Source organism: Filibacter tadaridae (genome assembly GCF_900609045.1).
Lineage (GTDB): Bacteria > Bacillota > Bacilli > Bacillales_A > Planococcaceae > Sporosarcina > Sporosarcina tadaridae.
This window is the reverse complement of record NZ_UXAV01000042.1, coordinates 173015-288357: the sequence shown is the minus strand read 5'-3', so window position 1 is coordinate 288357 and position 115343 is coordinate 173015. Positions and strand designations below refer to the sequence as shown.

Annotated in this window: 114 protein-coding genes, 1 tRNA gene, 3 pseudogenes and 3 riboswitches (2 of these 121 running past the window's edge); of the genes and pseudogenes, 89 read left to right on the top strand and 29 right to left on the bottom strand. The window is 39.8% G+C overall.

The features are described 5' to 3' along the window. From FILTAD_RS10795 to FILTAD_RS10770, 6 genes and pseudogenes are all read left to right on the top strand, one after another. Positions 1-694: pseudogene (locus tag FILTAD_RS10795) on the top strand (DUF2332 domain-containing protein) (it extends 345 nt beyond the left edge of the window). A 158-nt stretch (positions 695-852) separates the two neighbouring features. Next, the gene (locus FILTAD_RS10790; RefSeq protein ID WP_124070779.1) at positions 853-1509 is read left to right on the top strand and encodes a Type 1 glutamine amidotransferase-like domain-containing protein; all 657 of its coding nucleotides are present in this window, start codon (positions 853-855) and stop codon (positions 1507-1509) included. A 299-nt stretch (positions 1510-1808) separates the two neighbouring features. Beyond that, positions 1809-2648, top strand: a complete 840-nt coding sequence (locus tag FILTAD_RS10785) for a hypothetical protein (protein ID WP_124070778.1) — start codon at positions 1809-1811, stop codon at positions 2646-2648. Between the two features lie 187 nt (positions 2649-2835). Then, positions 2836-3069, top strand: coding sequence for a hypothetical protein (locus tag FILTAD_RS10780; RefSeq protein WP_124070777.1), 234 nt, complete (start codon positions 2836-2838; stop codon positions 3067-3069). Between the two features lie 328 nt (positions 3070-3397). Next, positions 3398-3919: a hypothetical protein gene (locus tag FILTAD_RS10775; RefSeq protein WP_124070776.1), complete on the top strand. Its 522-nt coding sequence runs from the start codon at positions 3398-3400 to the stop codon at positions 3917-3919. Between the two features lie 191 nt (positions 3920-4110). After that, on the top strand, positions 4111-4671 hold the full coding sequence (locus FILTAD_RS10770) for a hypothetical protein (protein ID WP_124070775.1): 561 nt from the start codon (positions 4111-4113) through the stop codon (positions 4669-4671). Here FILTAD_RS10770 and FILTAD_RS16245 read toward each other — a convergent pair. Continuing rightward, positions 4589-5726: pseudogene (locus FILTAD_RS16245) on the bottom strand (IS4 family transposase). The gene FILTAD_RS10770 and the pseudogene FILTAD_RS16245 sit on opposite strands and share 83 nt — an antisense overlap. Before the next feature lie 892 nt (positions 5727-6618). After that, positions 6619-7221: a DUF1287 domain-containing protein gene (locus FILTAD_RS10760; RefSeq protein ID WP_238988242.1), complete on the bottom strand. Its 603-nt coding sequence runs from the start codon at positions 7219-7221 to the stop codon at positions 6619-6621. Between the two features lie 355 nt (positions 7222-7576). Here FILTAD_RS10760 and FILTAD_RS10755 point away from each other — a divergent pair, with 355 nt between their 5' ends. Beyond that, the gene (locus FILTAD_RS10755; protein ID WP_203229695.1) at positions 7577-8737 is read left to right on the top strand and encodes an amidase domain-containing protein; all 1161 of its coding nucleotides are present in this window, start codon (positions 7577-7579) and stop codon (positions 8735-8737) included. Positions 8738-9383: 646 nt separating this feature from the next. On the opposite strand, the pseudogene FILTAD_RS10745 reads toward FILTAD_RS10755, so the two are convergent. Continuing rightward, positions 9384-10610, bottom strand: a pseudogene (locus FILTAD_RS10745) (ISAzo13 family transposase). Positions 10611-10781: 171 nt separating this feature from the next. Here FILTAD_RS10745 and FILTAD_RS10740 point away from each other — a divergent pair. The 8 genes from FILTAD_RS10740 (at position 10782) to FILTAD_RS10700 (ending at position 16522) form a co-directional block, all read left to right on the top strand. Then, on the top strand, positions 10782-11651 hold the full coding sequence (locus FILTAD_RS10740) for an SDR family NAD(P)-dependent oxidoreductase (RefSeq protein ID WP_238988226.1): 870 nt from the start codon (positions 10782-10784) through the stop codon (positions 11649-11651). Then, positions 11652-12566 carry an AMP-binding protein gene (locus tag FILTAD_RS10735; RefSeq protein WP_124070770.1) on the top strand — a complete coding sequence of 305 codons (915 nt, stop codon included), beginning with the start codon at positions 11652-11654 and terminating at the stop codon, positions 12564-12566. 42 nt (positions 12567-12608) lie between these two features. Beyond that, positions 12609-13661: a protein kinase family protein gene (locus FILTAD_RS10730; RefSeq protein WP_124070769.1), complete on the top strand. Its 1053-nt coding sequence runs from the start codon at positions 12609-12611 to the stop codon at positions 13659-13661. A 456-nt stretch (positions 13662-14117) separates the two neighbouring features. After that, positions 14118-14660 (top strand): aspartyl-tRNA synthetase, encoded by a 543-nt coding sequence (locus tag FILTAD_RS10720; protein ID WP_124070767.1) that lies wholly within the window; start codon positions 14118-14120, stop codon positions 14658-14660. Between the two features lie 139 nt (positions 14661-14799). Then, complete coding sequence (locus FILTAD_RS10715; RefSeq protein ID WP_124070766.1) at positions 14800-15030, top strand: hypothetical protein; 231 nt, start codon at positions 14800-14802, stop codon at positions 15028-15030. A gap of 131 nt (positions 15031-15161) precedes the next feature. Beyond that, positions 15162-15719 (top strand): membrane lipoprotein lipid attachment site-containing protein, encoded by a 558-nt coding sequence (locus tag FILTAD_RS10710; protein WP_124070765.1) that lies wholly within the window; start codon positions 15162-15164, stop codon positions 15717-15719. 118 nt (positions 15720-15837) lie between these two features. Further along, positions 15838-16125 carry a hypothetical protein gene (locus FILTAD_RS10705; RefSeq protein ID WP_124070764.1) on the top strand — a complete coding sequence of 96 codons (288 nt, stop codon included), beginning with the start codon at positions 15838-15840 and terminating at the stop codon, positions 16123-16125. Between the two features lie 232 nt (positions 16126-16357). After that, complete coding sequence (locus FILTAD_RS10700; protein ID WP_124070763.1) at positions 16358-16522, top strand: IS3 family transposase; 165 nt, start codon at positions 16358-16360, stop codon at positions 16520-16522. Positions 16523-16754: 232 nt separating this feature from the next. Here the strand turns inward: FILTAD_RS10700 and glnA are convergent, their stop codons facing one another. The 3 genes from glnA to FILTAD_RS10685 all read right to left on the bottom strand — a co-directional run bounded on the left by glnA (position 16755) and on the right by FILTAD_RS10685 (position 21182). Then, a complete protein-coding gene (gene glnA, locus FILTAD_RS10695; protein WP_124070762.1) occupies positions 16755-18089 on the bottom strand; it encodes a type I glutamate--ammonia ligase in 1335 nt (444 codons plus the stop codon). Positions 18090-18366: 277 nt separating this feature from the next. Then, on the bottom strand, positions 18367-20100 hold the full coding sequence (locus FILTAD_RS10690) for an AAA family ATPase (RefSeq protein WP_124070761.1): 1734 nt from the start codon (positions 20098-20100) through the stop codon (positions 18367-18369). Positions 20101-20351: 251 nt separating this feature from the next. Continuing rightward, positions 20352-21182: a LysM peptidoglycan-binding and 3D domain-containing protein gene (locus FILTAD_RS10685; RefSeq protein ID WP_124070760.1), complete on the bottom strand. Its 831-nt coding sequence runs from the start codon at positions 21180-21182 to the stop codon at positions 20352-20354. A gap of 260 nt (positions 21183-21442) precedes the next feature. Here FILTAD_RS10685 and cax point away from each other — a divergent pair, with 260 nt between their 5' ends. Further along, on the top strand, positions 21443-22501 hold the full coding sequence (gene cax, locus FILTAD_RS10680; RefSeq protein WP_203229694.1) for a calcium/proton exchanger: 1059 nt from the start codon (positions 21443-21445) through the stop codon (positions 22499-22501). A 133-nt stretch (positions 22502-22634) separates the two neighbouring features. On the opposite strand, the gene FILTAD_RS10675 is transcribed toward cax, so the two are convergent. Next, a tRNA-Arg gene (locus tag FILTAD_RS10675) sits at positions 22635-22707 on the bottom strand. A 175-nt stretch (positions 22708-22882) separates the two neighbouring features. Here FILTAD_RS10675 and FILTAD_RS10670 point away from each other — a divergent pair. Then, entirely contained in the window at positions 22883-23185 is a 303-nt protein-coding gene (locus FILTAD_RS10670; protein ID WP_124070759.1) for a YunC family protein, read from the top strand. Between the two features lie 156 nt (positions 23186-23341). On the opposite strand, the gene FILTAD_RS10665 is transcribed toward FILTAD_RS10670, so the two are convergent. Then, on the bottom strand, positions 23342-24316 hold the full coding sequence (locus tag FILTAD_RS10665; RefSeq protein WP_124070758.1) for an ornithine cyclodeaminase family protein: 975 nt from the start codon (positions 24314-24316) through the stop codon (positions 23342-23344). 186 nt (positions 24317-24502) lie between these two features. Further along, on the bottom strand, positions 24503-25696 hold the full coding sequence (locus FILTAD_RS10660; protein ID WP_124070757.1) for a sugar diacid recognition domain-containing protein: 1194 nt from the start codon (positions 25694-25696) through the stop codon (positions 24503-24505). Positions 25697-25922: 226 nt separating this feature from the next. Here FILTAD_RS10660 and FILTAD_RS10655 point away from each other — a divergent pair, with 226 nt between their 5' ends. The 12 genes from FILTAD_RS10655 (at position 25923) to FILTAD_RS10600 (ending at position 39339) form a co-directional block, all read left to right on the top strand. Further along, on the top strand, positions 25923-27083 hold the full coding sequence (locus FILTAD_RS10655) for an NAD(P)/FAD-dependent oxidoreductase (protein ID WP_124070756.1): 1161 nt from the start codon (positions 25923-25925) through the stop codon (positions 27081-27083). Positions 27084-27158: 75 nt separating this feature from the next. Further along, positions 27159-28718: a sodium/proline symporter gene (locus FILTAD_RS10650; RefSeq protein WP_124070755.1), complete on the top strand. Its 1560-nt coding sequence runs from the start codon at positions 27159-27161 to the stop codon at positions 28716-28718. A gap of 34 nt (positions 28719-28752) precedes the next feature. Beyond that, a complete protein-coding gene (locus tag FILTAD_RS10645) occupies positions 28753-29928 on the top strand; it encodes an LL-diaminopimelate aminotransferase (RefSeq protein WP_124070754.1) in 1176 nt (391 codons plus the stop codon). A gap of 15 nt (positions 29929-29943) precedes the next feature. After that, the gene (locus FILTAD_RS10640) at positions 29944-31422 is read left to right on the top strand and encodes an aldehyde dehydrogenase family protein (protein WP_124070753.1); all 1479 of its coding nucleotides are present in this window, start codon (positions 29944-29946) and stop codon (positions 31420-31422) included. Positions 31423-31682: 260 nt separating this feature from the next. Further along, positions 31683-32369 (top strand): CoA transferase subunit A, encoded by a 687-nt coding sequence (locus FILTAD_RS10635; protein WP_124070752.1) that lies wholly within the window; start codon positions 31683-31685, stop codon positions 32367-32369. Next, positions 32356-33009 (top strand): 3-oxoacid CoA-transferase subunit B, encoded by a 654-nt coding sequence (locus tag FILTAD_RS10630; protein WP_124070751.1) that lies wholly within the window; start codon positions 32356-32358, stop codon positions 33007-33009. The genes FILTAD_RS10635 and FILTAD_RS10630 overlap by 14 nt, the downstream gene beginning before the upstream one ends. 14 nt (positions 33010-33023) lie before the next feature. After that, on the top strand, positions 33024-33866 hold the full coding sequence (locus FILTAD_RS10625; protein ID WP_124070750.1) for a 3-hydroxyacyl-CoA dehydrogenase: 843 nt from the start codon (positions 33024-33026) through the stop codon (positions 33864-33866). Positions 33867-33879: 13 nt separating this feature from the next. Next, positions 33880-34659, top strand: a complete 780-nt coding sequence (locus FILTAD_RS10620) for an enoyl-CoA hydratase/isomerase family protein (protein WP_124071191.1) — start codon at positions 33880-33882, stop codon at positions 34657-34659. Between the two features lie 13 nt (positions 34660-34672). Next, positions 34673-35824, top strand: coding sequence for an acyl-CoA dehydrogenase family protein (locus FILTAD_RS10615; protein WP_124070749.1), 1152 nt, complete (start codon positions 34673-34675; stop codon positions 35822-35824). A 13-nt stretch (positions 35825-35837) separates the two neighbouring features. After that, the gene (locus tag FILTAD_RS10610; protein ID WP_124070748.1) at positions 35838-37025 is read left to right on the top strand and encodes a thiolase family protein; all 1188 of its coding nucleotides are present in this window, start codon (positions 35838-35840) and stop codon (positions 37023-37025) included. A gap of 90 nt (positions 37026-37115) precedes the next feature. Next, a complete protein-coding gene (locus FILTAD_RS10605) occupies positions 37116-38111 on the top strand; it encodes an NAD(P)-dependent oxidoreductase (protein ID WP_124070747.1) in 996 nt (331 codons plus the stop codon). A 133-nt stretch (positions 38112-38244) separates the two neighbouring features. After that, the gene (locus FILTAD_RS10600) at positions 38245-39339 is read left to right on the top strand and encodes a tartrate dehydrogenase (protein WP_124070746.1); all 1095 of its coding nucleotides are present in this window, start codon (positions 38245-38247) and stop codon (positions 39337-39339) included. Between the two features lie 136 nt (positions 39340-39475). Here the strand turns inward: FILTAD_RS10600 and queC are convergent, their stop codons facing one another. The 4 genes from queC to FILTAD_RS10580 form a co-directional block, all read right to left on the bottom strand. Beyond that, positions 39476-40141 carry a 7-cyano-7-deazaguanine synthase QueC gene (gene queC / locus FILTAD_RS10595; protein WP_124070745.1) on the bottom strand — a complete coding sequence of 222 codons (666 nt, stop codon included), beginning with the start codon at positions 40139-40141 and terminating at the stop codon, positions 39476-39478. A gap of 7 nt (positions 40142-40148) precedes the next feature. Then, positions 40149-40192: riboswitch (PreQ1 riboswitch) on the bottom strand. A gap of 302 nt (positions 40193-40494) precedes the next feature. Next, the gene (locus tag FILTAD_RS10590; protein ID WP_124070744.1) at positions 40495-41268 is read right to left on the bottom strand and encodes an alpha/beta fold hydrolase; all 774 of its coding nucleotides are present in this window, start codon (positions 41266-41268) and stop codon (positions 40495-40497) included. 328 nt (positions 41269-41596) lie between these two features. Continuing rightward, positions 41597-42280 carry a YflT domain-containing protein gene (locus FILTAD_RS10585; protein WP_124070743.1) on the bottom strand — a complete coding sequence of 228 codons (684 nt, stop codon included), beginning with the start codon at positions 42278-42280 and terminating at the stop codon, positions 41597-41599. Between the two features lie 116 nt (positions 42281-42396). Beyond that, complete coding sequence (locus FILTAD_RS10580) at positions 42397-43083, bottom strand: YjjG family noncanonical pyrimidine nucleotidase (protein WP_124070742.1); 687 nt, start codon at positions 43081-43083, stop codon at positions 42397-42399. 288 nt (positions 43084-43371) lie between these two features. On the opposite strand from FILTAD_RS10580, the gene FILTAD_RS10575 reads away from it, so the two are divergent. After that, positions 43372-44082, top strand: coding sequence for an MOSC domain-containing protein (locus FILTAD_RS10575; RefSeq protein ID WP_124070741.1), 711 nt, complete (start codon positions 43372-43374; stop codon positions 44080-44082). Between the two features lie 164 nt (positions 44083-44246). Here FILTAD_RS10575 and FILTAD_RS10570 read toward each other — a convergent pair whose 3' ends face one another. Beyond that, complete coding sequence (locus FILTAD_RS10570) at positions 44247-45158, bottom strand: glycine betaine ABC transporter substrate-binding protein (RefSeq protein WP_160117610.1); 912 nt, start codon at positions 45156-45158, stop codon at positions 44247-44249. Between the two features lie 458 nt (positions 45159-45616). Between FILTAD_RS10570 and FILTAD_RS10565 the strand changes: the two genes are divergently transcribed. Together FILTAD_RS10565 and FILTAD_RS10560 are read left to right on the top strand one after the other, a co-directional pair. Beyond that, positions 45617-46360: a DUF2161 domain-containing phosphodiesterase gene (locus tag FILTAD_RS10565; RefSeq protein WP_124070739.1), complete on the top strand. Its 744-nt coding sequence runs from the start codon at positions 45617-45619 to the stop codon at positions 46358-46360. Positions 46361-46460: 100 nt separating this feature from the next. Continuing rightward, on the top strand, positions 46461-47018 hold the full coding sequence (locus FILTAD_RS10560) for a DUF420 domain-containing protein (RefSeq protein WP_124070738.1): 558 nt from the start codon (positions 46461-46463) through the stop codon (positions 47016-47018). A gap of 320 nt (positions 47019-47338) precedes the next feature. On the opposite strand, the gene FILTAD_RS10555 is transcribed toward FILTAD_RS10560, so the two are convergent. Further along, positions 47339-47539, bottom strand: coding sequence for a hypothetical protein (locus FILTAD_RS10555; RefSeq protein WP_124070737.1), 201 nt, complete (start codon positions 47537-47539; stop codon positions 47339-47341). A 300-nt stretch (positions 47540-47839) separates the two neighbouring features. Between FILTAD_RS10555 and FILTAD_RS10550 the strand changes: the two genes are divergently transcribed. From FILTAD_RS10550 to FILTAD_RS10530, 5 genes are all read left to right on the top strand, one after another. After that, positions 47840-48268, top strand: a complete 429-nt coding sequence (locus FILTAD_RS10550) for a MarR family winged helix-turn-helix transcriptional regulator (protein ID WP_124070736.1) — start codon at positions 47840-47842, stop codon at positions 48266-48268. A 17-nt stretch (positions 48269-48285) separates the two neighbouring features. After that, positions 48286-49485 carry an MFS transporter gene (locus FILTAD_RS10545; protein WP_124070735.1) on the top strand — a complete coding sequence of 400 codons (1200 nt, stop codon included), beginning with the start codon at positions 48286-48288 and terminating at the stop codon, positions 49483-49485. Between the two features lie 96 nt (positions 49486-49581). Next, a complete protein-coding gene (locus FILTAD_RS10540; protein ID WP_124070734.1) occupies positions 49582-50496 on the top strand; it encodes a chemotaxis protein in 915 nt (304 codons plus the stop codon). A 148-nt stretch (positions 50497-50644) separates the two neighbouring features. After that, positions 50645-51085: a HEAT repeat domain-containing protein gene (locus FILTAD_RS10535; RefSeq protein WP_124070733.1), complete on the top strand. Its 441-nt coding sequence runs from the start codon at positions 50645-50647 to the stop codon at positions 51083-51085. A gap of 137 nt (positions 51086-51222) precedes the next feature. Continuing rightward, a complete protein-coding gene (locus FILTAD_RS10530; protein WP_124070732.1) occupies positions 51223-51879 on the top strand; it encodes a glyoxalase in 657 nt (218 codons plus the stop codon). Between the two features lie 347 nt (positions 51880-52226). Here FILTAD_RS10530 and FILTAD_RS10525 read toward each other — a convergent pair whose 3' ends face one another. The 3 genes from FILTAD_RS10525 to FILTAD_RS15835 form a co-directional block, all read right to left on the bottom strand. Continuing rightward, on the bottom strand, positions 52227-52907 hold the full coding sequence (locus FILTAD_RS10525; protein ID WP_124070731.1) for an ABC transporter ATP-binding protein: 681 nt from the start codon (positions 52905-52907) through the stop codon (positions 52227-52229). Position 52908: 1 nt separating this feature from the next. Continuing rightward, complete coding sequence (locus tag FILTAD_RS10520) at positions 52909-53943, bottom strand: FtsX-like permease family protein (protein WP_124070730.1); 1035 nt, start codon at positions 53941-53943, stop codon at positions 52909-52911. A gap of 258 nt (positions 53944-54201) precedes the next feature. Next, a complete protein-coding gene (locus tag FILTAD_RS15835; protein WP_160117603.1) occupies positions 54202-54378 on the bottom strand; it encodes a hypothetical protein in 177 nt (58 codons plus the stop codon). A gap of 165 nt (positions 54379-54543) precedes the next feature. Between FILTAD_RS15835 and FILTAD_RS10515 the strand changes: the two genes are divergently transcribed. Continuing rightward, on the top strand, positions 54544-55590 hold the full coding sequence (locus FILTAD_RS10515; RefSeq protein WP_124070729.1) for a tellurite resistance/C4-dicarboxylate transporter family protein: 1047 nt from the start codon (positions 54544-54546) through the stop codon (positions 55588-55590). A 162-nt stretch (positions 55591-55752) separates the two neighbouring features. Here the strand turns inward: FILTAD_RS10515 and FILTAD_RS10510 are convergent, their stop codons facing one another. Both FILTAD_RS10510 and FILTAD_RS10505 read right to left on the bottom strand, forming a co-directional pair. After that, positions 55753-56430 carry an ABC transporter ATP-binding protein gene (locus FILTAD_RS10510; RefSeq protein ID WP_124070728.1) on the bottom strand — a complete coding sequence of 226 codons (678 nt, stop codon included), beginning with the start codon at positions 56428-56430 and terminating at the stop codon, positions 55753-55755. 3 nt (positions 56431-56433) lie between these two features. Then, positions 56434-57501, bottom strand: a complete 1068-nt coding sequence (locus tag FILTAD_RS10505; RefSeq protein ID WP_124070727.1) for an ABC transporter permease — start codon at positions 57499-57501, stop codon at positions 56434-56436. Between the two features lie 281 nt (positions 57502-57782). Here FILTAD_RS10505 and FILTAD_RS10500 point away from each other — a divergent pair, with 281 nt between their 5' ends. Next, entirely contained in the window at positions 57783-58331 is a 549-nt protein-coding gene (locus tag FILTAD_RS10500) for a YhcN/YlaJ family sporulation lipoprotein (protein ID WP_124070726.1), read from the top strand. Positions 58332-58496: 165 nt separating this feature from the next. Continuing rightward, positions 58497-59786, top strand: a complete 1290-nt coding sequence (locus tag FILTAD_RS10495) for a purine/pyrimidine permease (protein ID WP_124070725.1) — start codon at positions 58497-58499, stop codon at positions 59784-59786. A 194-nt stretch (positions 59787-59980) separates the two neighbouring features. Here FILTAD_RS10495 and FILTAD_RS10490 read toward each other — a convergent pair whose 3' ends face one another. Beyond that, entirely contained in the window at positions 59981-61276 is a 1296-nt protein-coding gene (locus FILTAD_RS10490) for an Nramp family divalent metal transporter (RefSeq protein ID WP_282432582.1), read from the bottom strand. A gap of 835 nt (positions 61277-62111) precedes the next feature. Here FILTAD_RS10490 and FILTAD_RS10485 point away from each other — a divergent pair. After that, complete coding sequence (locus tag FILTAD_RS10485) at positions 62112-62276, top strand: aspartyl-phosphate phosphatase Spo0E family protein (protein ID WP_124070724.1); 165 nt, start codon at positions 62112-62114, stop codon at positions 62274-62276. Positions 62277-62373: 97 nt separating this feature from the next. Here the strand turns inward: FILTAD_RS10485 and FILTAD_RS10480 are convergent, their stop codons facing one another. Then, entirely contained in the window at positions 62374-63468 is a 1095-nt protein-coding gene (locus tag FILTAD_RS10480) for a branched-chain amino acid aminotransferase (RefSeq protein WP_124070723.1), read from the bottom strand. Positions 63469-63650: 182 nt separating this feature from the next. On the opposite strand from FILTAD_RS10480, the gene FILTAD_RS10475 reads away from it, so the two are divergent. Then, a complete protein-coding gene (locus tag FILTAD_RS10475) occupies positions 63651-64769 on the top strand; it encodes an NAD(P)/FAD-dependent oxidoreductase (protein ID WP_124070722.1) in 1119 nt (372 codons plus the stop codon). A gap of 65 nt (positions 64770-64834) precedes the next feature. Here FILTAD_RS10475 and FILTAD_RS10470 read toward each other — a convergent pair whose 3' ends face one another. Beyond that, complete coding sequence (locus FILTAD_RS10470; RefSeq protein WP_238988225.1) at positions 64835-66058, bottom strand: CynX/NimT family MFS transporter; 1224 nt, start codon at positions 66056-66058, stop codon at positions 64835-64837. Between the two features lie 218 nt (positions 66059-66276). Between FILTAD_RS10470 and FILTAD_RS10465 the strand changes: the two genes are divergently transcribed. Next, positions 66277-67032, top strand: a complete 756-nt coding sequence (locus FILTAD_RS10465) for an exodeoxyribonuclease III (RefSeq protein ID WP_124070720.1) — start codon at positions 66277-66279, stop codon at positions 67030-67032. Between the two features lie 52 nt (positions 67033-67084). On the opposite strand, the gene FILTAD_RS10460 is transcribed toward FILTAD_RS10465, so the two are convergent. Further along, a complete protein-coding gene (locus tag FILTAD_RS10460) occupies positions 67085-68326 on the bottom strand; it encodes a CynX/NimT family MFS transporter (RefSeq protein ID WP_238988224.1) in 1242 nt (413 codons plus the stop codon). 185 nt (positions 68327-68511) lie between these two features. Then, positions 68512-68613, top strand: a riboswitch (purine riboswitch). Between the two features lie 156 nt (positions 68614-68769). Between FILTAD_RS10460 and FILTAD_RS10455 the strand changes: the two genes are divergently transcribed. The 3 genes from FILTAD_RS10455 (at position 68770) to FILTAD_RS10445 (ending at position 72127) form a co-directional block, all read left to right on the top strand. Then, complete coding sequence (locus FILTAD_RS10455; RefSeq protein WP_124070719.1) at positions 68770-69357, top strand: xanthine phosphoribosyltransferase; 588 nt, start codon at positions 68770-68772, stop codon at positions 69355-69357. Continuing rightward, positions 69354-70652, top strand: a complete 1299-nt coding sequence (locus FILTAD_RS10450; protein WP_124070718.1) for a nucleobase:cation symporter-2 family protein — start codon at positions 69354-69356, stop codon at positions 70650-70652. The genes FILTAD_RS10455 and FILTAD_RS10450 overlap by 4 nt, the downstream gene beginning before the upstream one ends. A gap of 263 nt (positions 70653-70915) precedes the next feature. Continuing rightward, positions 70916-72127, top strand: a complete 1212-nt coding sequence (locus tag FILTAD_RS10445; RefSeq protein ID WP_124070717.1) for a NupC/NupG family nucleoside CNT transporter — start codon at positions 70916-70918, stop codon at positions 72125-72127. 80 nt (positions 72128-72207) lie between these two features. Here the strand turns inward: FILTAD_RS10445 and FILTAD_RS10440 are convergent, their stop codons facing one another. Together FILTAD_RS10440 and FILTAD_RS10435 are read right to left on the bottom strand one after the other, a co-directional pair. Beyond that, entirely contained in the window at positions 72208-72453 is a 246-nt protein-coding gene (locus FILTAD_RS10440; RefSeq protein ID WP_124070716.1) for a DNA primase, read from the bottom strand. A gap of 122 nt (positions 72454-72575) precedes the next feature. Then, positions 72576-73478, bottom strand: coding sequence for an aldo/keto reductase (locus FILTAD_RS10435; RefSeq protein ID WP_124070715.1), 903 nt, complete (start codon positions 73476-73478; stop codon positions 72576-72578). A gap of 71 nt (positions 73479-73549) precedes the next feature. Between FILTAD_RS10435 and FILTAD_RS10430 the strand changes: the two genes are divergently transcribed. The 12 genes from FILTAD_RS10430 to FILTAD_RS10375 all read left to right on the top strand — a co-directional run bounded on the left by FILTAD_RS10430 (position 73550) and on the right by FILTAD_RS10375 (position 84075). Continuing rightward, positions 73550-74095, top strand: a complete 546-nt coding sequence (locus tag FILTAD_RS10430) for an NUDIX hydrolase (RefSeq protein WP_124070714.1) — start codon at positions 73550-73552, stop codon at positions 74093-74095. 105 nt (positions 74096-74200) lie between these two features. Further along, complete coding sequence (locus FILTAD_RS10425; RefSeq protein ID WP_124070713.1) at positions 74201-74716, top strand: hypothetical protein; 516 nt, start codon at positions 74201-74203, stop codon at positions 74714-74716. A 94-nt stretch (positions 74717-74810) separates the two neighbouring features. After that, positions 74811-75269 carry a ferric iron uptake transcriptional regulator gene (fur, locus tag FILTAD_RS10420; RefSeq protein ID WP_124070712.1) on the top strand — a complete coding sequence of 153 codons (459 nt, stop codon included), beginning with the start codon at positions 74811-74813 and terminating at the stop codon, positions 75267-75269. 127 nt (positions 75270-75396) lie between these two features. Next, the gene (gene xerD / locus FILTAD_RS10415; protein ID WP_124070711.1) at positions 75397-76296 is read left to right on the top strand and encodes a site-specific tyrosine recombinase XerD; all 900 of its coding nucleotides are present in this window, start codon (positions 75397-75399) and stop codon (positions 76294-76296) included. 26 nt (positions 76297-76322) lie between these two features. Further along, positions 76323-77507 (top strand): phosphopentomutase, encoded by a 1185-nt coding sequence (deoB, locus tag FILTAD_RS10410; RefSeq protein ID WP_124070710.1) that lies wholly within the window; start codon positions 76323-76325, stop codon positions 77505-77507. A 14-nt stretch (positions 77508-77521) separates the two neighbouring features. Then, complete coding sequence (locus tag FILTAD_RS10405) at positions 77522-78829, top strand: pyrimidine-nucleoside phosphorylase (protein ID WP_124070709.1); 1308 nt, start codon at positions 77522-77524, stop codon at positions 78827-78829. Between the two features lie 273 nt (positions 78830-79102). Continuing rightward, positions 79103-79456: an anti-sigma factor antagonist gene (locus FILTAD_RS10400; RefSeq protein WP_124070708.1), complete on the top strand. Its 354-nt coding sequence runs from the start codon at positions 79103-79105 to the stop codon at positions 79454-79456. Beyond that, complete coding sequence (gene spoIIAB, locus FILTAD_RS10395) at positions 79446-79892, top strand: anti-sigma F factor (protein WP_124070707.1); 447 nt, start codon at positions 79446-79448, stop codon at positions 79890-79892. Before FILTAD_RS10400 ends, spoIIAB begins: the two co-directional genes overlap by 11 nt. 3 nt (positions 79893-79895) lie before the next feature. Further along, on the top strand, positions 79896-80684 hold the full coding sequence (locus FILTAD_RS10390; RefSeq protein WP_124070706.1) for a SigF/SigG family RNA polymerase sporulation sigma factor: 789 nt from the start codon (positions 79896-79898) through the stop codon (positions 80682-80684). 4 nt (positions 80685-80688) lie between these two features. Next, on the top strand, positions 80689-82137 hold the full coding sequence (locus tag FILTAD_RS10385) for a spore germination protein (RefSeq protein WP_124070705.1): 1449 nt from the start codon (positions 80689-80691) through the stop codon (positions 82135-82137). Positions 82138-82203: 66 nt separating this feature from the next. Next, complete coding sequence (gene lysA, locus FILTAD_RS10380) at positions 82204-83532, top strand: diaminopimelate decarboxylase (protein ID WP_124070704.1); 1329 nt, start codon at positions 82204-82206, stop codon at positions 83530-83532. A 180-nt stretch (positions 83533-83712) separates the two neighbouring features. Continuing rightward, a complete protein-coding gene (locus FILTAD_RS10375; protein WP_124070703.1) occupies positions 83713-84075 on the top strand; it encodes a GNAT family N-acetyltransferase in 363 nt (120 codons plus the stop codon). Here the strand turns inward: FILTAD_RS10375 and FILTAD_RS10370 are convergent. Further along, positions 84072-84587, bottom strand: coding sequence for a DUF309 domain-containing protein (locus FILTAD_RS10370; protein WP_124070702.1), 516 nt, complete (start codon positions 84585-84587; stop codon positions 84072-84074). The genes FILTAD_RS10375 and FILTAD_RS10370 overlap by 4 nt on opposite strands. Positions 84588-84633: 46 nt before the next feature. Between FILTAD_RS10370 and FILTAD_RS10365 the strand changes: the two genes are divergently transcribed. From FILTAD_RS10365 to FILTAD_RS10310, 12 genes are all read left to right on the top strand, one after another. Further along, a complete protein-coding gene (locus FILTAD_RS10365; protein WP_124070701.1) occupies positions 84634-85380 on the top strand; it encodes a segregation/condensation protein A in 747 nt (248 codons plus the stop codon). Between the two features lie 4 nt (positions 85381-85384). Further along, positions 85385-85996 carry an SMC-Scp complex subunit ScpB gene (scpB, locus tag FILTAD_RS10360; RefSeq protein WP_124070700.1) on the top strand — a complete coding sequence of 204 codons (612 nt, stop codon included), beginning with the start codon at positions 85385-85387 and terminating at the stop codon, positions 85994-85996. Then, positions 85993-86991: a D-alanyl-D-alanine carboxypeptidase family protein gene (locus FILTAD_RS10355; protein WP_124070699.1), complete on the top strand. Its 999-nt coding sequence runs from the start codon at positions 85993-85995 to the stop codon at positions 86989-86991. Before scpB ends, FILTAD_RS10355 begins: the two co-directional genes overlap by 4 nt. Positions 86992-87156: 165 nt before the next feature. Continuing rightward, positions 87157-87888, top strand: a complete 732-nt coding sequence (locus tag FILTAD_RS10350) for a pseudouridine synthase (RefSeq protein WP_124070698.1) — start codon at positions 87157-87159, stop codon at positions 87886-87888. A 108-nt stretch (positions 87889-87996) separates the two neighbouring features. Beyond that, positions 87997-88530 (top strand): thiol-disulfide oxidoreductase ResA, encoded by a 534-nt coding sequence (gene resA, locus FILTAD_RS10345; protein ID WP_124070697.1) that lies wholly within the window; start codon positions 87997-87999, stop codon positions 88528-88530. A gap of 13 nt (positions 88531-88543) precedes the next feature. Next, positions 88544-90196 (top strand): cytochrome c biogenesis protein ResB, encoded by a 1653-nt coding sequence (resB, locus tag FILTAD_RS10340; protein ID WP_124070696.1) that lies wholly within the window; start codon positions 88544-88546, stop codon positions 90194-90196. Then, on the top strand, positions 90196-91380 hold the full coding sequence (ccsB, locus tag FILTAD_RS10335) for a c-type cytochrome biogenesis protein CcsB (RefSeq protein WP_124070695.1): 1185 nt from the start codon (positions 90196-90198) through the stop codon (positions 91378-91380). Before resB ends, ccsB begins: the two co-directional genes overlap by 1 nt. A gap of 131 nt (positions 91381-91511) precedes the next feature. Then, positions 91512-92231: a response regulator transcription factor gene (locus FILTAD_RS10330; protein ID WP_124070694.1), complete on the top strand. Its 720-nt coding sequence runs from the start codon at positions 91512-91514 to the stop codon at positions 92229-92231. Further along, positions 92224-94002 carry an ATP-binding protein gene (locus FILTAD_RS10325; RefSeq protein ID WP_124070693.1) on the top strand — a complete coding sequence of 593 codons (1779 nt, stop codon included), beginning with the start codon at positions 92224-92226 and terminating at the stop codon, positions 94000-94002. Before FILTAD_RS10330 ends, FILTAD_RS10325 begins: the two co-directional genes overlap by 8 nt. A 45-nt stretch (positions 94003-94047) precedes the next feature. Beyond that, positions 94048-94581, top strand: a complete 534-nt coding sequence (locus tag FILTAD_RS10320) for an RNA polymerase sigma factor SigX (RefSeq protein ID WP_124070692.1) — start codon at positions 94048-94050, stop codon at positions 94579-94581. Further along, complete coding sequence (locus tag FILTAD_RS10315; RefSeq protein ID WP_124070691.1) at positions 94578-95768, top strand: hypothetical protein; 1191 nt, start codon at positions 94578-94580, stop codon at positions 95766-95768. The genes FILTAD_RS10320 and FILTAD_RS10315 overlap by 4 nt, the downstream gene beginning before the upstream one ends. Positions 95769-95849: 81 nt before the next feature. After that, a riboswitch (FMN riboswitch) is annotated at positions 95850-95980 on the top strand. Between the two features lie 214 nt (positions 95981-96194). Continuing rightward, the gene (locus tag FILTAD_RS10310; RefSeq protein WP_124070690.1) at positions 96195-96776 is read left to right on the top strand and encodes an ECF transporter S component; all 582 of its coding nucleotides are present in this window, start codon (positions 96195-96197) and stop codon (positions 96774-96776) included. A gap of 78 nt (positions 96777-96854) precedes the next feature. Here the strand turns inward: FILTAD_RS10310 and FILTAD_RS10305 are convergent, their stop codons facing one another. Further along, complete coding sequence (locus tag FILTAD_RS10305) at positions 96855-97106, bottom strand: ferredoxin (RefSeq protein ID WP_124070689.1); 252 nt, start codon at positions 97104-97106, stop codon at positions 96855-96857. A gap of 109 nt (positions 97107-97215) precedes the next feature. Here FILTAD_RS10305 and FILTAD_RS10300 point away from each other — a divergent pair, with 109 nt between their 5' ends. The 5 genes from FILTAD_RS10300 to FILTAD_RS10280 all read left to right on the top strand — a co-directional run bounded on the left by FILTAD_RS10300 (position 97216) and on the right by FILTAD_RS10280 (position 102207). After that, positions 97216-98256 carry a YpbB family protein gene (locus tag FILTAD_RS10300; RefSeq protein WP_124070688.1) on the top strand — a complete coding sequence of 347 codons (1041 nt, stop codon included), beginning with the start codon at positions 97216-97218 and terminating at the stop codon, positions 98254-98256. Beyond that, the gene (locus FILTAD_RS10295; RefSeq protein WP_124070687.1) at positions 98256-99692 is read left to right on the top strand and encodes a RecQ family ATP-dependent DNA helicase; all 1437 of its coding nucleotides are present in this window, start codon (positions 98256-98258) and stop codon (positions 99690-99692) included. Before FILTAD_RS10300 ends, FILTAD_RS10295 begins: the two co-directional genes overlap by 1 nt. A 79-nt stretch (positions 99693-99771) precedes the next feature. Further along, positions 99772-100380, top strand: a complete 609-nt coding sequence (locus FILTAD_RS10290; RefSeq protein ID WP_124070686.1) for a LysM peptidoglycan-binding domain-containing protein — start codon at positions 99772-99774, stop codon at positions 100378-100380. A 61-nt stretch (positions 100381-100441) separates the two neighbouring features. Next, positions 100442-101239, top strand: coding sequence for a metallophosphoesterase (locus tag FILTAD_RS10285; RefSeq protein ID WP_124070685.1), 798 nt, complete (start codon positions 100442-100444; stop codon positions 101237-101239). A gap of 2 nt (positions 101240-101241) precedes the next feature. Further along, complete coding sequence (locus FILTAD_RS10280; protein ID WP_124070684.1) at positions 101242-102207, top strand: YpdA family putative bacillithiol disulfide reductase; 966 nt, start codon at positions 101242-101244, stop codon at positions 102205-102207. Between the two features lie 51 nt (positions 102208-102258). On the opposite strand, the gene FILTAD_RS10275 is transcribed toward FILTAD_RS10280, so the two are convergent. After that, the gene (locus FILTAD_RS10275; protein ID WP_124070683.1) at positions 102259-103197 is read right to left on the bottom strand and encodes an asparaginase; all 939 of its coding nucleotides are present in this window, start codon (positions 103195-103197) and stop codon (positions 102259-102261) included. A gap of 60 nt (positions 103198-103257) precedes the next feature. Here FILTAD_RS10275 and prsW point away from each other — a divergent pair, with 60 nt between their 5' ends. From prsW to folE, 14 genes are all read left to right on the top strand, one after another. Continuing rightward, positions 103258-103941: a glutamic-type intramembrane protease PrsW gene (prsW, locus tag FILTAD_RS10270; protein WP_124070682.1), complete on the top strand. Its 684-nt coding sequence runs from the start codon at positions 103258-103260 to the stop codon at positions 103939-103941. Between the two features lie 96 nt (positions 103942-104037). Then, positions 104038-104826, top strand: coding sequence for a spore cortex-lytic enzyme (gene sleB, locus FILTAD_RS10265; protein WP_124071185.1), 789 nt, complete (start codon positions 104038-104040; stop codon positions 104824-104826). A 90-nt stretch (positions 104827-104916) separates the two neighbouring features. Further along, a complete protein-coding gene (locus FILTAD_RS10260) occupies positions 104917-106200 on the top strand; it encodes a PepSY1/2 domain-containing protein (protein ID WP_124070681.1) in 1284 nt (427 codons plus the stop codon). An 85-nt stretch (positions 106201-106285) separates the two neighbouring features. After that, positions 106286-106936 carry a flagellar brake protein gene (locus tag FILTAD_RS10255; RefSeq protein ID WP_160117602.1) on the top strand — a complete coding sequence of 217 codons (651 nt, stop codon included), beginning with the start codon at positions 106286-106288 and terminating at the stop codon, positions 106934-106936. Between the two features lie 322 nt (positions 106937-107258). After that, positions 107259-107936 (top strand): (d)CMP kinase, encoded by a 678-nt coding sequence (gene cmk, locus FILTAD_RS10250; RefSeq protein WP_124070679.1) that lies wholly within the window; start codon positions 107259-107261, stop codon positions 107934-107936. Then, positions 107933-108514 (top strand): lysophospholipid acyltransferase family protein, encoded by a 582-nt coding sequence (locus FILTAD_RS10245; RefSeq protein WP_124070678.1) that lies wholly within the window; start codon positions 107933-107935, stop codon positions 108512-108514. Before cmk ends, FILTAD_RS10245 begins: the two co-directional genes overlap by 4 nt. An 81-nt stretch (positions 108515-108595) precedes the next feature. Beyond that, positions 108596-109738: a 30S ribosomal protein S1 gene (rpsA, locus tag FILTAD_RS10240; RefSeq protein ID WP_124070677.1), complete on the top strand. Its 1143-nt coding sequence runs from the start codon at positions 108596-108598 to the stop codon at positions 109736-109738. Positions 109739-109855: 117 nt separating this feature from the next. After that, positions 109856-111166: a ribosome biogenesis GTPase Der gene (gene der / locus FILTAD_RS10235; RefSeq protein ID WP_124070676.1), complete on the top strand. Its 1311-nt coding sequence runs from the start codon at positions 109856-109858 to the stop codon at positions 111164-111166. 27 nt (positions 111167-111193) lie between these two features. Beyond that, on the top strand, positions 111194-112216 hold the full coding sequence (locus tag FILTAD_RS10230) for an NAD(P)H-dependent glycerol-3-phosphate dehydrogenase (RefSeq protein WP_124070675.1): 1023 nt from the start codon (positions 111194-111196) through the stop codon (positions 112214-112216). Between the two features lie 38 nt (positions 112217-112254). Next, positions 112255-112449 carry a DUF2768 domain-containing protein gene (locus tag FILTAD_RS10225; RefSeq protein ID WP_415579213.1) on the top strand — a complete coding sequence of 65 codons (195 nt, stop codon included), beginning with the start codon at positions 112255-112257 and terminating at the stop codon, positions 112447-112449. Next, entirely contained in the window at positions 112449-113171 is a 723-nt protein-coding gene (locus FILTAD_RS10220; RefSeq protein ID WP_238988223.1) for a hypothetical protein, read from the top strand. The genes FILTAD_RS10225 and FILTAD_RS10220 overlap by 1 nt, the downstream gene beginning before the upstream one ends. Positions 113172-113250: 79 nt before the next feature. Next, on the top strand, positions 113251-114729 hold the full coding sequence (gene spoIVA / locus FILTAD_RS10215) for a stage IV sporulation protein A (protein WP_124070673.1): 1479 nt from the start codon (positions 113251-113253) through the stop codon (positions 114727-114729). Between the two features lie 160 nt (positions 114730-114889). Continuing rightward, positions 114890-115162, top strand: a complete 273-nt coding sequence (locus FILTAD_RS10210) for an HU family DNA-binding protein (protein WP_124070672.1) — start codon at positions 114890-114892, stop codon at positions 115160-115162. A gap of 172 nt (positions 115163-115334) precedes the next feature. After that, positions 115335-115343, top strand: partial view of a GTP cyclohydrolase I FolE gene (gene folE / locus FILTAD_RS10205; RefSeq protein WP_124070671.1) — the beginning only. It continues 561 nt past the right edge of the window; the window shows 9 of its 570 coding nt (coding positions 1-9); the start codon lies at positions 115335-115337; its stop codon lies off the right edge, out of view.

The following is a 115343-nucleotide window of genomic DNA, read 5'->3' as shown; positions in this document are numbered from 1 at the left end:
TCGGCGTTGTGCATATCTATATCCGATATTTTGTTTCATATACCAACAAACCAATAGGCCACTCTCGCTTATAGAGATTGGTACAAGTGCGGGGTTACAGTTACTGTGGGACCATTATTCTTACTCATATGAGAGTAATCAAATCTATGGGAATCACGAGTCTTTCGTACACCTGACATCTAAAGTACGTGGAGGAGATATACCTCATAATTTATTGTCCTCAAACCCTCAAGTAAATGTTAGATTGGGCATAGATCTGCACATTAGCGATCTTACCAATGAAGAAGACTACTTATGGTTAAAAGCACTTATATGGCCAGAACATAAAGAGAGATTTGAAAACTTTGAAGGTGCAGTTAAGCAATTGAGATTAAATCCTCCTAACCTAATAGAAGGTGATGGAGTAGCTTTACTTTCGAAAGTAGTAAAGGATGTTCCTGATGATACGACAATTTGTATCTTCCATACTCATGTAGCTAATCAAATGCCAAGCGATGTGAAGAGTGAATTAATTAAAAAGGTCAATGAAATAGGAAGCTATAGAGACGTCTTCCACATTTATAATAATATTGATGACAGAAAGCTTCATGTGGATTCAATTATAAACGGGATAATAAAGAAAAATACAGTCGGTGAAACAGATGGACATGCAAGGTGGTTCGATTGGAATTTATCTGAAAGTGTACCAACGTAACTCGAAATCAAGTCTTCAAGAATCGGGCGCGTTTCTGAAGCAAGGATCTGCGCCTGTTCATTAATCGGGCCAGATTGAGAGTATTGTGTTGGTGACAAGAAAACAGAATGAGTAACGCAGGAAATTAATGTTATTTACACTTTGCTACGGGGGTACTTATGAAAACTCACTATTATTTAGGTTGGTTTGGCAATTTTTTTCCAGAGAATCTGGGCAGGTTGTTACAGGAGGATATAACTGATAGAAAATCGCTTGCTATGATTAGCTCGAATCCATTTTTTTATGAAGATGATGGTGCTACTGAACGCTCGTGGCTTGACCAGGCCGGCATTATGTTTGATGAATATCATTTAATTAATTATCGCGTACAGAAGGAAGATGCCCAAACGTTAATTCAAAATGCTTCAGTCATTTTCTTGTTGGGTGGAAATACTCTTAAACAAAATGGTTTTTTGATGGAGTATGAATTATCGGATTTGATTAAAAAAAGCAGAGCCGTTGTGATGGGAGCAAGCGCTGGTGCGATCAACATGTCCGCTAAATGGTTATGCTCGAAAAACTTTGGATATAAAGTTGAAACAAGCTCTGTTTACGACGGAATCGGCCTTGACGATTTTTCCGTCCTGTCTCATTTTGATCTTGAAAATAACATTGCGCTGGTTCAAGGCGAACTGTCTCCCTTATCGGAAGAAATGAATATTTATGCGTCGAACAAAGATTGCGCTGTACGTATAAAGGGAGACAAAATCGACATTTTTGGCAATGTATATTTAATTTCCCACTCGAAGATTCAGAAATTGGATGAGACGTTCTAGTTGTGGTGAATGGATATGGCTTAATTGAATTAATTTCGTTATGCAAAGCTTCTATTTTAGATTTAGTGAAGGAAAACTACGCAAAATAGGATTGTTTCTTCGTTATTCAGAATGCATAGATGTGCAGAACGGTCTTCAGCAATCAGGCACGTTTGTCGTAAAGCCAATTTGCGCCTTTCTAAAACAATCGGGCCAATTAGTTGAACAAGGAAACTGTAAAAAGGACCAAATAGGTTCTTTTCTTTATTAATTAACAACAATATTGTTTAACAAAGCCAAGAAAAAAGGGAGATGTTTTTTTGGATAATGTAGAAGTAATGGATTTGGTACCTAAGTTTTTGAACTTTTATAAACTAGCAAACAAGGATGGTATTGAGGAAGATGCGAGATGGACGATGTGGAAAGAGTTGTATAACTTTGCCGCAGTTCCTCCGGGTGAGGAGGGACAGACGGTGGCAAAGAAGTTATTAAATGACGCTTGGGATAAATATGAACAAAACTTGTCAGTTATTGAGAAATGGACGCCGGATGAGGGGAAAATACAAACATATCTTACAAAAGTAAAGGCGTTACTGGGATGCGATCAACCCATTAATTTTGTTGTTATTTATTTTGTTGGAGGATTTGAAAATAATCCTTTCGTTGCTCCTTTTGACAAAGAAAGATTAGCTCTATGCCTTCCGATCGAAAATGGTGATTCTGATATTTACCTTGTACATGAACTTACACACATCGTTCATTCTCAAACTGCACAACTGACTGGTGAGTGGGAACGAACGATAGCTTCCACTATACTACAAGAAGGTTTAGCTACTCAGGTAAGTAAATTTGTAGTTCCTGGAGAACCAGATGAATTGTATATTGAACATAAAAAGGGATGGTTTCAATCTTGCAAGAAACACAGATCAGAAATCTTTACAGGCATCACTCCATTTCTAAATGAATCTTCATCGGAAATAGTAACTAAATTCACATTTGGAAATGGGACAACCAACCATGAAAGAGAAGCTTACTTCGTTGGTTGGGAGGTTGTTCAATCTCTTTTAGAAAAAGGCGTAACTTTTAAGGAAATAGCAGTTATCAAAGAAGGCCATATACCAGATTATCTCAATCACTCCATTGCCACTTTGTGCGTCTAACGGGTGCGATTGTGTAAGAAGCGATTTGCGTCCGTTCTGCAATCGGGCCAGATTGTTGAGTAAAGTAAACACATATTTATTTATAAAGCAATCCAGATTGTGAAGGATTACACTTAAACTAACGGGGCAGGATAGTTTAACAAAGAATATGAATATTTATGACGAAATTACATAAAGGAGGGATATTATGAAGAATATGTTTAAGAAAGGAATATTGGTTTTATTATTAGGATTGTCTTTGATTTATGGTCTTAGTCTTGATGGAATAGACATTATTGATATTTTAATCTTAGCTCCTATTGCTCTAATCAGTTTGTTTTATTTCATTACACCATTATTCCTTAGTTTGAAACAAATTGAAGCAGTAGACAATTGGTTTGACGATATATTGGAATTTGATTTTTCTAAGGGAAGTAAATAACAAATATAAGATTTTTTACTAACGGGTGTATAGTGCAAAATGAAAGTACATAGTATTGCAACCAAACTTGGCGTTGCAACTTTACATGGAGTGGTGGGCATGATAGCCTTCGCAGGCAAAGCCAGCCCTTGATATAGCTGGCTTCTTGGCTTGGTACTCATGCCCGCAGAGGCTCCATGTCAAGTTGCAACATTGTGTAGTTGCAATTGCAATCCTCTGTATTACGTTTTTGCAAAATACAACGGGCGCGTTTGCAGTGGAATAGTATGCCGGAATCGGACAGAATGGTTGAAGAAGAAATGATATGAAATGAAGTGAGGAATATTAATTGTCGAAAAAGATAGTTGATAAAGCGAAACATATTTTAAAAGGAATTCAATTTGATTTAGAACTAGCTTTCGATTGGAACAAGGATCATTACGATAACTATTATCAATATTTTACTCATCCGGATAATGAAGTACGGAAATGGTCACTACTTATTTTTGCGGGGGGGTTGGGTAATTGGCATTTGGAGTCAGCTCAAATCTTTAGAACGATTAAAGAACTCAAAAAGTATTCAGAATTCAACAAATATAAAGCGTATCATTTTGAAGATTATGTTCAATCATTTCTCGATAATAAAGATGCTATCAAACAAGACTTTCCACTTTTGTATAATCAGTTGGTATGGTATTTACTTAGGTTAGATAATAAAAAGCGTTGTGAATATATTTTTAGAACCGTTGATAAGCAATTGCTGATTGAACTTAGACAGGTGTTATCTGAATCTGGGATTGATGCAAGCAAATTTCCAAACAACCATGAGGATATCATGAAAGAAATAGGGCTTACATTTAAACCTGTGTAAAATTAAACATATTTCTCAAATGAACTGAAACACTACGCAAACTAATGGTGTGATGCAGTTGAGCGATTGTATTCCTGTTTTTATAGTTTGATCCCAAGTAGCTAATCCTTTTGGAACTAACAAGGCATTTAATTTAATTGAATATATGGACCTTAAGTGTTGAAATTACCGAAAAGTGGGAGAGAATTCTAATGAAAAAATGTGTTCTGCTTATGTTTTTTTGTTTCGGCCTAATGTTAACGGCTTGTTCCCAAAGTGAAGAGGATAAACAGGAATACTCGGGAATTATTGGTGAAGGTAAAGCTATGGGCTATGAGTACACCGTTTCAAAAGAACAAAATACATTTTCTTGGAAGGTTGGCTACAAAGGAGATATATCTGTTATTGAAGAGGATTCTTCCAATGAAGATAACTTAGATAACTTTAGGATTTCTGTCAGTGATAGTAAAGAGGCATTAGCAAAACTAATTATATGGGGATCATACTTTTTAATTGTTGTTATAACAACGTTTATCTTTTACAAGAAAAAAAGAAAAAAGCTAGAAGGTAGTGGTGCAATAATAACTGTATTTGCAGGTATCGCTATATATTTTGCCTTTGGTGCTTTATTTGATTTAAGTAGTTCATTACAAAATACAAAATACTATTATTTAGTACCACGTCTGTTGATTAACCAAATAAAGGTAATCCTTTTTCGCTATATTCCCTCAAACGACACAGAAAATCGACAACAGCACTTTTCCATTCTATAGCTAATGTCTGCACCAAGAAACTGCGTGTGAAACTACAGAAAGAGATTGATTTTCTCACTGCTTTTTTTACCTGATCAAAAAACCACTTTAGTAACACAAATACGCTTAATGCGATGAAAGGTTGTGTGAATACTGCGTTTTTCGAGTTACCAAATAGAATAGGCAGATTCAAATAGCCTTTAATCCAATGAAAAAAAGACTCAATAGCCCATCTAGCTTTATACATGTCAGCGATTTCCTCAGCACTTACATTCATCACATTCGTAACGACACGAATGTCATGCCCATCGTTATCGTAAAAAGTGACGACACGATAACGATGGTTTGTCCGTGATTGTTCCGTTCCGACCTGGCACGTCACGTCGCGTCGCCTAGTACGTTTGAATCCGGCTGTTGGAATCGCTTAAGTGAACGTGATTGATGCAGTTCGACATTGTCACGCAGACGAATAACGAAGTACTGATTCTGGTCATTAAACTGGTCCAACCAGGCATGTTTGCCGTATGCACGGTCTTGAATAAGAATAAATGCTTTATTCGCAAGGGATTCTCCAGCTGGTCCATCATGTTGCAATCCTCCGGTTTCTTTCACTTCAAGTGGCATGCCAGTTTCCGATGTAAAGGCAACATGCAGTTTGATACCGGATCGCTCACCATGAAAAGGCGCCCATGGTAAGCGGTTCTTACCAACGGTGATTGTCGTGGAATCCACCAGGAGAAGAGCTTGTTTTATTACTTTTGTTCGGCGTTTTGCACGGTTACATTTACTAATCAGTAGATGAAAAAGGTCCTTGAAAATTTCATATGGTACGTCGGCCGCCTTCTTACTGACGGTCGAATAATTGGCGGGTGAAAGACCGATGGATGACATTACATCTGTGCCATCCCGGAAGCCCGCCCATTTTTCAAGGGCAGCCGCCACAAAGAAATCAAGAAGATCTTCAACATGAAATTTACGTGCGACATCTTCATAACCATGTTTTTAACAATATCTGTTAGTTCTTCTGGTGAAATTAGGGTAGATAAAAGCTTTGAAATCATGTTAAACTGTTTCATAGAGGACACCTTTCCTGTATACCGATGTATGTTTAGTCGCTTTACATCATATCAGAATGGGTGTCTTTTTTCTATACTTTTATTGGATAAAACTGGCTAATCAACAGACGTGACAAAAGGTATGAAGTGGTAAGGGCTTTGTCACTCACTGGTACAATCTCTGTCACTCGGTGGTAAAAAAGATGGCAGGGGTGGTACATTCCATTGGCTGTAATCATAAATCAACGATTATACGCAGAAGTAAAAACATAAGAATGCCTATAAGCCAAGAAAATGAAGAAGTCGGAGGCATGAGTAAAAGCGGGAAGAAGAGCCTGAAAAAGCCTCTGATCAACCTTGCTTATCCTCATTCCTTACCTTTACTACGGAAGAACTTAATTCCATATTTCATTCTCACTTTTTCTGTTTTTTGTCGATTCTTTACCCGAAAGGGTGGTTTTCAGGGGAGAACTTGAATTACATAGTAGAGGTAAGGTTTAGATGGGAGAAATGGCGTGAAGGCAAGTTGGAGAAGGGTTTGAGGGGCTTGTGGAAGGGGAAAGGGGAGATACCAACTTAATTACAAACTGACAGGATGTTGAATGAAAAAAAAGTCGGGTACGGACACATCTTTGTTTGAGATGATTTATCGTAAACAATAATTGCTATTTGACAAAAAAATCTATCCTGTTGTAAGAAATTGATAAATACATTTTGGTAATTGAACTAGTTATAACCCGGTTACAAGAATAATGATAAATATTTATTCAAACTTTATTTCAAAGCAAAACAAGTCAATAATCTTTGACTTGTTTTTGATTAAACCTAATTTTAAAGCTAGAGCGGCAAGCTAGTTTTTGGCTTCCGCTCTTTTCTCTCATTACTTTCTTAGAGCAATTGAGGTTTTAAAAAATCAGTATTTCCATCTATAATGGCCCACAATTGGTTTTTTATAAGAAGTTAGTTTAATTTCCGATGCAAAGGGAGGGGTGTTATGAATTAAATAAGGTATTCCATCTTTTGTCCGTTTATCAGAAACGATTCCTGCATGGTCTGTCCCTTCCAAATAAATAACAATATCCCCCGGCTGCCACTCTGCTAAATTCTCTGGATTATTCGGAATTAATTCGGTCGTTAGAGATTCCGTGAAACGTTGAAAAAAGACATTCTGATTGGGGACCCGTCTGAAATCAATATTGGGATCGGGATTTCTTTCTACCCGTGGATATAAAGATGTATGATTGTAAATATCCCGGTCCATCAGATCTTTTAAGTTGATATTCGCTCCCGCCATCCCCCTCCAAATGACATCCGTGCATACACCCTCGCTGTCTGGTGGATAGCCGCCTTCATAATAGATGCTCTTATATAGTGTTCGATTCCCTGCTTCTTCCCTTGCAGCATTCACTATGTCTAGTGGATCAGCTATATTATTCTGATTTTTATCAACCCTTAGATAGTTTTCCTTCACTGTTACTTTTTCGGATAAGGGACTGTCAAGATGAATGCCTGCCATATCCAAAATCAGACCGTCCCTAAAAAACACAGAAAACAAGGGTACTATCACTAACAATGTCACACAAAAAGTCAAAAATATTTTTTTGAATTTCATTTTTTCACCTCAATGTATTAAGTAAAAGATTATCAATTTTGAAAGAAAAACATTTAGTTAAAATAGATCCCCTCTCCTTTAAAAGTATTTTTTAGAAGGGTTTGTACAATCAGTGCTTTTATATTATCATTTTTTTGAAAAAAAGTCTTTAAAAAAGTAGTATATTAGGATAAAGTAGGAAACGAACTATAATATGAGGAGTGGAATGCATTTCAAGTTTAGGCAAAGGGTGGTAAGTTTATTTTTGGGGTCTGTGATTATGGTATCCGCAGGGATTGGTACCGCAAATGCTGCCGAATCAGTTAACCCTGAAGAAGAACTCCTTCCCAGCAGCATTGGAGAAAACGTTCTCGACAGGATGCTGAAACAGCAAGAAAAGGATTTTGAAAGCAAAAATCCATTGCGGAATAAAGAGATTACTAAGTTAACTGAAACAGATGAAACAGTCCTTTTTTATCGAGCTATGACTGAAGTGGATAACAGGCCATTATTAGACTTTAACTATGAAGTTTCAGACGTAAAGGTATACAAGAACAAGGAAAACCAACTGTTTGTTGAAGCTTATGTTGTGCGAAAGTTTCAGTATTTTGAAGATGGGACAGAGACAGGATTTGGAGATTTTATAAAACTACAGATTAACAAAAGTTCTAAAAAGATGGCTCAGGAAACAGCAAAAATAAGCAGTTCACCGATTGAATCAGATTCTGTTGATAATGCTCCAGTTAGTAATATTGAAAAGGAAGTTCAACTATTATCTATTTCTTCAGAGAAGGATTCTGAGATCAGCGCGGATGAATTTTTAGAGAACTACAAAAAGGAAAAAAATAAAGAACCGGAGTCTGTAACACCGGAGCAGACGGAAGAAGGACAGCAATCTGCATTAAAAACATCAAGCGTCCAAAAAGCTGTTTATTCAGCAGCCGCAAGTTATACTTACAACAGAAGTAAATCAGTTTACTATGCAACTACTCATGCTTTAAACCCAAATACACGATATCCATATTTCGCATCAGCGGGGGACTGCACTAACTTTGTCTTACAATCACTGCACGCTGGCGATATACCTATGATGGGTGACTGGTTTATGCGTAAAGGTAGTGATGGTGTGTGGAAATATGGATACTCATGGATACATGCAGACGAATTTAGAAAATATTTGCTTCAAACAGGGGGCATCCTAATGAAAACTATGCCGAATACGTATAGTAATGCCCAACTTGGAGATATATATCATTATGATGCTAGAAATAAATTTGGGTTACCAATTACTGATGGGGTTATGGAACATGCAGCTATTGTGACAAAGAAAACATCTGGCCAGGTTCTTGTTAGCTATCATACGACTAATAGATTAAATGTTCCACAAGAATATTATTCAGCTCAAGAGGGCGGCGTACGCTATTTATCACATATCTATTAAGCAAAAAAAGAACGAAATATCTTTTAAACAGTCAGCTTCCAGAATTATGTTAGTAGTTAGGACTTCTTTTTAATATCCTTTAAAAATGAAAGGATTATTTCACAGCACATTTGGCATTGACATAAAGATTGCCAGTTACTAAAAAAGAAGTGTGGGACCAACAATGGCTTTGTTGATTCCACACCTCTTTTTATTTTGTTAGATTCTTGGTTCATCATGTTTCTTCAAAACTATTATGTAGTTAATAAAGAGTTTGGGTTGTCACGAGGAAACAAAATGACTACTTTTTGTATTAAACATAAAAGTTCATATTACATAAATTAACGCTCAGTCATAGGACTGAGCGTTTTTAATTGTGTTTGTTTCCAAACTGTATTGGAAGGGGGACTGAAGATGTTACTGAACAAAATTAAGTGGAAAGAAACACCTGCAAAATCTCACTCTCGAATTGGTTGGTGACGTACTAACCGGGCATGACAAAAGAAATAATAAGTCGGTATACATATAAAACATATTTGGTATAAAAAAAGGAACATTTGTGACTTTACTCCCTTCGCCGAATATCCACTATTATACTAAAGTGGGGACTGAGTAGGGAAAAAAGCCTGAAAAACGCATAGCTTCCCCTTACCCCAAAACCAATTGTCTATACTTTTATTTCCATTTCAAACACCCTTTTACACTTTTCTGGATTTATCGTAACGCACCATTTTTCTATCCCTTGTTTTCGTTCAATCACTTTTTCATACACTGCCATGATGTCTTTCCCTACTTTTATACCTGTTTCATACACTTTATCCGTGAATGTTACACTAGGATTATTTCCTTTCCAAGTCATACTTTCTGCATAACCTATCACTGCTTCATGTGTATCTTAAACAGACCCGTTCCAATGTTGTTCTAGGCAACCCCATACCCGCTCAATCGGATTATATTTACTATGATAGGGTGGATAATAGGCTAAAATGACTGTCACGTTATAAGTAACTGCAAACTGGATAATTCTTTTCATATATTGCATTCGACGGCTACTATTTTCAGGCCCATTATCCGCATTAATGATAAGCGTGTCATAGGATTGATCCTGTTTTTTAAGCCAATAGGCTTCTATGCAATCAACCATAAAATCCGGCGTAACCTTCGTTTCTGTAAATGTTAATTCAACATGACCGGTGTTGACATCTACGATTCCAAAGGGGGTTAAATAGTCGGTCCCAAAATCATGATCGTTTGCTTTCACACAAACCCTACTCTTCCCACCCCTTGAAAAGTTTCCAATCTTTACGCGATCCTTCGTATCAATCGATATGTGCATTACATTACTTTTTCCTTTATACTCACAATTGATTTCATCAACGTTTAGAAAGATCACGTCAGTTTCATCTATTCTTTTTAACGGCTTTGTCTTCATCACTTTTTTTAGATGATAGCCAAGGTCATTTAGGATTCTGTTCAACGTTTGATTTGTGGGTAATTCCTCGTCTTGGTATCCTTTTTGTTTTATAAGCTGTATCCGTAGTTCCGGCACGGTAAGCCTCGTGAAAAGCCTTCTTGTTTTAAAGTCTGGATCCGTTTGACTTTGGGAATCCACGATATCGATGATATCCTCCGTTAGATTAGGAAGAACTTCCTCTGTCTTCTTTCGTCCTCTGGCATTAAAAGCGTCCATACAAGCGATTCCTGCTTGCAATTCATTTTTTCCTTTTCTAATGGTATCTCGACCAACATTAAATAAATTGGCAACTACGGACTGACCGCCTTTACTATAGGCTTCGGCAGTTTTTGCTAGCATAATACGTTTGTCAGAGCCTTTCAATTTAAGTATGCTTCCTATAAAAACTTCTTTGTATTTATCTAAAAATGTGTGTATCATATAATCAGTACCCCTTGTTATGTTTTTTGTTTTTTTCGTCATTAACAATTAAAACATAATCCAAGGGGTATTTCCGTTTTTTTCTCTAGAATTGACTAGTTATCTTTTTATTCATGCCTAACTCCATGTGATATAATCAAAGCATTCTTAAAATTGGAGTGACTAATAGATGTGGAAAAGAAATTAATCAATGATCATACATATGGCATTTGGGAAAGAATATTATTTCAACCAGTCTTTTTGAATTTTAATAGGCTTCAACAAGAAGTGAGTGGTAAGACAATTCTGATCACAGGAGCCAGTTCGGGCATTGGTGAACAAGTAGCTTATGTTCTGGCGGATATAAATGTACATTTGATTTTAGTCGCTAGGCGGAAGGAAAACCTCCAAATAATTAAAGATGAAATCGAAAAAAAGAATAAGGCGTCCGTGACGATATATAGAGCTGATTTAAGGATAGAGGAAGAACTGGAAGGTTTGTTAGAACTGATTCATAAATCACCTAAAGGGATAGATGTTGCTGTTTGTAATGCAGGGCTATCAATCAATCGTTCGGTATATGAATCTTTGGATAGATACCATGACTTCACTAGGACAATGGCGATTAACTATTTTGCACCAGTAAAAATGCTTTTGTCGATTCTCCCATTATTAGAAAAAAGTAAGGGACAAATCGTTAATGTTTCAACTATAAATTCATTGTTAATGCCAATCCCGTTTTGGTCTGCTTACCAAGCTTCAAAATCTGCATTTGATACATGGTTACGTTCAATAGCACCTGAATTGTTACAAAATAATGTTTCTACAACTTCCATCTATCTGCCATTAGTTAAAACAGACATGATTCGACCAACCGCGGCTTATGAAAACATGCCTGCCATGTGTCCCAATCATGTTGCGAAAATCATTTGCCAGTCATTCTACACGAAGAGGAAAAAGTATGGGCCGTGGTGGCTCATATTCGGTCAACTTGCATCCACTCTTTTTAGAGATGTTTTGGAAAGAATTACAGCTACAGCAATCAAGAAAAGAGGGAAGTAAATGATGGTCCATAATTTCATTTCTGTTTTAAGCAAAATGAAATTACTTTCTCCACTTGGTATGTCGAGATTAGTAGCCGCTATTTATAAACATGGCATTAATGTAATGATATTATTGAGTATTTATGAAAAAGTATATAGTAATAAAATTGCCTTGATAGATGAAAAGGAATCAATCAGCTATAGGCAGCTATGGATACAATGTGAAAATCTTTCACACAACCTTAAAAGTAAATATGGTCTAGGGAAGAAACAGAAAGTAGCTTTTCTGTGTCAAAATCATGCATCATTTATAAAGGCGATTTTTTCCGTTTCTCGTTTAGGATCGGATATTTATTTGTTAAATACAGAAATGAGCGTAAGCCAATTTGATGAATTAGCAAACGAGCACCAATTTAATTTGCTCGTATATGATGAAAGTTTAAGTCATTTAGTATCCAATTTCCCTAACGAAAAAGTGCTGAGTTTTCATAACACCCTTCCTGCAATCAATCAAATGATTAAAAGAAAGATTCCTGATAAACATAAAATAAAAAGAGCGTCAACAAGCAGAATCGTTCTATTGACTGGAGGTACAACAGGAAAGCCAAAGGTGGCCGAGCATCAACCTTCGCTTATAAACTATGTGAATCCATTTTTGACTTTGCTTACCAAGTTAAAGCTTTTAGAACGTAAGAATACTTATATAGCAACCCCTATTTATCATGGATATGGAATCGCTATATTGTTATCGTTTATTGCGTTAGGGAAGACTGTAGTCATTTGTAGAGAATTTAACGCTCAAAAAGCGTGTAATCTTATTCGGGAACACCAAATTGAAGCTATGACTGTCGTCCCGCTGATGATAGACAAGATGTTAAAACACCATGTTGACGATTTAAATTGCGCTAACGGGAGGGATAGACAGTTAAGTTAAGACGATTCGGCCATCGAGTATTTATGAAATGGGGGATGCTATATGAATATCGGGCTTGAAAAGATCAATGAAGTTTTAACACTGTACAATATTAAAGGGCAAGTATCTAATCTTTATGATTTTATTCATTACTGTGATGATAAAAATACGGAAATCAAAATAATTACTAAGGTTGAATTCACTAATAGAAATCCGCTTGTAGTGAAATTTGTAAGAGAAAATGATCATCCTTCTCAGATCATTGAGTCTCAAAGTGTTTTTTCCGAGTATTTAAGGGATAAGGGTATTTTGACGCCAAAAAGATATGTCAGTGAAGGAAAGTACAGCCTTAATTATAAATTGAATAATTTAGACGTTGATATTACAGTAGAAGATTATTTAGGTGAGGAGATAAAAGCTATCGATTTTAACCTTGCCTATATGTTAGGACAATTACTTGGAAAGATCCATAGAATATCTGAGAATGGGAACTGTCTAATAGGAAATAGTACCATTTTCGATTTTCTTGGATATAACGAAGTCAGTGGGTACAATGCTTTTCTTGAACTTGGTGAAGTTGAGAAAATAGATCCAGTAATGCACCAAGAAATAAAAGATTTATATTTGGAAAAGCTTGAGAAAGTTAAGTCATCTTGGAGTAAGCTACCCAGGTTTGCGACTCAAGGTGATGTTTCTATTAACAATTTATCGTATATAGGAGGAACTATCGGAATATTTGATTACAACATTGCTGGTGATGAAGTTTTGGTTGGAGACATGGTACTTGAGGGATTGTTGACAGCCAATGAAATGGATTTATCCGGTGGATTAACAGATAATGACCGAACAGAGCTATTCAAGCATTTTTTTAAGGGATATATTACTGAAAGACCTTTGTCAGATGATGAAAAAACTGTGTTAAGTGACATTTATTCAATTTCATCTGCCTTATGGTTTACCAAAATTAAATATAATGAAAATTCATTGGAGATGTTAGTTGAGCGTAAGGAGGCTGATAAAGTCGGAGAGCTATTACAAGAAATCTACGATACTTTACACAATGATAATTTTGAAGTAAATAACACTAATTGCAAGACGATGCCATTATCTATATAAAACATTATATTTGTACTGCAAACGGGTGCAAATATTGAATAGATTGCATCATCTAGAATCGGGCCAAATTGCTGGATAAACAAGGTAGTACTTTTTAGGGTTTTTTACGGACTGGAATAGGGGTGATAAGATGTTTAGTTTTCAAACTTTTAAAGATAAACGATATTGGATTCTTCTGATCCCATTCATAATCGTTTTGATAGGTATTTCCGTCTTTGCATCTAATTATTTTATAGAGAATCCTTTAATGGCTCCCATATTTTTACTATTAAATGCAATCTTGTTTTGGGGGATATATCACTTGTGGAAATATGTTGGAGATAAAAATAAGGAGGATAGTTGAAGTCTTTAAGTTGTTCTTCGAACGGGCGCGATTGCTTTATAAGCGATTGCGTCTATATCGCAAACGGGCCAAGATTGTTTAACATTGTTCGTGTTTGTAAGGAAGGTGATTTAATGAAAAAGTGGCTACTGATAGCAGTTTCCCTAATAGCTATCCCTACTGCTGTTATATGGGTTATAGCGGAGAAATCAGATTCCTATTCAGAACCCCAAGAAGCGTTATTTGCAGCTGATCACGATTTAACGTTAATACCTGGCTATAAGATAAATGATAAGGCTCTTTTCTTTTTTATAAAAGGTACTAATAATTTGGGAGCTGCCTATGTTCAAAAGGATCTCTTTGGATGGAAGGCAGATATACTTACGTGGAGCCCAATGGACAGTAAGAGAAGTTATGAAAACTTGAGCGGTTCTCAGGGACAAGGAGAGAACCTGATCTATGGTTTGATTAGGCATGGTGATGACCGAATCGTCCAAATTGGCGAAGACCGCGCTACTATACTGAACTTGGCAATGCTGCCACTGAGCGAAGTAGAAAAACTTCGATTGGAAGGGCTGTATATCTGGTATTTTGAAGGCGATAAACTACCGGGTGGTGGAGAAATAAAACTATTAAATAAGGATACTGGCAAGGAATTGGGTACAATGGATTTTTAGAATAACATGGACACCTACTTAACCAACCAATTCAATTATCGGGCGCTTTAACGGCATTAAAAAGTGACCTTTTTTCATTATCGGGCCAAGTTGTGGTGCAAATTAGAAATAGATATGAACGAAAGGGATGAGTTTTTCTATGTTATGGATTTCTACACAAGACAAGAAAAGTTTGATAAATGTAAAAGAAGTTACTGTAAACGGGAAAAAAATAAAAGGATTTGTCAGTAGTTCGACTTTAGACGAATGGAGTAAAGACTTGGGGAAGTATGAATCAAATGAAAGGGCGTTAGAAGTTCTTAATGAAATATTTATGAAAATCGAAGAAAACAATGGTATTTCCGTGACGTTCGCTATGCCTAAAAAATAAGTATCAACTTGTTCGATAAATGGGCGCGTTTCCAAAGTAAGAATCTGCGATTATTCAGTATTAGGCCTTTTCTGGAACAAACAGGTAACTTATTTAACTATTAACCGTCTACTAATACAGGAGGGGTTTAGTTGAAAAAGTTAATATCTTTTATTTTATTCGTCTTTGTTTTGAGCGCATGTAACCAATTAAATAAGGATTCGAATGAAGTTGATGTTTCACGTTCAAACGAGACTGGTTCTACTGTTCAAGCTATGCCGGAAGATATGCCCAATGACTTTGGGTTTTCCATTCAGTTTGGCGTGGGGAAAAATAATGAAATCAACACATTCAAAGGTACAGTGACCAAGGATTTAATAACAGATGGAACAGCAACGGCAGATGTAACCTTGACAGATGAGGAAATGGATGGAGTTTATGAGAAAATGAAAGAAATTAATATAGTGGAAACGAAAAAGTTTACCCCCAAACCTATAAACGGAACCATTTGCACACAAGAACCATACGAAGAGGATGAATGGAAAATTACCATCAACGGCGAAAACATAACCCAAACTGTATCAGGGGCATACTGTGAACCTACCGACGATGCAAAGCAACTACTTGAGTTGCGAAATTACGTATTTAGTATTATTAGAAGTAAGGAGCAATATATAGAACTTCCCGAATCTAAAGGTGGGTATAAATAGCTATTAAGCACAAGGGCGCTTTTCTTGAAAAAAATTTGCGCCCATTCAGTAATAGCGCCATTTAGTTGAAAAGGAGATAAATAAATTAAATTATTTGTTAAAAGAAAGGAGAACGAATATGGTTTTACTTTTTTGGCCGTTTATGCTCGCTTCAATTATCTTTTCATTTGTTGCCTTAAGTAAGAAAAAGCCACTGTTTCTCGTTATTTCTTTCTTGTTAATAATACCATTTTCACTTTACTTAGCTGCTACACCACTATTCAGATGGTGGGGGTTAATCTTGCCATTGTTTTATCTTGGTGCAGCTTTATCGCTTAGAAAACATATGAGATGGTTATCGGCTTTGTTAATTTTGCCAATTATAATATTGATTGGCTGGCTTGGATACGTTGTTATAACTCAATAAAAAATAGTACACAAACGGGGGCTACTCTCTGATAAAGATTAGCGCCAGTCGTACATATTAGGACTATTTTCTTGAGTAAGGATATTTAAAAAGAGGGATTTGCCGAAATTGGACAATGAAGACATGCTGAAGACACAACCGTCATGACCGTTGTGGCACGAGAGATTATGTATAGAGGTTAATCCAATTTCCTGTTTTACCTGGTGGATCCATTGCAAGAGTGCTGTGTGTCATGGGATGTTCAAAAGATGACGTGGATTCCGCAGTTTGTAAGAACTTTGAAGAACTAAAGCGGCTGATTGATTGCTATATACTTGAATATAATTCGTATCGTTATCAGTGGGATTTAAAAAAGATGACACCGGCACAATATCGAGGTCATCTACTAGCAAGTTAAACTATATTTGTTGAACTTATAATTTCACCGTAATCCTCAGCGAAGGTGTCTACTGGGGTAGCCGAAGCGATAAGCCTGATAGTGGTTCTATCAGGCCTATCGCGGGAGGCACTCCCAAGCGCCTAGTGTTGTAAGTGAGACTTTTTAGTTCAACCAATACTAGTGGTTCTTTTTATAAGTGTCCGTATTACAAGGGACAGTTCACACACAAGAGGTCGGCTCCTTTTCATACCTAGTACATTTTCATATATCTATCTATTTCCCAAGGATGTACGGTGATCCGATAACCATCCCATTCTATTTTCTTCTCCGCCATGAAGTTTTCAAAGATATGACTTCCGAGCGCATCCTGAATAACGTCATCTTCACTTAGTGCGATAAGCGCATGGTCAAGGTCAGTTGGTAACGTACCGATTCCAAGTTCTTTAAGTTCAGTCAAATGCATCTCGTAAATATTACGGTCGACAGGCTTTGGTGGTTCGAGTTTTCGCTTGATACCATCCAAACCAGCTTTGAGTATCGCCGCCATTGCAAGGTACGGATTTGCGGCAGAGTCCACTGAACGTACTTCAACGCGCGTGCTGATGCCACGTGACGCAGGAATCCTAATAAGCGGGCTGCGGTTTTGTGCAGACCAAGCAATGTAACAGGGAGCTTCATAGCCGGGAACAAGTCGTTTGTATGAATTGACAGTGGGATTGGTTACTGCTGTAAAGCCCCGAGTGTGGTCGAGGACACCAGCCATGAATTGGTAGGCTGTTTTGCTGAGTTTCAATTCACCATTTTCATCGAAGAAAGCATTTTCATCATCCTTGAACAAGGATACATTGCAATGCATGCCTGATCCACTGACGCCGAAAAGTGGCTTAGGCATAAAGGTCGCGTGCAAGCCGTGTTTACGTGCAATTGTCTTGACAACTAGTTTAAAGGTTTGAATGTTGTCGCATGCAGTAAGTACGTCGGCATACTTGAAATCGATTTCGTGTTGTCCGGGTGCAGCCTCGTGATGGGATGCCTCAATTTCAAAGCCCAATGCTTCAAGTTCCAAGACGATATCACGTCGACAATCTTCCCCGAGGTCCATTGGGGCAAGGTCGAAATAGCCACCGTTGTCATTCAGTTCCATAGTGGGTTGCTTATTTTCATCTAATTTAAACAAGAAGAATTCAGGTTCAGGCCCAAGATTGAAATCAGTGAATCCAAGCTCCTTCATTTCTACCAGGATGCGTTTTAAGTTACCACGTGGATCTCCTGCAAAAGGTGATCCATCCGCAAGTGAAACATCACAGATAATCCGTGCAACTTTCCCTTTTCCGGAAGGCCAAGGGAATACCATCCATGTATTCAAATCAGGAATAAGATACATATCCGATTCCTCAATGCGAACAAATCCTTCGATAGATGAACCATCGAACATCATTTTGTTATCCAATGCCTTATCCAGCTGGCTGATGGGAATCTCCACGTTTTTAATCATGCCTAATATATCAGAAAACTGTAGTCGGATGAAATTCACGTTTTCTTCCTCTACAAATTTCCGAATGTCTTGTTTTGTATAATTCCTCATCATGCCACTCTCCTTAACGCCCATTTGTTATAAATTCCTTCATAACATTTTTCTATAATAAATCAAAACGAATACCATAATCAAGAAGTTTTTTCTATTAAATAGAAAAAACATGGCGGAGGTTCATTTTCAATAAAACAACGACACTTGGTAGTATTCAGATAGGGAAGGATATACTATGCGGGAAACGTATGATGCTGTAAAAATGTTAGGCATCAAAAAAATCCAAGTCTCTAAACCAACGTACCTGGTTTAAAGACTTGGATGCTTAGATTTTTTAGAAATGTGGATCCATCGCGGCAACTGCCGTACCACTGATAATCTGCTGGACCTCGGAACCATCAAGTGTTTCTTTTTGGAATAATATTTCCACTAAATTCTCGAATTCAGCTGCATGGTTGCGGATAAGACTCTCTGTTTTTTTAATGGCAGACTCAAATAAGATCTGCATCTGCTCTTCTTTTTCACCCTTATTAAATGTAAGCGTGAAACTATCTTGCAGTAAACCGGTATCAACCATTCTTTCAATAATGTCTTTTGCCTGCTGGACATCACCGCCTACGCCGATACTATGCTCGCCGAGATAGATTCGTTCTGCAACCCCACCAGCAAGAATCATACTTACTTGGTCCAACAGTTCGCTAGCTGTTTGAAGATGAAGCTCTTTTTGAATAGGGGCGACATAACCCAGAGCTTGTCCTCGGGGAATAATTGTTGCTTTTCTTACTGAATTAGGCTTCGTAAGCACTGCAATCAATGCATGTCCCGATTCATGAATCGCAACTCGTCGCTTCGTTTCAGGATCGTTCAACGAACGGGAGGTACTCCCCAGTATTGTACGGTCAATTGCAAAATCAAGATCACTTCTGTTAATCTCCTCGCGACCATTTCGAATGGCTTTTCGGCTGGCCATCTCAAAAAGCGAACTGAGTTCCGCGCCGGAAAAACCGGACGTACTTTCAGCTAACACGTCCAATGAAGCAACTACATCCTCACACAATCGTTTGCCTTTCGTATGGATATTGATAATTTCTCTTCTACCAAATGTATCTGGAAGAGGAAGTTGGAAAGAAAAGTCGATTCGGCCGGGACGAAGGAATGCTTCATCGAGCATGTCTTTGCGGTTGGTTGCTGCTATAAACAGCACGCCCCCATTATTGTTTCCTCCATCCAATTGAACGAGTAGTTCCGTTAACGTTTTTTCCGCTTCTTCACCGCCATGAGGTTTCCGCTTTCCGGCAAGTGCATCCACTTCATCGATGAAAATAACTGCGGACTGTTGTTTACGGGCATTTTGGAAAAGGGAACGAATTCGTGAAGCGCCCACGCCCACAAACAGTTCAGTGAATGCCGCCCCGCTAGAAGAAAAGAATGTTGCCCCCAGTTCTTTTGCGATTGCCTGTGCAAGTAATGTCTTTCCTGTGCCGGGCGGTCCATACAACAAAATCCCTTTCGGAGCCTGTATGCCAAGTTGAGCTGATCGTTGCGGGTCTTTTAGAATCGATAATGTCTGTGAAATCTCTTCTTTCATTTCTTCAGGTAACCCACCAATATCCGTTAAGGTGATATCAGGTAAAGGAGTCGCTTTGGATGCGCTATTTTTCATGGCAGAAGCACCTGCACCAATTTTCCCTTTTTTATGAAGGATGATGAACGTGACCAATAGTACTAGTAGTATGCCTCCAAGTAGCAGACTACCCGATATATTTTGTGAAGAATAGGAATATGTGAGCTTATATTTTTCGACTAGTTGTTCTACCAGTTGGCTTTGAGGACGGACACGTGTCACATAAAGAGCATCTTTTGTTTCCAAATGGACAGTCCCATCCGCTTTTTCATTAAGTAAAACGGTTTGACCGTTGTGATTTTGAATTATATTTTCTAATTCTGGAAATGAAATAGGGATTTCATCATTTGCACCTAAAAAGTACCACCCTACACTTACTGTTATTCCAATGACTAAGAGGGCCAGGGCGACAATCTTCGTTGCAAACGTTGAAAAAAACTTCAAATCTTGTCCAACTCCTTCTATAATATAAGTCCATTATAGTGGATGTCCAAGCATATTCATATGTAAATAAACGGATGTATTTGAACGAATGATGAACAAAATGGATTTCCGAAAAATACGCGCTAAAAGATAAGTGTGTTTCCCGATATGTCGGTCAATCGAATTAAAGACGAGAAAATACCCCGTAACAGGACAATGATTAATCATACTGTTACGGGGCATCTATTGTTGGAAAAACGTTATTTACTAAATCAGTTCAAAACTTTTATCTTTATTTTTTTCCGTCCCCATTTTAGAGCATCTTGCTTATTTTCGATAAAGACATCGATAATATGTCCCTTAATCGCACCGCCTATATCGCCAGCTATTGCTTCTCCATATCCCTCTACCCAAACGCGAGAGCCTAATGGAATGATAGACGGATCCACTGCAATCACTTTTTGGTCAGGATTTGAACGGAGATCTATCCCCGTATAAGTGACACCGGAACAGCCTTCGCAATACGCCGTATATGCAGTTGCAGTTACCAACATTTCAGTTCCTGTGGATGCAGCAGGAACTACAGCTGGTTTTGATACTTCTTTCTGTACTTCTACCGGTGGAGGTGTCTGCTCTGATGCGATTGCCACTTTACGGGTTTGCATAGGTGTTCTAGCCTCGATCGTTTTTGTTCTAGATGTGGGATGTAAATTTGTATAATCCATCGAAATGTCATCGCCATCTAAAATCAACTGTTGGCCGGGAAGTATTAAGTGATCTGAAATGTTGTTCAGTCTCATTAAGTCATTAAGTTTGATGTTATGACTTTCAGCTATTTCAAAAAGTGTATCCCCTGCAACAACAGTATATTTGTGAACATTGCTTCCTTTTTCAATCTTTATCTCTTGGGACGGTTGGATAAGAGTAGAGTCCAACGCATTCCAGGCTAGTAGGTTTTCAACACTAACATCGTTGGCAAGTGCAATGTTCCATAACGTATCACCCGGCTTTACGATATGATTAGTAGATGCGGAAGCCTGTCCAATTAATGAACCCAAGGATAATGCACCCATTACAACTAATCCAACAAATAATCTTTTCATATGATGTATTTCCTCCTTCTTCCTAAATTTATCCTGTACTCGACTAGCTACAGAATACATTTCGCTATCTACTAGGAGGGGGGTTCCTAGCGAAAGATAGCGAAAGTTGTGTTGCTGCAATTAGTAGTATCCAACACCGCTAGAATATATACATGAATCTAATAATGATCTTGATTGTTAAGAGAAAGCCAGTACGTTTACATTTACATCCCAAGGGAAAGATAGTTAATGGAATCATAATGAGTAAGAGGAGTGAACTGATGAATAGGCTATTTGCTGTAGTCGTTTTCGCAGGCGTACCGCTTGTCATTGCTGGTGCATTTCTTAACTGGTCGGACTTCCTTATGTTCATTCTTTGCTGCATTAGTATCATTGGACTTTCAGGATACATAGGCCGCGCAACAGAAAGCCTTGCAATCGTTAGCGGTCCGAGAGTCGGCGGATTGTTGAATGCGACATTTGGAAATGCTGTAGAACTGATCATTTCTATTTTCACGTTGAAGGCAGGTATGGTAGGAATCGTCTTGGCCTCGCTGACAGGCTCTGTTCTAGGGAACTTGTTACTTGTACTGGGCTTGTCATTTTTTGCAGGTGGTATTAAATATAAACGTCAGAATTTCAGTTTGCATGATGCACAATACAATTCAGGGCTACTGATATTTGCCATTATCATTGCATTCGTAATTCCGGAAGTATTTTCAACCTCAATGGATAGTAAAACGACATTCAATTTGAGTATTGGGATTGCAATCGTTCTCATTGCACTTTATCTTGCAGGATTGTTTTTCAAACTTGTCACACATCGCGGTGTTTTCACTTCTTCAGATAATAAAGAGGGTGAAGTGGAGGAAGAGGTACCGGAGTGGACAAAAAAGAAGTCGATTCTCGTTTTATTACTTTCTACGGTAGCTGTAGCTTTCGTTTCCGAACAATTGGTACATACATTTGAAATGCTGGGGAGTAAATTTGGATGGACGGAGTTGTTCATAGGCGTTATTATCGTAGCCATAGTAGGAAATGCAGCTGAGCACGTATCCGCTGTCACGATGGCTGTAAAAAATAAGATGGATGTATCCGTGGAAATTGCCGTCGGTTCAACCTTACAAGTTGCCATGTTCGTTGCACCAGTACTAGTCATCATATCCATATTCATGCCGAATCAAATGGCGCTTGTCTTTACGATTCCAGAATTGGTTGCAATGGTAGCTGCGTCGTTCTTGGTCATCAATCTATGTAATGATGGTGAATCGAATTGGTTCGAGGGGCTGATATTATTTTCCGCCTATATAATCATGGGAATCGGTTTCTTTTTGCTATGATGGTATTTTGAAAATAGCATGGGAAAAAGTTGCATTCTTTATTTAAATCCTTATCCAGGCTTTAATGATGCTTCCAGTAATAAACAAAAAAATAAAAAGCCTTCCAAACGTTAGTTTGAAAGGCTTTTTTGGACGTCCCAGGCAGGAATCGAACCTGCGACCCACAGCTTAGGAGGCTGTTGCTCTATCCCCTGAGCTACTGAGACATGTATAAACATGCTTTTTTATTATAACTGCTTGCATGGCTAAGAGCAATAGAAAGATTTAATCCGTTATACACCTTATGCCCAGTTACTTACACCGAATTCAAGTAAATGAACATGTTAAGGAACATCTATTTGAACGTTCCCATATGTATAGAAAGGAAAGGGGCGGATTTAGATGATTTCATTGTCACCGATTGTTATTGAAGGACAGCCGTTTACTGCAGTTACAGTCCGTTTGCCAAAAACGACACTGCTAACGATTTCAAACGAAGTGGGCTATATTATGTGTGGGGCTTTAGATGTTGAGCTATTGAATATGAAGTTAAGCGATCGATTAATTATCGCAGGTAGGGCAGTCGGGGTTAAGACCATTGATCAATTGCTAAATGCACCACTTGAGTCAATCACCCTCGAAGCGGAGAAACTCGGAATTGAAAAAGGGATGATAGGAAGGGAAGCTTTACTAAAGATGGTTTAAGCCGGTTTTCTGTAAAGAGATTTTTGGATAAAAAAGATGGACGTAAAGCCCATCTTTTTTATTTTGCTAAATAAGCGTATTTAAACACTAACTAAAAGTAATTCAGGATTTCTGTAAGGGAAGCCATCAACCCCGTAGTTTTGTGTCATTTTTTACTTATAATTCTACAAGGACTCCCGCATTTTGCGAAAGCGCTTTTTCATATATATATTTTGCTACTATAATATCCACTACGGCAAGTCCCACTGATTTAAATACAGTAATCTCCTCGGCGGACGTTCTCCCCAATTGCACGCCACTTATTATTTTGCCGAGCTCTGCATGGATATCATTTTCAGAAAATACACCTTCTTGAATTGGTACCTGTAAATCACCCGTTTCTTCCATAGCAGCAGTCAATGATTCAACCACTACTTTTGTAGCTGATTGTATGGCGTGTGAAGGTAGCTCTTGCATAGTGGGTTTGAAAGAGCCAACCGCATTTACATGAATGCCGGGTTGCAGTTTTTCTGAAAATACCGGCGACATGGATGTTGTTGCTGTAACAAGAACATCGCAATTTTGAACAACTTCGTCCGGATGTTTACAAATTACTACTTCTTTACCGAACCTTTCTTTTACGAATGTAGAAAACTTTTTGGCTTTCTCCTCACTTCTATTGTAAATATAGATAGCTTGAATGTCCCTAACGGCGAATATTGCCTCACAAAGCCCCCCGGATTGTTGCCCTGTGCCAATAATCCCCAACCGTGTCGCGTTATCACGCGCTAAATATTTTGTTGCAGCTCCGGATAGTGCACCAGTTCGAATTTGTGTCAGATAGGAACCTTCCAGTAAAGCTAGTGGTTCACCGGTCTTGATATCTGAGAGAAGTACCACGCCGTGAATCACTTTTTTTTCTACCTGTGCATTTCCAGGGACAACCGTTACATACTTAAGACCCATCGCTTCAAGTTCTTCAGCTACTGAAGGCATGACTAATCCAGCGTTTTCTTTACCGAAAGGTAGGGATGTCCGAATAGGTGTATCTGTTTTAGATGCTGAAAATGCCTGTAAAGCGATTTCGACTTGTTCGATCACTTCCTTCATATCGATTAAACGCCTTTGTTCTTCTGCACTTATTATCATCATTTCCTATGTCATCTCCGTTCTGTTATGAGTCTTATACGTCGGAAAGTTACATCATATGTCTCAAAGCGAAGATAATACTTTTTTACATATGAATTATCGTAATCTTATCATACGCAAAATGATTTTTGTTGATGAATTCTGAATTGACGGATATCCGTAGGTGGTTGACTGTTCAACTTCCTTTTCTTATTTTTGGTTTTGTTCAAGACTGTATGCTTTGGGGATAGATCCATATTGTCTTAATGCCAAATATAATAACGTGCATTGTTCAAACGATTGCACATCAATACCGATTAATTCCTGTAGTTGTTTTAATCTATATAATAATGTATTTCGGTGTATATAAAGTTTTCGCGCTGATTTACTCATGTTCAACTGGTTTTCACAGAAGTTAAGAAAACTTTCAATGAGTGCACTTCCATTTGGATGCGCTTTTATCTTATCAATATGGGTCATCAATATTTGCTTGGAAGGTAATTGTATATTTGTTGAAAGAGTTAGTGAGAGAATATTCCAATCAGTGACAGAATGAATGGACGGTTCCAATTTATTTGCTTTAGCAACTTGTAGCGTTTGGTTCGCTTCCCTATAGGATTTACTGATACCTTCAATACCTGAATAATTGGACCCGGTTGAGATAATGATTTCAACAGTTGACTTTTTTGTTTTAAAAAATTGATGTAAGGAATCCAAGGCGACACGATGCTCAACACCTGGTTTGATTGACCTATCTTCCACAACATATTTTAAAATAATCCATTGATTTTGGTTCAAAGGTGCGATTATATCCAAGTTATCTTGTCTAAAAAGCTTATTTACCAGAACGAAAAGATCCTGTTGGGGAAAAGTTGTACTTTTGTCCATTACATTTATATCGATTAGCAAGCAATATCGCTGTACGTTAAATTGGACGCCAAGCATCTCGCTGTAACTTGTAAGCTTATTCAAATCGTACATTTTTTCAGAGCCAATGAGATGGTGAATAAAATCCTGCATGGTTTCCATTTGCATGGTAGTTGTTTTTGATTGGAACTTTTGCATCAGCACCATTTCTATATGTGATTGTACAAACTGAATGTACCGCTCAACTATGAGTGGATTACCTATAATACCAAGTACGCCGATAGTTTGTTGCTGAAATTTTATGGGGACCGCTACGCCTGGTAATACGTTTTCCAATTCATTTATTTCTTGTTCTGTAAAGAGCATTACTTGATTAGCTATAGTGATTTCAGAAGTCGCCACATGATGGGAGCCAAGCCGTTTTGTATCCGTGCAACCGATAATTGTCCCGTTGCAATTTGTAATACTCAAAGGGATTTCTAATACTTTTGAAGTTTGTTCAACAATGGATTGTGCAATATGCTCAAAGAACTTCATTTCCCTCACCCCTTATCATTATTGGGTCTGACTCAGCCTTTACCGCGACCAGAATATTCATTGGAGTAAATTATATCAGAATTTTGTGCAGATTGTAAGTTGTAAAAATACTTGTTAAAAGTATACTAATGATAGTATCCCATAGTAATAGTATTATCTTTTTAATTGTCCTTATTATTTTTGTTTCCACTCGTAACAGTATTGATTTGATGGGAGGAGAAGTTGTTTGGGAAAAGCGGATGTCATCATTGTGGGCGGAGGGGTTATGGGTTCAAGTACAGCTTACTCCTTGCGAAAGAATGGTTTTGAAGGGAGAATTATTGTTTTTGAAAAAGACCCAACCTACAAATACTGCTCCACTGCATTAAGTGCTGGGGGCATTAGACAAATCTATTCAACTTCCGTAAATATCCGGTTGAGCAGATTTAGTCTAAAAGTATATGAAAAGTTTGCAGAAAAAATGGCGATTGATGGAGTAAGAGCAGAAATCGACTTTAAACAGCGTGGTTATTTATTCTTGGCAACGGATAAAACATTACCTGCGTTACAAAAACAGTTGATTATGCAAAATCATTACGGAGTGCCATCGGAAATTGTTTCAAATGCTGATTTGAAATCAATTATTCCTGAACTGAATACGGATGATCTTGCGGGTGGACTTTATTGTAAGGAAGATGGTTATTTGGATCCCTATTCAGTAATGCAAGCATACCGGAAAAATGCTCAATTGCTTGGGGTCGAGTACTTATCTGAAGAAGTGGCTACGATTTTAACGGAACAAGGCCGCACTACAGGTGTTCGTCTGGTGAACGGGACCACTTATTCTGCTCCCATCATTGTTAACTGTGCGGGTGCATGGGGTGCCGAGTTAAGCGAGAAAATAGGATTGCCACTACCACTTGCGCCATTAAAAAGGCAAATTTACTTATTTAATACGACAGAAAAATTAGTGAAACCACTGCCTTTAACAATTGATCCGACAGGTGTTTACTTTAGGCACGAAGGTGATCAGATAGTATGCGGTTTTTCAGAGGATGTCAAGCCGGGAATCGACTTTAGGTGGAGAAGATCATCTTTTGATCCGTTATGGCCAATATTGGCTCATAGGGTGCCTAACTTTGAAAGTTTGAAATTAGAATCGGGATGGGCGGGATTGTACAACTATAATACTGCGGATCAAAATGCTATTATCGGTGAACATCCCTTATTGAATGGTTACTTTGTCGCACTTGGATTTAGTGGACACGGGATGCAACAGGCCCCAGGAGTTGGATTAGGACTTGCGGAATTGATATGTAATGGGAAATACGAAACACTAGATCTTACACCACTTCGTGTCGGAAGATTCGCGGAACGTGATTTGGTAATAGAAGACGCGATTGTTTAGGAATAACAATTTTCGATTGAAAAATGTAAGCGCTTTAATTTCGCAGATACTATTATGACGTTAGGGGATGGCTCATTGAATACGATAATAGTTGTTGAATTTGGCTTGTATCTACTTCTCATGGTAGTAATAGGTTATCTTGTAAGTCGAAGTGCAAAAAATCACTCGGAGTTCCTTCTTGGGGGAAAACAATTACCGGGGTGGGCGTTAGCATTTTCTGAGCGGGCAACTGGAGAGTCTGCCTGGTTATTACTCGGGTATACGGGTTTTGTTTTTGCGACAGGATTATCGGCGGTTTGGGTAGCGGCTGGAATCGCAACTGGAATTATTTTTTCTTGGTTATTCCTGGCTAAACGCTTTATGGAAGAGGCAGACAAGTACCAAGTCATAACACTTCCTGGCTATTTAGCAGCACGATTTGGTAAACACGCTAAAATTATTCTTTGGCTTTCTACGATTTTGATTTTCAGTTTTATGATGTTTTATTTTGGGGCTCAATTAGCAGGTGCCGGAAAAACATTATTTGCAGTTTTTAATATTCCTCCGGTAATGGGCATATGGTTAAGTTTCCTAGTCGTTGTGCTCCTTGCGTTTCTTGGTGGTTTTATCGCCGTCGTTTGGACAGATATGATTCAAAGTATCATGATGCTGATTACTTTAGTTGTTCTTCCAATCATAGCGCTTGTTAAGATTTCCGCTGCCGATTTGTCCATCAGTCAAGCACTGATGTCTTCAGGGCCCACACTGGATTCTTGGACAGGTGGCGCAATCGGTTTCTCATTAGGATTACTACTCTTCAACAATTTTGCTTGGGTTTTCGGTTTTTTAGGTGGGCAACCGCAACTAACTTCACGCTTTATGGCATTGAGAAGTAAAAAAGAAGCAAGGACGGGAAGTATTGTTGCAGTATCATGGACAGTCCTTGCATATAGTGGTGCATTCATGATTGGTATTACAGCGCTTACTTTATACCAGGGCCAAACATTTGCGGACGTTGAAATGATTTTGCCGATTATGATTATGGATCTGTTTCCCTCTTGGATTGCAGGTATATTACTTGCGGGTATTCTTGCTGCAATTATTTCAACTGCAGATTCACAGCTTCTTGTTATTACAAGTTCAGTTAGTGAAGATATTATTCATAATGCGCTTAAATTGGATTTAACACAAAAGCAACTTGTAGCAGTTTCTAGAACAACAATCGTACTTGCAGGAATCGTTGGGTTGGTGATTGCGTTAACATCCGAGTCTCTCGTTTTCCTAGTAGTCAGCTGGGCATGGGCAGGTGTCGGAGGTACATTATCTCCCGCGGTAATCCTTACATTTTTCTGGAGAAAGTATTCTGGAATTGGTGTGATTGCAACAATTGCAACAGGATTTATCAGTACAGTGATATGGATTTCTACCCCATTGGAAGAAATCGTGTCTTCCCGATTCACGACATTCTTTTTCGCAATGACTGCAGGGATTATTTTCAGTTTACTTTTCCCAGATAAAAAAGTGGACAGCAATGACACTCATTCCTCTGGTAAAGGAACAGCTGGTGACAAACCTGATTTAGAGGGAAGTGCGTCAGCCAATCACGAAACGCTAGTAGGAAATGAAGAGACTGTCAGTGACCCCATTAAATTGTGATTGATAGACGAGTAACATTGAAGGAGATGAAGTCTTGCGTTTCCAATCAAATAAAATGGCGGCAATTCCACCATATATGTTTGCCGAGCTGAATAAAAAGAAAGCAAGTCTACTAGAATCAGGTGTGGATGTGATTGACTTGGGCATTGGTGATCCTGATTTACCAACGCCTACTCACATCGTCGAAAAGCTGATTGAAGAAATTCAACGACCAGAAAACTCGAAATACCCAAGCTTTATAGGTGACAGGAGATTTAGGCAAGCGGTGGCTAACTTTTACAAAAAACGTTTTGATGTGGATTTAAACCCGGATACGGAGGTTCTTGCTTTAATCGGGTCAAAAGAAGGCATTGCGCATATCGTTCCTACTCTTATAAATCCGGGCGACCATGTACTGATACCAGATCCGGGTTATCCACCTTATCGTACGGCAACCTATTTGGCTGAAGGAAAAGTATACGATATGCCTTTGAAAAAGGAGTTTAATTATCAACCTAACTTCTCAGCTATACCTGAAGAAGTGCTTGCGTCATCTAAGTTGATGTTTTTAAACTATCCCGGTAATCCGACAACGGCGACTGTCGATGCTGACTTTTTCACGAATGCCATTTCATTTGCCGAATCACAGAATATCGTGATTGCGCATGATTCGGCCTACAACATGGTTACCTTTGAGGACTATAAGGCTCCGAGTATTTTACAAGCAGACGGCGCAAAAAAAGTAGCCGTCGAGTTTGGTTCATTGTCAAAGACCTACAGCATGACCGGGTATAGAATCGGTTACGTTGTGGGAAACAAAGAAATTATTAAAGCGCTGTCTGTCTATAAAAGTAATATAGATACAGGTCAATTCACACCTATTCAACTTGCAGCCGCGCATGCGTTAAACAGTGATCAGAGCTGTACCCAAAAGCATTCCAAAATTTATGAAGCTAGAATGCAAGCAATGACTAAAGGGTTGAAAGAGATTGGGATAGAAGTCCCTCCACCTAAAGGCTCGTTTTTCATTTGGGCACCTGTACCAGAAGGTTATACATCCACTGAGTTTGCAACTGCTGTATTGGATCAGGCAGGGGTTATCGTTACGCCGGGCAATGCGTTTGGTCCTTCCGGAGAAGGCTATTTTAGAATATCTCTTTCTGTACCGAGTGATATTCTTCACGAGGCTATCAACCGGATTAAAAAGAATATAAAAATCACTTCAAAATGAAAGGGGAAATAGATTATGATATTGAATAACTTTATTAATGGGGTTTGGCAAGATGAGACAAAAGCTGACTATACAGAGGTTTTGAATCCTGCAACCGGAGAAAAAATAGCGGATGTCAGACTTTCAACAAAAGAGGATGTTGATTTTGCAGTCGCAGCGGCAAAAGAGGCCCAAAAGAAGTGGGCGCTAGTTCCCGCTCCAAAACGTGCCGAATATTTATACGCAGTGGGGCAATTAATGATTGAGAGAAAAGAACACTTATCCCAGGTGCTTACAACAGAGATGGGGAAAGTGATAGAAGAAGCACGGGGAGAAGTTCAAGAAGGTATCGATATGGCATTTTATATGGCGGGTGAGGGACGAAGATTGTTCGGTTCTACAGTGCCTTCCGAATTGGAAAACAAATTTGCGATGAGTGTCCGTGCACCGATTGGCGTTGTTGGATTGATCACGCCATGGAATTTCCCGGTTGCAATTGCTACATGGAAGTCATTCCCGGCCATTGTTGCAGGAAATACATTTTTATGGAAACCTGCAACGGAAACGCCGATGATGGCTTATGAAATGGCGAAGATTTTCGAAGAAGTAGACCTACCGAAAGGTGTGGCAAATATCGTTTTCGGGTCAGGCTCAACAGTGGGAACAACAATGATTGAGCATCCCGATGTAAAAGTGATTTCCTTTACAGGATCAACGGAAACGGGCCGTCATGTGGCAGAGTTAGGCGGTCGTCATTTGAAAAAGGTGTCCTTGGAAATGGGCGGGAAGAATGCAATTATCGTCATGGATGATGCCAACGTCGATTTAGCTGTAGAAGGAATCTTATGGAGTGCTTTCGGGACATCGGGTCAACGGTGTACAGCATGTAGTCGAGTCATCGTGCATAAAGATGTTAAGGAGGAGTTGGAACAGAAGTTATTAACGGCAATGGAACCTCTTACAATCGGCAATGGACTTGATGAGTCTATTAAGATTGGTCCTGTCATCAATAAAAAAGCACTCGAAAAAATTGATGGCTATGTACAGATTGGGCAAGAAGAAGGAGCGAAATTACTGTCTGGGGGTAAGGTGATTTCAGATGGGGAACTAGCAAAGGGTAATTATTATGCACCAACCCTCTTTACAGATGTCAAATGGGACAGCCGTCTTGCACAGGAAGAAGTTTTCGGTCCGGTTATATCCTTAATCGAAGTGGCAAGTTTGGATGAGGCTATTGACGTCAATAACAGTGTTCAATTCGGACTTTCCAGCTCGATTTTCTCACAAGATGTGAATCGGATTTTCCGAGCACAACGTGATCTTGATACAGGAATCGTCTATATCAATGCAGGAACAACAGGTGCTGAAATTCACCTCCCATTCGGAGGGACCAAAGGGACAGGCAACGGTCATCGCGATTCTGGAGTTGCAGCTCTCGATGTGTATACAGAATGGAAAGCCGTTTACGTAGACTATAGCGGAACATTGCAAAGGGCGCAGATTGATAATAACTAAGTGAACGTAAAAACGGGCCCTTTTCTTTCATCGGAATGACGGCCCGTTTTCTATATGTTCTTCCAATGGTGCGAGTAACCATGGCGCCGGGTGTATCAAACGTCTATACAAACTAGACAAGGCGCCTTAAAAGGGGTAGCCGAAGTAATAAGACTGACAGCGAGGCTGTTTGGCTTATTGCGGGAGGTATCCCCGTGCGCCGCAGCGGATTCAATGGAATTCTTCATACCAACTTCATCACGAATGAAAGGGGAACAAGTATGGAAAAACTAATAGAAAAGTCAGAGTATCTACATTATATTAATGATAATGATACTTTGCTTGTCGGTGGATTTGGACTATCAGGAACGCCTTTGACGCTTATTGACGAACTTGCCGATTCGTCAAAAAAAGGGCTGACAATCGTTAGTAATAATCTTGGAGAAGCGGGCAAAGGACTCGGAAAGTTATTGCTTAGTAAAAATATAAAAAAGGCAAAAGGCTCCTATTTCACTTCAAATAGAGATGCTGTGAAGGCTTGGTCCGACGGAGAATTGGAAATCGAATTGATTCCCCAAGGAACTTTAGCTGAAGCAGTCAGATGCGGTGGGGCGGGAATAGGTGGCTTCTATACAAAAACGGCGGTAGGAACAAAATTGGCAGAAGGTAAAGACGTGAAGGTAATCGATGGTGAAACGTACATCCTGGAGAAAGCCATAAAGGGTGATGTGTCTTTAATAAAAGCCATGAAAGCGGATACCCTTGGCAATCTGATTTATGACCACACGGGACGTAACTTCAACGCGGTAATGGCGACAGCTGGGAAAATTGTTATCGCTGAAGTGGATGAAATTGTGGAGGCTGGATCATTCTCACCACAAGAAGTAGAAACACCACATGTATATGTAGATTATATTGTCATGAACAAATACGTTAAAAAAGGTGGGAAATACGTTGAGCATAGCTGATAGAATCAAAATTTCAAAACGTATTGCAGAAGAACTCAATGAAGGGCAAGTCGTTAATCTTGGAGTTGGGATTCCCACCCTGATCCCGGATTATCTAGGGAATAAACAGCTTTATATGCAATCTGAAAATGGACTACTTGGAATGGGACCCACCCCTGTAGATGAAGAGATAAACATGGACTTAATCAGTGCGAGTAAGCAACCCATCACGATGGAAGCTGGCGCTTCGCTATTTGATAGTTCGAATTCATTTGCCATGATAAGAGGCGGGCATATCGATGTTGCTGTATTAGGCGTATTGCAAGTAGACCAAACAGGTGAAATAGCGAATTGGGCAGTACCCGGTGAAACCATTTTAGGGGTAGGGGGGGCAATGGACTTAGTTGCCGGTGCGAAGAAAATTATTATAGCGACAATGCAGACAGCTAAAGATGGAAAAGCGAAGCTTGTGAAGAAATTGACTCTTCCGAGCAGTGGCGTACGAAAAGCCGATATGGTCGTAACGGAACACGCCGTATTTACTTTTGATGAAGGGCATATGAGACTTGTAGAAATTATATCCGATGTGAGCATTGAACAGCTTATAGAATTGACAGATGCCGAATTTACTTACTCGGAAGAAACGATAACTTCAAACTAAAGGAGGGGAATCAGATGCAAATATCCGTAGTTGGTTCCGGTGTCATGGGTAGGGGAATTGCGTATAGTTGTGCGCTTTCCGGCTATAAAGTCTATTTGAATGACTTGAATGAGGAAGTTTTGAAGAAGGCAAAGGATGAAATTGATGCGTTGCTTACTTTTAGTTGCGAGAAAGGTTTTATAGCAAAAGAAACAGTTGATCATGTAAAAGAAAACCTTTTCTATGAAGTGGATTTGGAGAGTGCAGCAAAAGATGCAGATTTAGTGATTGAAGCAGTACTTGAAAAAATGGATTTGAAAATTGATGTATTCCAACAGTTGGATAGGATATGTAAACCCGAAACAATCTTAGCTACAAATACGTCCACGATGAGTCCGACTGAAATCGGAGCCCAGACATCTCGGCCGGATAAAGTCGTCGCCATGCATTTTTTCAACCCGGTACATAAGATGAAGTTGGTCGAGGTAATCCGCGGTTTGGAAACATCAGACGAAACAGTTGCATTTGTTAAGGGAATTTCGGAAAAGATGAAAAAACAAGCAGTGGAAGTCAATGAGTTTCCTGGTTTTGTTACTTCACGCATGAATTGTTTAATAGGCAATGAAGCAATGAACATGCTAATGGAGGGGGTAGCATCGGCGGAAGATATCGATACAGCGATGAAACTTGGGCTTAACCATCCGATGGGACCATTGGAATTAGCCGATTTGGTAGGACTGGATACAAGATTACGTAATATGGAGTATTTATATCAAACGCTTGGCGAAAAATACCGTCCTTGTCCCCTACTTGTCAAGTACGTTAAAGCAGGCCGCCTCGGTAAGAAGAGTGGCAACGGGTTTTATAAATACACATGAGGAAGTGAATCACTTGGAGGACTATCGCAATCTTTTTGTAGATAAAAAGGAAGGGGTCATGTGGCTTACCCTAAACCGTCCAGAAACGAGAAATGCGTTGGATACACTGACACTTAAAGAAATCGGCATGGCATTTTCAGAGGCTGAACTGGATAACACGATACGGGTAATTGTCGTTCAAGGTGCAGGGGGAAAGTCATTTGCCGCAGGTGCAGATATTAAACAATTACACGAAAGAGAAGCATTGGAGGCCTTAGTCCCAGGTATGCAGGGGTTGTATGCCCAAATCGAAAATTGCAATAAAGTAACAATTGCCGCGGTGAACGGTTTTGCACTTGGAGGAGGTTGTGAGCTTGCTTTAGCTTGTGATATCCGTGTGGCTACCAAAAATGCAAAGTTCGGTTTACCAGAATTAAATTTAGGTATTATACCCGGAGCTGGGGGCACACAGCGCCTTTCAAGAATTGTTGGAAAAGGGCGGGCCCTTGATATGATTTTAACCGGAAAAATTATCGATGGACAAGAAGCGGAAAGAATCGGTCTAGTTTCGTATTTTACAGATGAAGAATCCCTGGTCGAAAAAGTGGAGATGATAGCTCTTGAACTGATGAAAAAAGGTCCGGTTGCTGTACAGCTTGCCAAATTTGCAATTCATAAAGGCTTTGACGTGGATTCGGATACAGCAATGTGGATTGAAAAATTGTCTCAAGCGGTTGCATTTACAACTGAGGATAAAAAAGAAGGCACTACAGCTTTTTTAGAAAAGAGAAAAGCGGTATTTAAAAACAACTAAAGGGGAGATCTATGTGAACTTCGAGTTTTCTGAGGATATCAATTACCTGCGTGAAACGGTTAAGAAGTTTGTACGTGAAGAAGTGGAACCGCTGGCTATGGAAATAGAGGAAACGGATCATATTCCCCGAAAAGTTGTAGAAATGTCTAAGGAAATGGGACTATTCAGCCTAGGGATCCCTGAAAAATACGGCGGGCTTGGACTAGACATGGTTGGAAAATGTGCAATTTATGAAGAATTAGGAAAGACGCATAATGGATTTACAACGCTTATCGGTGCGCATACGGGTATTGGCTCAGTAGGTATCGTGGACCTTGGGACTGAAGAACAAAAAAACAAGTACTTACCGAAGATGGCAAGTGGCGAATGGATTGGGGCTTTTGCGTTAACGGAACCAAGTGCAGGCTCAAATGCTGCAAACTTGAAAACAACAGCTGTAAAAAAAGGTGATAAATATATCATTAACGGATCAAAACACTACATTACAAATGCCGTAGATGGACATGTTTTTACTGTTATGGCGGTAACAGACAGTTCTAAAGGCGCGAAAGGAATCACCTCTTTCATAGTAGAAAAAGACTTCCCAGGGTTTATAGTTGGAAATGTTGAAAAGAAGATGGGCCTTCGCGGTTCACATTCCGCTGAATTGTTTTTCGAAAATATGGAAGTGCCTGCTGAAAATGTATTAGGTGAGGAAGGTAAAGGCTATATTAATGCGTTGAAAATCCTCGCAAATGGTCGGGCGGGCTTAGCTGCTAGGAACCTAGGATCATGTGAAAGATTACTGGAACACTCTTTGGACTATGCACATAAAAGGGAGCAGTTCAGCACGCAGATTATCGAATTTCAAGCAGTCCAGCATATGCTTGCAGAAATCAGTATGCAAATCGAAGCACTACGCTCATTGACGTATCGCGTTGCATGGATGACTGACCAGAATATGAGGGTTGTTAAAGAGGCTGCAATTGCAAAACTCTTTGGTTCCGAAGTTTATAACAAGGTTGCTGACCTAGCACTTCAAATCCATGGTGGTATCGGCTATATGAAAGAGTATCCGATTGAAAGGTATTACCGTGATGCCCGGATTACAAAAATATACGAAGGAACTTCAGAAATACAAAGGAATATTATAGCGGGTGAATTGAAACGTGGTTTTACTAACTAGGAGGTGGTTTTGATTGCGAGATTCATACATTGTCGGCTCGGTAAGAACAGCAATTGGTAAAATGGGTGGAACGATGAAAGATGTGACTGTCGACCGCCTGGCTGAAACAGTTATAAGAGAACTACTCATTAGGACAGGTAAGGATATTGAGGTGGATGAAGTCATCCTGGGGCAAGCCAAACAAAGTGCTGATACTTCAAACTTGGCCCGACTGGCTGCTTTGCGGGCGGAACTCCCAGTATCTGTACCTGGCTATACAGTTCACCGTCAATGTGGTTCAGGTCTTCAGGCCATCAACAATGCCGACCAACAGATTAGGCTTGGACTAAGTGATGTGGTGATTGCGGGGGGCGCTGAAAGTATGAGTACGGCACCTTATTATATCCGAAATGCGCGCTACGGTTTTGGAGCTGGAAATGGACTTATTTTGGATCCGAATACAGAAAGTCAACCTTGCTCACAACCGGCAGAGAAATACGGCCAGTTAACGATGGGGTACACGGCGGAAAACTTAGCAGAACAATATCATATTTCACGCGAAGAGCAGGACGAGTTCGCTTTGAGAAGTCAAGAACTTGCCGAACAAGCGATAAACGCGGGTCGTTTCAAGGAAGAAATAGTACCTGTTGTAATAAAAGAACGGAAAAATAGCTTTTTATATGATATAGATGAGCATCCACGTAAATCTACACGGGAGCAACTGGCAAAACTACGTACTGTTTTCAAAGAAAATGGTACGGTCACAGCAGGAAGTGCGAGTGGCAGAAATGACGGTGCTTCCGTCGTCCTTATGATGTCGGAAGAGAAGATGAATGAATACGGGTTGAAACCGAAAGCTAAAATTATAGCACAAGCGGTATGTGGAGTTTCCCCAGAAATTATGGGGATAGGTCCTGTATACTCAACTGAAAAAGCGCTGAAACAATGCGGTCTTACGATGAAAGACATCGATTTAATCGAGTTGAATGAGGCTTTCTCCGCCCAAGCATTAGCTGTTATTAAAGGCGCTGAAATGGATATTGATAAAGTGAATGTAAACGGGGGAGCCATTGCATTAGGTCATCCAATCGGTGCAACAGGGGCAGTACTGATGACGAAACTTCTACACGAAATGGCACGGCGAAAAGGAAGATATGGTCTTGTGACATTATGTATCGGCGGCGGCCAAGGAATTACGACTATAATAGAAAACTTACAATGATTTTTGTGTGTTAAACACGCTTAGCGGGTAAGAGCCTATGAAAGGTTCTTGCCTCTTTATGGTTAAAAATCAGAAGGGAGTTGGAGGATAGTGGCGATCAATATTTTACAAATCTTACCGATGTATCATTCCGATGGTGAAGATAAGTTGAAGACCCTTGCAAATGTTAAGAAGTTCAATGATTTTAATGAAGTAGAAATTATTACGTATTTAAAAAGTCATGATGTTGATGGAATCATTTTAAGGGCTCCAGCAAAAATTACACGTGGAATATTGGATCATTGCCACGATGTAAAAGCGATTTCAGGAGCAGGAATCGGCTTGGATAATATCGATGTCGATTATGCGACCAGCAAAGGGATCAAAGTGTTACATGCACCGAAAATAAATAGCCGTGCCACAGCCGAACACGCTGTAGCACTTTTACTCGCGGTGATGAAAGATATAACCATTTTTCACAAAAACACAAGAACAGGGAACTACTCATATAGAGATGGGAGTTATACATTTGAACTTCAAGGTAAGACGTTAGGAATTGTCGGCTTTGGTTCAATTGCACAAAGTGTTGCTAAAATGATGAAAAATGGTTTTGAAATGGATGTTTTAGTCTACGTCAGAACAATTGATTCAAATAGACAGGCGCTCGGGGATTTACTTGGTGTAAGACTCACAACGTCTATCGAAGATGTATTCAAGGAAAGTGATGCTATTAGTCTTCATATTCCTCTTACGGCAGATACGAAAGGAATTATCGGTGAAAGAATGTTCAACTTGATGAAGCCTTCCGCTGTACTCGTTAATACTGCACGTGGTGGCATCATTAATGAAGGTGAAATGGTAAATGCACTACAAAAGAAGCAGTTTGCAAGGGCCGGCATCGACGTTTTTGCAGTCGAACCTCCTTCAGAGAACCATCCTTTTTTTGATCTTGACGAAATAACAGTAACACCACACATCGGAGGAATAAGTTTAGAAGCAGCGAAGATGACATCGGTCGTCATTGCTGAAAACCTTGTAAGAGCTATTCAAGGTGAAGAATTGCCTGTCATTGCAAATTTAACGGACTTGGGAATTCAAACACAATAATGATGGCAAAAAAATGGACGGTTTAAAGGGCTGAAAAGCTGACAGAGTATCTAGATAAGAACGATGCCCGTACATCATTACGAATCACAAACGACAATCGTATATAGACAGATGGCATAAGGGAGGAAATTACATGAAAAATTTCAAAATAGCACTGATTCCTGGAGATGGAATCGGCCCCGAAGTAATCGCAGAAGGTGTAAAAGTATTAAAAACCATTGAAAGATTGAATTCTGAAATCTCTTTTTCATTTACGGAATTTCCATGGGGATGTCAATATTATTTGGAAAATGGAAAGATGATGGCGGATGATGGTATAGAACAGCTGAAAGAATACGATGCGATTTACCTAGGTGCCGTTGGTTATCCAGGTGTTCCCGATACTATTTCGTTACGGGATCTGCTAATAAGAATCCGAAGAGAATTTGATCAGTATGTTAATTGCAGACCTGTTACGCTTCTGAATCCCTCATTGACGCCATTGAAAGATAAAACCGAAAAAGACATCGATTTTCTCGTAATCCGGGAAAATAGTGAAGGTGAATATGCTGGTGCGGGGGATTGGTTATTCAAAGGAAAGCCCGAAGAAGTCGTCTTGCAAACAGGTGTTTTTTCACGTAAAGGAACTGAACGGATTATACGTTACGCATATGAAGAAGCGAAAAAATCAAACCGCACGTTGACAAGCGTTAGTAAAGCGAATGCACTTAATTACTCAATGGTGTTCTGGGATGAAGTATTCGAAGAAGTTGGAAAGGAATATCCTGAGGTGAAAACCTATTCCCATCTTGTGGATGCTGCTAGCTTGTATTTTGTCGTGGCCCCTGAGCGATTTGAGGTCGTTGTTACATCCAATCTATTCGGGGATATTTTGACCGACATCGGAGCTGCAATCACCGGTGGAATGGGCCTTGCCACGGGAGCGAACTTAAACCCTGAGAAAAAGTTTCCATCGATGTTTGAACCCGTTCATGGGTCTGCACCTGATATCTCGGGCCAAGGAATTGCAAATCCGATTGCTGCCATTTGGTCAGTCAGTCAAATGATGGACTTTTTCGAGGAAGAGCAGTGGGGAGAGGTTATCTTGTCAACCATCAAGACCATTTTGACAGAAAAGAATTCGATTACACCTGATCTAGGTGGGACTTCTTCCACAGAAGGGCTAGGCAATCGATTTGTGGAGCTACTGACATTGCAAGCTGCAAAAAAGCAGCTGGTTGTAAACTGAAAGTATAGGAACTGGTAGTGTTTTAGGCTAATTTGACAATGAATAAAAAAGGTACTTGAAAAGAGCCATTATACTTGGCTCTGACGCAAGTACCGATTTTTTTGTATGCCGATCATCGATAGGAATAAGTAGAACTTTAATTGTTTATAGATACTACCTTAGAATCTAAATAGGAAGCAAGTCCTTTATTCCGCAATAAGCAAGCAGGGCATTCCTCGCAACCGGTGCTAGGTATCCCATTATAACAGGTGAGTGTTTTTTCCTGTACGAAGTTGAAGGCACCGAGTTCATCCGCCAATGCCCAAACCTCTGCTTTATCCAACCACATTAACGGGGTATGAATGACAAACTGTGCATCCATTGCTAAGTTTACTGTCACGTTTAATGATTTGATGAACGTATCACGGCAATCCGGATAGCCACTGAAGTCCGTTTCGCTAACTCCGGTTATCAAATGACGTGAACCGATTGCCTGTGCATAGACCGCCGCAAATGACAGAAACAGATGATTCCTTCCTGGAACGAAGGTAGATGGCAATTGCCCCTCTTTCTCTGAGACTTCAATATCATCTCGTGTCAAAGCGTTTGCCGACAGCTGATTAATAAGTTGCATATCGAGTACTTTGAAGGAAACATCCAGTTCCGAAGCAATTTGCCGAGCGCATTCAATTTCAGCGTGATGGCGTTGACCATAATCGAAGGTCACTGTCGCAACCCCCTTGAAATTCTTCAATGCCCAAAACAGGCAAGTCGTACTATCTTGGCCGCCACTGAAGACGACCACTGCTTTTTCTTGTTTCAACTGGAGCAACTCCTTAGTTTTTTTGAGAGGGATTTTTCGAACCTCTTTTTTTTGATTCGTGTCAATGATACCATAGTAAACACAACGAGATAAGCATTATATGGCTGATCTCGTTGAATTGAAACACATTTGACACCTTAGATTAGATAGGAATGGTATGGATGAAAGGCACTTCGCTTTTGGCAAACTGAAGTCATCTGGTAGCAGATGTGAAAGTGTAACCAGTGAATAGAAAAAGCGTTAAACTTTTCGTGCCTATTCGGAACAAGGAATTTTGAAAACGCGTCAATAGTGGAAAAACCGTAAGCGTCTTTTATTGGGCATTCACGGTTTTTCCACAACGAGCATCTACCTTATTCAAAAAAGTTTTCTACGATACCGATGAAGAGATCCGGCTGTTCCACGTTCGGTGCATGTCCGGACCATTTGAATTCCATAAATGTGGCTTCGGGGATGAGAATAGCTGTTTCTCTCCCGTATTCAGGTGGGTTTAACCCATCATGTCTACCGCTAATGACAAGAGTTTCCGCGCTTATGTTTCCAAGCTTTTTACGGAAATCAAAACCTTCCAATGCCTTAGAAGCGATATCCTGCTCACTTAGTGTCAACTGATTGCCATTTTTAGCTGTTTCGTGAAGCCATTTACCTACAGTGGTCTGATTATAAAACATATATTGTGAAGCATGGCTCATCTTATCGACTATATTTAATCCTTTTAGTTCAGCGGCATGACGAGCGAATAGCTCCGCCATTGAGGACTGTTCTCCATGTGATTTCGTAGAGACTAGGACAAGTTTCTCCACCTGACTCGGCATTTCTATTGCAAGACCTTGCGCGATATAGCTACCCATTGAAACGCCAATCAGATAGATAGCGTCTAATTCAAGGTGATTTAACAATGCAATCGTGTCTTGCACATGATCATCTAACGTATAATGCGTGGGCTTATCGGAATTACCATGACCGCGCGCATCCATCGTAATTACTCGATATGTCTCCTTAAATATTTCATTTTCCCGATAAAACATAGCGTGATTGCTGGTCAAACCATGTAGTAATAAGAGGGGCTTTCCAATTCCCGTGTCTTCGTAATATAAGTTTACGCCGTTTGAATTGAAAGTGGGCATTGTAACTCTCCTTCCGATTATGTCAGTGGCTAGATTTTCGGTTAAGGTATTATATAGTGTAAGGATTTATAAAGTATTTTAACAATTTATATTACTTCATAAAAGATGCCTCCATAGAAAACAACCAGGATTGTTTTCTACAGGGGCATTATTTTCTACTATGTAGTGCGCGGCACTACTAGGCAATCCCCAGTCGGATTGGGCGTAGTATTATTTTCCACCTTCCGTCGAAAGTGCCCCTGCACGGGACAGAGGAGTGCCGCGTCTCTGTGATTAGTAGTATACCCAATCATACTAGAGTTTATACATCAGGATCAAAACTTGTATTTTAATAGCGGTCAGGGTTATTTGGTTCTCCATAATTCATTCGATTCCGTTCAGACCAATCCTCGTCCAGCGGTTTGTTCTCTGTCCCGTCAAAATCATTTACAACCTCTTCTTTTTCCGCAATCGTGTTGGTTTCTTCTCTACCAGTCATCGAATTCCCAGGATCTATGCTGTCTTTTACAACATATGGTCTATTGTCATCTAGTTGTAATTCTCCGTTTACAGTAGAATTCATAGCGGTTCCTTGGGTTGCTGTAGGTATTGCAGCTGTATTGTCAGCGATAATCAGATTGGAGCCGATATTAGGATCGATATATCCTTCACGGAAGTTCAACTGAGTATCATCAAGGGTTTTTACTTCCTCCTTTTCTACATATAAAAGGATACTGCCATTTTTAACTTCATCGTAATAACGAGAAGACTCATCTTCAGTGAAGCCCATCTGAGAAAATACTTGCATAACTGGCTCGTCACCATTAAGGAATGCCTTGAAACGGTCAAACCAATTATCTTCCGAAGTTCGTAACTCGACATCCGTTAAACCCCGTACGATTTTTAATGTATCTTTGTCATTCGTAATAACGTACATATCATTTTCGGAATAACCTTGTAGCTTTAATTCAGCGATTTCATCCAATACTTGTCCTTCCAAATTATATGTCCCGACAAACTTTTTATCAGCCATCAAGAATAACCTCCTAAGATTCCTATCATTTTAATGTATACTTTTTGAAATACCCATCAAAATGGAGAACAAAACAAAAGAGGAAGGTCCTTACGACAGATGCGACCTGTTAGCTGTTAGGAGTGAATACATGCAAAAAATTCATCCCATGACTGAATTTCATACGTAGGTAGAATAGCTGTCGTGTTTTTCTTGTTGTTTGGATTAAACCAACAAGTATCGATTCCATAATTATGACCGCCTTGGATATCTGAAGATAAAGAATCACCAATCATCAAAACTCGCGATTTATCTGTAATCCGTAATTTTTCAAACGTATAGTCGAAAATTCCAGGTTGGGGTTTTTGGCATCCAGCTTCTTCAGAAGTAATAATTGTCTCGAACGTATCCCGAAGAGACGATCCGTTGATTCTCGCATACTGTACATCAGTGAACCCATTCGTCAGCACAGCGAGTCTATGGGGGGAGGTTTTTGTTAACATTGCTTCCACTCCGTCTATTAGATGGATTTCCTTCCCTAAATTATCAAGATAGGTATGTGAAAATAGTTCAGCATCAATATCTAGTGCGTACTGCAAAAATAGTTGTTTGAATCGTTCCACCTTTAATTCCGCCAAAGTAATGCGGCCTTGTTCTAAATCGTTCCATAGGGGGCTGCTGATTGCGTGATAGCTTGCTCGATAATCAGTTAACCCATTAGGCAAGCTAAACGTTTGAAATGAATTGAATAATGCGTGCTTCTCGGTTTCACCAAAATCAAACAAAGTGTCATCCAAATCAAATAACAGAACATCATATTTCATTAGTTACTCATCCTTTAATATAAATTCTATAGTACTAGTATGGAAGAGAATGATGAAAAAAGAAAGGCGTATTTGAACAATGGAAAACATAATTTTAATCATCAATTGTAGAAATCTTCAACGAAATGAACTACGATTAGAATAGCGATAGTGTTTTGTATTATAAAAACTGTACTATACAGGTTGAACAAATGAATATCTATAAAAACCGAGCACTATAGCGGATTCAATGGAGTTCTTTACTATCAATATGTATAAGTGGGACACGTAATCTAGGGGGTAAATAGAATGGATTTCTTATTGAATAACATATTTGTCGGTCTTCCAAAAGTGATGGGACAGAAGCATGCAAAGTCCCCTATGGATCGAGAATGGGAAAGTGGTATCTTTAAAGAACTCGTCAATGGTCCGATTTGGGTAGGTCGTACAAAGCTGGACGGAGATGGACAGGCGGATATCAAAAATCATGGCGGCCCAGAAAAAGCTGTATTTGCCTATCCTAAGGAATATTATCCATATTGGCAGCAGGAACTGGACATCTCAGACATTAAGGTCGGCGGAATGGGTGAAAACTTTTCGGTGGCCAATGTAACAGAACAATCGATTTCGATTGGGGATACATTTGAAATCGGCGGGGCTATCTTACAGGTTTCCCAACCAAGACAACCTTGTTGGAAACCAGCACGCCGTTATAAAATAAAGAATTTTGCGTTACTTATCCAAGATACCGGAAAAACAGGCTGGTATTTCCGGGTTTTACAAGAAGGGATCGTCGAAGCAGGTCAAACGTTTAATCTTGTGGATCGTCCATCTCCCAAATGGACAATTGAACAGTGTAATCACGTCATGCATGTAGATAAAAACAATCTGCAAAGTGCCGCGGAACTAGCTGAGTGTGAATGGCTAGCGGTCAATTGGAAAGCGAGGTTACAAAAACGAGTAGAACAAGTAGAAAGCACTGACATCACTAACCGAGTATATGGTCCGAATGAATTGTGAATTTGATGGATAAGCGAATTGTATAAAATGTTGTCAAATAGTAAGGGATTCACTTCTTTGAAACTTGTAAAAATAGTAAAAGGAGCTAAAAACCACATTGGTTTTAGCTCCTTTTAAATTTTCCGTTTAGCCTGCCGAAATTGCAAAGGTCAAATTAGTTCAACTTACTTTTTTAAATCTTCTATTGAGTTAACATCTTCCATATACGCTGGAACAACTAGACCTTGTCTTACACCGACCATATTTACACCTATATCATCCAATTTTCCTTCAAACTTTTCAACATAGGTTTTATGCGTAATCGGTAACCAGGCAGCAAAGGTAGCATCCGCACCGCCGTCAGCGATTGCTGAGAACATCGGCCCGGGTTCGACAGCAGTAAGTGTTACGTCATAGCCCATATCTTCCAAAACAATTTTCATCATATTGTGACTGGCAATCTCACTGTCCCATGGTGCATAAACGAGCTTAATCTCGTCACCGTCCACTTTGTTTACACCGGAAGTCCATTCTGCAATCTTGTCTTCGTTAGCGTCAACCCAATTTTGTGCGGCTTTTTCAGGTTTTGTTCCGTCTTCGATTGCAACCATAATTTCACTCATGTCATCTGTCCCCCACTTGAAGCGTTGAAAGATTTCATATGCTTCGGGCAGATCTTTCTGCAGCCCAATCCTACCGATGGAATGAATTTCTTCCGAATCGCCATAAACAAGTTCGGGGTCATCTAAGAACTTCAAATCGTATTTCAAAAACTTCCAATGGGGATTCCAACCTGTAATGACTATCGGTTCTTCTTTATCATACGCTCTTTTCAAGGCCGCTGTCATCGCAGCTCCATTTCCGGCAATGACGTTCCAATCCTTTAAATCATAAACTTCAAGTGCTTTTGCGGTTGCTTCCATATGGCCAGAACCAGGATCAATCCCAACAATGTTGTACTCGACCGTTTCTCCCACAGATCGGCTTCCCGCTTCTGCTTTACCTTTTGATGAGTCATTCGTATCGTCACTACCACAGGCAGTAAGAGTCAATGCTAATAATGCGGCTGTTCCAATTCCGGTGATTTTCTTGAAAATCGTCATAAATATATTCCTCCATTTTTTATTAAAATTTTAATGAATAAATAACCTATAGACTAGCACAATGAATTTGGTTTACGAAGTTTGGAAGTGGGGAATAATGTGCCCTTCGATGAAGAATCTATAAGATGACAAATAGATTTAAGCGGGGTTAAATGGAGCTAATGATATGTAGAACACGAATTTACTTTAGCAAAATCCACGTATTCGGCATCTCCTCTCTTTTTATTCAATTCCATGAATTATTGGAACTGAAAGGTTATTCAATAATGGCGACAATTCAACTATAACATAAATAATATGAAAATGTTTTAAAAAGAAGAGATTTTAATAGTGGTCGGTGGTGATGAACAAATTCTATTTGCTGAATATAAATAGGAGCAGATAGGATTTTGAAAAAAGTTGTCGAATGAATTATACTTCTGGAGTAATTAAAAAGTAGGTGAAATTCTTATATGAAAAGCAATAAAATTAAACGATATGAAGTTGATTTGTTCGATCCGATTGAACGCTATTTTACGGCACTTGGGTACGATGTGCATGGTGAGGTCAATGATTGTGACGTGACCGCATTAAAGGACGACGAACTTGTCATAGTTGAGTTGAAATTGACGCTAAATGTAGAGCTTCTTATTCAAGCAACGAAAAGGCTACGTCTGACTAAAGCGGTTTATATTGCTATACCGAAGCCGGCGTATAGTTTGCGGTCAAAAAAATGGAAAGATAGTTGTCATTTGATAAGGAAAATCGGACTTGGACTGATTATTGTTTCATTCCAAGACAGCGGCGAAAAGATGGATATCGTTTTTGAGCCGGGCCCATTTGATAATGTCAAAAGTATGAGACAAAGTAAGAAGAAACGAAACGAGTTAGTTATGGAGATAAACGGCAGGCAAGGGAATTATAATGTAGGTGGAAGTAGCCAGACAAAGCTAATGACCACCTATAAACAAAATTGCATCCATATTGCGTGCAGTTTGGAACGCTTCGGGCCGTTATCAGCAAAACAACTTCGCGATATAGGGACGGGAGAAAAGACTTCGTCAATACTTATAAAGAATTATTATGGCTGGTTTGAGCGAATTCGAAGGGGAACATATTGCATTACGGAAAAAGGAATCAGTGAACTTAAGGAATATCCAGGGATGGCTGACTTTTATTCGAAATCGATTGAGCATATTTCTGAAATCGAAAAATGACAAGATAGTGAACACATGCACATTAACAGTTAAAACGATTAATTTATGCTAAACTACATAAATAGCGTTTCACAAAACGGTAATGGAGTGTATGAATTTTATGAATCAAAGTAAAAGCGGAAGTGCTGCAAAGCCTTTCAAAAAACGTAATTACAAACCAATGATTATTACATTATCAATCGTTTTGATCAGTGCGATAGGTCTTCTTTCTGGAAGGCGGAATCAGCCCCCATTCGAAGCGTTCGATATCACAATCTTACCTCTTTTGAATGCCATTTTTAATTGTTTTACATTTTTATTTTTAGTAATTGCTCTAGTTGCTATTATGAAAAGAAAAATCAAAGTTCATCAAACGTTTATCTACGCTGCTTTTGCCACGACATTTCTTTTTCTATTAAGTTATGTGTCGTATCATTTCCTTGCACAGTCAACGTCTTTTGGTGGAAAAGGAGTTTTAGCAGGTATCTATTATTTCGTTTTAATCACACATATTATTCTGGCGGCAGCAATAGTTCCGCTTGCACTTACGACAGTTACACGAGCTTGGAATATGGAGAATGAACGCCATAAGAAAATTGCTCGTTGGACAATGCCGATTTGGCTGTACGTCAGCTTTACAGGTGTATTGGTCTATGTAATGATTAGTCCATATTATTAAGTTTCCATTGAATCGGTAAAAATGCCCTTCCAAAATTATTTGGAAGGGCATTTTTATCTTAATTCATGACCACAATAAAGGATGTAGAATCAGTTACATTTTAACTTTTAACTTAATTCAGCAGAAGTCTTCCACTTCCATAAGTGGCGGGATGAATGCTGGATATGCATTCAATTCAGTGGGGGTTCAAACCCCGGCTGAATCAAGTTAAAGCCTCCGGCGGATGTCACAGATTTTGAAGGGAATGAATTGAGCAAGCTCAATTCAAAATCTGGACGCAATCACGCCAAGGCGCGATTGATTTGGAATCTAAACTATTCTCATAAATACGATTTGTCTTGCTCGCTTTTTTTACGGCCATTTGGCGTAATGGGCTCATGTTTAGGCTTCAAGTTCCCGAGTTCGGCCAACTCCATAGAAATCTCTTCTTTCATGCGACCGGGCTTTATTTTCTGGTTTTTCGGCGTTTGAGGCAAAGAACCTGAATTATTACCGGAACCTTTATGATCATCTCTTCCCATTATAAAACCTCCTCCTCAATATTCTGTTCCTGTATAAGATGGCTCATAAAGCATATATTCATGTACGATATCTACAAAAAAGACGAACCAAATTTTAGATCCCCAAAAACTGAAAGATTCAAGGTGACCACATATGTCTGCATATATATGCGTTAATAAATCAAAAGACTTCTCCGCGTATTGAGAAGTTTTTTTGCAATTGTAAAGGGTAGGTCGTTTAACTGGACAATAAACACGAGTCTTTGATACTTTAATGTAGTTAACATGGGTAACAGTTAACAAAGATAACTATCTAGGAGTGTGATTCAAATACAACCATTTCAACATCTTTTTCATCAATTATTATTATTGTATCGCCCATTCGAAAGCCGTCTGAACGAGTTGTTGGGGAAACATCAAATCTTCAGAGGACAATGGTCTGTGCTTCATTATTTGGCGAATGAAGGATCTACAACATTAGTAGAATTATCCCATTATCTGTATGTTGAGAAGCCGACAACAACAAGAACAATCAATCGTTTAGAAGAACTCGGTTATGTTGAACATGTACCTAGCAGGGATAAGAGGGAAAAAAGAATGCAATTGACTGTTCTTGGACAACAAGTATACGAAGAGGTACGTATTACCATTGATGCATTTGAAAAAGATATATTGACAGGAATTTCAGTGGAGGAACAGCAAGACATGGTTCGCATCATGCAAATAATACGAGCTAATATTTTGAAATAATTTAAGGGGATTACTATATGGATCGGACTAAATCGAAACTTTGGACGAAGGACTTTATCGTGGTATCCTCCGTTAACTTTTTATTGACGTTAATTTTTTACTTACTCATGGTTACAATAGCTGTTTATGCAGTGAATGAATATAGTGCAACAACAAGTCAAGCAGGTCTTATCACCGGGATATTCATCATCGGCACATTGATCGGCAGACTCTTTACAGGTCGCGTCATCGATTCAATTGGGCGTAAACGAACATTGATCATCGGACTTATCCTTTTTACGCTAACGACCCTTTTATATTTTATAAATATCGGTATTCCTTTTTTACTTGTAAACCGTTTTATTCACGGTATTGCGCTTGGAGTAGCGAGCACAGCTGCCGGAACGATTGTGGCGCAAATTATTCCTATTACTCGACGAGGTGAGGGAATTGGTTATTATAGTATGAGCGCTACGCTTGCTACGGCCATTGGTCCATTCGTTGGTCTACTAATGAGCCAACATACTTCTTTTCAGATGATTTTTGCCTTCTGTCTAGTTCTTGGTTTTCTAAGTTTGGTAACGGCCTTTTTTGTGAAGGTTCCAATGCTAGAAAATGCAGTGCCGGTCGTCAATGAAAAAGGCATTAAACTATCTCAGTTTGTAGAACTAAAAGCAGTGCCCATAGCATTTGTAACATTTGTGGTAGCATTCGCTTATTCGAGTGTTCTATCGTTCATAAACTTCTATGCAATCGAAGTGGATTTAGTAAGTACAGCTAGTTTCTTCTTTATCGTCTATGCTGTAGCTGTTTTGGTGTCACGTCCTTTTACGGGTCGTTTGATGGATGTTAAAGGTTCGAACCTAATTATGTATCCGGCATTTGTTTTATTCGGAGCGGGATTAATTTTGCTGAGCACAGCGCAAAGTAGTGTCGTTCTTTTATTATCTGGCGCACTGATTGGTTTAGGTTTTGGTAATATGCAGTCAACTACGCAAGCGATTGCTGTGAAGTTAACACCCCCACATCGAATGGGGCTCGCTACGTCTACTTTTTTCATAGCGTTAGACGGTGGATTAGGATTTGGCCCTTATTTGCTAGGATTCATCATCCCGGTAATTGGTTACAGTAAGCTTTATATTGCATTAGGTATTTTTGTATTTGTGAGTTCAATTTTGTACTATTTTTTGCACGGAAAAAAAGAAAGTAAAGAAAAAGTCGCGAATTTTTGCAACTGAAAATAAAGTGGAGGTAGCTCTACCATAACGCATTCATTTCCGCTCTGTTTGACCGATATAAATGTTAGTAGTCAAATGGTACGTAAAGAGAAGGGAATGAATGAGTTGTCGACTAGCAATGGCATTTTACTCGAAAGTGGTACGAATGAGTTAGAAATTATTGAATTTGAAATGGGACAGAATCGATATGGCATTAACGTCATTAAAGTAAAGGAAATTATTTTACCTGTGCCTGTTACGCCTATACCGCACTCTCATCCATCAATTGAAGGAATTATTCAATTACGTGGAGAAGTGTTGCCTGTTATTAATATGGAAAAGGTAATGGGTTTACCGAAAAAAATGTCAAAAAGTGAAGGGAAATACATCGTTGCGACATTTAATAAGCAACAGGTTGTCTTTCATGTACATGATGTGTCTCAAATCCATCGAATTTCATGGGATCAAATTGAGAAACCATCCGATATTTATACAGCGGACTTCTCACAAGTTATCGGAGTCATCAAGCGCCAAAATGAAATGTTGCTATTGCTTGATTTTGAAAAGATTGTCCTTGAAATCAACCCGGAAACCGGCATAAACGTCGGACAGGTTAAGAAACTCGGCAAGCGGGAGCGTTCCAACAAACGTATCTTAATCGCTGAAGATTCGTCTTTACTCAGAAAACTATTACAGGATACATTGCACGAAGCGGGCTACGATAATCTACTTTTTTACGAAAATGGGAAAGATGCGTTGAGTTATTTAGAAGAACTCGTAGGACAAGGGAAAAACGTTTCTGACGAAGTGAAACTAGTCATCACGGACATTGAAATGCCACAAATGGATGGCCATCATTTCACGAAAAGAATTCGTGGGGATAAGGACATGACGCAATTACCAATCATCATTTTCTCTTCGCTTATTACCGATGAACTAAAACACAAGGGAGAAAGTGTAGGCGCGGATGATCAAGTAAGTAAACCTGAAATTGCGGAACTCATTTTAAAAATCGATCACTATATTTTGTGATTATATAAGACGTATTAAAAAGTTCCAATAACTTGCCAATGGGGCTTGTTTACAAACGATTACATACCTTACTCTTGATGATGGTATACTAGGGGATGAAGGCGAACATGTCTTTAAAAGGATTTACAGTAGAAGGAGATTGAACGATTTGACTGATAAAATTAAAAATGAATTACCACCAAATTACGAGGAATTAAAGAAATCCGTCAACCGCATGTCAAATTGGAGAGAACGCCTTGAAGCGGTGGAAGAGCTAGGCAAGTGGAAGCACCAGCGGACGATTGACGTACTTACACGGAAAATGGAGCTTGACCCTGTCTATAAAGTACAAGAAGCAGCTTATCAAAACCTTAAGAAACTTGGCGAGGATGTTCAACTACCTTCAAGGAAAAAGTTTGAACTCATTAAAGACGCCAATAAAGTTCTATTTAGAATTAAGAAAAGTTTACCGCGTGATCATACGTTTGAACAGTTTGAAGAAAAATTAAAAAAGATGCGTGAGGACTTGTATGATACGTACGAAGGAGATAAAGGTGCAGACTTTGATAAATGGCTTAAAGAAGCCTGGGAGACTGCGGAAAAGAAATGAAATGTAGTGAAAATAGTAGAAGATGAAACCGAAATATATTGGTTTCATCTTTTTTTCTTTTGTCAAAAATAATAGCCCCCGCAATGTTATACTGAATAAGAGCGAAAATTTGTCCAATAATTAGTCGAGGTGATGGAATGTTCAAGTCTGTTACGCTATATACAAATAAATTGAAGTCATTAAAACGTTTTTATGGAAATGTGTTGGAGTTAACTATTCTAGAATCTACCGACGAACAATTCACTATAAAAGTCGGGGAATCCACCCTCTTATTCAAGCAATCGGATCAAGCTGCGTTTTATCATTTTGCGATCAACATCCCTGGTAACCAATTTTCGATGATGAGATACTGGATGATTGACCGAGTGACTTTGAATAGGGAGGAAGGTAGGGATGAAATTTACTTCCCGACTTTTGATGCAGATTCGATGTACTTCGAAGATCCTGCCGGGAATATTGTCGAACTGATTGGTCGAAGAAAACGGGATTTGTTCGGTGATTTGTCAAATGCATCATTCCTGAATATAAGTGAAGTCGGGATAACGACTCAATATGTTGCGGATGTTGGAGACCAGCTCCAAGATTTTGGTATTCCGCTTCGCGGAGGCACGGAAGTAGACCCTGATTCTTTGAACTTTCTAGGTAAAGGCGATACATTCATCGTGCTGGTTCCTCCAGCTAGAAGATGGTACTTTTCAAAAAAGACGGGGGAGACGCATCCACTTGAAATCACAATGAGCGACAACCGCCAAATTGTGATGGATGAAGAAGGTAAGGTCACGCTATCTGAATAGAAGTAGAATAGTTGAGACGCATGGCGGTAAGTTTATCCCGCATTAACGGGCAGTAAGACCCCCCAACTTTAAGTCTTCGTGAAAACAAGAAGAATAAGTGGGGGATCAACTGCCCGTAAAAGCCCGAATGGCTCAACTAACAATCAGTGGGGGATGAGGCAGACTAAATGTGCGACGTCCTGTCGCAACGTCTGCACTAGCACGTCCTGTGCGTCGAAAAACCCCCACTGATTGAAGTTTCGCTTTATCCAAGTCGTATGAGTTTCTATAAAGAAGAAAGGTAACCCAAGGAATTATGGGTTACCTTTCTTTAATTGTTCGTTCAATTATAAGTTGTGTACAAAGGGTCAACTTTGTAAAATCAATCCATCTTTCATCGTAATTACATGGTCTGCATAGCTAAGCATTTCTTCATCATGTGTAACCATCAACGTGGTAATGTTTAACGTTTTCGTTAGATCCCGAATCAATAGCATTACGTCTTTTGATCTTTTTGAGTCCAAGCTAGCTGTAGGTTCGTCTGCAAACAGCATTTTAGGTTTGTGAATGATTGCGCGGGCAATAGCCACCCGTTGCTTTTCGCCGCCCGACAAGGAAGCAGGATAAGCTTTAGAACGATGATTCATTTCAACCAACTTCAGGATTTTTGCGACTTCCGCTTTTTGTTCCTTTTTTTTCATGGTCGTTTCTGAAACGTCGAGCATAAGCATTAGTTGCTCTTCGACAGTGAGGAAAGGGACTAGATGAGCGGATTGAAAGACGAAACCAAACTCGCTTGCTCGTATTTTCCGTATTTGTTCCTGGTTCATGTCCGTCATGTTTTTTCCCTCGAAGAGTACTCGCCCGTCTGATGCACGTTGAAGACCCGCTGCAATCGTAAGAATTGTACTTTTTCCTGAGCCTGATGCACCGACTAATGCAGTTATTTCTCCTTCCTGAAGAGAGAGGTTGATGCCTTTTAAGACCTGCTCGTCAATTTCACCATTCGTAAATGTTTTCTTGACTTCATCTATTGTGAAAACTGTCATATTAAACCTCTCCTTGTTGGATTGCTTGTAGTGGTTCAACTTTTTTAATTTGGATACCAGAAAGGGTGGCTCCGATAAATCCGATAATGATAAAAACAATTGATAATTGTACAGTTGTTTGTAGCGTTAAGCTAAATGGCATTCCAGCAGGTGCAATCATTGTGAAACCTTGACTAAGTGCAACGGAAAACGTAAGCGCAATTAAAGTGATGACAATCATTTGCGACCACATCATACCGAAGAGAGAACTTGTCTTTACGCCGATAGCCTTCAAGATGCCATACAAGCCGATTTTTTGAACATTCATCATATAGAAGAAGATTGCGAACAACATACCACTAATGACGACTAAGAACCAAACAATCATATTGAGTGACATTTGTTCTGCACTATAACTAGGAATTGTGTTAAGGAAGTCTTTGTTTGAAAAAGATTGAAGGCCCTCGATTTCTAGTGCTTTTTCTTTACCGGGTACGAAAACCAATTGCATTTCATTCACACGGTAAATTTCTTTGTAGTTTTCCATATTGATATAAGCAACGGGTGCGTGGCTGTACTTCTTTTGATCGACAAACGCTTTGACTGTGAATTCGCCGCTGAACTGATTATTCGTCAACGTGTCTCCAACTTTTAGACCTTTGTCTTCCAATGAACGATCTAGTACGATTTCTCCTTTTTCAACACTTTCGAACAGTTTGGAATCGGTTGACGTGACAAAAGCAATACTATGCTGTTTGTCATCCGCATCGTTCACAAAACCCATTTGTATTGAAAGTGCCGCTGCATCTTTTTGCCCGTTCATTGCCTTGTCTTGCATGCTTGCATCTATTCTGGATAGATTGTATGTTGCATCAGCATCAGCATTCATATAAAACTGTCCTTCAGGTAAATCTTTTATTAGCGCCGCGTTATCTTGTGATAATCCATTTGACAATCCTGAAATGATAAATGTTAAAAAACTGACTAGGAATATAATTGAACCTAAAATTATGAATTTCGTTTTATTCTTTTTAATTTCTTTCCATGCTAGATTCATCTTTACGCCTCCGTGTTTTCTTAATAACCTGAGTATATTATCCTTAGGTGAACGGAGTATGAACGAACTATAGTAAAATCGTCATTTAAAACAACAAGTGAATTAGAAGGGCTCTAATTTTTGTTGTGTAGATATCTTATTCCTTGTTTTTACATTCTTTTATAAACGGGAAAAACTCCAATGCGATAGTTAGTCGCAATAGAGTCGGATTTTTACTGTATAGGGTGTTATAAAGAATTCCGTTTAATCTACCTTAATTCATTCCTTGTGTTCGTATTCCGGGGTTGTCGAACGATAAAGTTCCCGCATTGCTTCCTTACGTTCACCAAGTAATGCATTTTCACTAGCCAATTCTTCGTGAATATCATTTTGCTTAGTGGAGTCTATTTTTGCTTTTTGTCCAACCGGTTTTTCATTCGAATCCATACTTTTCATTGCGAATCCTCCTTGGTTGCTAAATCTTAACTTTTAGTATGGCTTAGTAATGATGGATTCATGTATGGTATATTAGATTTTGAAAGATGTTTATGAAATGTACTTTTTAAAAGTAAATAAGAATTATCGCTTTGTTTAGCCATGTAGTTAAGGGGGAATTAACCGTTGTTTACCTATCTGAAGCAAAAAGCTGAAAATCTATTTCCGGGCTATTTTGCACTTGTTATGGCAACAGGTGCATTGTCTATTGGTTTGGAACTACTCGGGTATCATTTCATAGCAAAGTCATTGCTAGTCGTGAATGTGGTTGCATATTTGACGTTATGGATGTTAACGCTTATTCGTTTAGTTCGTTATTTTACAAAACTAAAAGATGATTTGATGAGTCATGAAAACGGACCGGGCTTTTTTACGTTAGTGGCAGGAACTTGTGTCTTTGGAAGCCAATTGATAGTCGTTGGTGGCGAAAGTCAAATTGCTTTGGCATTATGGATTCTTGCAATTTTATTATGGTGTGTCATTATGTACACTTTTTTCACTTCTGTTACTGTTCGAAAAGACAAGCCCGGCTTGGTTGAAGGAATCAATGGTGCCTGGCTTATAGCCGCAGTTGCTACACAATCTGTATCGATATTAGGTACATTACTTTCAACACATATTCAAACAGAACCAGAAATTATTCTATTCTTTACATTGTGTATGTATTTTCTAGGCTGTATGTTATATCTCAATATTATTACATTGATTTTCTATCGCTTTACATTTTTAAAACTTGATTTTTCTGCTCTTACACCTCCCTATTGGATTAATATGGGTGCGGTTGCAATTACAACATTGGCAGGTTCAACATTAATTTTACATGCTGAGTTCTCTTCATTGGTTGTAGAAATCACGCCTTTTATAAAAGGGTTCACTTTATTCTTCTGGACAACTGGAACATGGTGGATTCCGTTGCTATTCATCCTAACAATTTGGCGTCATGTCTATCATCGTTTTCCATTGACGTATGATCATCAGCTTTGGGGAATGGCTTTCCCTCTTGCGATGTATACAACGAGTACATATCAGTTATCAAAGGCATTGGACTTCCCATTTTTAATGATTATTCCACATGCTATGGTGTATATTGCTATAGTTGCTTGGTTAGTGATATTTGTTGGGCTGTTATATCATCTTTATCAAGACCTTACTAACCATTTTAAATTAAGTTGAAAAAATAGGGCGTATAACTAATGGCTCTAGGAAGATGAAGGTATGTTCGAAGAGGCTAAAGATGCAAAAAGTAATCACCGCCTGAAAACTAATGCTTTTATAGGACGATAAAAAGAGCTGAAAACCACTGGGGCTTTCAGCTCTTTTTTTGTTGTTTAGATATTACTCCTTACTTTTAAGCGTTAGGATACCATCCGTCATGTTATAGACCTTATCGCAATACCCGACTAAACGTGTATCATGTGTAACGACGATTGTCGTAGTATTTTTGTTTTTTGTTTCATTTTTCAACAGTTCCATTACTTCATATGCACGATCAGAGTCAAGAGAAGCTGTAGGTTCATCTGCCAAAATAATGGACGGATTGCTGTATAATGCCTTGGCGATTGCTGCACGTTGCCGTTCACCGCCCGATAAATCGGATGGGTATTTATCACGTAAATCACTAATACCTAAGTCCTTATACAATTGCTCAAGTTCCGCCTTTGTCATATTTCCCTTTTTTACCTTATCTAACAGTTTTAACTGCTTTTCCACTGTTAGAAAGGGAATCAGATTGGAAGCCTGTAGTATGAATCCAATCTCTTTTAAACGAATTTTAGAGCGTTTTTTCTCATTTAACGATGAAAGGTTTTCTTTATTTATAATTACTTCCCCGGTAGAAGGGGATAGTAAGCCGCCTACAATAGTTAGAAAAGTACTTTTCCCGGAACCGGATGGACCAATAATCGCAATTAGTTCACCTCTTTCTGCAAGGAAATCTGTTTCTTTTAATGCGTCTACCTGTTTATGTCCTGTACCAAAAGACTTTTTCACTTTGTTTAATTCTAAAATAGCCATCTATTACCCTCCTATCGCTTTTAATGGGTCTATTTTGACAATGGTCAACACGGAGAATACTGCACCTGCTATAGCGACAAGGATAAGGACAACCCCATAAATTAACATTGTTGGAAAGTCAAAGGACACAGGAACTGCGCTCGGTAAAAACGTACCTGTAATGAGTGTCAACACAAAACCGATTGCTACTCCGATGGTTGCCAATATGAAGGTTTGCGCAATAACTGATTTTGAAAGATATACATTCGAAATCCCTTGCGCCTTCATAATACCGAACATACTTATCTTTTGGACAGTTAATACGTATAAAAAAATAGCCACGATAACTGCAGAAATGACAAACAAGAAATAAATCATAAAATTCAATGTCAGATTCTGCTCAGTATAACCCGGCAGATTGCGTATGAATGTCTCAGTTTCAACAACCTCTAATGCATCATTTTCAGTAGCATTCTTTAAATCATCGGTTTTAATAACAACTCCGTTTATATTGTTTTTATTTACATCAGCTGATTCTCCGTATTTCACTTTATCGAAAGTGTTTAGGTCACTATAAAGAACGGGTGCTGCGTTAAAACGCGCGTCGTCCGTAAAACCTACAATCGTTAACGTTTCTTCGGTGGAGGATAATTGTAACTTATCGCCAACTTTGAATCCTTCTTCTATCAATGCATCACTAGCGATTACTTCACCCACCTCAGAAAATACATTACCTTCGGTTACAGATGGCATGATGAATTCATCTTCCTTAATACCAAAAATGGTAACGTTTTTCTTTTTATCGCCATTGCCAGCAATGGCACTCATTTGGGCGATTACGGCGATTTCTTTTGCTTTGACACTTTCAGCATCGTCTAGAGTCATTGAGGATTGATATAAGCTTTTATCGGATTCAGCAGTTAAAATGATAGCTGTTGCGTTCCATTTGTCTACGGACTCCCGATTCATGTCCTGTAAACCGGTCGCAAGCCCTGATAGAAAGAAAACCAAGTAGGAGACAAGCATAAGGACACCAGTGATTAAGATGAAGCGTAATTTATTCTTTTTAATTTCATTCCAAGCTAAAAACATACATTCACATCCTTTTTATTATTGAAATCCATTAGTAATTTTTACTAATGAAAGACCTATTATGTAACCGCATTTCATACCATCTAGACGAATCATATGTAGTTCTCCTTGATAATAATATAAGTATAGATGATTTCAATGCAAGTTTATATGGTCAGGGCGTGAGTTACCCGGTTTTCCATACTTCTAAAAAACAAGTGAAAATTTTACTGAAATCAGCATACATAAAAAAGACTTCTTCGGCAATTCTATAACTGATAGCAAAAGAAGGAGGAGTAACGATGAAAAAAATAGGGATGTTTACATTGGCTATGCTTTTGGCGGTGTTATTAATGGGGTGTGGTGCAAAAGACGACAATGACAAAGACACTACAGCAAATAATGACAATAACGATGATACTACCGAGGTTCAAGATGAGAATGCAGGGTCAAACGATGAAGGTACTGAAAATAAAGATGACATGAATAACGATGACATGAACCATGACAATCAGTCAAAAGTGAAAGTGGCTGAGGATGCAGCGGATAAAGTTACTGAATTGGATGAAGTTGAAAGTGCAAATGTAATGGTAACAGATGAAAATGCTTATGTGGCAGTCGTGTTAAAAGACGCAACTGGTGATGAAATTGCAAAGGATTTAGAAGATAAAATAGCGGAACAGGTTAGGACTGTGAACACTGATATTGACAATGTATATGTGTCGATGAATCCGGACTTTGTGAAACAAATGAATGACTATGGCACGCAGATTAATGAAGGTGATCCTGTAGAAGGATTTTTTGAGGAGTTTAGTGAGTCCATGAAGCGTGTATTCCCGGATGCACATTAATTTAAAAAATTTTATGATAGCTATAAGATGATATGCCGACTAACGAATCAATTTGGATATGAATTGATTTGTTAGTTGTTTTTTTTTACATAAACTACATAGCCAAATCAATTATTGTTATACTATATTGCATTGAACTAATTGATTATGTAGAGGTGTTCTAATTTGAAGAATTTTGTCGGTGGAATACAATGGGCAGTTTTCCTAGTTGCTTCTTCCATTGCGGCCCCAATCGCTATTGCACATGTGTTTGGGATGGAGGGAATGGATACGACGCTGTTTATTCAGCGGACGATTTTTGTATTAGGTATTGCATGCCTAATTCAGGCATTCATCGGACATAAGTTACCGATCAATGAAGGTCCTGCTGGATTATGGTGGGGCGTATTTGTCGTCTATGCTGGAATGACGGGTGCGTTGTATCCAACAATGGAAAAGACGTTCCAAGCCTTACAAAGTGGTTTGTTATATAGTGGGATTTTGTTCATTATATTAGCGTATACCGGACTTGTGTCGAAAATGAAAAAGTTATTCACGCCGACTGTCACATTCATCTATTTGATATTACTTGTATTTCAGTTGAGCGGAACATTTATAAAAGGGATGTTCGGTATCGAGTCGACAGGAGATCCATTTGATGGGGTTGTCGCACTTGGGAGTGTTGCCGTAATTTTGTTTACATTATACAGCATGAATCACAGGACAAGCTGGATTCAGAAGTATTCCGTACTACTGTCAATCGGTTTAGGCTGGCTTCTCTTTTTGATATTGAAAAAGACGCCATCGATTTCTTTCGGATCTGCGCCTATCATTTCATTACCAGACATGCTTGTGTTTGGTAAACCGGTATGGGATGGCGGTATGTTCGTCACGTCTTTATTTATCACATTACTTTTAATAACGAATATGATTGCTTCCATTCGCGTGATGGAAAATTTGTATAAGCATTCTTTCCATATTGAAAAACCCGAGCGGATAAAAGAAGGTGCCGTTGTTTCAGGGATTAACCATCTCCTCGCGGGATTATTTTCAGCGATTGGGCCAGTACCGATTTCAGGCGCTGCTGGTTTTGTGAGTGCAACAAAAATGAAGTCACTTAGGCCGTTTATTATCGGGAGTGTGATTGTTGTAACTGTGAGTTTATTTCCCGCCGTTATGACGTTGTTCGCTGCATTACCCGTACCGGTTGCGTACGCTGTGACGTTTGCTATTTTCACGAAGATGGTGGAAATGGCCTTCCATGAACTTGAAGCAGAAGCGAATAAATCACGGGCTTTTAAAGTATCTGCATTTGGATTGATGATCGGTGTGGGCTTAATGTTTGTTCCAGTTGATAGTTTAAGTCATTTGCCAAGCATTGTCATATCCCTATTATCCAATGGTCTTGTAACTGGGACCATCATTGCAATTATCATTGAACAATACTTACTGAAACTAGCCAAGAAAAGTGGTTAACTGATGCGTTGATAACTTAGTCAAACATATGAATATCTGTATAGAATAAGCGTAGGCACCTTACAAGGGTTAGCCTTCGCCATAAGTCTGACGAAAAAGTTGTCTGGCATATGGCGGTTGGTATGCACGGAGCGCTGAAGCGTGTTTCATGGAAATTCTTTATTTCAATATATATAATCATATATTTCACGCTCTCATTTAAAAAGTGTCTCGTAAAGTAAAAACAAATTTAAGATAATAACGACAAGAGCGATAATCCATGCTGCGATTGTCGTTATTTTTTTGTTCACAAGTTCTCCCATAATTTGTCGATTAGCTGTAAATAGGATAAGAGGAACAAGGGCAAAAGCTATACCAAAAGATAAAATGACTTGGCTTGTTACAAGTGCGTCCGTTGGGTTGACGCCCATAATAATTATGAGCAAAGGGGGGAGCATCGTGACTGCACGTCTTACATACAAGTTAATGCGTTTACCGATGAATCCCTGCATGACAACGTCGCCGGTCATTGTACCAACAGCTGAACTGGACAATCCTGCAATCAGCAGGCCAAGCCCAAATGACATAGCGGCGGCGGGTCCGATTGAATCATAAAAACCAGTGTAGGCGATTTCTAAATCTTCAACGACTGTCCCGCTCTTAAAAAATAAGGCCGCCGCAATGATGAGCATGGACATGTTAATAGCTCCTGCAACAATCATTGCGATTACAATATCAATGAATTCGAATCTGAAAATCATTTTTTTCTCTGACTCGTTTTTACCTATGACACGGTTCTGGGTGAGTGATGAGTGTAAATAAATTGCATGGGGCATAACAGTCGCGCCGAGTATCCCTGCCGCAAGGAGAATTGAATCTACTCCTTCAAATCTTGGAACAAGCATACCTCCCATAACGGCCGAAATATCGGGTTTTGCTAAAAATGTCTGGAACGCGAATGCTAGGACGACAACAAGAACCATTGCAGCAATAACGGTTTCAAACGTACGATATCCTCGACGCTGCAATTCTAAAATGGCAAATGATCCGATTGCAGTTATGAGAGCGGCAGGAATCATTGGAATCCCGAATATCAAATAAAGGCCCAATGCCGCGCCAATGAATTCTGCCAAGTCGGTTGCGATGATTACAAGTTCACTTTGAATCCATAAAAAGAAAGATACTCTTTTCGGAAAACGTTCGTGTGCAACTTCAGGTAAGTTTTTTCTTGTTGCAATACCCAATTTTGCGGACAGTGATTGTATTAGAACGGCCATTCCATTTGAAATTGCAATGACCCATAGTAAAAGATAGCCATATTTTGAACCTGCTGTTATATTCGTGGCGAAATTACCTGGGTCAATATATGCAACTGCCGCTATGAATGCAGGTCCTAAAAAAGGGAAAATCCTCTTGATCCCTGTAATGTCACCGCGCAAAACAGATTCTGCTGACAAAGAAGTCTTATTCGTTTTCTTCATTTTAGTTTGTTGAACATTTTTTTTAGCCAAGAATAATCCCTTCTTTACAATGAAGTGGCACATTAAGCCTAAAAGTTGGTGCGAGTATCTATTTGTTTCATTATTGCCCTTATTCGTGGCATATAAAACTTTTGGACCGATGAAAACTAAATACTACAGGATAAAACGTTCAAATGGTATATTTATTAAGAACAGTTTGACCTCTAGATGAAAGAGGTACATGAAGAAAGAGGAGTGGTAAATGTGCATAAGGCAGATAGCAGACCGCAAAAACCAGACAAGCAACAGTGGGTAGCGTTAAGTGTGGTAGTTATTCTGATTGCCGTTCAAGTTGTATGGGGACTTGTTTGAAATTAAATGATAAGCTACAAACCATTCACTCAAACAACCTTATACGAGGACAAAATGATGAAAATTATCATTGTAGCCGAAAGTGGATACCCAGTATACTGAATTCTAACTATTTATCCATAATTGAAAACGATAGTAAATGAAAAGCCCTAACACAATTTTGTGTCAGGGCATTTTTTCTTTAAAGGCTATAAACTATAAAGATTGAGCAAATCACCAACTGTGTAAACTAAGAGAAGGGTCAGCCATACCCATACCCGAAGCGATTTGAATGGGATCTTTAGTTCGACCAATATAGTTGAAATTCAGACTGGAAAGTTATTAACTATGTCGAAAAGAATAGAATAGTCAAATATCATTCACATTACCGTCACAACTTGAGAACAATTTAAAAGCTACCCAAAATACGACATAATTTTCATCCCACTCTATATATGATGAACAAGTTGCTTCTATACCTACTAGAAAATTGCTGCAAGATCTGAAGCGTAATATACTTTACGGAGGAGTAGTAATGAATAAAGTGTGCAGTAAGAAAGTATTGTTGTTTAGGATTAAGATAAAAAGGATAATTATGTATAAGAAAGCGGGGCATTTCGGTTTTACGCATCCGAGCGTAGTGGAATGCAGCCAAGAACTGGACATCTTAATGAACAGAGTACAAGGAATCTGTTCTTAAACATAGAAGTTGAATATGCCATATCAACAAAAATGTCCAACTAAAAAAGACAGTTCCAGCTTTATCCTGGCCCTGTCTTTTCTTATTTCTAAGGATTTTATAGTTGTTTAACCAAGTTTTGATTTAATTCGATAACCCAGTCAAATGGATCTTTCACTTTTCCAGTCTGAATGCCTGTTAATGTGTCATAGATTTTTTTGGACAATGCGCCAATTTCCATGTTATTAACAACCATCTTTTCACCTTTCCAGTTAAGCTCTCCAACCGGAGAAATAACCGCCGCTGTTCCTGTGCCAAAAATTTCTTCTAATTGGCCGTTTTCATAGGCGCTGCTGATTTCGTCCATGGAAACTTTTCGTTCAGTTACAGGGAATTCCCAGTGACGTAATAATTCAAGAATCGATTTTCTTGTGATTCCTTCCAAAATACTTCCATTGACGGCTGGCGTAATGATTTCGCCGTTAATTTTAAAGAAGATATTCATACTTCCTACTTCTTCGACGTATTTCCGTTCGACTCCATCCAACCATAGTACTTGTGAATATCCTTGTGCATCGGCCACTTGTTGGGCTTTTAAAGCAGATGCGTAATTTCCTGCTGTTTTCGCAGTACCTGTTCCGCCTGAAACTGCACGAACGTAATCGCTTTCCACCTTAATTTTAATAGGATGGATACCCTCTTTATAATAAGATCCTACCGGTGATAGGATAATCATGAATCTGTAACTTCTTGAGGGAGCGACGCCTAGGAACTTTTCTGTTGAAATGATGAATGGCCGGATGTAAAGGGATGTCCCTTCTGCATTTGGAATCCAGTCCTTATCAATTTCAATCAGCTGCAATAAACCGCTCAATGCTAATTCTTCATCAATCTGCGGCATGCAAAGACGATCACTGGAAAGGTTCATACGTTTCATATTTTCTTCTGGGCGGAATAGACGTATAACGCCATCTTCAGAGGAATAAGCTTTTAATCCCTCAAAGACAGTTTGGCCGTAGTGGAAAATGATGGATGCCGGGTCTAATGAAAGGGGGGCATAAGGTACGATTCGATGATCATGCCATCCTTGTCCTTCAGTGTAATCAGCTATAAACATATGGTCTGTAAAAACTCTTCCAAATTCTAATGTCTCTGAATCAGGTTTTGGTTTCTTTGTTTCTGTTAATTGTACTTGGATTGGTAAAGTTGTCATTGTCATCGCTACCCTTCATCTTATGTGATAAAAATCTCTAAAAGTTGGAATAGACTTATTATATAACTTTTCAGGAAAAATGAAAGAACAATTTTAACTCTTTAGAAAACCAAATGCAGGGCATGTTCGAATATACCTGTGTAAAATGGAAAAAGGAAAACTATTTAGAGGAAGGTGTTCGTGTGAAACAATACATAATTATTGGTGCAGGAATCTTAGGTGCATCGACAGCATATCATCTTGCAAAAGCGGGGGCCGGTGTAACGGTAATCGATCGTCAGGAACCAGGTAGAGCGACGGATGCGGCAGCTGGTATCATTTGCCCATGGTTGTCGCAAAGACGGAACAAAGCATGGTATAGCCTTGCGAAAAGCGGTGCGGCATATTATGGGTCACTCATCCGTCAACTTGAAGCGGATGGTGAAACGAATACAGGGTATGCACAAGTAGGAGCTATCAGTTTACACACAGACATTGAAAAACTTCGAAAAATGGAAGAGCGCGCTGTTAAAAGGTGTGAAGACGCACCTGAAATTGGATCAGTCCATACATTAGATCCAATCGAAACTGCAAAATTGTTCCCTCCGTTAGCTTCAGATTATGCTTCCGTTCACATTAGCGGTGCGGCTCGTGTAAATGGGAGAGACTTGCGTCAGTCTCTTGTAAATGCAGCAGGAAAGCATGGTGCGACATTTATATATGGAAATGCCAGCCTCGTATTTACGGACCAAGAAGTAACCGGTGTTAAAGTGGGGGACGAGCTTTATGCAGCAGATAGGGTCATACTCACAGCTGGTGCATGGGCGGCAGAGTTGCTTGCACCAGCTGGGATTCACTTGAAAATAAGTGGGCAGAAGGCGCAAATTGTCCATCTCCAGCTTGAGAATTCGCAAACTCATAAGTGGCCTGTCGTTATGCCGCCAGCAGATCAGTATATTCTTGCTTTTGATGATGGTCGGATTGTCGTCGGTGCAACACATGAGGATGATAAAGAATTCAATCTGAATGTAACGGCAGGCGGCCTGCACGAAATACTCGACAAGGCGCTCGCTGTAGCACCAGGACTCGCTGAAGCGGAGTTCGTTGAAACGCGTGTCGGCTTCAGACCGTTCACGCCGGGATTTCTTCCGATAATAGGTAAGGTGCCAGGATTCGATAATCTTTTATTGGCGAATGGGTTAGGCGCCTCAGGGTTGACTGTAGGTCCTTTTCTTGGCAGTCAACTTGCAAAATTAGCGCTTGAAGAACAGGTTGATATTAATTTGGAACTATATAAAATTGCAGGGGCTATCGTTGAATAATACAAAATAGATAGGCAATCAAAAAGACACTATTCAATTTAACGAATAGTGTCCTTTTACTTTCATCAAGATTCTTCAGGAACAACAAACTCGTTTTTACCTGCCTTCATTCCCGCGATAAATAGTAAAACAGCTGAAATAAGGAAGATGATCAATGGAAGCGTCCATCCTGACGTGAAATCATGTAGTAAACCGAATAACACGGGACCGATGGCAGCAAGTGTATAGCCGAAAGATTGAGCCATCCCGGATAACTCAGCCGCTTCATGAGGCGTCCTCGTACGCAACGAGAAAAACATCATGGAAAGACCGAATGCAGATCCACTTGCGACTCCTATCAAGATCATCCACAATGGGACCAGGGAATTTCCTCCCAAAAAGATGCCGCCATAACCTACCAAAAACAATACTGCAGCTACGACTACGAATTTTCGTTGGTCTTTCGATTTTCCAGCAAGAATTGGAATGATGAATGTCATTGGTAATTGGGCGAATTGAACAAGCGATACCATCCAACCTGCCGTATCACCACTTAGACCTTGAGATTTCAACACTTCAGGTACCCATGCAGATGTTGTATAAAAAATAAGTGATTGTAAACCCATGAAGAATGTGACACTCCAAGCGAGTGGTGAACGCCATAAAGAAAGTGATTTTTCTTTCCCACCAGTACTTTTAGAAAGAACGGTGGCCTCTTTATTCTTCGTCTTTATTTGTGGAATCCAAATAATAAGTGCAACTATGGTTAAAATAACCCAAATACCCAAAGCACCCGCCCATCCGAAAGATGTGCCATTGGCAATCGGAACACTGATCCCGGCTGCAATTGCTGCCGAAAGGTTCATGGAAACCGAATACATACCCGTCAACAATCCGATATGTAGTGGGAAGTTTAGTTTAATCAAGCTAGGTAACAGAACATTTCCAAAGGCGATTGCAAGTCCTAGTAAGAATGTCCCGGTCAATAGAAATGGAATCGTTCCAAGTGAACGGATGACAATTCCTGCTGCCAATAAAATGAGAGAAGCAAATAACGTTAGTTCCAATCCGAACCGACGGGCAAGCTTTGGAGCGAATGGTGAAATGATAGCGAATGCTAGAAGTGGAATCGTCGTCAGAAAGCCTGCAAGTACGTTAGATATAGAAAGCCCTTCAATAATGGAAGATATAACGGGGCCAACCGATGTCAAAGGCGATCGGAGTGTAGAGGCGATGAAAACGATACCGATAATAAGAATCCAAGTATTGCGTGAAAACTTAATTTTTCTTGATAATTGTTGTTGTTCCAAGATGTCGCCTCCGAAAAAATAATATGTGCATTTTATAGCCTATCACCCAAATCAATTTCATTTCAACTATCGAAATAAAAAGATTATAATAGGGCTAGAAAGGTAATATAAAGTAGTCGTGTCTAAATGTAAGGAATCTTTGCTACTATTGAGTAAGGCGGCAGTAAAACTCATGGAGGGTGCTCATAGCCCCACATTGTATAAGGAGTGAAAAGAGGATGAAATTAATTTCGTGGAATGTCAATGGCCTACGGGCGTGTGTAAAAAAAGGCTTCCTGGATTATTTTGAAGAAGTGGATGCGGATATATTCTGTGTGCAGGAAACAAAACTGCAAGCGGGGCAAATTGATTTATTACTCGAGGGTTACCATCAATACTGGAATTATGCATTGAAAAAGGGTTACTCCGGTACTGCGGTTTTCACAAAAGAAGAACCTTTATCTGTAAAGTATGGAGTAGGTGATGTGGATACTGAAGATGAGGGTCGAATTCTGACGCTAGAATATCCCACATTTTATTTGGTGAACGTTTACACACCGAATTCGAAACGGGATTTGACTCGTTTAGCCTATCGTTTGAAGTGGGAGGATGAAATGCGGGATTATTTGAACGTTTTGAATGAATCGAAGCCCGTTATCCTGTGTGGTGATCTTAACGTTGCCCACTTGGATATTGATGTTCGCAATGCGAAATCAAATAAGGGCAATTCTGGATTCACAGTGGAAGAACGTGGGAAGATGACTGCATTATTAGCGGATGGATTCACAGATACATACCGTCGTTTTTATCCGAATCAGGAAGAAGTCTACACATGGTGGTCCTATATGAATAAAGTAAGAGAACGTAATATAGGATGGCGAATAGATTATTTCATCACATCCAATAGCCTCGAATCGTTATTAAAAGATGCGGCGATCCATCCGCACGTACTAGGCAGCGATCATTGTCCGATTGTGTTGGAAATGACTATATGAACTTTTAAGAAAGGAAAAGCTTCTGACCATTATAGGTTCAGAAGCTTTTCTTCTACAGGGACGGATTATTGACAACGGGAAAGACGAATTCATCTTTCCCCGCCTTCATTCCGAATATGAAAAGTAAGAAGGCGGATGCGAAAAGAATTAGCATGGACATTGTCCAACCAGACGTGTAGTCATGAAGTAAACCAAATAGGACGGGTCCGATTGCGGCAAACGTATACCCAACTGATTGTGCAAAACCGGAAAGCTTTGCTGCCTCGTGCGGTGTACGCGTCCTCAATGTGAAAAACATCATCGCAAGTCCAAAACTACCGCCGCCCGCTACGCCAATCAAAATCATCCATAAAGGTGCAAGAGAGGGATTTCCGAATAAGATCCCAGTGAAACCCAGTAGATAAAAACTTGCAATACTAATGACGATAGTCCGTTGGTCTTTCACTTTATCAGCAAGAATAGGCACGATGAATGTTACCGGTATTTGAGAAATTTGCAAAAGGGATAGCATCCAGCCGGATTTATTTGCATTTAGGCCTTGTGACGTTAATACTTCTGGAACCCATGCCGCTGTCGTATAAAAAATCAACGATTGCAGTCCCATGAAGAACGTGATACTCCATACCAACGGAGAACGAATTAATGAAAATGATTGCGAGTTTTTCGTTGTCGGGTTTAAATTTGTCGAGATGCCCGTTCTATTCTTTAGTTGTGGACTCCAAGCAAGCAGTGCAATGACAGCCAATAATGACCATATACCTAATGAAAAAGTCCAACCTAAATTTGTCGCATAATTTAATGGAACACTGATTCCTGCAGCAATTGAAGCAGACAAATTCATTGAAACGGTGTAAATGCCTGTCATAAGTCCAATTTGCAGTGGGAAATTTAACTTCACTAAACTTGGCAATAAAACATTTCCGAATGCAATGGCTAATCCTAATAGAAATGTTCCGATAAGCAAAGTTGGAGCGTTCCCGATTGAACGTATAATAATACCAGCCGTTAACAACAATAAGGCGCCAAATAATGTACGTTCCATTCCAAATGTACGTGCAATTCTTGGTGCAAAAGGTGAAAGGATAGCAAAGGCAAGTAAAGGAATTGTTGTGATGAATCCAGCCAAGCCATTTGAAATGGCTAAACCTTCACGTATGGGTGAAATTAGTGGTCCAACTGAAGTTAACGGCGCCCTAAGCGTGGAGGCCATCAAGATGATGCCGATGAGAAGAATCCAAGTCTTGCGCCCAAGATTTAATCGTTTAGTTGTATGTATTGCTTTTTTTTTAGACAAAATAATCCCCTCACTAATCGTATTAATGGACTGAATGTTAATATTATTCAAGAATAACACAAGGGTGAGGATAATAATCTACATCTGTTGGAACTCTTAATTTCTTATTTGTTTTTTCGTGAATTATAGGAATCCTTTTTTTATTTATATTGCATTGAAAACCTGTTTTACCGTGCTATACTAAAAGCAATCCAATAACATTCACTCATATAATAGCGGGGATAAGGCCTGCAAGTTTCTACCGATTTGCCGTAAACAAATCGACTATGAGAAGCAACGAATTGAGAGACTCATGCTGTTAAGACAAGCGTGCTTTCTTTTCTTTTCCATTCGACAACTAAGTTCGGATGACATTGCTCCACTCATTGTATGAAGGGATGCACGGTCATTTGAGCTTATTTTTTTGGTTCTTGATCGTGAAAACGATAAGGGGGAATAGCATTTTGAAGATGTTACAAGATAAAATAAGAGTAGATGGTAAAGTGTTATCAGAAAACGTATTGAAAGTGGATTCATTTTTGAACCATCAAATTGATCCAGCCCTTATGCAAGCAATCGGTGAGGAATACGCAGCAAGATTTAAAGATGCAGGAATAACAAAAATCCTTACATTGGAATCTTCAGGTATCGCCCCTGCAATGATGACGGGGCTTGTATTAGGCGTACCGGCAGTTTTTGCACGTAAACGCAAATCGTTAACGCTCATTGACCACCTCTATACAGCGAGCGTGTATTCATATACAAAAAATGAAACAAATGATATTTCTGTTTCAAAAGACTTTATCACAAACGAGGACACTGTTTTAATCATTGATGACTTCCTAGCGAATGGACAAGCCGTTCTTGGGCTTCTGGATATTGTTGAACAAGCCGGTTCAAAATTGGCGGGCGTTGGAATTGTTATTGAAAAAGGTTTTCAACCAGGTGGGAAAATGATTCGTGAACGGGGTATCCGGCTAGAATCTTTGGCAGAAATAGCTTCTCTTGAGAATGGTGAAGTGACATTTGTCGGCGAGGGTTCTGACAGATGAAATCGACACTATTAGGCTTTCAACATTTGCTTGCCATGTATGCAGGAGCAGTCATGGTACCGCTTATCGTGGGGCAAGCAATTGGGCTGAGTTCGAATCAGTTGACGTACTTGGTATCTGTTGATATTTTGATGTGTGGTATTGCAACACTTTTACAAATTATGTCTAATCGGTTTTTCGGAATTGGCTTACCGGTTGTTTTAGGCTGTACGTTTACTGCTGTCGGTCCGATGATTTCAATTGGAGCTGATTACGGAATCTCTGCAATTTATGGTTCAATCATAGCTTCAGGTTTAATCATTATTATTATCAGTCGATACTTTGGTAAACTTGTTAAGTTTTTTCCTCCGGTTGTCACGGGTTCTGTCGTTACGATTATTGGTATTACGCTAATCCCTGTCGCTATTCAGAATATGGGCGGAGGACAAGGTGCATCTGATTTCGGATCGATGACGAATTTAGCGCTTTCTTTTGGGACGCTATTCTTTATCATTCTTATGTTTCGATTTACAGAAGGATTTCTACGTGCGATTTCTATTTTACTAGGGCTAGTTATTGGTACAGTAGCGGCAATCATGTTGGGAGTTGTAAATTTTGATGCCGTAAGTGATGCGGCAATGTTCCATATGGTTCAGCCGTTTTTCATCGGCTTTCCGACTTTTCACTGGATACCTATCTTGACGATGACGTTAGTTGCCATGGTTTCGCTTGTTGAGTCGACGGGCGTATATTTTGCCCTTGGGGATATTTGTGATAAAGATATAGATCAAAAAGATCTTGAAAAAGGCTATCGGGCTGAAGGGTTGGCCTCATTCATCGGCGGAATTTTCAACGCTTTTCCGTACACGACATTTTCGCAGAACGTCGGATTGATTCAAATGTCGGGTGTTAAATCACGTAAGATTATTTTCATTACAGCTGCAATGCTTATCTCACTTGGTTTCATGCCTAAAATTGCAGCAATTGCAACCGTTGTTCCGCCTGCTGTTTTGGGCGGCGCCATGGTAGCGATGTTTGGTATGGTTGCTTCACAAGGCATAAAAATGCTTAGCAAAGTTATTGCCGACTCGCAGGAAAATGCAATGATAATCGCCTGTTCAATCGGTTTAGGTCTTGGTGTTTCCGTTGTCCCGGATTTATTCGCACAGTTACCTGATGGTTTTCAAGTATTGACCAGTAACGGTATTGTCGCAGGTAGCTTAACAGCCATTTCATTGAATATCATTTTCAATATGCTTCCTTCAAAGAAGAAAAGAGCTGAAAAAGCTGTTCAGCTAACCGAACAAGAGGCTTAACCCTATAAAACCCTCAATGCGTAATTTACGCATTGAGGGTTTTATTCATTTATGCCATTTTCATGGGAAAGATAAGCAACACTTCGAATAGTTTCCGGTGTCATCCCATATCACATTAAAAAGTTTTTCTTCTTTAAAAAGACGGATAGATATGGATTCAAAAGGAACACTACTCATTATGACGTATTAACAAGTAAAACAATTAGTTTGAAGTTTTACTGAAAAAGTACTAATGGACAGAATCCATTAATGAGGTGTTTTGCGTGAATATAGTATGGGGACTTTTTGGTATCGTTGTCGTATTAAGCATTGCTTTTCTTTTTTCCAATGGTAAGAAATCCATTAATTTCAGAACGATTTTTGTTGGACTGGCAATTCAAATAACGTTTGCATTTATCGTGTTAAAGTGGGAGGCGGGAAGAGCAGGCTTAATATGGTTCTCCGGGAAAGTACAAAATGTAATTGACTATGCAGGAGAGGGAATTGGGTTTGTTTTTGGTCCTGCTGCGGACGTTGAAGGCTTTGGTTTTGTATTTGCATTTCAAGTGTTGACGATTATTATTTTCTTCTCCTCATTAATATCTGTATTGTATTATCTAGGGATTATGCAACGGGTTATAACACTCATTGGCGGAGCATTGTCGAAGTTGTTAGGAACGAGTAAGGCTGAATCAGTATCCGCAGCAGCGAACATCTTTGTAGGACAGACAGAAGCGCCACTTGTCATTCGTCCATTTTTAGCTAACATGACAAAATCTGAGCTGTTCGCCGTCATGACTGGCGGGCTGGCTTCTGTTGCAGGTTCCGTTCTTGCGGGGTATGCATTATTAGGTGTTCCGCTTGAATACTTGATCGCTGCAAGTTTCATGGCTGCACCTGCAGGTCTAATCATGGCGAAAATGTTCATACCGGAAACAGAACAATCAGCAATCGCCGAATTTGAAATGGAAAAGGATCAAGAGTCAACGAATGTTATCGATGCAGCAGCGCGTGGAGCAGGGGACGGTTTGCAGTTGGCGTTGAATGTCGGTGCTATGTTGCTTGCTTTCATTGCACTTATTGCACTTGTCAATGGAATGCTAGGTGGAGTTGGGGATTGGATTGGTTTCGAATCTTTAACGATTGAAGGAATACTTGGTGTTCTGTTTTCTCCGCTTGCATTCGCAATCGGTGTGCCATGGTCTGAAGCTGTGACGGCAGGGAGTTACATTGGACAAAAGCTTGTCTTGAATGAATTTGTTGCGTATGCAGCATTTGCTCCGGAAATTCCAAACCTGTTACCGAAGACAGTTATCGTTGTTAGTTTTGCGCTTTGTGGCTTTGCGAATTTAAGTTCTTTAGCAATCCTTCTGGGTGGATTGGGTGCATTGGCTCCTAGTCGTCGTTCTGATATTGCAAGGCTAGGCATTCGGGCAGTTGCAGCAGGTGCGCTAGCGTCCTTGTTGAGTGCTGCTATTGCAGGGATGTTCATTTAACTTCAAACATCAAGTAGGAAAAGACCGGGTTGCTTTTACAGCTTCCCGGTCTTTTAGCTTTTTCAATCTGTAAAACAGCTTTATTTATCTTCGTCACTATCTTCAACAGTACCATCATCGACATCCTCATCGTCTAAGTTTTCATCAATATCAACATTTACATCCGAATCTGTTCCATCATCTGTTTCGACATCAGCAGGGGGATTATCTACATTTACGTTAGTATCGTCATCATCATCACCGCATGCGGCTAACATCCCAATCGATAACATGGCTGCTGCTCCAAGTTTTAACCATTTCTTTTCTCCAGTAAGTTTCATTTTCATTTAAATCGCCTCCGATAGATTGTTTTGTTAGTGTTGCATATAAATATAAATACCCTCGTTTCTTTTTGCGAACCATTACATTTTGATTACAGTTTTTATTTCAAGAAAAAAAGCACAGGCAATTATAGCCTATGCTCCTTGTAAGTATGTGATTTTATTTTACTTTCCAGTAGATAGACATCTGCACTTTTCGGTTGGTTTTCATAGGCGATAATTGAATCGAGAAGCTGTTCTGTTGTTCGGGCGCCGACAAGGGCTGATGCAATTGTTTTATCGCGTAGAACGAAAGCGATGGCTGCTGCGTGCAAATCAGCTGAGTGTTCATCTAGCAGCGCGACAGTCTCTTTTAATTCGTTAGCATTGTATTCGGCAAAACCATCTGCTTGACCTGCCTTTGTTACACCAATGGATGTTAGAAAACCTTTCGCTATCGTTCCCCTTGTAATAACAGACGCCCCTGCGTCGTGGATCATCGGAAACCATTCTTCGGGTCTTCGGTCAAGCAGACTATATTGCATCATAACTGAAATAGCTGCACTGCTACCCAAGAACCGTTTAATGACAGTTGGCCTGATTGATGAAATGCCGTATTGGCGAATGAGTCCTTCTTTCTTTAGGCTGTCGAATGCATCAATCGTTTCTTCAACATTATCTTCCATCGTTCCACCGTGTAACTGATATAAATCGATATAATCTGTTCCAAGCCGCGTCAAACTTTTCTTAACAGCTTCTTCGATATGCTTTTTAGAAGGGTCCCACGTCCATTCAGTACCCTCTTCGTTCATTTTGTTACCCGCTTTTGTTGCAAGTATAACGTCAGCGCGTCTTCCTTTTAATGCATAGCCGACCAGTTCTTCATTTTTCCCGCCGTCATATAAATCAGCTGTATCAAAATAATTCATCCCAGCATGGATCGCTGCGTCGATAATGTTTTTTGCTTCACCTAAGTCATCCGGCAAAGACATGCATCCGAGTCCAAGTTCAGAAATGAAAAGGCCACTTTTACCTAACTCTCTCTTCTTCATCCACTGCACCTCCTGTTTTATATATGGTACAATTTATTGTATATAAACACCATTAGAAGGAGTCGAACGAATTGGACAAATATGAAGAAAAAACGATATCAGGAACGACTATATATGAAGGGAAAATTATAACAGTACGAATTGAAGATGTGGAACTCCCTGATGGCAATCATGCGAAACGTGAATTAGTGAAGCACCCGGGCGCAGTTGCCATATTAGCGATTACTTCTGAAGGTAAACTCGTACTTGTCGAGCAATATAGGAAAGCGATTGAACGGTCATTAATTGAAATACCGGCGGGTAAAATGGAGCCTGGCGAAGCCCCTGAAGTGACGGCTGTGCGTGAGCTCGAAGAGGAGACGGGTTTTGGGGCGAAGAAATTTACATATATCCAGTCATTTGCGACTTCGCCCGGATTCGCGAATGAAGTGATCCATCTTTATTTGGCGCAAGGGTTATACAAAATCGACAATCCGGCTGCCGGTGACGAAGATGAATTCATAGAACTAATTGAAGCGACAATCGAGGAAGCAGAAGAACTCGTTGCGACTGGTAAAATTTTTGATGCCAAAACTGCATTTGCCGTGCTCTATGCAAAAGATCTTTTGAATAGCTGACCTAAATCGAACCGGACAAGCATAGAGTATGTAAAGTGAAACTTCTCAATCAGTGAAGTTCTTACTGCCCGCTAATGCGGGACAAACTATGCGGAGGTGCAGGCTTTGGTCCGATCCTTATCATTCATTCACTTATTCGTCATTCTAGCAGTCGGATATATTGGTGGTGCACTGCTATTCCGGGAAATGCCAACAACTGCGATGGAAAAGTTGATAAATTTCTATGATGGCCGTGTCATTCATGGACATGAAACTGGATTTATCAAACCAATTGGGACGACGTTTCTCTTTTTTATTGTTGCCTATGCATTTACATCTTTTCGGTATACGCGGTTTCTTGTCTTATTTCTTGGCGCTGTCAAAAGTGTGTTTTTCGGCTTATCTTCATCGTACTTGCTCAGTTCGGGATCGACAATGATCGATTATACAGTTTGGTGGTTTCCGTTCCAACTACTTTCATGCTTTTTGTTTCTTTTATACTGTGTGATATTAAGACCTCCGTATTTTATGCGGAAAACAACGGATAAAAAGAGGAATCGAAGGGCGTTGCCGGTACTTATTGTATTGTCTTCAATCGTGCTTGCTGTCGAGATGATCATCTACTATTCCATCCTCAAGTAGATTATGAGTTTGTTTCATCGCACTTATATTTCCTTTAAGTTGTCATCCCGAAAGACCATTTGATATAATGGAGTCAGTTTGAGGGGGGCGTCGTATGGAAAGCCGGATCGATCGGATAAAAAAACAATTGCACGGGGCCAGCTACAAGTTGACGCCTCAGCGTGAAGCGACGGTTTTGGTCCTCCTTGAGCACGAGGAAGACCATCTAAGTGCGGAAGATGTATTTTTACTAGTTAAAGAAAAAGCACCGGAAATCGGGCTTGCTACAGTTTACCGTACGTTGGAATTGCTAACGGATCTTAAAGTGGTCGATAAAATCAATTTTGGAGATGGTGTATCCAGGTATGATTTGCGCCAAGAAGGGGCCGCACATTTCCACCATCATCTTATTTGTATCGAATGTGGAACTGTAGATGAAATTCAAGACGATTTACTTGGCGATGTTGAAAAAATCGTCGAAAGTCGTTTTCAGTTTAAGATTAAAGACCATTGGCTAACGTTTCACGGTATATGCAAACGTTGTAAACCGGACGTTGAAGATGGTGAGGTTTGAAACGAGGGATAGCATGGTGCTGTCCCTTTTGTCGTTCGAAATGTATATGAATCCTTGAACAGGAGGGGGGAAAGGGTATGTATTCATCACAAAGACTTTCCAGGGGTTATTGCCCTGTGCGCATCATATGAAGGACGCTCGTTTTGCACTAGAAGATTACATACACTTTTTAAAAGTGGAAAGACAGCTTTCGGTCAATACAGTTGCATCGTATGAACGGGATCTCAATGAATATATCGGACATATGGAAAAAATGGGTTATGAAACAATCGACGCCATCGATCGGTCAGCTATACTTGACCATATAAACTACTTGCGGGAAGGTGGTAAGTCGGCCCGTACTGTATCAAGACATATATCGTCCATCCGTTCCTTACATCGATTCCTGTTGCGTGACAAGGTGACAACTGGAGACCCGACCGTCCATATTGACCTGCCGAAGCTTGAACAGAAATTACCTCGCGTGTTAACGATGCCGGAAGTGGACAGACTCATTGACACACCGAATCATGCCAAGCCACAAGGCGTTAGGGATCGTGCATTACTTGAAATTTTGTATGGTACTGGAATGAGAGTCAGCGAACTAATCGGTCTTAATATGGATGACATTCATTTATCGATGGGCTTTGTTCGGGTTTTTGGTAAAGGCGGAAAAGAACGTATTATCCCCTTAGGTGGGGAGGCGATTAAATCCTGTCTTCGCTACATCGAAGAAGCGCGTCCCGTGTTCATCGCAAAACAAAAAGGCGCCGTCGCATTGTTTGTCAACATGCGCGGAACAAGACTGACAAGGCAAGGGTGTTGGAAACTATTAAAGTCACATGCACTTAAGGCGGGTATACAAAAAGAACTGACCCCACACATCCTACGCCATTCATTTGCTACACATCTGATAGAGAATGGAGCAGACTTACGGGCTGTTCAGGAAATGCTTGGCCATGTGGACATTTCCACTACGCAAATTTACACACACGTCAGTCGTTCTCGATTAAAGGAAGTGTACGTTAAATTTCATCCAAGAGCATAATTAAAACTACTAGGAGGTATTTTGGAATGGGAAACGAACAATTCAAACGCATACATCTTATTGTACTTGACTCTGTCGGTATAGGAGAATCACCTGACGCTCATCTATTCGGGGATGAAGGTGCAAATACATTAGGTCATATTGGAGACGCAATGAACGGGCTAACAATGCCGAATATGGGGAAACTCGGTTTATCTAATATTAGTGAAATAAAAGGTATCGCGGTTACAGATGAACCCAGCGGATATTACACTAAAATGCAAGAAGCATCAGTGGGGAAAGATACGATGACTGGTCATTGGGAAATGATGGGTCTTAACATCAACAAACCATTTAAAGTGTACCCGAATGGTTTCCCATCTGAACTGATTGAAGAACTTGAAAAACGGATAGGTCGAAAAATAATTGGCAATAAACCCGCAAGTGGGACCGCGATTATCGATGAACTCGGAAAAGAGCATATGGAAACAGGTGCAATCATCGTTTATACATCAGCAGATCCTGTAATGCAAATTGCTGCTCATGAAGACATCATTCCGATTGAAGAACAATACCGGATTTGTGAAATTGCACGGGAGTTGACATTGGAGCCGAAATACCTTGTCGGCCGTGTTATTGCACGACCGTTCATCGGACAACCAGGAGATTTCACTCGTACGACAAACCGTCACGATTACGCATTAAAACCATTTGGCCGCACGGTAATGAATGAACTCATAGATGATGGTTTTGATGTTCTTGCAGTTGGAAAGATAGCTGACATTTTCAATGGTGAAGGTATTTCAAATTCAGTCCGTACAGTAAGTAATATGGATGGGGTTGACAAGTTGTTAGAGGTCATGAGTAAAGATTTCAATGGCCTAAGCTTTACAAATCTTGTTGACTTTGATGCGTTATTCGGGCATCGCAGAGACCCACTGGGATATGGTAATGCCCTTGAAGAGTTTGACGTTAGACTTGTAGAAATCATGAGCGCACTCCGCAAGGATGACTTGCTCATTATTACTGCCGATCATGGGAACGACCCTGTTCACGAGGGAACCGATCATACTCGGGAATATGTACCGTTACTCATCTATTCTCCATCTCTCAAACAAGGTGGATCACTTCCTCAAAATGAGACATTTTCTGATATTGGCGCAACAATCGCTGATAACTTTAATGTGAGGTTACCTGAATTCGGAAAAAGTTTCTTAACGCTATTAGAATAAAAGGGGTGACGTTCATGTTCAGAATGGTTGACATAATTGAAAAAAAACGGGATGGCGAGGAACTATCAAAAGAAGAAATCACTTTTTTCATAACGGATTATACGAATGGTTCCATACCGGATTATCAGGCAAGCGCTTTTTTGATGGCAATCTATTTTAAAGGTATGACAGCAAAAGAACAAGCATACCTGACGATGGCAATGGTTGAATCAGGGGACCAAATCGATTTGTCAGCAATCGAAGGCATAAAAGTCGATAAGCATTCGACAGGCGGCGTAGGGGATACGACTAGTCTCGTTCTAATCCCCCTCGTCGCAGCATGTGGCGTCCCTGTTGCGAAAATGAGTGGACGAGGTCTTGGTCACACAGGTGGAACACTCGATAAACTGGAAGCAATTGAGGGATTCCATATTGAATTGACAGAACAACAATTTGTGAAACAAGTAAACGATTTAAAACTTGCTGTAATTGGTCAAAGTGGTAATTTGACACCGGCAGATAAAAAATTGTACGCCCTGCGCGACGTCACAGCAACCGTCAATAGCATCCCACTTATCGCTAGTTCAATTATGAGCAAAAAGATTGCAGCTGGTGCAAATGCTATCGTCTTGGATGTCAAAACGGGTGACGGTGCGTTCATGAAAACGGAGGCTGATGCGAAAGCACTGGCTAAGTCAATGGTTGCCATTGGCAGACAAGTCGGCAGAAATACAATGGCGGTTATTTCGGATATGAGTCAGCCACTTGGCTTTGCGATTGGAAACTCGCTCGAGGTTATTGAAGCAATTGAAACATTAAAAGGTAATGGTCCTGAAGATTTAACGGAGCTCTGTCTCGTACTTGGTAGTAAAATGGTCATGGCAGGTGGAAAAGCGAAGTCGCTTGAAGAGGCTCGCGACAAGCTCTTAGCTGTTATCGCAGATGGTACGGCACTTGAATTATTTGGTCAATTGATTAAAGCACAAGGCGGTAATGCCGCCATAATTCACAACCCCTCCTTATTGCCTGTTGCAGCATTCAAAGTCGAAGTCCCTGCGCTTACAGCTGGCTACATAACGCAGATGGAAGCGGATGATATAGGTGTAGCTGCAATGCTGCTCGGAGCGGGTAGGGCCACTAAAGAAGACGAAATTGATTTAGCGGTGGGTATCGTGCTGAAAAAGAAAATTGGAGATAAAGTTCAAGTGGGTGAACCGCTTGCTATTATCCATTCAAATTCTACTAATGTGGAACGTTCGACTTCGATCATTCAACAGCATATAACCATTGCCGATCAAGCAGTAAAAAGTCCTCAACTTATAGGTGAAATGATTACTGAATGAAGTAAATTTAGACGAAAGCTATCTTATTCTCCGTTAAAAACGGTTGATGAGATAGCTTTTTTTGATGGGAAAACACAAGGCGGCATGATTGCGCTCTCACTTTCTATATTAATTTAAATTGGATGTGTAAATTGCAAAAAAGACGTACATACTTTTACTAGAGCCAGGCATTGTCGAAATCTAAGACCTTTACGCTATTGGTGACTAGTTTTGTCAACTAAAAGGGTTCCTTCCTTCCGGTATGGAATATTCAGCATGAAGGAGGGGTTCAGCATGGCTGATATTGAAATTATTGACAATGGGATTTTAATTGCGACACTGCGAGGGGAACTGGACAATCATGAGGCGAATCGAATCCGTACCCATATTTCTTCATCCATTTTTTCAGGACAAGTACGATCTGTAATTTGGAATCTGGAAGGACTCGGTTTCATGGACAGTGCAGGCATTGGCCTCATTTTAGGCAGAATGCGTGATCTAGTACCAGTGGACGGGGAGACACTCATTTTGAATCCGTCCTCAACAATGGAAAAAATATTCAATTTTTCCGGTCTGGGGTCGAATATCAGACGTTGTACGGTCGATCAGGCGATCGGGGAAATCGGAGGGGTCTTACATGAAAAATGAAATGACGTTATCATTCGTCGCGATTGAAGAAAATGAGGCACTAGCAAGAATGGCGATGACTTGTTTCATCACACCGCTTGATCCGACAATTGAGGAAATTTCAGAATTTAAAACAATTGTGTCAGAAGCAGTGACAAATGCAATCATTCATGGTTATGAATGTGATGGAAAAAGTCAAGTGACATTACATGCAGTAATTGATGATAACAAAGTGTCAATGACGATATCCGATGAAGGCGCAGGTATTTTTGACATTGAACAAGCGATGGAACCAATGTTCACAACACGCCCGTTCATGGAACGGTCAGGTATGGGGTTCACAATAATGGAAAGCTTTTCCGACAGACTTTCTGTCGAATCCGTCATAGGAAGAGGAACGGTTGTTAAGTTTGAAAAAACGTTTTCTCCGGTCACGGAAACTAGCAGAATGAGGTGACCTATGGACACATCTGTTGATAATAAACACGCTTTGTTGTCCCAGGAGACGATGAGGGAACTCATAAAAGTTTCACAAGAAGGCGATAAAGAAGCAAGAAGGATGATGGTTGAAGGTAATACACGACTTGTGTGGTCCATCGTCCAACGTTTTGCATCTCGTGGTGCAGACACCGAGGACTTGTTCCAAATCGGCTGTATCGGCCTTATGAAATCAATCGATAAATTCGATCTATCGTACGAGGTGAAATTTTCCACCTATGCGGTGCCGATGATTGTTGGTGAAATCCAACGATTTTTAAGAGATGACGGAATGGTTAAAGTGAGTAGATCCATTCGGGAACTCAGTTTCAAAATCCGTCATGCAACGGACGACTATATTAAAAAGCATGGTAAATCACCATCTATTTCCGAAGTTGCGGCTGTTTTAGAAGTGACAGTGGATGAAATAATTCTTGCATCAGATGCATTACGAGACCCAGCTTCACTTCATGAAAAGCTGTATGAAAGTGAAGGGGATAGCCTAACATTGATGGACCAACTCCGTGATGATAGATCTGAACGGGTATTCGATCATATCCCGCTTAGGGATGTTGTTTCGAAATTGAATAAGCGTGATCAAACCATTATTTACATGCGTTATTATTTAGATTGTACACAAAGTGACATCGCCGAACGGATAGGTATTTCACAAGTACAAGTATCACGACTCGAGAAGAAAATTCTTGCTCAGCTAAAAACATGGATGGGTGCGAATGCTGAAGAAAGTTTGGTAAAAGTGAGGACGGATTAAAACAATGAAAAGGTTATTCCAATCTAGGGAAGAAGGAGAAGAATGGTTCTATGCCTTATTTGGCAAAGAAGAGTCATTCGACTCTGTTGCCAGATTACTGCATTTATGGGATATGCCCACTTTGTTTTTGTATATGAATGGGCTTGTTGACGGGGATGTAATTACAACATTATTGACAGAAATGCAGTGGAGAAATGAACCACCGGAAAATGAGGGGGACGGGGCCGATAGGTTCCTCTCCTATTTCCCGTACCATGCTGTAGAGCCAGTTGAAGATAAGGAAGTATTACTGAAGTCTATATTAAGCGGGGTAGCGGCGTTTATAACGCCAGAAGGTTATGCATTTACGATTGATGTTCGTTCGTACCCCGGTAGACAACCAGAAGAACCAGATAACGAAAAAGTAATTCGTGGATCAAGAGATGGGTTCACGGAAAATATTCTTACAAATACGGCCTTGATAAGAAGAAGAATTCGGACGGAGAAATTGAGATTTGAAATGCATGAGACAAGCGCAGAAGGTAAAACGGACATTGTTATTGCTTTTATGCAAGGAGCGGCTAGTCCGAAACATTTAAAATATATACGGGAAAGACTTGATGATATTCGTACGGATGGGCTAACCATGACAGATAAATCAATTGAGGAATTTCTTTTTAAACAAGGTTTTCATCCGATGCCGTTTACTAGGTTTACAGAGCGTCCAGATATTTGTGCTGCTCATTTATTGGAAGGTCATATTGCCATAATCGTTGATACATCACCTTCAGTTATACTTGTGCCGACTACTTTGTTCCATCATCTTCAACATGCAGAAGAGTATAGGCAAGCTCCACTAATTGGTACTGCTGTTAGATTCGTACGCTTGTTTGGAACGGCGATGAGTTTGTTGTTACTGCCATTTTGGTATTTGTTATCTACAAGGCTAGAGTACTTACCGAGCGCCATTAGTTATATCGGGCCGAACGAGGTCGGTCATATTCCGTTACTTGTGCAACTTTTGATAGCGGACGGTGGTATCGAAGTGTTGCGAATGGCTGCTATACATACCCCTACGCCGTTGTCGACAGCGATGGGGTTGGTTGCGGCTATAGTCATCGGTCAAGTAGCAATTGATGTGGGATTATTTTCGGGAGAAGTTGTTTTATATGTAGCTGTAAGTGCGATTTTGACATTTGCTATTCCATCCTTTGAGTTAAGTGTCACAACAAAAGTCTTTAGGATTTTAATATTATTGTCGACCGCATTGTTTGGCGCGGCAGGCTTTTTCCTCGCATTGCTAGTTCTGTTTTACTATTTATGTTCGCTCAAACCAATGGATGTTCCTTATATGTGGCCGGCTGTTCCATTCTTTCCAAAAGCAATGGCACGCGTGCTTATCAGGTTTCCAATGACTGCGGATGCGCCTCGACCTTATATAACTGATTCACCGGAACGTGACCGTGTCTCTTAGATCATTGCCACTTGACTCCCGACTATGATAAAGTTTTAGTTATATAATTCGGGAGGAGTAGGCTATATGCATCTTTACGGAACACAATCGATTAATGAAAGAGGTCATCTGGCAATTGCCGGCGTCGATACAGTCGATCTTGCACATACGTGTGGTACACCGCTTATCGTCTATGATATCGCGTTATTCCGCGAACGTGCAAAGGCCTTTAAAGAGACGTTTAAAAGTATGGGGATTCAATCGCAAGTTGCCTATGCAAGTAAAGCATTTTCATCTATCGCCATTTATGAAATAGCACAACAGGAGGACTTATCTCTGGATGTCGTCTCTGGTGGTGAACTTTTTACTGCTGTTGCGGCTGGTTTTCCTCGTGAACGGATTCATTTCCACGGCAATAATAAAAGCTACACAGAGTTGCAACATGCTTTCGATGAAAAAATCGGCTGTCTTGTGATCGATAATTTTTCGGAAATTGAAATGGTGAAAGAGATTGCAGAGATGCGCAAGGAAAAGATGAATGTACTTATTCGTGTAACACCTGGCGTCAAAGCATCCACTCATGATTATATTACGACAGGTCAAGAGGACTCGAAGTTTGGATTTGACCTGAAAAATGGACAGGCTGATGAAGCATTTCTTCAACTGTTTAATCATCCTTATATTGGGCTTTTGGGCATGCATTGCCATATTGGTTCCCAAATTTTTGAATCAGATGCTTTCCGTTTGGCAGCAGAAGCACTCATGTCAAAAATGATTTCTTGGCATGAAATGCATAATTTTGTCTGTCCCGTCTTAAATTTAGGAGGCGGTTTCGGAATACGTTATACTGATGAGGACAAACCTTTGGAACCGTCGGCTTATGTTAAGGAAATGGCAACAATCGTTTTATCAATGACTCGTAACTATAATTATCCGGTTCCCGAAATCTGGATTGAACCAGGTAGATCACTTATTGGGGATGCAGGAACCACTTTGTATACTGTAGGAAGTACGAAAGAAGTTCCTGGCGTCCGTACATATATTGCGGTTGATGGTGGAATGTCCGATAATATCCGCCCGGCACTGTACGGGGCGAAATATACGGCTGTCACTGCCAATCGTATGAATGAGCCACAATCCAATAGAGTGACGATTGCAGGGAAATGCTGCGAATCTGGTGATAAGCTTATCGAAGAAGCCTATATCGCCAAAACAACGTATGGTGATATACTAGCTATTACTTGTACGGGTGCCTATGGCTACTCAATGGCAAGTAATTATAATCGATTGCCAAAACCTGCAATTGTCTTTTGCGAAAACGGAGAGAAGCAGCTTGTCGTGCGCAGAGAAACGTATGAAGACGTCATTCGACTCGACATCCCTTTGCAAAAAGTGAAATGGGGCGAGAAGATATGAAAAAACGCAATTTGATCCTTTTCTTGCTCATCCTTGTTGCCGCAGTAATATGGGGAGCTGTATACTGGTATTTCATCATGCCGGTCATCGACCCACGCTAAAGGACCGCAAAGAGGAAGGCCCTGTTATTACTTACGGTATCATTACCGTAGGATTTTCAGAAAAGAAGGGATCTAACCAATGCTTTTACGCTATAAGAAGACTTATGAGAAAATTGCTATGGGTTTACTATCGTATATGCCCGGTGATAAAAGTGTAAAGAAATTACAAGAACTAATCGCTACTTACGAAACGGATGAAAACTGGCTACTGTATTTATGGAAAAAAGAAGAAGATCTTATCGGTTTAATCGGTTTAGAAATGGGAGAAGACGAATATACACTACAACATATTTCCGTCAATCCTTCTTTTCGAGGAGAGGGCGTCGGGAAAGAGATGGTTGCAAAAGTACAAGCCCTCTTTCCAGACAAAAACTGCCTTACGACAGAAACAACCAACGCATTCATAAAAAAATGTACAATGAAAGAGGAAGGCGCAGATTAACACTGTCTGCCCTTCTTTTTTTCTTCGCGTAGACGTAGAATATCTTCCCTATCTCTTAGCATATGTTTATGAATGATAGCATCGCTGCCTTCAGGAAGGAGTGGCAAAGAATCTTCCATAATTTCAACGAGTTGTCTAAGTTGCTGTGAGGTCACAGCAATTAAAAATGAACTAAATGGCCCCTCAGACGAAATGCTTACTATAGTAGCTTGCACATTGTTTAGTAAACGTTTAAAATCAATTTCTTCCGTAAAAGCGGAATGCAGGTTTGAGATTGAATGAAACTTCTTTTCTGCATTTCGAAGCGTACGGAGTGCCCCAGGGATATTTCCTCGCCGCCAATGATACATCCCCGTTGAAAGTAGAATATAGGCAGTCAAAGGATGTGTTTTATCGCCGTCAGGAAGGGACTTCCAATACTCTTCTAGAACTTCGTGGCATTCAAAATAGTCTTGATTGTCATTAAAATAAACAATAAACTTTACAAAGAGTGGTTGATGTAATGGATGCATGCAAACATTCCTTTCATGAGTAGAAATAATAGGTAGGTGTTTAAATTTGTCGTATAAAGTGAAACTTGAAGTGTTTGAAGGTCCCTTGGATTTATTATTACATTTAATTAACAGACTTGAAATTGATATATACGATATTCCTATGGCTGAACTAACACAGCAGTACATAGAACACCTTCACGCAATGCGTGTGCTACAACTAGACGAATTGAGCGAATATCTCGTACTCGCGGCGACTTTGATAGAGATTAAGAGCAAAATGTTGCTCCCAGTCCATGAAGGTGAAGATTTCAGTGATGAGCAAGGATTTGATATGGAAGAAGATCCGCGTGATGAACTTGTTGCACGTATTATTGAATATAGGAAATATAAAGAGGCAGCTACAAGCCTTAAAGAATCCGCAGCAGAACGCTCTGAGCATTTTACAAAATATCCAGGTGATCTCTCAGTATTCGGTGAAGTAATTGTATCTGATAAAGAAGAACATATGAATGTTTTTGATTTGATCGGCGCATTTCAAAAAATGCTCGATCGAAACCGCTTAAAAGTTCCACGTACTGCAAGTATATCAAAAACAGAACTATCTGTCGGGGAAAAAATGGATGAAATCATGGCTACATTGCAACGGGGGGGCGGACGATGTGACTTTTATTCACTTTTCGATATGGGTGATACCGGCGGATTAGTCGTTACATTTGTATCACTTCTTGAATTGATGAAAAGAAGAGACGTTATTGTAGAGCAAGCTGGTAATTTTGACCGATTAACTGTTTCGTTCAGACGGGAGGATTAATGAAATGGAAACGGAAGATCGTTTAATAGGGATGATTGAAAGCTTTTTATTCATTGTAGGAGATGAAGGGCTATCAATGCAGCAATTAATGGTTTTAACAGAACGTGAAGAAAGTATAGTAAGTGCGGCACTTAATCGTTTGCTAGCAAACTATGAACAACGTCAGGATTGTGGGATAACAGTAAAGGTACTTGGTGGTGCATACGTACTTGTGACAAAATCCGAATTTGCAGAAGATATGAAACGGTTGCTGGAAAGTCCAGCACCAAAATCCATGTCTCAGGCCTCACTCGAAGTATTGGCAATCATCGCATACCGACAACCTGTGACTCGGGTTGAAATTGATGACCTGCGCGGAGTTAAATCGGAGGGGCCGATTAATACACTTGTTGCAAAAGGATTGATAATGGAAAAAGGACGATCGGAAGGAAGTGGGCGGGCAATTCTATATGGTACGACTGAATTGTTTCTCGACCGTTTCGGACTTGAATCCATTCAAGGGCTTCCGCCATTGCTACTACAAGAAGAGAATGTTGTTGGAGAAACGGATTTGTTCATGACGAAATTTCAGGAAGCGTTTGCGATAGAAGATGATGGGGGAGGAACTAACCGTTGAAACGGGCATTGATCGTTGTCCTTTTTTTTACACTTCTTTTTAGCGTTGGAGCAAAAAATGCCGCTGCTGGTCAAGCTTGGGCTGTGATTGACGCAGATACCGGTCGGTTTTTAGATGGGCAAAATGAAAATGTTAGGCTTCCAATTGCAAGCTTAACTAAAATTTGGACAGCATTTACGGTTCTTGAAAGTGGAGTGCCTAATCGTGAAGTTTTGATATCATCTCGTGCAGCTTCTGCGGAAGGTTCTTCAATCTATTTGAAACAAGGCATGACTATCGATTCAGAGGCTCTTCTTTACGGATTGATGCTTCGTTCGGGCAATGACGCAGCGCATGCCCTTGCTGAACATGCCGGAGGATCAATGGAAGGCTTTGTTGATATGATGAATGACAACGCACTTCTATATGGACTGAATGATACTGAATTTACGAATCCGTCAGGTTTACATGACGATCAGCATCTGTCCACCGCACGTGATACTGCACTTATGCTGTACTATGCGATGAAAAATGAAAGGTTTCGAAAAATTGCTACATCAAAAAATTATGTATACCGAGAAGGTGATGAAGTATACAGCTGGCAAAATAAGCATCGGCTAATTGGATCTGATTCGGGAGCAATTGCCGGGAAAACAGGCTTTACTAAAGTAGCCAGAAGGACGCTTGCAACATACTTTGAAAAAGATGGGAAAAATATTATTGTTGTTACGTTAAATGATTCAGACGATTGGAAAACACACACGCATTTGGCGCAGAAAACATTTTCCGCATACAACCTTGTTACGATTGCTAAAAAGGGAACGTATGATATCTTGCCTGGCATTGAAGCAGAATTAGAAAATCCTATTCGACTCCTCTTGAAAAAAGACGAAAAGGATAAGCTTTCAAATCTCATACGCATCCCAAGAGATAAGGGGAAGTCAAGCAAGGGATTATGGACCGTGTCATTTGACAATGAAGCACTGCTTACTACGGAAGTTCTAATTCAAAGGTGACTGATTGATTACAATCAGAATAACGAAGTATTTTCAACATATAATCCACGTGGTAAGTTGAAATGTGACTAAATCAAGAAGACTGACGCTATTTAGGTCAGTCTTCTTTTCATTTGCGACAAAGTATGACATAATTTTTTACAGACTGAACTACGGGGTGAAACAATGGAAAGATTACAGAAAGTATTAGCACAAGCAGGAGTAGCATCACGGAGAAAATCCGAAACACTCATTGTGGATGGAAAAGTAAAAGTGAATGGTATTGTCGTAACAGAACTCGGTACAAAAGTATCTAATTCAGATAGAGTGGAAGTAGAAGGCGTAGAACTTGTAAAAGAGAGCTTCGTCTACTATCTGCTATATAAACCAAGAGGTGTTATTTCTACAGTTCATGATGAAAAAGGCAGAAAGACTGTACTGGATTTAATTCCACAAGTCTCCCAACGAATATTCCCTGTCGGAAGATTGGATTATGATACTTCGGGTGTCATTATACTGACAAATGACGGAGACTTCTCTTATCTGATGACACATCCGAAATACGGTATTAAGAAAAAGTACATCGCAAAAGTCAAAGGGATGCCAGAACGGGAAGCACTACGAAAACTTGAATCGGGCGTTGTTCTTGAGGACGGGATGACTGCGCCGGCTAAAGTCAAGATGCGGACGGTTGATAAAAAAGCGGGAACTTCCCTAATCGAAATTACAATTCATGAGGGGAAAAACCGTCAAGTACGCCGGATGTTCGAAGCGATAGGTAGCCCTGTTCAAAAACTGAGACGAGAATCATTTGCGATGCTTACAACGCATGGTCTAAATGCAGGAGAAGCCCGGGAATTGACAACACATGAGGTTAAACAGCTACGGGTATTAGCGGAAACAGGGAAAATTGGCTGATTCTATCGATATTGTTCACAATCCATACAATTATGCGAAGCTTATCGGGAAATTTTTTTGTTATAATAATGAGCGGTAGAACTTATTTATTGTAAGGAGGCAGACAGGGTGGCAAGTAAAAGTAAAAAGAAAAAACGTCTTGTGATACGGACGGTTGTCCTCTTACTTCTTGTTTCAGCAGTCGTATACACAATCGCGTTCAAAGATAAAGTGGATGTGTTAGCTGTTGGTGACATGGCTCCAGATTTTGAACTGACTGATTTAGATGGTAACAAACATCGCCTTTCCGATTATAAGGGAGAGGGTGTATTTCTTAACTTCTGGGGAACATGGTGTGGACCATGTAAAAGAGAGATGCCATTTATGGAAAGCCAATACAAGGCTTTCGAAAAGAAGGGCGTCCATATCTTAGCAGTGAATATTAAAGGATCCGATTTGAAGGTAGAAGCATTCAGAGATAATTATAAGTTGACTTTCCCAATCGCAATCGATAAAACCGAAAGTGTAAAAGAAGTTTATAATATTATCCCGCTTCCTACGACCTTCCTTATTAATAAAGAAGGAAGAATCGAACAAATCATAACACGGGAAATGTCGGAAGATGAGATTAAATCCCATATGGAAAGCATTCAACCCGATTAAGGAGTACATCTAAATGAGCAAAATCAACTGTCAGTGTGGTCATGAAAATCCATTTGGCACAGTGCTTTGTGAACGATGTGGACGACCACAAACAACAGAGGCTAAACAAAGTGAAACGGTCGATATGCGTTATGAAGGATCAGCTAGAAGATCCCAAACCTATAAACGATCAATAATCGATAGGATTTGGAACTTCTTCTCCAGTGTTAAAATAGGGATTAGCATTATCGTGGCTGTCTTGGTTACATCGGCAATCGGGACGTTATTCCCCCAAAAGTTATACGTGCCAGTATCCACTGATGCGGACATAGCTGCTTACTACGAAAGACTGTACGGAGTTTTTGGTACTATTTATTATAAATTAGGTTTTTATGATATGTATAACAGCTGGTGGTTCATCACACTAGTCGGTATGCTTGGAACTTCTATTATTATTGCAAGTGTCGATAGAGTTTTTCCGCTTTACAAGTCGTTGAAAAAGCAACGGACGAAACGTCATGCTTCTTTTATGAAAGTACAACGTATTTTTGGTGAAGGATCATCTGACGACCCTGATGAAGCATTAGGGAAAGCAGAAGAAAAGTTGAAAAGTCTTCGATACAACGTAAAAACAGAAGAAGGTGCTCTTCTCGCAGAAAAAAATCGTTTTTCTCGGTGGGGACCTTATATAAATCACGCAGGCCTCATTATTTTCCTTTTCGGTATTTTACTTCGAGGTATACCGGGCTTCTATGTCGATGAAACGATGTGGATTCGGGAAGGCGAAACACGCTCAATTCCTGGTGCTCCCGGTTATTTTCTGGAAAGCAAAGGATTTATTTTAGAGAATTACACAAAAGATGAAGCAAAGGAGATTTACGGCGAGGCACTTGACCGGGTCGGTTCGATTGCAAAAAATTATCAAACGGATGTCGCTTTGTATAAAAATAAAGAAGGCGGTTTACCGGGACAATCGGAACATCGGAAGTTGGAAAAGGAATACTCAATCATTGTCAATAAGCCACTTACATTCGATGGATACAGTATTTTTCAAATGGATTTCCGATTAGACGAGCTTAAAGCAATGACATTCCAACTGACACAAAAAGAAACCGGGAAATCTCTCGGGGAGTTCACTGTTGACTTAGTAGATCCTGAGGATACGTACGAACTAGCTGAAGGTACGAAAGTGAAATTGCTGGATTATTATCCGGATTATGACGGTGTTGAAAATGGCGAACCGGTTTCGAAATCACCAATTCCGAATAACCCCGCATTTATCTTTGAAATGGTGACACCTGAAAAACCAGACGGGGAAAGAAGTTTTGTCGCAATTCGTCAAACACTAGAAACCGAAGAGAATGCCTACAAAGTTAATTTTATTAAGGCAGATACCCGTGATATTTCCGGTCTTACAATACGTAAGGATAGAACATTATATATTCTTCTATTTGGAGGAATTATTTTCATGATCGGTGTTGCTATGGGGTCTTATTGGAATCATAGAAGAATATGGATTCAAAAAGGAAAAGATAATACATTACTTATCGCAGCCCATACAAATAAAAACTGGTTCTCTCTGAAAAAAGAATTGAATCAAGTGCAAGATATAGCACATTTGCCTGCTTATGAAGACAGGTTAGATAAAGAATCCACGAGTGAAAACCTGGAAGGGGATCAACAATAATGGCACTTGCATCAATAAGTTCGAATTTACTATTCGTTTCATTTATCGCCTATCTAATTGCAACCCTTTTTTTTGGCGGCGCAATTAAAGGTGGAAAGGCTGAAACGACTGATAAGAACAATAAATGGGGGAAAGTCGCGATTACTATTACGATAATCGGTTTTCTCTGTCATATCGGTTATTTTATCACGCGTTGGATTGCATCCGGCCACGCGCCTGTTAGTAATATGTTCGAATTCACAACTGCATTTGGTATGATGCTAGTTGGATCGTTTATTTTATTATTTTTCTTATACCGAACACCATCGCTTGGTTTGTTTGCTTTGCCGATTGCAATTATTATTATTGGTTATGCAAGCATGTTTCCGAAAGAGATTACACCGCTTATTCCAGCGTTGAAAAGTTATTGGCTGACGGTTCACGTAATTACTGCTGCACTAGGTGAATCCATACTTGCAATCAGTGCTGTAGCTGGACTTATCTACCTCTTGAAAAATGTTGATTTGACGAAGAAATCGAAGCAGCGTTTCTGGCTGGAAGCAGTTATGTTTACACTTGTCCTAGTAATAGGTTTCGTAGTTTCTTCTACGGCATTTAGCATTGCAGGTTATGAAGCTAAATTCACATATATCGATAAAAATGAAGCGCCTGCAAAGATTGAATACAACTACCCACCACTTTTTGGAATGCATGAATACAAGGCGCTTACTGAAGGGGCAATGGAACCAATCGCAGAAATGCCACCAATTGTCAATGCGAAGACATTGACAACGTTTGTTTGGTCTATCGGGACAGGCATTGTGCTCTATGTATTGCTTCGCCTTATTTTCCGACGTCCACTAGCAATGGTGCTCCAGCCATTTGCTAAAAAGGCGAATTCGCAATTGATGGATGAAATTGGTTATCGTTCTGTTCTTATCGGTTTCCCGGTCTTTACGCTCGGTGCACTCATTTTTGCAATGATTTGGGCACATGAGGCTTGGTCCAGATTCTGGGGATGGGATCCGAAGGAAGTCTGGGCACTTATTACATGGCTATTCTATGCTGCTTTCCTTCACCTTCGTTTATCACGCGGTTGGGAAGGTGAAAAATCAGCATGGCTTGCAGTAATCGGATTCATCATTATCATGTTTAACCTAATTGCAGTTAACTTGATTATTGCGGGATTGCATTCTTACGCATAACGAAGTCGGGCATTTTTGACTGGATCAAGGCTGTACAGCAGTTGAAAAATTGCTGTACAGCCTTTTTATTTCAATTTCAAAGAACCGCTTGTACAATGGAGTTAGAAGCATATCGAAAGGGGTAATAAGTTATGGAAGAAAAAGTGACACTATTAGTCGTTGATGACGAAGAGAGGATTCGCCGACTCTTAACGATGTACCTAACTCGTGAAGGATATGAAGTAGATGAAGCAGTAGATGGTGCAGAGGCGCTTGAAATGGTGCTTACAAATCAATATGATTGTATCCTGCTCGATCAAATGATGCCTGAAGTAGACGGTCTTGAAGTATTACAACAATTAAGAGAAAAGAAAATGCTGATACCTATCATTATGCTTACAGCAAAAGGGGAAGAAGCTGATCGCGTAACCGGCTTCGAATCTGGTGCAGATGATTACATAGTTAAACCGTTTAGTCCGCGGGAAGTAGTGTTACGCGTAAAAGCCATACTTCGAAGGTCTGTTGCTTTTTCGGGTACTTCACCTACATCTACATCAAAAGATTTAGTCGTATTCCCACAATTGACAATAGATCATGATGCACACCGCGTTACGGCGGAAGGTACGGAAGTGAATTTGACGCCAAAGGAATATGAGCTTCTTTATTTTCTTGCAAAATCACCTGACAAAGTTTTCGATAGAGAACAGCTTTTAAAAGAGGTCTGGCACTATGAATTTTTCGGGGACCTTCGAACAGTGGATACACATGTTAAGCGACTTCGCGAAAAGTTGAGTCGTGTTTCAGAACGCTCTGCAAAAATGATTGTAACTGTTTGGGGTGTCGGCTACAAATTCGAGGTCCACAATGAATAGGATATGGAATTCAATCGTCGGGAAGCTGTGGGCAACCATTTTGCTTCTCGTTTCCTTTGTCCTATTTATTGTGACTGCACTGCTGTTGGAGTTTCTCGATAATTTCCATACTACTCAAGCTGAGGATTCATTGCGAAGAGAGGCTACAACAATCGGGAAGATTGTTATGGATGATGATGATCCAATATCGATGGGTAGAATTATACAAGACATTTTGGATGACGAAACCAATGCAATGATATTAAATAACAATGGAAAAATCGTTCATCAATTCCATACAGGTTTGAACACAGATAAAATTGAGGGAAAAATTTTATCGGACTCCAATTTTATACTTAACGTCGATAAAGATAATCCTGTTTTAAAAGAAATGATGTTGCCTTCACTTTCTGAGGACGGCGTTTTAGAAGAATATATGGTGATCATTGACTCATTTGATAAAGAGGCTGAACTGAAAGGCTCCGTTGTCATTTATCAAAGCTTGGAATCTGTTCATAGAACGACAAAACGAACGACACATATCGTTTTCTTATCCGCATTCATCGCCTTTATATTAACGACCATATTCGCATTCTTCCTTTCAACAAGGATTACATCCCCTTTACGTGGGTTGCGTCAAGCAGCTTTCGAATTGTCGAAAGGAAACTTTGATACACGTCTGCCAGTTCTACAAAATGACGAAATTGGTCAACTTGCAACCGCCTTTAATCAGATGGGAAAACAGTTAAAATACCATGTTGAACTCATCAATCAAGAAAAAGAGCAACTTTCCAGTATACTAACATCGATGACGGATGCAGTTATTACTTTCAATCGAGATTCCACAATATTACTCAGCAATCCTCAAGCTGAAAAATTATTGCAGAATTGGCTTTTTAAAAACAGTACAAGAGATGAACTCATTCCGCCAGAAATCGTGCATATGCTTGAACATGTGATATCATTTGCCGAAGAACTTGAAGAGGAACTGGAGTTAGGTGGAAAGTTCTATATGATATCCATTAGCCCGCTATACAGTGCTAATAGCATACGCGGAGCCGTTGCAGTTCTTCGGGATATGACAGAGCAACATCAATTGGAAAAACTGCGTTCAGACTTCATCGCAAACGTTTCACACGAGCTACGTACACCTATCTCCATGTTACAAGGGTATAGTGAAGCGATTATCGATGGTGTCTCTACGAGCGACGAGGAACGCAATGAGATTATGCAAATAATCCATGAAGAGTCCAAAAGGATGGGCCGTCTTGTAACCGACCTACTGGATCTAGCGAGAATGGAATCTGGGCATATGCGGCTTTACAAAGATGATTTATTAATCGTTCCGTTTCTTGACCGTATCGTTAACAAATTCATGCAGGTCGCTCGCGATTCAAATGTAGATTTAACATTTGAGCATACAGTGGATATGGAACTCGTGTTGCATGCAGATGGTGATCGGTTGGAACAGGTCTTTACGAATCTCCTGGATAACGCAATCCGTCACACTCCTGATGGAGGACATGTAACCCTTGGCGTCGAAACGAATAAAGATACGGTAAGAGTTACAGTTACAGATACGGGTGTCGGCATCCCAGATGAAGATTTGCCTTATATTTTCGAACGATTTTATAAAGCGGATAAAGCAAGGACGAGAGGAAAAGGTGGAACCGGGCTGGGTCTAGCAATTGCTAAAAATATCATTGACTCACACGGTGGAACTATTTCCGCAATAAAAGTAGAAAAAGAAGGTACTCTTTTTAGTTGTATTTTGCCACTTAAAAATATGTAACTTAATTGCCTGAATTACGACTAATTCTATGAACGGGGGTATTTCATGGACGACTCCGTTTTTCATCGGCTTTATGAACAGTTTCACCATGACGTTTTTAAGTTTCTCATCTATTTAACGGGAGATCGTGACCAAGCTGAGGATCTTATGCACGAAGTATACGTTAGGGTGTTACGGGCATATTCCGGTTTCGAGGGGAAAAGTTCCGAAAAGACATGGCTCTTTTCAATCGCTAAAAATGTTGCAATCGACCAATTTAGAAAAAATGCCGTACGGAAAAAGCATTTGTTCGATAAGTTCGATTGGGAAAAAAGTGAATTAGTTTCGACAGGGATTTTGCCGGAAGAAATTGTAACGCTGAGTGAAGAGATGAAAGAACTGTTACAAGCACTCGATACATGCACGGGTGATCAGAAAATGGTTATCATAATGCGTTACTTTCATGATTTGTCAATCGCTGAAACGGCTGAAGCGCTTGACTGGACGGAAGGTAAAGTGAAAACTACGCAACACCGGGCAATTAAGGCATTGCAAAAGAAATTGAATGCTCTTCCGACAGAGAGGGGGGGGAATAAATGAACGATAAAGAGTGGAATGACAAAAAGATTGAACATCTATTGAAGGATGTACCGGATATACATGATAGTCGTTCGAAATCAGAAATTTTAGCACGCTTGAACCAAGATAAGCGATTAAAGTCTACACCTCACAGTCATTCGAAGAAGTGGTTGCCAGTGATGGCTACAGTTGCAGCTTTACTGATTCTTAGCATACTTATTCCTTCTATGATGCGAGGAAATGACAATGCGAAGATGGACGCTGCCTCAGAGGTTTCTATCATTCAAGACGACAACGCGGATAGGTCCGCAATGTCTACTGAAGAGGCTAGTATTGAGGCAAACGATGGAATGGACGTTATGGCTTTTGATCTTAAGGGGATAGTCCCTGAAAGTCATATCGTCCTTCAGGATGAATTACACGGGGCGTCTACTTTCAGAATTGCCTTGACAGAATCAGCTACAATTATTCCCGCTACATTTCTTATACCAGGTGACCGGATAGCCCAAGACTTCCCAAAAGAAGAACCGGACAATGTGGCATTGTATAATAAATATGCAGCCATCATACCAGAAATGGATCTTGGATTTGATGACTATCATCCGTATAGGGGTGAAGTAACTGCACAAAAACAAACAATCATACATCAAGTTCCGGATGAGCACAGCTACGACATGTCTTCGGCCACAATTTATGTATATATGAATTCAATGCGGGAAACGTTTAAAGGGTATTCGATGTTTAAAACGGTAAATGAGAACGACAATCCTGCCGTGTTCGATCAAGTTGGTACGACCAAACCGGTCGGGTTAAAACGCCATTTACCCTATTACAAATATGTTATGCCTTCCGGTGAGTTTTACCTTATTCCATATGAGGCTGATCATACAGTCACTGTTACAGAAGCTTTAAAAGCTATGAAAGAAGCACAAAACGATATTGTTAAGCCGCTCGTTCCTGAAACAATTCAATATGATGTGAGAGAATCAGGAGAAATAGCGATCATTACGTTTACAAAACGACTTAATCTACTCACAATGGATCCGAGTGAAGCAACTGCGATGATTGAAGGATTTATGTTAACTGCAGGTAATTATAATAAACGAATTCGTCTTGAAAACATTGCTCAAGATAATTTCGGGAAATATGATTTAACAAGCGCACTGCCAAAACCGGTGGGCGTCAATCCGATTCCATTTCCAGAGTAACCTTAGAGAAAGTACTTTGTAAACAATGATTGTTTACAAAGTACTTTCTTTTGTATACAATAAGGTTGTATTAAAATATTGATTCATCTTCGGGGCAGGGTGTAATTCCCGACCGGCGGTAATGGAAATTCATTTCCTAGCCCGCGAGCTTAACAGCTGATTCCGGTGTGATTCCGGAGCCGACAGTATAGTCTGGATGGGAGAAGGTGAAGGTGCGGCCGTCTTTTTGTGTTGTCTACAAAGAGAAAGCCTATTTAAGTTCGGATTAAAAATGTGAGCTGTATACAATCAGCCTCCTTTTATTATCCTATTTAAGTGTGCCTTTCAACTCCCTTGAGCTTAACTGCTTTTGGGATTTTTTGTCGACATAAAATGCGGACCGACCTTTCCTCTTTTGAAGTGAATCGCAAAAGGAGAGAGGAACAAATGAAAAATAACAAGCTACGGAAAATGATTCTCATCGCAATACTTGGGAGTATCGGGACTGTTTTGATGCAATTCAACTTCCCTATTCCGCCACTACCAGGATTTTTGAAAATCGATTTCAGTGAGATTCCCGCTGTATTGGCAATTATGACACTAGGACCTGTGGGCGGTATTTCCGTTGAATTGATCAAAAATCTAATGCATTGGTTCATGTCTGGAAGTCCAACGGGCGTTCCTGTTGGTGAAATCGCGAATTTTACGACGGGCATCCTGTTCATTTTACCGATTTATTGGATTTTCAATAAATTCCGTTCAACAAAAGGGCTTACAGCAGGTCTGATTGCAGGCACAGTGGCGATGGCTGTAGGAATGAGTGTACTCAACTACGTACTATTCCTGCCGATGTATACGTATTTTCTCAATGCACCTGTAAATTCGAGTGAAGCATTATATAAAATGATTGTCCTTGGAATTTTACCGTTCAACTTAATAAAAGGAATTATCTTGATGACGGTTTCCTTACTTCTCTTCGGAAGTATGAAAAAATGGATTGCACAACAAAGGGCTCAATTGATGGCATAATAAATAGCGCGTATCCCATTAAATATGGGATACGCGCTATTTATTTGTAAAGTTTTCCGGTGGTGGACAATCTATTGTTTACTCTTCGTATTTTAATGGGTCGCCATCGAATGATGCATCTGCGACTTTAATCGAATCAGTCGGACAACCATCGAATGCGTCTTCCAAATCTTCTAGTAGCTCGTCTGGAACTTCCGTTGTTCCCGTGTTATCATCAAGAATAACATAAGCAATTCCTTCGTCATCATAATCATAGATATCAGGGGCTGCGGCGCCACATGCACCACATGCAATACATGTATCCTGATCGACAATTGTATATTTAGGCATTCTATTTCTCTCCTTTTTTCTCCGGACAATCAATGTGCTTCCTAATTCATTCTAATGATATTGCCAAGGATTTTCAACAAAAAACATTTAAGAGCTGGGGGAATTTCCTTTGAATCTTTCATCCATTCTATTAACAATTATAAATAAGTTGGACGGGGAGCGCACTATTTACGCGGGGTTCCATCTATTGCGAGGGAAACGTTCGGGCCAAACATTGCAAGATGTTGAATACTATGGCTTGAAACCATTTTTCGGTTTACTTCCGAAACTGCGTATTGTGACGTTCGATGAGGCAGCAAATAGACTTATTGAATTAGGTTATATCGCTACATCGGATGACTCTCTTGTAACTGTGACGGAGAAAGGACGATTGGAACTTTCGATATTACCATCTTATCGCTTTTATGGTTGGGATTACAGGGGAAGAGAGATGATTTTCTATGGAAGATTAACTTTGACCGTCCAAACGATGTCAAATATTCGAGCGGGGAAAAAGTCATTTATGCCTATTCAAAAAGATATGAATATCCAAACGTTTGTAAAGAAATTGTTATATGAGCTACCGATTAAAAATCCATTATTCAGCCGCCAAGTAGGTGAAGAGTTAACGATAGGCATTATTCGAAGTGAAATGAGTGACCTTCAAAAGGTCATTTTTACACATCGATTGGCTGGCTACGGATTATCAGGATGGACATGGGATCAGTTAGCGGAAAGTTTGAAACTAAATCCGTTTACTATTCGTCTGATGTTTATAGAAAGCCTACATATGCTATTGACTGTTATAGAAAGTTCAACAGACCTGCAACTGTTACAAAAAATGGCGGCAGACATAAAAGTGTCCTCCTATTTGACGGAGTCTTCTACAAAAACGAAACGATTATTTGATCAGGGTATGTCAATTGAAGAGATTGCCACTGCACGCCAATTAAAAGTCAGTACAATTGAAGACCATTTTGTTGAAATGTCAATTAACAACACTGATTTTCCTCTTCAGATGTTCGTGTCGGAAGAAGAGACAATCGCGGTCATTGCAAAAATGAATGAACTCGGGACAAAAAGATTGCGTCTATTAAAAGACGAGTTTAAGTCATTAACCTATTTCCAATTACGCCTCATTTTGGGCGCACGAACAGGGGAGGGTGCGTAATGGATATACATACAGTACTCAAAAATAAATTTGGATTTGACCAATTCAGACCCGGTCAAGAGCAAGTCATTCAGGATGTGCTAGAAGGTAAGGATACAATTGCCATCTTGCCAACTGGCACTGGAAAATCGTTATGTTACCAACTGCCCGGTTATGTATTGAATGGTTCAGTCCTCGTTATTTCACCACTTGTTGCGCTAATGGAAGACCAAGTTGCGAATATGAAGAGATATGGTGAAAAACGAGTTATTGCACTAAATTCATTTTTAAATTATACAGAAAAGAAACAGATTACAGCCAATTTGGAGCGTTATAAATTTATTTTCATTTCACCTGAAATGCTTTTACGGAAATCCGTGAAAAATAGTATAGAAAGGCTAAACTTGTCTTTAATAGTAGTGGATGAGGCCCATTGTATTTCCCAATGGGGATTTGATTTTAGACCTGATTATTTACACATTGGTGAATTCTTTGCATATGAGGGCCGTCCTCCCGTTTTAGCACTCACGGCGACTGCTGATAAAAAAGTGATAAGGGATATTGGTCATTATTTGAATTTAGAAGAACCGACTCTTCACCAATATCCATTGGATCGACCGAACATTTCGTATACAATTATGGATTTGGATTCCGAGACTACTAAAACGAGGTGGATTCAACAACGACTTCTTGAAACAAAAGGACCTGGAATCATCTATGTAGCTTCACGCAGACGTGCAGATGATTTATCGTCATTACTTCAAGAAAAGGGTCTTTCAATTGCGGCTTATCATGCTGGAAAAGAACAAGAGGACCGTGCGTTCATTCAAGAACAATTCATCAGCGGGGAAATTAATTGGATTTGTGCTACAAATGCCTTCGGGATGGGTATACATAAAATAGACATCCGACAGATCATTCACGAACATATCCCGCAGTCCATTGCAGGCTATATTCAGGAAGTGGGGCGTGCAGGGCGGGATGGATTGCAATCAGCAGCAACATTATTGTATTCACACGAAGATGAAGGAAGAACAAGGTTTATAATCCAAGGAGATATTCCAACAGAAAAAGAAATCCGTCATTATACGAGTTTACTACAAAAAAATATTCCGTCTGACGAAGCAGCAGAAATGGCAAAAATCACTGCAACAGGCAAACGAATTATTGACTATTATCTTGAAAGGATGTATTTGGAAGAAGTCGTTCGTCGAATGGAAAAATTGGTACAAGATAAGGAATTCCAACTTCAGACGATACTCCGTTTAATTTATTCCACAACATGCATCCGCGAGATGATTCTAACGTTTTTTGGCGAAAGTTCAATTATAAAGCCGGAATCATGCTGTTCAGTCTGTGGAACAGTGGATGATCGATGGCTTCAGGGACCACAGGTGACCAATTTAGCGAAACGCCCACTAAACTGGACGGAAAGACTCATTGAACTTCTAGGGTGACAGGTTCTTTGTCCATTTACTTTTTCGACAAAACTCGTCATAATGAAAGAACAGCACCTCGCGATAGGAGAATGTGACAATGGAAAAAGATGATTATAAAACTGAATTCGAAGAGCATCGAAAGGAAATCAGTTTTGATGATGAACTTGGTGAGGAGAACTTACCATCGCGTGCCGAATTACATCGGAAAAATCATCGAACAAAAAAGAAATCTGGACATATGATGATTAATATCGTTCTCGGCTTATTTACATTAGTGCCCGTTGTTATTTTAGTCTATGTAATATCCGATTTCTATAATCCAGGAGATGCAACATCAGCTAAAGTTGAGGACCAAGCCTTCCTCTATGAAACAAGTAACAAAAATACTGATGGAAAGAACGATACTGAAAAAGATATTTCCGTGGATGATGCAGAAAAAGAAAAAAATAAAGAGACTAAACCAGTTACAAAAACCAATCCAGTCGATAAGGTGGATTCAAAACCTGTAATTGTAGAGCAGCCGAAAAAAGAAGTTGAGCCTGAAGAAAAAGGTACACCTAAAACGCATAAAGTTGCAAGTAATGAAAACCTATATAGAATCTCACTTAAATATTACGGCTCGGGTAACGGCGTTGATAAAATTAAAAAAGCAAATGGTCTTTCTTCCAACGAAATTGTTGTAGGGCAGACACTTGTTATTCCATAATTACAAACTCGAAAGAGGCAAAGTTTCATGGCTTTGTCTTTTTCATATAGAGAGGGGATGCGTGATTACGATAAACAAATTGTTAGGGACATTTTTCTCTTTGTCTGTTGGATTTATATCTTTCATGTTTGTTTCGGCTAAGAAGAGAAATGTTATTCATCATGAAATGAACGCTTGTCCGCATGATGCTGCAACTGATAAGTTATCCGTCTTCTTCATATCGGATATTCACCGACGGAAGATTGATGCAAAACTAATTAAAAAAGTCCAGAATGAGAGAGAAATTGATATTGTTATTATCGGCGGAGATCTCGCGGAGAAAGGCGTCCCTTTAAAGCGTATAGAGAAAAATATTCGGTATCTTGCAACTCTTGGGCCAATATTTTTCGTTTGGGGAAATAATGATCGTGAAGTAGAAGAAGATGAAATCAGAAAAATTATAACGCATAATGGTGGAAAGATTTTGGATAATGAAAGTGCTACTATTCCAGGTCATCCACGTTTTTGCATCTGTGGCTCGGATGATCCATCAAGCCGAAAAGTCGATTTCGGTTCAACTTTACAGTATATTGAAGACTATGAGTTTGTCATTGTCGTCACGCATACGCCGTCATTGTTCCGGATAGTCGAACAGTATTGTAAACCGTTATTAATGCTTGCAGGGCATACACACGGTGGACAAATTCGTATAGGGAAATATGGTTTACAAGATAAAGGGGAATTTCGTTTGGAAGAAGGTCGTGCGAAACTAATCAGTAATGGTTATGGTACGTCGACACTTCCACTTCGACTTGGCGCTGCACCAGAAAGTCACGTTATTCAAATCAATTACGGGGAAAGTGTAGTAGAGGTGAGCTAACTATGAACAAAAAAGATGTAATAATTGTCGGTGGAGGTCCATGTGGACTTTCGGCGGCAATTGAATTGAAAAATAAAGGACTAGACGTTCTTATTATCGAAAAAGGAAATATTGTCAATTCCATTTATAAATACCCTACACATCAAACCTTTTTCAGTTCGAGCATAAAGTTATCTATTGGGGATATCCCATTCATTACAGCAATAGAGAAGCCGAAACGGAATGATGCGCTTGTTTACTATAGGGAAGTTGTAAAGATGAAAGAGCTTATTATTAACAGTTTTGAAACCGTTGAAGGTGTTGTCAAAGAAAAAGATGATTTTATTGTTAAAACCGATAAAGCACAGTACTTAGCTACTAACGTCGTTATTGCCACAGGATATTATGACAATCCGAACAAACTTGGTATCGTTGGAGAGGAACTGCCGAACGTATTTCATTATTTTAAAGAGGCGCATCCTTTCTTCGGGAAAAAGGTTGTTGTAATTGGCGGAAAAAATTCATCTGTTGATGCTGCAATCGAGTTAGAACGTGCCGGTGCTTCTGTCACAGTTGTATATCGCGGTAGTGCCTATTCGCCAAGTGTTAAGCCTTGGATTCTGCCCGGTTTTGATAGTCTCGTTCGGAATGGCGCAGTTGACATGCATTTCAATGCGCATGTCACAAAAGTTTCTGAGAATGCAGTAACGATAACTAAAAGTGGAGAAACGTTTACGCAACCAAATGACTATGTTTTCGCCATGATTGGCTATCATCCAGATTATTCGTTTTTCGAAAAAATCGGTATGAAATTTTCAACTGATAATGGTCGCCCGATGTTCAATGAGGAGTCAATGGAAACAAATATCGAAGGGCTTTATATTGCGGGAGTTATCGCTGCCGGTAATAATGCTAATGAAATTTTCATCGAAAACGGAAGACTTCATGGCGGCCTAATTGCAAACGCAATCGCGTCAAAAAGAAATTAAAGAAATACTGTTTCTACAGCTGTACTAAACTCAGCTGAAGAAACAGTATTTTTAGATTGCGCAAAGTTCTAGCAATAACTTAATTCGTGCTTTTTGACCACTAAGGCCATTTTCAAAGCGAATGCCCATATCTTTCAGCATTTTCCCGCCGCCTTCGTACGCATAAATATCTTGGGCAATTCCATTGAAGCAACGGGAAACAAGAACTATAGGGATGCCAGCATTCAACAGATGCCGTAGACCTACTAATAGTGCAGGAGGGACATTACCTTGTCCAAGTCCTTCAAGTACAATTCCATCATAACCTAGATTTGAGGCGGAAATCAGCAAATCAGTTTCCATGCCAGCGTAAATTTTAAACATGGTCACTTTTTTGTTAATAACAGTCACGGGAAGGTATGCACGTGATAAAGGTGCGTGATGGAAATGGATAGCTGATTTAGTTACAATACCAATCGGTCCGTATTGCGGGCTTTGGAATGTGGAAACACTACTGGAATGCGTTTTCGTCACGTTCGTCGCTGTATGGATCTCATCATTCAATACAACGAGAACGCCTTTGTTATCCGCACCATCCGAAGCTGCTACACGAACTGCAGACATGAGATTATAAACGCCATCGGCTCCAATTTCATTTGACGATCGCATCGCCCCCGTCAATACGATAGGGAATTCAAAGTTCGTTGAAAGTTCCAAGAAATAAGCAGTCTCTTCAAGTGTATCAGTCCCGTGGGTGACTACAACCCCGTCAAATTCACGATTCATTGTCTGATTTACAATTATATCTCTGAGCTGAAGCATATGCTCATGTGTAATGTGTGGTGAAGGTAAGTTAAATGCTTCCAATTCCGTGATGTGTGCAAATTGCTGAATCTTATCAATCTCCATTGCAAGTGGGTTCGCGGCACTTAGAATGACCCCGCCTGTTTCTACGTTCAATTCCATAGAAATCGTGCCACCTGTATGGATAAGAAGTATATTTTTCTTCAAATTATTACCTCCTGGCTTCTGTAAATAATGGTATACTGAATCGGAATGGGAGGGCCATCTATGTTCATATTGCTTACAATAGCGATTGCGCCGGGATTGGCGCTCTTCAGCTATTTCTACTTAAGAAAACAGATTGCAAAAGAACCATCTCATACATTATTCCACACATTTTTATTTGGTGCTATAATGACTTTTCCAATTATGTTCATACAGCATGTTTTTGAAGAGGAAAATATTTTTTCTAACTACTTTTTTAGAAACGTTGTTTTTACAAGTGGATTGGAAGAGTTTTTTAAGTGGTTTGTCTTATTGATCACGATTTTCCGCCATGTGGAGTTCGAAGACGCTTATGACGGAATTTTGTACGGCGCAAGTGTGTCACTTGGTTTTGCGACTGTTGAGAATATCATTTATTTGTTGACGTTCGGAACGGATACGGCATTCATGCGCGCTTTACTCCCCGTGTCAAGCCATGCGTTATTTGGAGTTGTAATGGGATACTATATCGGTCGTGCAAAGTTTGTTGAAGAGTCCAAAAAAAAGAATTATCTTTTCTTTGCTCTTGTTGCGCCATACGGGCTACACTTTGTGTATAATGGCATTCTTGCTGTTCAAGATCTTTGGCTCTATCTTATTATTCCGTTCATGTTGTTCCTTTGGTGGTTCAGCCTAACGCGGGTAAAATATGCACATACTTTGGCTATGCAACAGTTTAGGCGTAGAGCGTATAAGAATGGTGAATGATTCGGTTAAAAACCGAATCTTTTTTTATGGAAAATAATAATTTACGCTAAATTGGACAAGCTTATTAACAAGGAGGAATGATCTGTGAAAAAAGTAATGATTCGTGTATTGACGATTGTTTTATTTCTTGGCTGTGTCTATGTTACTTCACCAGTTCATACAGGTGCGTTTAGCTCTCAACAGATTGCTCGAGGAGCCTTAGGCGATGACGTAATTGAACTCCAGTCAAGACTCCAGTATATCAGTTTTTATAAAGGAGAAATTGATGGAGAGTTTGGCTATGGAACCTATTGGGCACTCCGTAACTTTCAGGAAAAATATGGGCTGCCAGTCGATGGAATCGCAGGGACGTCAACAAAAAAGAAATTGGCCGATGTTTCTCAGTACAATGAAAAGTTTGTAAAGGATAATATCAAAAAAGGAAATAAATTTACACATTACGGTGGAACACCCCTTGCGTCACAGGTGAAAAAAGGAGCTGGAAAAAAGGGAGCTGGAAAAAAAGAAAATATACAACTGCCCTCTAAATATTCAGACCGGGATTTGAAATTGATTGCTAACGCGGTTTACGGAGAGTCGCGTGGTGAACCATATGAAGGACAAGTTGCAGTGGCAGCAGTCATTTTAAATCGAATCGAACACCCCGAATTCCCAGATTCTGTAGGAGGGGTCATATTCCAACCAGGTGCGTTTACCGCAGTGGCTGATGGTCAAATATGGTTAACACCTAATAAACGCGCAAAAGAGGCTGTTTTAGACGCAATAAATGGATGGGACCCAACCGAAAACGCGATTTATTACTTTAACCCAATAACAGCAACAAGTGAGTGGATTTGGTCAAGACCGCAAATTAAAAAAATTGGCGCACATATTTTTTGTATGTAATATTTTGTGATTATGTAGGAAATTCATTAGTAGGGAGGGTAGGCGAAAATCACTGGACCAAACAGATACTCAGTGATATGTAGCCGTGTTATGAAAAAAATAGTTTTTATCTTAGCATATGCTTTTGCAGCCCTGGCAATTTTTTCGTATGGAAAAGTGACTGAAAGTGATAATTTAGCAATTGCACTCAGCGGTCAGTATGCGAAAAAAATGACAGATGCATCGGAAAAACTGGAAGAATTGGATACAGCAGTTAAAAAAACATTATTATTTAACGAAACGGATGGCTCGGAAAAAGCACGTGAAGATATTTGGCGCTTATCTTCCGACATTAAAAACTCAGTAGCATCGTTACCGCTTGACCCAAGTTTTTCAACATCTTGGATGAACTACTTGGGGAGACTTGGTAATTACGCTAAGGGATCCGATCGTGATGGAGATTATGAAGAGTATCACAAAGTCATGTCGCAGGCTTCAAAAAATCTGGATGAACTTGCTAGTGAGTGGCAAGTAGCGACTGCGGGTATGGTGAGTGGGAAATTATCCATTAAAGATTGGAATAAAAGGCTCGACTCTGCTCATTCGGAACATGATTGGTCTGGCATGGGAACCGCAGTAAAACAATATACAGAGAGTGACTTCCCTTTGACTGCCAGCGAATCCGACTCGATGAAGAAAAAAGAACTGCGAAATTTAGAGGATCCTAAAGTAACAAGTGATGAAGCTGTAGATCGTTTTAAAAAGTTTTTTCCGTCTGTTTCCAATGATATTATCGGTGTTGAAAAAAGCAAGCCTGGCTCACCCTACCCATTTTATCATATCCGTTTTTCGGAAAACCAAACGATTGGTTATATCGACATAACAGAAAAAGGCGGGCACATCTTATCCTATCTTGCCGAACGACCATTTGGAAAAGAGAGCCTTCCGTTTGAAGAAATTAAGAAAAAGACGGAAAAGTTTCTTTTGGAAGCCGACTATAAAGACGTTGTTTTCGAAGAGGCAAGAGAAAACCACACAGCATGGCATTTGGTTTATGTCCGAGTTGAACCCGAATATGATGCAAAAGTATTTTCTGATGTAATCCACTTGAAGGTCGCGAAGGACAATGCCGGAGTAATCGGTTTAGATGCCTCGGAGTATATTCGAAAAGAAAATACGAAAAAACAAGAAATTAAAAAAGTTGATTGGAAAAGTTTCTTTCACTCAAACGTGAAAATCATGAAAAATGAACTTGCTTATGTAGAAAATGATAGGCTAGAGCAAAGATTATCACATTATTTAACGGTTACAAATGAGGAGAACGGGAAAATTGGAACGTATGCAGTTATTGTGGATACTGAAACTTCCGAAGTGATTAAAACTGAAAAACTATAAAAACTTTTTTATTGAAAACCGCATTGGAATTTTAACACGCTCATGACATAATGAACTTAAGACATTATGGATGGCGGTGTTGAAAATGCTCCTTTCAATGGGAACAATTATAGTAATTGATAAAGATCTTACAATGGAAAGTGATAAATATAAAAGTAAGGTAATTGATATGGGTGAAGGTTTCATCATGATTGATTACCCGACACATATTGAGACTGGGAAAACCGCTTTTTTTATGGACGGGGCCAAGTTGCACGTGACGTTTACAGATAGTCTAAAAACTTCCTACGTATTTGAGACTGAAGTAAGTGGTCGACTCAAACAAGGTGTATCAATGCTAAAGCTGACTTATCCTGGGGACGACCAACTTATTAAAATCCAACGTAGGGAATTTGTCAGAGTGGGAACAGCAATTGACGTCGCACTTTTAAAAAATGGTCAATTTACACAACTTGTTGCGGAAGATCTTAGCGCGGGTGGTGCAGCAATCAACTTGTCTGAGGGAACAGTTTTTAACGAAGATGATTCTGTATCGGTTGTGTTTGCTTTACCTTATATGAATAAAGAGATTAAATATGTGAAGCTTGGTGCGGAAGTTATTCGAATTTGGGAGAAGGATAGTCGGAAAATTGCTTCCCTGAAATTCGATAAGATCGGAACGTTTGAACGCCAAGCCATCATCCGTTTTTGTTTTGAAAGACAGTTGAAGATTAGGGATTCTGTTAAGGATGTTTAAAGGGGGAAGTCTGTAAGTTCAAGACTTTCCCTTTTCGTGTTGTCTAGCTTGAACGCCTAGGGGCTCGGGACATAAGCCATCCCGGCTATGTGGCAAAGAGCGCCACACTTCCGTGCTGTCTTATGCCTGTCGCCCCTTTCAAGGCGCTGTCGCTTTTCTTGATGTCTAGCTCCAACGCCTAGGGGCTCGGGTCATAAGCCATCCCGGCTATGTGGCAAAGTGCGCCACATTTCCGTGCTGTCTTATGCCTGTCGCCCCTAATCAGGCGTTGTCGCTTTTCTTGTGATACAATATTGTCGAATTGATAACGGGGGTTGATGAGATGGTTAAAGGGATACAAATCGCAATTGATGGGCCTGCTGCGGCAGGAAAGAGTACCATTGCTAAAATTACAGCGGAAAAATTAGGGTATACGTATATTGACACAGGGGCGATGTATCGTGCACTTACGCATAAAGCAATTGAACAGGGCATAGATATTAACGACGGGGATGCATTGGAGAATTTACTCAAAGAAACGGAAATTATCCTCTTACCTTCCACTGTCGTACAATCTGTCATAATGGATGGACGAGATGTTACAGATGCAATTCGATCTGAAGGCGTAACGCGGTATGTTTCAGCTGCTGCCACACATGAGGGAGTTAGAAAACGTATGGTCGAAAAGCAACGTGAACTTAGTGAAGGAACAGGTGTTGTCATGGATGGCCGTGATATTGGAACAGCGGTATTACCCGATGCGGAATTGAAAATTTTTATGACTGCCTCCGTAGAGGAAAGGGCATTGCGGCGTCACATTGAAAATGAAAAGCGTGGAATTACATCATCGCTTGAACAATTAAAGGCAGAGATAAGTGAACGGGACCGTGCTGATAGTGAAAGAGTAGTTTCGCCGCTTAAGCAGGCGGAGGATGCATTTTTAATTGACACGACACAAATGACTATAGAGGAAGTGGCGGGAAAGATTAGTAAACTTGCAGAAGCGGGTATACGCCGATGAATTTATATCCTCTTGGTAAGTTTCTATGTAGTGTTGTTTTTTATCCGCTGTATGGAATTAAGGTGATTGGTAAAGAAAACTTCCCGAAAGAGGGAGGCGTGCTCCTTTGTTCGAATCATATCGAAAACTTTGACCCGCCTGTTGTCGGTATAACATGTCCGCGTCCCGTCCATTTCATGGCAAAAGAAGAGCTTTTCAAAATGCCTGTATTAAAAAGTGTACTTCCGAATGTACATGCATTTCCCGTTAAACGTGGAATGAGTGACCGCGAAGCTTTCCGTAAAACAATCAAGATATTAAAATCCGGCCAAGTTGTAGGATTATTTCCGGAAGGGACAAGGAGTAAGACTGGAGAACTCAGGGAAGGTCTAGCTGGGGCTGGATTTTTCGCATTAAAAGGAGAAGCGGTTGTAATGCCTTGTGCCATCATCGGTCCTTATAAACCTTTTAGGAAACTAAAAGTTGTTTATGGAAAACCGATGGATATGACGATTTATCGTGAAAAAAGAGCTTCATCTGAAGAGGTAACAGCAGTGATTATGGATGAAATACGTAAGTTGATAGAGTTGAACAAATAACTCTTATAAGTGTAATATTTTGTTTTTATGGACAGTTTCGCATATTATAGAAGTAGGATTCTTAATGGAGGAGGACTACATATGTCTGAAGAAATGAATGTAGATACAGGAATCGAATTTAATGAAGGTAGCCGTGTTACAGGAAAGGTTACAAAAATTGAAGATAAGTCCGTGACTGTTGAAATTCCAGGTGCACCATTTGACGGCGTCATTCCTATTAGTGAGCTATCGAGCTTGCATATTGAAAAAGCTTCTGACGCAGTTAGTGAAGGTGAAGAGCTTGAACTTATCATCCTGAAAGTTGAAGAAGAGAACTACGTTTTGTCAAAAAGGAAAGTTGATGCTGAAGATGCGTGGGACTCGCTTGAGGAAAAGTTCAACACGAAAGAAACTATAGAAACTGAAGTGAAAGATGTTGTTAAGGGTGGACTGGTCGTCGATCTAGGCGTACGCGGATTCATTCCCGCTTCACTTGTAGAAGAGTTCTTTGTTGAATCATTTGAGGAATACAAAGGTAGAATGATGACGTTCAAAATCGTTGAAATGGATAAAGAAAAAAACCGTCTCATTCTTTCGCACCGAGCTGTTATCCAAGAAGAGAAAGATTCTAAGAAAGAAGATGTACTAAATGATATACACGAGGGACAAGTGATTGAGGGTACGGTTCAACGTCTTGCATCATTTGGTGCGTTCGTAGACATTGGTGGTGTAGATGGGCTTGTTCATATATCACAATTGTCACATGAACATATTGAAAAAGTTTCAGATGTACTCAAAGAAGGCGACAAAGTAACTGTTAAAGTATTATCAATCGATCGTGATGCCGAAAGAATTTCCCTGTCTATTAAAGAGACATTGGCTGGACCTTGGCAAGGAATCGAGGAAAAAGCAATTATCGGATCATCGCTTGAGGGAACTGTAAAGAGATTAGTATCCTATGGAGCTTTTGTAGAGGTATTCCCTGGAGTTGAGGGGCTCGTCCACATTTCTCGAATCGCACATCAACATATAGGTACGCCGAATGAGGTATTACAAGAAGGGCAGAAAGTGAATATTAAAGTCCTGGATGTAAATGTAGATGAAAAACGTATCTCTTTAAGTATAAAAGACCTTATTGCCAAGGAAGATGACAATTCCTACGGCGATTATGAAATGCCAGAAGAATCAAAAGGCTTTTCGATAAGTGATGTTATTGGAGACCAATTAAAGAATTTCTCGAAATAATCCTAAGTCAAGTGGTTGTAAAATAGATACACTTGTATGGATGATGGTGCTTAATCGAGCACCATCATCTTTTTTTGTGTATAATATGCAGAAGATAAGCTGGAAGGATGTATGATTATGACGAAACCAACAGTAGCAATAGTCGGTAGGCCGAATGTGGGGAAATCGACAATATTCAACCGGATCGTTGGTGAACGAATTTCGATTGTTGAAGATGTAGCAGGTGTAACCCGGGATCGCATTTATAGTTCTGCAGATTGGCTCAGTCACGAATTTAACCTCATCGACACAGGAGGAATAGATATCAGTAATGAGCCCTTTCTTGAACAGATTCGTTTGCAAGCGGAAATCGCAATCGATGAAGCGGACGTTATCATCTTCCTAACTAATGGACGTGAAGGTGTTACTGATGCGGATGAGCAAGTTGCCAAGATTTTATACAAAACGAACAAACCTATCGTGTTGGCAGTAAATAAGGTTGATAATCCCGATATGAGAGATATGATTTATGATTTCTACGCACTTGGTTTTGGAGATCCATTCCCGATTTCAGGTTCTCATGGTCTTGGCCTTGGTGACCTTTTGGATAAAGTCGCTGAAAGTTTCCCGTTGGAAGGTGCGGAAGAAATTGAAGAAGATGTCATCCGTTTTTCTTTGATTGGCAGACCGAACGTCGGTAAATCTTCACTTGTTAATGCGTTTCTAGGCGAGGATCGGGTTATCGTCAGTGACGTAGCTGGTACGACAACTGACGCCATCGACACGTCCTACGAGTATGAAGGACAAAAGTATAAAATCATCGATACAGCAGGAATGCGTAAAAAAGGTAAAGTATACGAAAACATGGAGAAATATAGTGTGTTACGTGCACTGAAAGCCATCGATCGATCAGACGTCGTACTCATCGTCCTTAACGGTGAAGAAGGCATTCGTGAAATGGACAAGCGAATTGCCGGATTTGCTGAGGATGCTGGAAAAGGCGTTATGTTCGTCGTGAATAAATGGGATGCTGTCGAAAAAGACGATAAGACGATGAAAAAATTCACAACTGACATACGGGAAAGCTTCCTGTTTCTTGACTATGCACCTGTCGCTTTTGTTTCAGCAAAAACAAAACAGCGTGTGAATACATTGTTTGAAAAAGTGAAATTGATCAGTGATAATCATGCATTCCGTATCCAGTCAAGTGTACTGAATGAAGTTGTTGAAGATGCTGTCGCAAGAAATCCGGCTCCTACAAGCAAAGGGAAAAGATTGCGTATCTATTATGCGACTCAAGTTGCTGTCAAGCCGCCAACGTTCGTTGTCTTCGTCAATGAACCGGAATTGATGCATTTCTCTTATGAACGTTTTTTACAAAATCGATTACGCGAGTCATTCGGTTTTGAAGGAACGCCGATTCGACTAATCACAAGAGCAAGAAGCTGATCACCGTCGTAGAAAGGATGGATTTCATTGAAGAAAGTGTCAGTCATTGGTGCTGGAAGCTGGGGAACAGCCATCGCCTTCGTACTAGCAGAAAACGGCCATGATTGTTTGTTATGGGCAAGACGTTCCGAACAATCTGCAGAGATTAATCAACAACATTCAAATCAATCGTATCTACCAAATATTGCGTTGCCTGGAAACTTGAATGCAACGTCAGACTTGTCCGTTGCCGCCATGCATGGTGAAATTGTCATTATTGCAGTTCCGACGAAAGGGATACGTGGAATTTGTGTTGATTTAAATAAAATGGACATCAGCAAGAAATTAATTGTCCACGTTTCTAAAGGGATTGAACCCGATTCGTTGAAACGTATTTCAGAAATGATTGCAGAGGAATTACCTCCTTCAAAAATGAAGGCAATCGTTGCGCTTTCTGGGCCAAGTCACGCAGAGGAAGTCGTACAGCGTCATCCGACAACTGTGACTGCAGCCTCTGCTGATATTGATGCAGCAGAAGAGGTGCAAGATCTTTTCATGAACAATTATTTTCGCGTTTATACGAATGATGACCTAGTCGGTGTTGAAATTGGTGCAGCACTAAAAAACGTTATTGCACTTGCTGCGGGAATCTCAGATGGTCTAGGCTATGGGGATAATGCAAAAGCTGCACTTATTACACGTGGCTTGGCTGAGATTTCAAGACTTGGTGTGAAGATGGGAGCTAATCCACTGACATTTTCAGGTTTAACGGGTCTTGGCGATTTAATCGTAACTTGTACGAGTGTTCACTCGCGCAACTGGAAGGCGGGCAATATGCTTGGTAAGGGGAATACTCTCGAAGAGGTCGTATCAGGCATGGGAATGGTCATTGAAGGGGTTAGAACTGCAAAGGCTGCCCATCAACTTGCGGCGCTCTATGATGTGTCCATGCCCCTTACGGAGTCTCTCTATTCGGTTTTGTTTGAGGATGTACCACCTAAAGAAGCGGTTGATCAGCTGATGAGCCGGATGAAAAAACAAGAAGTAGAAGATCTTTTTGGTTACAAATAAGTTTAACTAACGGAAAGGAGGACTTTTCAGTGTCCTCAATGGATAAAATGTGGCTGTCTTTTTATGCCATGGGTTTCATGGTTATTTCCATGGGTCTTATTTATGCAAGTAGATATAAATTGAAAAACCGCTTTTTTAAAATCTTTTTCGCAGTTGTCGCCTATTTTCTATTAACGTTCTCTTTTCTCGCTATGGTCTATCTAGTCTTTAACGGACCGACTGGAGGGGCATGATGAAAATATCACTGAAAAAGTTGAGTTTAATCCCGATTTTCATTGTCACATTACTTTTAACGGGTTGTATGTATCCAACAGATGAAAAAGTGAAACTGGAAACACCCTATCCGGAACAATTGGACTCGATACAAAAGGCTGTTAATTCGTACCAAAAAAGTACGAATGGTTTATTGCCGATTAAAACGAGAGATCTGTCAACGGATATCTACATAAAATATCCTATTGAGTTTTCGAAAATTGTTCCTGCTTATATTGAAAAAATTCCCGTGAATGCTTATGAAAATGGAGGGATTTATCAATATGTACTAACGGAAGTGGAAGAAAATCCGACTGTGAAATTGGTTGACCTCCGTGTTGCAGAACGAATCCGTGAATTAAATTTAAGAAAAAACATCAATGGCTATGTGCCGTTTAAAGAATCTGTCGGAAAAAATGTTTTTGCGATTGATTATAAGAAAATGGGTTACGAAAAAGCGGTGACGGTACCAAGTCCTTATTCAGACGCCCATTTACCACTAATTGTTGGTGGTGATGGGAAATTTTATATCGATTATTCTCTTGAACTTAACCGGCTTTTGAAAGAAATGAAGCCGAAAGTTAAAAAAGGGGAAGATATCCGTTTCCTATTGGCTGATAATTATCCAGTTTTACCTGCCTATTCACTGCCATATACTGTAAATAATCAGAACGAACCTGTATTTATGGATAAATCCAAATAAAAAACGTTTCATGCATTGTGCATGAAACGTTTTTTCTATACATAAACTAATATGCGAAGAAGAGGAGGGCGATGGTAGAATGAAAGAAGAATTATATGAAAACCTGGCAAGACGTACAGACGGAGACATTTACATTGGTGTCGTCGGCCCGGTACGAGTAGGGAAGTCAACTTTTGTTAGAAGAGTCATGGAAGAAGTCGTAATTCCGAATATGACGGATGTATCAGACCGCGCGCGGGCACAGGACGAACTTCCACAAAGTTCTCCTGGACCGATTATCATGACAGCTGAACCGAAGTTTGTTCCTGCTCAAGGCACTTCCGTTTCAATTGGTGATGGTGAATTGTCGTTTCAAATCCGGCTAGCAGATTGTGTTGGGTATGTAATTGACGGTGTGAAAGGGTATGAAGATGAGGATGGACCCAAATATGTGCATACACCTTGGCATAATGAGCCGGTTCCTTTTGAGGAAGCAGCGCGCATTGGTACAGACAAAGTCATTCGGGATCATTCTACTTTAGGGATTCTTGTTACGACTGATGGAACAGTGAACAATATTTCTCGTGCCGCAGCTGAGGTTGCAGAAGTGGAAATCATCGGCAAGTTGGAGGATATCGGCAAACCATTTGTAATTGTCCTGAATTCAAAAATGCCTGCGCATGAAAAAACGGTAGCATTAAAGCAAGAGTTACACGAAAAGTATGGTGTTCCAGTTATTGCGATTAGTGCAGATCAGCTAAATGCACAGGAAATCCAACTTATCTTAAAAGAGGCATTGTTTGAGTTCCCGATATCAGACATTGAGTTACAGAAGCCAGATTGGATGGATGTACTCGGAGCCGATCATGAATTGAATGCAGGGATTGATAAAGTCATTAACGAAGGATTTTTGGAAGTTTCCAAGATTCGCAAAGTGCAAGAACTCGCAGAACGGTTAAAGGATGAAAAGTATGTCCGACATGCTGAAGTAATTGAAGTGGATGCGGGTAAAGGGAAAGCAATCGTGAAAATTGAAATGGAAGAACAGGCTTTCCGTGAGATTTGTGAAGGAATTATGGAACAAGAAATAGGGACGAAAAAGGATTGGCTGTTATTTGTTAAAGAGTCCGCGAAAGCGAAAAAATCCTACAATATGTATGCGGAAGCAATTGAAATGGCTAAAACTCAAGGGTATGGTGTTGCGCTTCCAACGATTGAAGATTTTAATCCTACTGCACCAGAGCTTATCAAGCAAAATAACTTTTTCGGTGTACGTATGAAAGCGACGGCCCCGTCACTTCATATTATGCGAGTGGATATGGAAGCGGAATTCTCTCCCTTAATCGGCTCGGAATTCCATAGCCACCATCTCCTGAAAGAATTGAAAAATGCATTTTTACATGATCGTGAAGCATTGTGGGAAACACAGCTTTTTGGTACGCCGCTGCATGAGGTTCTAAAAGAAAGTATGCGTTTCAAAACAGATTCTGTTCCAGCCAACGCAAGGAAACGTCTGCGTGAAACTGTAGAACATATGGTGAACGATGGAAACAAAGGCATGATCACATTTATCGTCTAACTAGCAAAAAGATCCGTCAAAAACGGGTCTTTTTCGCCTTTTTACGAATAAAGTGCATGATTTTGGCAATACGGCAATAATATTGTTGCACCGCGGTTTTTCTTGTGATACTCTTTTTACAGTAATGACAACACACCCCCTTTGAGAGGAGGTGAATGGTGTGAATAAAACAGAATTGATTAACTCTGTAGCTGAATCAGCAGAATTGACTAAAAAGGATGCAACAAAAGCTGTTGAAGCTGTATTCGAAACAATCCAATCTACTCTTGCTGAAGGTGAGAAGGTACAATTGATTGGTTTCGGAAACTTCGAAGTACGTGAGCGTGCTGCTCGTAAAGGTCGTAACCCTCAATCAGGGGAAGAAATCGATATCGCGGCAAGCAAAGTACCTGCATTTAAAGCGGGTAAGGCGCTTAAAGATGCGGTGAAATAATTATTATTTACATAGGAGCCCGTCCGCAGGATCTGTTAACCAGAGCCTTAGGATGGGCTTCTTTCCTTACAGCTACTTAACTGCTATGTGACGGAGTTTGAGAACTGTACGGAAATAGGAGAGTGTGCTAGTATTTTCGTTGAATAGCTTTTCAATTAAGGGGGTTTTCATGATGGAGAAA

Excerpts from the sequence above, each read along its gene's own strand:
- FILTAD_RS10245 (WP_124070678.1), top strand. The coding sequence starts at position 107,933 with ATGAATTTATATCCTCTTGGTAAGTTTCTATGTAGTGTTGTTTTTTAT.
- FILTAD_RS10280 (WP_124070684.1), top strand. The coding sequence starts at position 101,242 with ATGAACAAAAAAGATGTAATAATTGTCGGTGGAGGTCCATGTGGACTT.
- FILTAD_RS10450 (WP_124070718.1), top strand. The coding sequence starts at position 69,354 with ATGAAATCGACACTATTAGGCTTTCAACATTTGCTTGCCATGTATGCA.
- FILTAD_RS10640 (WP_124070753.1), top strand. The coding sequence starts at position 29,944 with ATGATATTGAATAACTTTATTAATGGGGTTTGGCAAGATGAGACAAAA.
- FILTAD_RS10600 (WP_124070746.1), top strand. The coding sequence starts at position 38,245 with ATGAAAAATTTCAAAATAGCACTGATTCCTGGAGATGGAATCGGCCCC.
- FILTAD_RS10735 (WP_124070770.1), top strand. The coding sequence starts at position 11,652 with ATGATGGTCCATAATTTCATTTCTGTTTTAAGCAAAATGAAATTACTT.
- FILTAD_RS10520 (WP_124070730.1), bottom strand. The coding sequence starts at position 53,943 with ATGAATCTAGCATGGAAAGAAATTAAAAAGAATAAAACGAAATTCATA.
- FILTAD_RS10320 (WP_124070692.1), top strand. The coding sequence starts at position 94,048 with ATGGACGACTCCGTTTTTCATCGGCTTTATGAACAGTTTCACCATGAC.
- FILTAD_RS10510 (WP_124070728.1), bottom strand. The coding sequence starts at position 56,430 with ATGGCTATTTTAGAATTAAACAAAGTGAAAAAGTCTTTTGGTACAGGA.
- FILTAD_RS10220 (WP_238988223.1), top strand. The coding sequence starts at position 112,449 with ATGAAAATATCACTGAAAAAGTTGAGTTTAATCCCGATTTTCATTGTC.
- FILTAD_RS10400 (WP_124070708.1), top strand. The coding sequence starts at position 79,103 with ATGGCTGATATTGAAATTATTGACAATGGGATTTTAATTGCGACACTG.
- FILTAD_RS10730 (WP_124070769.1), top strand. The coding sequence starts at position 12,609 with ATGAATATCGGGCTTGAAAAGATCAATGAAGTTTTAACACTGTACAAT.
- cmk (WP_124070679.1), top strand. The coding sequence starts at position 107,259 with ATGGTTAAAGGGATACAAATCGCAATTGATGGGCCTGCTGCGGCAGGA.
- FILTAD_RS10715 (WP_124070766.1), top strand. The coding sequence starts at position 14,800 with ATGTTATGGATTTCTACACAAGACAAGAAAAGTTTGATAAATGTAAAA.
- FILTAD_RS10305 (WP_124070689.1), bottom strand. The coding sequence starts at position 97,106 with ATGCCTAAATATACAATTGTCGATCAGGATACATGTATTGCATGTGGT.
- FILTAD_RS10700 (WP_124070763.1), top strand. The coding sequence starts at position 16,358 with ATGGGATGTTCAAAAGATGACGTGGATTCCGCAGTTTGTAAGAACTTT.
- lysA (WP_124070704.1), top strand. The coding sequence starts at position 82,204 with ATGCATCTTTACGGAACACAATCGATTAATGAAAGAGGTCATCTGGCA.
- FILTAD_RS10370 (WP_124070702.1), bottom strand. The coding sequence starts at position 84,587 with ATGCATCCATTACATCAACCACTCTTTGTAAAGTTTATTGTTTATTTT.
- FILTAD_RS10790 (WP_124070779.1), top strand. The coding sequence starts at position 853 with ATGAAAACTCACTATTATTTAGGTTGGTTTGGCAATTTTTTTCCAGAG.
- FILTAD_RS10290 (WP_124070686.1), top strand. The coding sequence starts at position 99,772 with ATGGAAAAAGATGATTATAAAACTGAATTCGAAGAGCATCGAAAGGAA.
- FILTAD_RS10670 (WP_124070759.1), top strand. The coding sequence starts at position 22,883 with ATGATTTCATTGTCACCGATTGTTATTGAAGGACAGCCGTTTACTGCA.
- FILTAD_RS10255 (WP_160117602.1), top strand. The coding sequence starts at position 106,286 with ATGCTCCTTTCAATGGGAACAATTATAGTAATTGATAAAGATCTTACA.
- FILTAD_RS10575 (WP_124070741.1), top strand. The coding sequence starts at position 43,372 with ATGGATTTCTTATTGAATAACATATTTGTCGGTCTTCCAAAAGTGATG.
- FILTAD_RS10315 (WP_124070691.1), top strand. The coding sequence starts at position 94,578 with ATGAACGATAAAGAGTGGAATGACAAAAAGATTGAACATCTATTGAAG.
- FILTAD_RS10405 (WP_124070709.1), top strand. The coding sequence starts at position 77,522 with ATGTTCAGAATGGTTGACATAATTGAAAAAAAACGGGATGGCGAGGAA.
- cax (WP_203229694.1), top strand. The coding sequence starts at position 21,443 with ATGAATAGGCTATTTGCTGTAGTCGTTTTCGCAGGCGTACCGCTTGTC.
- fur (WP_124070712.1), top strand. The coding sequence starts at position 74,811 with ATGGAAAGCCGGATCGATCGGATAAAAAAACAATTGCACGGGGCCAGC.
- FILTAD_RS10625 (WP_124070750.1), top strand. The coding sequence starts at position 33,024 with ATGCAAATATCCGTAGTTGGTTCCGGTGTCATGGGTAGGGGAATTGCG.
- sleB (WP_124071185.1), top strand. The coding sequence starts at position 104,038 with ATGATTCGTGTATTGACGATTGTTTTATTTCTTGGCTGTGTCTATGTT.
- xerD (WP_124070711.1), top strand. The coding sequence starts at position 75,397 with ATGAAGGACGCTCGTTTTGCACTAGAAGATTACATACACTTTTTAAAA.
- FILTAD_RS10485 (WP_124070724.1), top strand. The coding sequence starts at position 62,112 with ATGAATAAAGTGTGCAGTAAGAAAGTATTGTTGTTTAGGATTAAGATA.
- FILTAD_RS10260 (WP_124070681.1), top strand. The coding sequence starts at position 104,917 with ATGAAAAAAATAGTTTTTATCTTAGCATATGCTTTTGCAGCCCTGGCA.
- FILTAD_RS10545 (WP_124070735.1), top strand. The coding sequence starts at position 48,286 with ATGGATCGGACTAAATCGAAACTTTGGACGAAGGACTTTATCGTGGTA.
- FILTAD_RS10660 (WP_124070757.1), bottom strand. The coding sequence starts at position 25,696 with ATGAAGTTCTTTGAGCATATTGCACAATCCATTGTTGAACAAACTTCA.
- FILTAD_RS10330 (WP_124070694.1), top strand. The coding sequence starts at position 91,512 with ATGGAAGAAAAAGTGACACTATTAGTCGTTGATGACGAAGAGAGGATT.
- prsW (WP_124070682.1), top strand. The coding sequence starts at position 103,258 with ATGTTCATATTGCTTACAATAGCGATTGCGCCGGGATTGGCGCTCTTC.
- FILTAD_RS10525 (WP_124070731.1), bottom strand. The coding sequence starts at position 52,907 with ATGACAGTTTTCACAATAGATGAAGTCAAGAAAACATTTACGAATGGT.
- deoB (WP_124070710.1), top strand. The coding sequence starts at position 76,323 with ATGGGAAACGAACAATTCAAACGCATACATCTTATTGTACTTGACTCT.
- FILTAD_RS10770 (WP_124070775.1), top strand. The coding sequence starts at position 4,111 with ATGAAAAAATGTGTTCTGCTTATGTTTTTTTGTTTCGGCCTAATGTTA.
- FILTAD_RS10375 (WP_124070703.1), top strand. The coding sequence starts at position 83,713 with ATGCTTTTACGCTATAAGAAGACTTATGAGAAAATTGCTATGGGTTTA.
- FILTAD_RS10385 (WP_124070705.1), top strand. The coding sequence starts at position 80,689 with ATGAAAAGGTTATTCCAATCTAGGGAAGAAGGAGAAGAATGGTTCTAT.
- rpsA (WP_124070677.1), top strand. The coding sequence starts at position 108,596 with ATGTCTGAAGAAATGAATGTAGATACAGGAATCGAATTTAATGAAGGT.
- FILTAD_RS10350 (WP_124070698.1), top strand. The coding sequence starts at position 87,157 with ATGGAAAGATTACAGAAAGTATTAGCACAAGCAGGAGTAGCATCACGG.
- FILTAD_RS10580 (WP_124070742.1), bottom strand. The coding sequence starts at position 43,083 with ATGAAATATGATGTTCTGTTATTTGATTTGGATGACACTTTGTTTGAT.
- FILTAD_RS10705 (WP_124070764.1), top strand. The coding sequence starts at position 15,838 with ATGGTTTTACTTTTTTGGCCGTTTATGCTCGCTTCAATTATCTTTTCA.
- FILTAD_RS10540 (WP_124070734.1), top strand. The coding sequence starts at position 49,582 with ATGAATGAGTTGTCGACTAGCAATGGCATTTTACTCGAAAGTGGTACG.
- spoIVA (WP_124070673.1), top strand. The coding sequence starts at position 113,251 with ATGAAAGAAGAATTATATGAAAACCTGGCAAGACGTACAGACGGAGAC.
- FILTAD_RS10435 (WP_124070715.1), bottom strand. The coding sequence starts at position 73,478 with ATGAAGAAGAGAGAGTTAGGTAAAAGTGGCCTTTTCATTTCTGAACTT.
- FILTAD_RS10665 (WP_124070758.1), bottom strand. The coding sequence starts at position 24,316 with ATGATGATAATAAGTGCAGAAGAACAAAGGCGTTTAATCGATATGAAG.
- FILTAD_RS10760 (WP_238988242.1), bottom strand. The coding sequence starts at position 7,221 with ATGGCAGGCATTCATCTTGACAGTCCCTTATCCGAAAAAGTAACAGTG.
- FILTAD_RS10585 (WP_124070743.1), bottom strand. The coding sequence starts at position 42,280 with ATGGCTGATAAAAAGTTTGTCGGGACATATAATTTGGAAGGACAAGTA.
- FILTAD_RS10555 (WP_124070737.1), bottom strand. The coding sequence starts at position 47,539 with ATGGGAAGAGATGATCATAAAGGTTCCGGTAATAATTCAGGTTCTTTG.
- FILTAD_RS10500 (WP_124070726.1), top strand. The coding sequence starts at position 57,783 with ATGAAAAAAATAGGGATGTTTACATTGGCTATGCTTTTGGCGGTGTTA.
- FILTAD_RS10505 (WP_124070727.1), bottom strand. The coding sequence starts at position 57,501 with ATGTTTTTAGCTTGGAATGAAATTAAAAAGAATAAATTACGCTTCATC.
- FILTAD_RS10440 (WP_124070716.1), bottom strand. The coding sequence starts at position 72,453 with ATGAAAATGAAACTTACTGGAGAAAAGAAATGGTTAAAACTTGGAGCA.
- FILTAD_RS10635 (WP_124070752.1), top strand. The coding sequence starts at position 31,683 with ATGGAAAAACTAATAGAAAAGTCAGAGTATCTACATTATATTAATGAT.
- ccsB (WP_124070695.1), top strand. The coding sequence starts at position 90,196 with ATGGCACTTGCATCAATAAGTTCGAATTTACTATTCGTTTCATTTATC.
- FILTAD_RS10685 (WP_124070760.1), bottom strand. The coding sequence starts at position 21,182 with ATGAAAAGATTATTTGTTGGATTAGTTGTAATGGGTGCATTATCCTTG.
- FILTAD_RS10295 (WP_124070687.1), top strand. The coding sequence starts at position 98,256 with ATGGATATACATACAGTACTCAAAAATAAATTTGGATTTGACCAATTC.
- FILTAD_RS10720 (WP_124070767.1), top strand. The coding sequence starts at position 14,118 with ATGAAAAAGTGGCTACTGATAGCAGTTTCCCTAATAGCTATCCCTACT.
- FILTAD_RS10390 (WP_124070706.1), top strand. The coding sequence starts at position 79,896 with ATGGACACATCTGTTGATAATAAACACGCTTTGTTGTCCCAGGAGACG.
- FILTAD_RS10225 (WP_415579213.1), top strand. The coding sequence starts at position 112,255 with ATGGATAAAATGTGGCTGTCTTTTTATGCCATGGGTTTCATGGTTATT.
- FILTAD_RS10755 (WP_203229695.1), top strand. The coding sequence starts at position 7,577 with ATGGTATCCGCAGGGATTGGTACCGCAAATGCTGCCGAATCAGTTAAC.
- FILTAD_RS10310 (WP_124070690.1), top strand. The coding sequence starts at position 96,195 with ATGAAAAATAACAAGCTACGGAAAATGATTCTCATCGCAATACTTGGG.
- spoIIAB (WP_124070707.1), top strand. The coding sequence starts at position 79,446 with ATGAAAAATGAAATGACGTTATCATTCGTCGCGATTGAAGAAAATGAG.
- scpB (WP_124070700.1), top strand. The coding sequence starts at position 85,385 with ATGGAAACGGAAGATCGTTTAATAGGGATGATTGAAAGCTTTTTATTC.
- FILTAD_RS10480 (WP_124070723.1), bottom strand. The coding sequence starts at position 63,468 with ATGACAACTTTACCAATCCAAGTACAATTAACAGAAACAAAGAAACCA.
- FILTAD_RS10565 (WP_124070739.1), top strand. The coding sequence starts at position 45,617 with ATGAAAAGCAATAAAATTAAACGATATGAAGTTGATTTGTTCGATCCG.
- FILTAD_RS10325 (WP_124070693.1), top strand. The coding sequence starts at position 92,224 with ATGAATAGGATATGGAATTCAATCGTCGGGAAGCTGTGGGCAACCATT.
- FILTAD_RS10530 (WP_124070732.1), top strand. The coding sequence starts at position 51,223 with ATGTTCAAGTCTGTTACGCTATATACAAATAAATTGAAGTCATTAAAA.
- resB (WP_124070696.1), top strand. The coding sequence starts at position 88,544 with ATGAGCAAAATCAACTGTCAGTGTGGTCATGAAAATCCATTTGGCACA.
- FILTAD_RS10465 (WP_124070720.1), top strand. The coding sequence starts at position 66,277 with ATGAAATTAATTTCGTGGAATGTCAATGGCCTACGGGCGTGTGTAAAA.
- FILTAD_RS10780 (WP_124070777.1), top strand. The coding sequence starts at position 2,836 with ATGAAGAATATGTTTAAGAAAGGAATATTGGTTTTATTATTAGGATTG.
- FILTAD_RS15835 (WP_160117603.1), bottom strand. The coding sequence starts at position 54,378 with ATGAAAAGTATGGATTCGAATGAAAAACCGGTTGGACAAAAAGCAAAA.
- der (WP_124070676.1), top strand. The coding sequence starts at position 109,856 with ATGACGAAACCAACAGTAGCAATAGTCGGTAGGCCGAATGTGGGGAAA.
- FILTAD_RS10560 (WP_124070738.1), top strand. The coding sequence starts at position 46,461 with ATGAATCAAAGTAAAAGCGGAAGTGCTGCAAAGCCTTTCAAAAAACGT.
- FILTAD_RS10590 (WP_124070744.1), bottom strand. The coding sequence starts at position 41,268 with ATGCCCACTTTCAATTCAAACGGCGTAAACTTATATTACGAAGACACG.
- glnA (WP_124070762.1), bottom strand. The coding sequence starts at position 18,089 with ATGAGGAATTATACAAAACAAGACATTCGGAAATTTGTAGAGGAAGAA.